We start from the raw sequence: 105,164 nt of genomic DNA, 5'->3' as shown, positions 1-105,164 counted from the left end.
GGGATGTGGCGGGACGAAACAGGCGGAACAAGCAAGACAGGCAAAGAAGGAGGAGAAGAAGGAGGGGACAGCAGGAATGACGGGGACGGCAGAGACGGCAGGAACAGCGGGAATGGCGGGGATGGCGGAGATGGCGGAGATGGCGGGGAATCGACCCACGGAATCAGCAGTTTTGAACAACAGGGGCGATTCCGGCCGGCCGAATGCCCCCCAATCGGAGGATGTTTCCGACAGGCCGACGTTAAATTAACGTTAACAATCCCTTTCAATTCCGTTTCATCGGGAAAAATCCAGTAAATTTGTTCTTAAATTGCACTAAAACCAAACATGAGCGAAATCTACACCTTCATCGTCGGTATTCTGGGAATTCTCGCTGTTTCTGGTCTTTTCGTCGGCGTGACGAACGACGCCGTCAACTTCCTCAACTCTGCCATCGGCTCCAAAGCCGCACCCATGCGGATCATCCTGGCCGTCGCCTCGATCGGCATCATCGTCGGCGTGGTCACCTCCAGCGGCATGATGGAGGTCGCACGAAGCGGCATGTTCAACCCCGGACTCTTTACCTTCCACGAGGTGATGATGCTCTATCTGGGCGTCATGTTCGCAAACGTCATCCTGCTCGACCTCTACAACTCCTGGGGACTCCCGACCTCGACCACCGTCTCGCTGATCTTCTGTCTGCTGGGCTCGGCCATCGCCGTCTCGATCTACAAGATCTCGAACGACCCCGCGCAGGGAATCACCTCCCTCGGACAGTACATCAATACCTCCCGGGCCATGGGTATCGTCTCGGCCATCCTCCTCTCGGTGGTCATCGCCTTTACCTGCGGAACGATCATCATGTATGTCTCCCGACTCATCTTCTCGTTCCGATACACGGCCCTCTTCCACCGATACGGCTCGCTCTGGTGCGGCGCCTCGCTCACGGCCATCATCTACTTCGCCGTCTTCAAGGGGCTGGAGTCGATCCTCGACGGGCACGCCTTCATCGAGTGGATCGACGCCCACCTGCTGCTGGCCATCTTCATCTGCTGGATCGTCTGCTCGCTCGTGCTCTTCTTCATCCAGCAGCTCAAGATCAACATTCTGCGCATCACGATCCTCTCGGGAACATTCGCCCTGGCACTGGCATTCGCCGGAAACGACCTGGTGAACTTCATCGGCGTCCCCGTCGCCGGATTCGACGCCTACTCCATCGCCCACCATACGGGTGACGCCGGCATGCTCATGGAGCCCCTCAACGAAAACGTCCCGACCAACTTCCTGATCCTGCTCGCCGCCGGGGCCATGATGATCCTCACGCTCTGGACCTCGAAAAAGGCCATGCACGTCACCGAAACCGAACTCTCGCTCTCGGCCCAGGGCGACGAAGGGCAGGAGCGATACGGCTCGTCGCTCTTCTCGCGCACGATCGTCCGCGCCGCCCTCAACATCAATGCCGGCGTCGAACGCGTCATCCCCCCCAGAGTCCGCAAGGCCATCTCGCGGCGATTCGAATACGAGGATATCGAGCACAGTGGAGCCCCCTATGACATGATCCGCGCCACGGTCAACCTCACCACCTCGGCCCTGCTCATCGCCATGGCCACGTCGCTCAAACTCCCCCTGTCGACCACTTACGTCTGCTTTATGGTGGCCATGGGCTCGTCGCTCGCCGACCGCGCCTGGGGCCGCGAAAGCGCCGTATACCGCATCTCGGGCGTCATGACCGTCATCGCCGGGTGGTTCATCACCGCCCTGGGCGGATTCTTCATCGCGCTGGTGGTCGGGTTCGCCCTGATTTACGGCGGAACCCCGGCCTTCATCATCATCACCATCCTCTGCGGATGGATGCTCATCCACAGCAACTTCCTCAAGAAGGACAAGACCAATGCCGCGGAGCGCCAGCAGATCAAGACCAACGAGGATATCATCGCCGATCTGCGCGACGAGGTCTGCTCGACGATGGAGTCCGCCACGAAGATCTACGACCGCACGCTGATCGCCGTCTTCAAGGAGAACCGAAAGGTCCTGCGCGACATGGTCAAGGAGTCGAACGACCTCTTCTACCGCTCGCGCGAGCGGAAATACTCGCTGCTCCCCACGCTGAAAAAACTCCAGGGTGAGGATGTCAACACGGCCCACTACTACGTGCAGGTCGTCGACTACCTCAACGAGATGACCAAGGCCCTGATGCACATCACGCGCCCGGCCTTCGAACACATCGACAACAACCACGAAGGCATGTCGATGGACCAGACCCGCGATCTGATGTCGATCAACGACGACGTGGAGTCGATTTACCGCCGCATCAACCAGATGCTGCGCGAGGGCGACTTCTCCGAAATCGAGACCGTACTGACGATGCGCGACCAGCTCTTCGAGTCGATCGCCGACGCCATCAAGTCCGAGCTGACGCGTATCAACGAGGCCAAGTCCAACACCAAGGCCTCGATGCTCTATCTGACGATCCTGACCGAAACCAAGAACATGGTGCTCCAGTCGCGCAACCTGCTCAAATCGCAGCAGTACTTCCTGAAGCACCTTTCCGGTCCCGCCGCCAAAACCTGGATCAAATAACCGGGCAAAGCATCCAAAGGCCGAGTCGTAAGAGGGGGGGGGCTGGAGGAGAAGGACGAAAGAGCTGTGCAGAAGGAGCGATAAAGAAGGGGCAGAGCCGGAGAGCGGTAAAAAAGCCGCAGCAAGAGAAGGGGCAGCAAGGAGAAACGGTGAAAGGGATGCTGTAAAGATGGAGCGGTAAGAAGGAACGGTAAAGAAAAGAAGAGGCTGCAAGAGAAGCCGCAGCAAGGAGGAACGGTGAAAGGGATGCGGTAAAGATGGAGCGGCAAGAAGGGACGGTAAAGGCAAGCCCTCAACAAAAGGGAAGCCTCAAAAACGGAAAAACATGGATATTGCAAAAGCCAAACGACGCGAAAATATCGCCGAATACATTCTCTACCTCTGGCAGCTGGAGGATCTGATGCGGGCGCTGCAGTTCAGCCCCGAGGCTATCTACTCGACACTGATCGCCCCGCGCAAAGACATCGCCGAAGAGCAGAAACACATCTTCCTGATGTGGTACCTCGACCTGGCAACGCTGCTCCAACAGGAGGGCAAGGAGGAGAAGGGACATCTCGAACACACGCTCCATCTGATTCAGGATCTCCACGACCTGCATCTGCAACTGTTGAAACTCCCCGTCGGCGAACACTACCGGCAAACCTATGCCCGGCTCGAACCCGAACTGCCGCGGCTGAGAGCCGTGATCGGCAACCCCGGCATGAGTGATACCGAACTCTGCTTCCGGGCCCTCTACGCCTCCATGCTCTACCGAATCAAGGGCGAGGGCAACAAATCGGCCGTAACCGATACGCTGGAGTTCATCTCGCCGGTGATTGCCGAACTGGCCGACCTGTACGGCAAGGTCGAGCGCGGCGAAATCGACCTCTTCAAGAACGATCCCGAGGTGCCCAAGGGCGAATAGGGCGGGGTCTCCGGGGCCAAAAACGGAAGAGAACCGCGTAAAAAGAAAGGAGACAGTGGTGAGGGAGAGAGGAGAGGAGTGGAGAGGAGTGGAGAGGAGTGGAGAAGAGGGAGAAAAAAAGAGGGGAAGAGCAAGGAGAAGGAGTGGAAGAGAGAGCAAGAAGAGCAAGAAGAGCAAGGAGGAGCGGCCGAAGTGAGGCCGGAGAATGGATACAAAAAAACGGATCGACCGTCGGGTCGATCCGTTTTTGTCTGAAGAGGAGCCGGGGCTATGCAATATCCAGCCCCATGATGTAGTCGTTCATGTAGAATCCCCCGCCGATCGGGAAATCCCCCTCGCGCAGACGCCGCATGCCCATGTGTTCATAGAAGTGCAGGGCCCGGTTATGACGGTTGACATTCAGTTCCAGACGACACGGCGTCGGTGAGAGGCGCCGCACATGCGCAACGGCCTGCCGGAAAAGACGGCCTCCGATACCGTGACCCTGGGCCTGCGGCAGCACATAGATCTTCTGCAGGTGAAAAAGAGCCTCACCCTCTCGTTCGACGGAGACATAGCCGCACGGCACACCGTCGAGAAAGGCCAGATAGAAGCAATGTCCTTCGCGGAACTGTGTGCGGAGACTCTCCTCCGAATACATCCAGTCCATCATGTAGTCGAGCTGCGACGGGGTGAGAATCTCACGGTAGGTGGCCGGAAAGGCAACCTCGGCAACCTGCCGGATCAGCGGAATATCGGACTCCGAGGCCCGGCGCAGATAGACGTGCTGCAAGGCCTGCCATTCGTCACGACTCAGGCACAGGATCTCACCCATCTGCGGCAAACCGCCGGCGAGATTCTGCAACCCGGATTCGGTCCGAAGATAACGAAAGCCGCACTTCTCCATCACGCGTCGCGAAGCTTCGTTTCCGACAAAACAACTGCCCCAGAGCGCCGTCAACTCCAGCTCCTCGAACGCACGGCGAACCAACTCGCCCAAGGCCTCCGGCATCAGTCCACGGCCTCGCCACGACGTACCGATCCAATAACCGACCTCGGCTTCGGTTGTTCCGAGCCGGAAATGACTCGACGACGGAAAGAGCAATCCGACGCATCCGACGGGCCGCCCGCTCTCCCGCAACACCACGGCATAGGTTTCAGGAGAGGCAAAAACCGTACGGATCACCCCGGCACTCTCTTCGACACTGCGGTGAGGCGGCCAACCCGCAGCAGGACCCACCTGCGGATCCCGCGCTACGGCGTACAGATCGGAGGCATCCTCCAACCGCCACGGACGAAGCTCCAGCCGTCGTGTTGTCAAGGTTTCAACCATGGTTGTCCGGATTTCTACAGGCCCCAACGAAAGAAGGCCGACTCGATAAAAGTCGGCCTTAAACCTTTCTGCCGGAAACTTATGCGTACTTGAACGTCGACTCGTCCGATACGGTCAGTTTCTTGCGCCCTTTCGCGCGACGCGCTGCCAGCACCTTGCGACCGTTGGCCGTAGCCATGCGAGCACGGAATCCGTGCTTGTTGATACGCTTGCGACGCGAAGGCTGGAAAGTTCTCTTCATTGCCATAGCTATCTGTTTTTTGTTGTTTCAGACATTTTTACGGATTGCAAAAGTACAACAAAAAAACGATCCGCAAAAATTTTTCACGAAAATATTTCATTTCTACGGGTAAAACCCCCTTTTTCAATTATCTTTGTAGAAGAACAGTTCGCTCCGGAGCCCTCGACATAAACCGTCGCCGCATCCGGAGCCCCTGTTTTACGAATCCGTTAACAAACATCCGAAATGGCTATCTTCAAGGTCGAAGGAGGGCACCGCCTCCACGGTTCGATAACCCCTCAGGGCGCCAAAAACGAAGCCCTCGAAATCCTCTGCGCAACGCTCCTTACCCCCGAACGCGTCGTCGTGAGAAACATCCCACGAATCCTCGACGTCATGCAGCTCATCGAGCTGCTGCGACGCATGGGCGTCATCGTCGAACAGCTGGCCGATGACACCTACGCCTTCCAGGCCCGCGATATTGACTTCGAATACCTCCGCTCGGACGACTACCGACAGCGGTGCACCCGTCTGCGCGGTTCGGTCATGCTGATCGGACCGATGCTGGCCCGTTTCGGAGTCGGATACATCCCCAAACCCGGCGGTGACAAGATCGGCCGCCGCAGGCTCGATACCCACTTCATCGGATTCCAGAAGCTCGGCGCCAAGTTCAACTTCGACATCGCCGATGACTTCTTCATGGTCGAGGGCCGCGACCTCCGGGGTAACTACATGCTCCTCGACGAGGCCTCGGTCACCGGTACGGCCAACATCATCATGGCCGCCGTCATGGCCCGCGGCATCACGACCATCTACAACGCCGCCTGCGAACCCTACGTACAGCAGCTCTGCCGCATGCTTAACCGCATGGGCGCCCGCATCTCCGGAATCGCCTCGAATCTGCTCACCATCGAGGGCGTCGACTCGCTCGGCGGCACCGAACACATGCTGCTGCCCGACATGATCGAGGTCGGCAGCTTCATCGGCATGGCCGCCATGAACCGTTCGGAGCTGACCATCCGAAACGTCTCCTACGAAAACCTCGGCATCATCCCGGCACAGTTCGCCCGCATGGGCATCCGCTTCGAACAGCGCGGCGACGACATCTACATCCCCCAACAGGACCACTACAGCATCGAAACCTTCCTCGATGGTTCGATCATGACCATTGCCGATGCCCCGTGGCCCGGGCTGACCCCCGACCTGCTGTCGATCTTCCTCGTCGTCGCCACCCAGGCCAAAGGCGCCGTACTGATCCACCAGAAGATGTTCGAAAGCCGGCTCTTCTTCGTCGACAAGCTGATCGACATGGGTGCCCAGATCATCCTCTGCGACCCCCACCGCGCCACGGTCATCGGCCACGACCACCGCATCTGTCTGCGCGCCACGCGCATGACATCGCCCGACATCCGCGCCGGCGTCGCCCTGCTCATCGCCGCCATGTCGGCCGACGGAGTCTCCACGATCCAGAACATCGAACAGATCGACCGCGGATACAAGGACATCGACGTGCGGTTGAATGCCCTCGGCGCTCGGATCACCCGGCTGGACGAATGTGAGATGCGCAAATAACCGGCCGGAAGACCCGATCGCCCGGACGTCGGTGGCGGCACGAAAAGCCCCGGCGGCCGATGATACCTCGTGTTGTATTCAAAACTTTTCCGATAGTTATGTTTCTTGAAAATGCCAGCCGAAAGGGCTGGATCGAAGTTGTCTGCGGTTCGATGTTCTCCGGAAAGACCGAAGAGCTGATCCGCCGGCTCAAACGGGCCCAGTTCGCCCACCAGCGCGTCGAGATCTTCAAACCCCGCATCGACGTCCGCTACTCCGAGGAAGAGGTCGTCTCGCACGACGCCAACGCCATTCGGTCGACCCCCGTCGAGTCACCGCAGAATATCCTGCTGATGACCTCCGACGTCGATGTGGTCGGCATCGACGAGGCGCAGTTCTTCGACGAGAGCATCGTCGACGTCTGCCGGCAGCTGGCCGACAGCGGGGTGCGTGTCATCGTCGCCGGGCTCGACATGGACTACACCGGCAAACCCTTCGGGCCGATGCCCGCCCTGATGGCCACGGCCGAATACGTCACGAAGGTCCACGCCATCTGCGTCCGCTGCGGCAATCTGGCCCATCACTCCCACCGCCTCACCAGCGACGACAAGCAGGTGATGCTCGGGGCACAGGACAGTTACGAGCCCATCTGCCGCCACTGCTTCCGCGAGTTGCGCCAGGCCGAGTTGGCCAAGGAGCAGGAAAAGGAGTAAAAACAGACGCTCGCCGACACGGACGCTCGAAAAGCAGCGTCACACGCCCGCTGTATCGGAAGGGATGGGGCTGCCGGAGCGACCGGGAAAAGCGGCGAAGTTCTCCGGGAAAGCCGTTTCAAAGAAAACCCGGCCGTCGTATGGACGGCCGGGTTTTCTTTCTGCCCAATCCGAAGAGGGACCCGTCTGAGCGAAGACGTGTCCGGATCCGGTTACCGGACCGTCGGCTTCACCGCCTCGCGCACCTCCGCAAGGCGTGCCAACAGACCGGCCACCACCTCCGGATGTTCGGCCGCCACGTTGTGCTGCTCGCGCGGGTCCTCGCGCAGATCATAGAGCTGCGGCTCGGGCGAGTTGCCCAGTTCGGTCCGGGTCCAGAACTCCAGCGCCGGACCGTCGCTCGGCTCAAGGTATTTCCACGGTCCCGAAATAAGAGCCAGCGTATTGTTCAGATTCTGCTCGACGATGAACTCCCGGTCGGTCTGCGTCTCGCCGAGAAGCACCGGCAGGCAATCGCGGCTGTCGGGGGCGGCCGCGGCGGGAAGTTCGGCACCGGTCAGGGCCGCCAGCGAGCGGTAGACGTCGATCTGCGAAAAAAGCGCAGGCTGTTCGCCCGGCTGCACGCGGGAGGGCCACCGCACGATGAACGGCACACGCGTCCCGGCCTCGTAGAGGCTGTACTTCCCGCCCCGGTAGATGCCCATCGGAGTGTGGCCGTTCAACAGCTCGCGGGCCTGGTCCTGGTAGCCGTCGTCGATCACCGCGCCGTTGTCCGAGGTGAAGATGAAGAGCGTATGGTCGGCCAGCCCCAGGCTGTCGAGCGTGCGCATCACCTCACCGATCGTCCAGTCGAGCTGCAGGATCACGTCACCCCGAGTGCCGAGACCGCTCTTGCCCGCAAAACGCGGATGAGGAACCCGCGGCACGTGGACATCCTGCGTCCCCATATAAAGGAAGAAGGGTTCGTCGCGGTGGCGGGCGATGAAGCGCGTGGCCTTCGCGGTGATCGTGTCGGCGATATTCTCGTCGACCCACAGCGCCGACCGGCCGCCCGTCATCCAGCCGATACGCGGAATACCGTTGATGATCGTATTGTTATGTCCCTGGCTCGGCCGCAGTTTTACCAGTTCGGGATTCTCCGCGCCCGTGGGCCAGTCGCCCACCTTGTGGTCGTAGCTCACCGTGATGGGGTCCTGCGGGTCGAGTCCCACGACGTGGCCGTTCTCGACAAAGACACACGGCACGCGGTCGACCGTCGCCGGAATCAGGAACTCGTAGTCGAAACCGATGTCGCGGGCCCCCGGACGGATCTCCGTATTGAAGTCCGTTCCGCCGGCCGGGCCCAGTCCCAGATGCCACTTCCCGACGGCTGCCGTCGCGTAACCCGCATCGTGCAGGGCATCGGCCAGCGTATAGCACGCCGTGTCGATGATCAGTTCGGAGTTGCCCGGAGCGATACCCGTATTCTGCTGCCGCCACGGGTACATGCCCGTCAGCAGTCCGAAGCGCGACGGCGTACTCGTCGCCGAAGTGGCGTAGGCATTCGTAAAGCGCTGGCCCTGGGCCGCCAGGCGGTCGATGTTCGGCGTCGAGATCTTCGTGGCGCCGTAGCAGCTCAGATCACCGATGCCCAGGTCGTCGGCATAGATGAAGATCACGTTCGGAAGGCGCGGCGAAGAGGTCGTCGTCTCTCCGCAGCCCGAAAGAAGGGCAGCTGCCGGCACGGCAGCCAACAGGCAGCAGGGGTTGGTTTTCATAGTCATCAATATCGAGTTTTTCATGCGATTCTCATACGGCCGGCAAGCTAACGGACAACCCGGCAAACGGACCGCTGCGCCGGACAAGCGGGGAAACGCCGGCAAACAGCCGCGGCAACCACTTCACGTCCCCGCAGGAGTCTCCTCCGGCTCCTTCACCGGGCCGCCCGAAGCGCGTCGATGAAGACCGGCCACAGCGACCACAGATTCTCGGTCTGCAGCCACAGCTCCCGGGCCTGGGCCGCTGCCGTGGGGTGTTCGCTCTCGATGTCGCGCAGGTAGGCCTCGTCGGCCGGGTGCTCCGCAGCCGTAAACTCCTCGAACCACGGTGCAAAGTGGCTCCGGAACCGCTTCAGCTCCCCTTCGGGCAACTTCCCGTCGCGGCGGTAGCCCGACCACAGCAACAGCAGCTCCCGCGCCGGAGATTTGTCCGAAAGGTCGTTGATCACCTCGTCGAAAAGCTCGTCTTCGCCCATGGCCAGGTAGTCGAAGGCCAGCAGCTGGCTCCCCTCGAGGTGATCCTCCGGATCGAGATCGAGCAGCATCTCCAGCAGCGCCGCCGACATCTCGAAATCGTTGATCAGAAAATGGTCGATGGCCGAAGCATGGATCAACTCCAGCGCCGCACGTGAATTGCGATGGTTCCACTCGAGATTCACCTCCTCATCCTCGGGAATGAGCCCTGCCAGGCGCTGAAAAGCCCGGAACCGGGCATTGCAGGCCTCCTCGACATTCCCTTCACGCTGCATCCGCCGCGTGTGGGCCAACACCTTCTCAAAATCATAGGGGCCCTCGCCGATCACTTCGAAGGTCTGATCCGGCGTAGGCTCAAGCATCGCCTTTTGCATAATCGCGTCGCAATTTGAAAATCATCAACAAAAGAACTCCCAACGTCACCACGCCTCCCAGCACATAGGCCCAAAGCCGGTTCTCCAGTCCGAAGAACTGCTCCGAAACAAACAGGAACGATGCGCAGACATAGGTCATGAAGAGCGCCGGAAGCAGCGCTACCCACACATTCCAGCGATGCCGCATCAGGTAGACGGCAATCGACCACAACACCAGCGTCGCCAGCGTCTGGTTCGTCCACGCGAAATAGCGCCAGACAGATCAGAAAGGTTATCATAACACGACGGGGCGTCAGTTTTTCTGCGAAGATAACAAGAAATGAGAATTTTTTTGCAAAATTGTTGCAGAAAAAAAATTTTTTGCAGATATTTGCAGTCCCAAAGCGAACCGAACGGCTGCAGACCGGCGCTGCGAAGTGAGTCAAGGGGGGGGGTAGGGAAAGGAAATTTACCCCAAAGGCCGAATTAGCTCAGCGGTAGAGCACTTCACTCGTAATGAAGGGGTCCCGAGTTCAAATCTCGGATTCGGCTCGAAAGAGGAGGCAAGGAAAGGTGCCTCCTCTTTTCGTATACAGGCCTCAACAGGGCTGGCGTAAACGGGCGGCTACAAAACCCAGAGCAACGCCGACCGCCGCCTCCATAAAGCCGGCAGTCTCCTATCTCTATGGTACGGTCGCTATTGGCCTGCCCGGTGCGGTTCTCTTCAACCTGTCGGCACGCCATTCGGGGCCGGTCGGGGCGGTTTGGCCCCTCGTAACGGCCATCGCCATGACGGCCGGCGCCATGGTCTATCTCGCCGCCCACAAACGCTGGAACAAACTCTCGATCAAAACCATCAAAGGCACCATCCGCTCAAACGGCCTCAAAGTCGTCGACGAGAAGTGGCTGCGCAAAAATCTCCAGCAGATCTGCGGCGGTGCCTTCTCCCGCGAATGGGGTATCTTCCGCATCAAACCCATCAACACCTACGGCTGTTACAAACTCTTCGTCTACGAATTCCCCGAACCCCGCGAAATCCCCGAAGCCCGTTACGGCGCCGTGTGGATCGATACCTCGACCAGGCAGGCCGAATACTACACGCTCGAATACTCGTTAGACAACCGGCGGGTACTGGGCAGCATGACCGAAGAGCAGCACGCCAATGACGGCAGCATCGATTCGCCCGATCTGAAACGCTTCATCCTCTGGATCCTCGAATCCAACAAGGAGCCCGAATGCACCCTCAAACACCGCGACGAAGACTCCGAACCGGTCAACTGACCCCCCTCCGCCCCCGAAACCCAAACCCGATATACCCATTTTTGGCGATTGACCGCTTCGGCGGACGGCCCTACCTTTGCCGGCGAGAAAAAACCCAAGCCATGCCCCAGCATCCATCCGCCAAAAACGACGCCGCACCCATGCGGCAAATCCGTCCATACGACATTCCGCCAGCCAATTACCACAAACGGTCCATGCAGGTCCTCGTCTCAATCAGTCATAAACGGGGGAATCTCCAAACAAAGATTAATTAAAAAACTTTCAAACTCCGATATATTTCCTGAATTTATCATTATATTTGCACCGTAACGATTGTTTCTTGCCAATCAATGCAAGCCATAATAAAATATTGAAATGATGCGATTTCGCTTACAGAAAAATCTAAATTAAGCCAATCGACGTCATAAAATATATTTATTTAATACAATTGATTGCAAATCGTAACTTTCCCCGCCGGTTGGAACGAGGAATTAGAAGAGAAACCGATTAGATGACCCGATGATGAGACGATTTTTGCGACTTCTGACCCTGACCCTGCTCTTTTTGCCGACCGCATACACCTCCCGAGCCCAAAAGAATACCACCCCCCTCTACTCGATCTCGGGACAGGTTGTCAATGCCGAAACCGGTGCCCCCGTGCCCCTGGCTTCGTTCGTGGTCAACAACACCCTCGGCGTGGTCACCGATGAGGCCGGAAAATTCAAACTCGACCGGCTGAAGGGCGGCCAAATCACCTACCACGTCTCCTTCCTCGGATTCAGCCCCGTAGAGCGAAAGATCATCCTCTCGGCCGACATCAAGGATCTCAAGATCGCCCTTGAACCCCTCACGCTCGGTCTCGAGGAGGTCGTCGTCACGGCTCAGCCCACCGACGCCGGTTCGACCTCCAAGATCGGCGAAGAGGCCATCCGCCACATTCAGCCCATGAGCATCAGCGACATGTTCCAGCTCCTGCCCGGAAACCTCTCGACGAACCCCGGACTGAACGTCGCCAGCCAGGCCTCGATCCGCGAAATCGGATCCAATGCGAACAACGCAATGGGTGCCGCCGTGGTCGTCGACGGCGCCCCGCTCTCGAACGACAGCAACCTCCAGGCCCTCTCGCCCTCGCTGGCCGGCAGCGCCTCCAACCAGTCGATGAACGGTATGAACGATCAGACCACCGCCGGAAAGGGCGTCGATCTGCGTTCGGTATCGCCCGACAACGTCGAATCGATGGAGGTCATCCGCGGAATCCCCTCCGTCGAGTACGGAAACCTCACCTCCGGCGTGGTCATCGTCAAGACCAAGACCGGAGCAACCCCCTGGGAGGCCAAATTCAAGGCCGATCCCTATTCGAAGATGATCTACGCCGGAAAGGGCTTCGCCCTCGACAACGGAGGCGCCATCAACGCCGGCGTCGACTGGACCCAGTCGTTCGGCGATACCCGCAAACGCTATCTGGGATACGACCGCATCACCGCCACGATCGGCTACTCGAACAACATCGATGTCGCCGGACGGCCCATGCTCCTGCGCATCAACGGCACCTTCTACTCGAACGTCAACAACAGCAAGACCGACCCGCAGATGCAGATCACCAGCAGCACCTATGAAAACCAGAACATCGGCGCCCGCCTCAACCTCGAGGGCAGCTGGAAACTCAACGGCACCGTGCTCTCGGCCCTGGACTGCAACCTGATGGTCTCACAGTCCTATCAGAGCGACCGTCTGCACGAGTATGTATCGTCCCCGAGCGGCGTGATCACCAACACCACCACTCCCGGCATGAACGAGGGTATCTTCCTCCCGTCGACCTACTACTCGGACTACGAAATCGAAGGCAAACCCCTGAATATCTATCTGCAGGTCAAGGCTAACAAGATTATCCAGTTCGGGGGGGGGAATTTTACGAACCTGCGCATCGGCGCCGACTGGCGGTATGACGCCAACTACGGCCGCGGTCTGATCTTCGACGTGCTGCTGCCGCCGCAGAGCACTTCGAGCCAGACGCTGCGTCCGCGTTCGTTCCGCGACATCCCGGCGCTGAACAACCTCGCCCTCTTCGCCGAAGACCGTCTCAACCTCAAGCTCGGCTCCACGTCGCTGGCCCTGCAGGCCGGTGTGCGTCTGACGAACATGTTCCTCGATCCGCAGGCCCGTCAGGACGACATCTTCACCGTCGAGCCTCGCTTCAACCTCACCTACACGCTCTTCGACGGACCGAAAAGCATGCTCGCCCTCACCGGCGGCTGGGGCCTCTCCTACAAGGCGCCAACGCTGCTCTACCTCTATCCCGACAACGTCTACTTCGACCGCGTCAGCCTGGCCAAGGTCTCGAATTCGGACCCCAACGGCTCGCTGGCCGTCCTGTCGACCGACATCCTCACCAATCTGGCCAACCCGGATCTCAAACCCGCCCGCAGCCGCAAGTTCGAGGCCGGTCTGACCTTCCGTCTCGGAACCGTGCGCGGCGCCGTGACCTACTTCCACGAAAAACACACCAACGAGTTCGGTTTCGCTTCGCGCCCCCACTACATGCACTACGTGACCTTCGATGTCCCGACCTCGGCCACCGATCTGCGGTTCGAAGAGGGACAGGTCACCTACACCGACCAGGCAGGCCAGAAAACAACCGCCGCAACCCGTCAGGATGACTACATCGGGACCTATTACTCCCCGACCAACAACTCGCGCAGCGAAAAACAGGGCGTCGAATACAGCCTCGATCTGGGAACGTGGCGCGCCCTGCGCACCTCGCTCATCATCGACGGAGCCTGGTTCCACATCCGACGCACCGACGAACAGGACTATTACTCGAAAGTCACCGAAAACGACGACTACATCCGTCTGATGCCCGCCGGAAGCGGCACGATTCAGGATCGCGTGAACACCAACTTCCGATTCATTACCCACATCCCGCAGCTGAAGCTCGTCTTCTCGACCACGATGCAGGTCGTCTGGTACGAAAGTGAACAGAACATCTGGCAGGACGAGGCCGGAAACAACCGCTTCCAACCAACCGCCGACGGACAATTCCTGCAGATCTGCCCCCTGGGATTCTACGACAAACAGGGCAACTACACCCCCTGGCAGACGGAATTCGCCTCCGACTCGCGGTACTCGCAGATGGTCTCCCGATCCCTGCTGACGGCCTACGACCGCGAAACGTTCCGCCCGTGGGTGATGTTCAACTTCCGCCTCACGAAAGAGATCGGCCGGATCGTCGAACTCTCCTTCACGGCCAACAACTTCACCCGAACCTCCCGCTGGCACTACTACGACACCCGCACCGGATACAAGCAGATCTACCCCGACATGTACTTCGGCGCCGAACTCAAACTCCATATCGGCAGCAAACGCTGATCCTTCCGATATTTCTTCGAAAACAACCCAGAGTAATTTAAAATAGAAAGACGATGAAAACGATGAATCTGAGGGCTAAGGCCCTCCTGCTCCTGGCCTCGGGAGCCCTCTTTGCGACCGGCTGCAGCAGCAGCGACAACGATGATAACGGAACCGGCGGTGGCAGCGGTTCGAACAAGTTCAACCTTACGGTCACGCTGACCGCTCCGTCGGGATACGAAACCTCCGACCTGCCCGCCATGTCCGTGACGGCCGTCAACGCCGACAAGGAACTCACCTATACCGAAGAGCTCGCCGCCGGCGAAAACTCCGTCACCTTCGAAGTCTCCTCGGGCCAGTACCGCATCACCGCTACCGGCCAGTATTCGAATACAATCTCCTTCACGGGTGCCGCCCAGGCCGATGTATTCGCCGATCAGAGCGCTACGATCGAACTGGCCGAAGTCAACGAATCGCCCCTGTTGTTCAAGGCTATCTACTCGACGTCGAGCCCCGCATACTCGATTACGGACACCTATTTCGAGATTGTCAACAACTCGGACAAGGTGCAGTATCTCGACGGTCTGATCGTCGCCTCGGTCACCCCGTCGACCACCGCCACCAACCCCTGGGAGACCGTCTTCCCGCTCTATCCCGTCTATGGCGTGGCTGCGGCATTCCCCGGCTCGGGCACCGAATATCCGCTGCAGCCCGGTGAGAGCATCGTCGTGGCCAATGACGCCACCGACTGGACTGCCAAACAGGGCGCCGATCTCTCGGGCGCCGACTGGGAAGTCTATATTCCGAACGTCTCCATCCCCAGCGCCGACGTCGACTACGATGCGGCCAACCTGATCATCATCTTCAACGAAAACACCCAGCGTCAGCTCAATCCCGGATTCATGAAGGGCGCCTTCCTGCTGGCCAAACTGCCCGACGGCATCACCCCCGAAGCCTATGCCAGCGACAGCGAAAACTACATGGTCGAACCCAATACGACCAAAAGCCAGCGCAACCTGATGATTCCGAGCAGCTATCTGCTCGACGCCGTCGAGATCTGGGACGCCACCGAACCCGAACAGGCTCAGCTGCTCATGGCGCAGGATGATGCGGGCAAGGCCTATGTCACCGGATTCTCCGGCAAGTGCATCCGCCGCAAGGTCACCAAGATCGAAAACGGCCGGGCCTACTATCAGGATACCAACAACTCGTCGAACGACTTCCTGACGGATCAGCCCCTGACCCCCGGTCAGGAGCCCACGCAGGCCGACTGACGGCCCTCATCTGCCGTCGTCCGCGGACGACCCTTCCTCAACCGAAACGGCTCCCTCGTCAAGGGCAGAGCCGTTTCGGTTCAAAACAAACCTTATCTAACGGATCTACTGTCATGAAAAAATTCCCGACCAGCGTTCTGTGTCTGATGTGTGTGCTTGCGGGCGGGGCCTCGCTCCGGGCTCAGGAGAAGGTGCAACTCCCCGTCTACAAGGAGTTGGAACGCTCCGGAAACCTCTTCTCCGAAAGCCACAACCCTACGTCGCTGTGGTTCTCGCCCCTGAGCAATATGATCGACTTCCAGGCCGATTACAAGCTCGAACGCGGCGACTTCCACGACCTGGACGAATCGTCCAAAACCGGACACTTCGGCGTCGGAATGGCCGGCCGGCAGCGCTTCAACAAGGTCGTCTGCGCCGGAAGCATCCGATACGACGACGGAAAGGAGTTCGCCCGGCGTTGGAACTCAACCCTGCAGATTGCCGACGACAATCCGTTCATCCTCGGCGATTCGATCCCTTCGGACTTCAACACCCAGCGCTTTGTGCTCTCGGGAAACGTGGCCTACCATCCGTTTGACAGGCTGACTCTCGCCCTCAAACTCGACTACGATACCGGAAGTTCGGCCAATCAGACCGACCCTCGTCCCAAAACCGACGGCATGCATTTCGTCATCACACCCGGTATCCAATACGGACTGGGCGCCGGATTCTCGCTGGGCCTCTCCGGATCGTTCAACCTCATGAGCGAATCGATCACCCACACGGTGCTCGATCCCCGCGAATCGTACGTCTACTTCCGGTTCAACGGTCTGGGCGACTACAGCACCATCTCGACCGGTACGTCCCAAAGCTACCCGCGCGACTACAACGGCACGGAGTATACCGGGGCCCTGCAGCTGGCCTGGGATTCGGGACGCGGCATCGCCAACCTGCTCGAGGTGCGCTACGCCTCGAACAGCGAAGAGGCCCGCGACGGCGGAGCCACGTTCACCTTCCTCGGCGGAGACTACTCGCGGACGGGATTCTCGGTCAGCGACCGCATCCGCTTCGGAAACGAACGCCGCGTCCACAACCTCATCATCGGCTGGCAGCACAAGACCGTCGAGGGCATCTGGTACGAACAGACGGCCTACTACGATCCCGAAAAGAACAACCAGCTCGCATTCAAGATCCAGACTTCGGGCCTCAAAAACCGGGAAACCGCCTCCACCCTGCAGGGTGAATACCGTTTCGACCTGCTGCGCGAAGGGACTCCCAGTTTCTCGCTCGATGCCGGCGCACGGCTCGAACAGTCGGAAACCATCCACTACGAAGGCGACGGAAACAGCCGCAAATATACCCGCATAACGGGCGGCGTCACCGCCTCGAAGTTCTTCTTCTTCGGTCGCAACCAGCTGACGGCGACACTCGGCGTAGCCGGCGGCAGCGCCCTCAACGCCTCGCAAACCGTACAGGAGCGTCTGCGCGAGGTATACACCGACCCGCAGTTCGAATACATGACCGGAACCTGGATGGGCGGCAACGTCGAAATCCGCTACCGGAGGCTCTTCGGCAACCTCTGGGGTGGTCTGTTTGCCCGCGCAGCCCTCAAATACTACCTGGGCGCCAACACCTTTACCGACCGGTACGACGCCACCGACCGCCGTTGCTTCACCTTCGGCGCCGAAATCCTCTTCTGAAACACAACACCTCAAACACGACTAACAACATGCATTTTCTGAAAAAAGTGCTCCTCGCAGCGCTTCTTCTGTGCCAGGCCCCGCTCCTTGCCGCCTCGCACAGTGGTTTCGCCGTCGTCATCGACGAAAAAAGCTACGCCGAAGCGCGTCCCCAGGTCGACGCCTACATCGCCCAGATCGAAACAAGCGGTCTGAAGGTCCATCTGGTCATCGACCGAACCTCGCAACCCGATTCGCTGCGGAATCTGCTCCGAGACCTCCACGCCCAGAAAGAGGCCCCGATCGAAGGAGCCGTGCTGATCGGCGATATCCCGGTCGTCATGGTCCGCGACGCCCAGCATCTGACCAGCGCCTTCAAGATGGATCAGGAGGCCTTCGACCGCTGGGAATCCTCCGTGCCGTCGGACCGCTTCTACGATGACTTCAGCCTCCGGTTCGAACCCATCGGCCCCGACTCGATCCACCCCGGCTGCTGCTACTATTCGCTGACGGCCGAATCCGCCCAGCAGACCCGTCCCGACATCTACTCGGGTCGCATCCGCCCCACGGACTGCAACGGCACGAGCCGTTATGAAAAGCTGCGCCATTATCTGGAAAAGGTCGTGCAGGCCAAGCTGCATCCCGAACCCGTCGACCAGATCCTCTTCTTCAGCGGCAACGGGTTCATCTCCGAATCGATGGTGGCCCGCATCGACGAAAAGGCAACCCTGCTCGAACACTTCCCCTGGCTCGAGCGTCAGCGCAACGGTATCAGCTACATCGACCACAAACGCGACGTCCACATCAAGTCGCGTCTGAAAAACGAAATGCGCCGCCGCGACCTCGACTACGCCGTCCTCCACCATCACGGAGACTGGAATACGGAGTACCTGAACGACCTGCCCAAAACCAACAACACCCGCGAGCAGATCGAACAGATCAAACTCTATCTGCGCGAATCGATGCGCCACGCCGCCGCACACGACATCCCGGCCGACAGCGCCCGCGCCCGCATCGCACGCCGCTACGGCGAGTTCCCCGACGCGTGGTTCGACGGAGCGGACGATGCCTCGCTGCGCGCCCGGGACTCGATCTATCTGAGCGATCTGGACCTCTATCTCGAGGATTTCGACAACTATGACCCCGGCTGCCGCGTCGTGTCGCTCGACGCCTGCTTCAACGGATCGTTCCACCGCGACAACAGCATCGCCAACGCCTATATCTTCGGCCCGGGTCAAACCGTCGCCGTCCTGGCCAATTCGGTCAACGTTCTGCAGGACAAGTGGATCGACCGCTATGTCGGACTGCTCGGTCTGGGCATGAACGTCGGCAATCTGGTCAAGTACGCCCCCTATCTCGAACAGCACATCATAGGCGACCCGACCTTCACATTCGCATCGGCCGACCCGAAGATCGATGTCAACCGTCTGCTGCGCGACGACAAGACCTCCACGTGGCGCCGCATGCTCCGCGAGGAACGTTACCCCGCCCTGCAGGCCCTGGCCGTCGAAAAACTCTTCCGCCGCGGTGAACTCTCCTCGCAGGAATTGCTGCGCATCTTCCGCGAAAGCCCCAGCCATCAGCTGCGCATGCAGAGCTTCATCAACCTCTCGGAGTGCCGCGACGACGCCTTCATCGAGGCCGTCTCGCTCGGTATGACCGACAGCTACGAAATGGTCGAGCGTTTCGCCGCCAACGTCCTCGCCCGCAGCGGCGACGAGCGGCTTATCCCCGCCATGATCGCCGCCTCGATCCGCAACAACACCTCCGAACGCGTCGAATTCGCCCTCAAACAGGCCATGCCCATGTTCGAAGAGAAGAAACTCCTCAATGAGTTCGAACGCCAGTTCCCGCAGACAAACTACCTCGATGCCCGGAACGTCCACGACCAGATCCGCCACGCCATCGAGGTCAACGCCAACCGCTGGATCGCCCCCATGCAGAAGATCATGAGCCCCGACTGCTCGAAAAAGAGCCGTCTGCAGGAGATCCGTTCGATGCGGAACTACCACATCCACTTCCTCGTGCCGCAGCTGCTCGAGTACATGCGCTCGTGTGACGACCCCGACGTGCAACAGGCCATGCTCGAAGCCTTCGGATGGTTCACCCTCTCGGTCAACCGGCAGATGATCGCCGACACGGCCCTCGAAATGAGCCGCGACGAGAAGCTCGCTCCCGAAGTCCGCAACGAGGCTCTGAAAACCTTTAACCGGCTGAAATGATGAAACGTCTGCTGCTCGCAGGGCTGCTCGCCGCCGTCATCCTGCCCGTCGCGGCCCAGCCCTATCGCAAAAGCTATGCGGTGCCGACACCCACCGAAGAGGTGCTGAGGATCCGTCGCTCCAGCGCCTGGACCCCCTCGACGCCCGACCCGGTGCAACTCCCCGCAAGCGTCGACAACTCGACGCTCAAGTTCTTCCCCAAAGTGTTCAACCAGCAGGGAGGTTCGTGCGCCCAGTCGTCGGGCATCCGCTACCTGTTCACCTACGAGATGAACCGGGTGCGCGATCTCGACGCCCGGGCCTCCGACGAGAACACATACAGCTACTTCTTCACCTGGAACTTCCTCAACGAAGGCATCGACCAGGGCGGATTCGCCGAACAGGGCCTCAACATCGCCAAACAACAGGGTGCCATGTCCCTGGCCGACTTCCCCGATCCGACGTTCATCTCCGGCTACATCTGGGCCTCGGGATATGACAAGTACATCCGCGCCATGCACAACCGCGTGAAGGAGATCTTCACTATCGACGCCACCACCCAGGAGGGCATCGATCTGGCCCGCCGTTACCTCTACGACGCCGGAAACGGAAGCCCCCACGGCGGTATCCTCACCTATTCGGCCCTGGCCAACGGCTGGACCTTCGACACCGACTACTCCGGCCCCTCGCAGACCGGGTACAACTACCTGCTCACCAAGCTGGCCACGGACGGAGCCCACGCCATGACCATCGTCGGATATGACGACACGGTCGAATTCAATGACGGGCAGCAGACCCATCGCGGCGCCTTCATCGTCGTGAACTCCTACGGCGAATGGTGGGGCGACCGCGGACGGTACTATCTGCCCTACTGCTTCTTCCTCACCGATCGGAGCCCCTCGGTGCTGAGCCACGAATTCACCGGCTGCTCCTGCACGGAGTATACCCCGAAGGTCATCTTCCGCGTCAAGGTCTCCTACACGTCGCGCAACGACCTCGCCTTCACGATGGGCGTCGCCGACAAACCCTACGCCGTCACCCCGACCATAACCGTGCAGCCCCCCATCGCCATCAACCAGGGCGGTGACCACCCCATGCAGGGCGAATATGTCGACAACGGTAATACGATCGAACTGGCCTTCGACTTCTCGGAGGTCGCCGACCGATACGCCGGCTATGCCGAACCGAAATACTTCCTGTCGGTCACCCGCTCGGAGATCGGCAAACTCGGAAGCGGTACGCTCGACGCCTTCTCGGTTGTCGATGCCCGCGATGCCGACCGTCCGCAGACCTACACGTGCGAACTGGAGAACCCCGTTCCGCTCGAAATGGGCGCCAACCTCTTCTCGATCGCCACCACCGCCCTGCAGACCACCTCGGCATCCGCCGTATCGTGGATTGACAACTTCGGCGTGCCGTTCACCTCGCCCTACGTGCTGCGGACGGCCAGCGGCAAGTATGCCAAGTTCTCCGTCACGGACTACGATGCGGGCAGCGGCCGCCTGACGATCCGTTACCTCTATCAGCACGACGGATCCCGAAACCTGAACAGCTTATCGGATTAAATCGCATGCGTATGAATACACGACACAGGATCATCGCGCAAATGGCTCTGGCCGGCTGTCTGTGGCTGGGAGCCTGCTCGCAGGACAACAGCAATACGCCGGGTACACCCGCCGAACCCGCCCGCGTCGAAAGCCTCACCATCGAAGGACTCAACGACCAGACGTGGGTCTACGTCTCGCTCGAACAGGGCAAGGTCGTGGGCTCAAGCCCGCTGGGCGACGAGGAGCAGGATGCCGCCTGGAAGGCCCGCACCGATTGGGATTTCGCCCTCTGCGGCGAGCTGATCCGCACCAACAGCGGAACCTCCGGTACGGGCAACGGCGGTATTCAGCCGGTGACCAACAAGAGCTTCAACGCCCTGGACGAGGCCCCGACCGACGGATATACGGTCGACACGGACGACCGCATCATACGGCACTGACCTCCCCGCACCGAACTCACCCGAAAAAGGGACGTTTGCCCGTCGGCAGACGTCCCTTTTCACAGGCTGTCCCGCCGGCCGGAAAAGGCCGGTCCGACACCGGTCGCCGACTGCCCCCGCAAACAACCGACCGTCCCGCATCCCGGCGCCCTCGGTCCACTCGGCTCCCGCACGGCCAAATCACGAAAATATTTTGAAATATGACGGCATTTGACTACTTTTGCGCCATAAAACCACCCCCTGATGTTGCGCAGATTTGCAGCGGTAATCTATTCGGCCATCTTCCTCGCTCCGGGATGGCTCGGCGCCACGGGCTTCACGCTCTTCGCCGGACTCGTACCCCTGCTCTGGATCAGCGATTCGCTGAGCGCATCCCGCCGCGACTGGTGGCGGATGTTGGGGTGGGCCACGCTGGCATTCGTGCTGTGGAACGCACTGACCATCTGGTGGATCTGGTATGCAACGCCCGTCGGACCCGTGGCCGCTACCGTCGCCTCGACGTTCCTCAATCTGATCGCTTTCATGCTCTTCCACACCGTCTCGAAGCGTGCCCACAAGGCCCTGGCCTACGTCACGCTCGTCACGGCCTGGATCACGACCGAATACTGGTACACCGTCGGCGACTTCTCATGGCCCTGGCTCATCCTCGGAAACGGCTTTTCGCACGCGGTCTGGATGGTGCAATGGTACGAATACACCGGTGTCTTCGGCGGTTCGCTCTGGGTGCTGGTGGTCAACATCCTCCTCTTCGAGGCCTGGAAGGAGCGCCGCAACCCGCGCAAATGGAGCGCCGCGGCTGCAGCCCTGATCCTGCCGATGGGAGTGTCGCTGGCGGTCAGCGCCGGATGGAAGCAACCCGACGAGGGAACGGTCCGCGTCAGCATCATCCAGCCCAATGTCGACTGTTACGACAAGTTCCACGGCGACGCCGAACGGCAGGAGCAGAATATTCTCGATCTGCTCGGACAGGTGCCCGACGACGCTCAGTTCATCCTGCTGCCCGAAACCGCCGTCCCGGGATATTACGTCGAACCCGCACTGAGCGACTTCCCCTGGAGCAGCGACGAGGCCGGGGCCTTCTGGCTGCAACTCACCGATTCGCTGCGCCGCAACCATCCCGACGCCCTGCTCGTCACCGGCGCCAACACCATCCGCCGCTACGCCCCCGGCGCACAGACCGAAACCGCCCGCCGCGACCGCTTCTCGAACGGGTACTACGATGTCTTCAACACGGCCGTGGGACTCGACTCCGCTGGCCGCATGCAACTGCACCACAAAGGCCGGCTGGTCATCGGCGTCGAAAACACCCCGACGTGGGTCTTCGACGTCTTGCGTTTCCTGGTCATCGACCTGGGCGGTGTCGTCGGGCAGATCGGAAAAGGAACCCACGGATCGGCCTTCGAGCATGACGGCGTCCGGGTCGGCCCGGCCATCTGTTACGAGGGTCTCTACGGCGACTTCTACGGCGATTTCGTCCGCCGCGGCGCCCAATTCATGGCCATCGTCTCCAACGACGGCTGGTGGGGCGATACCCCCGGCTACAGGCAGCTCTTCTCGATCTCGAGGCTGAGAGCCATCGAGCACCGCAGGGCCATCGCACGCTCGGCAAACACCGGAGAGTCGGGTTTCATCTCTCCCACGGGAAAGGTCGGACAGACGCTCGGGTGGGAGGAACGAGGCACTCTCTCGGCGGAGGTGACCCTCAACTCACAGATGACCTTCTACACCCGCTACGGAGACTTTGTGGCCCGCATCTCGGAGTATGTGCTGCTGCTCTGCCTCCTCTATTTCGCAGCCTACCGCGTCAAGCGACGAAACCATCTTGTGAAATAATTCATTTTGCTGTCATGAACTATAACCAGACTCTCGAATTCCTCTTTCAGTCGTTGCCCGCCTTCGAAACCCAGGGCGCAACGGGGTACAAGCCGGGATTGGAGCGGATCTCCGCATTCTGCCGACACATCGGAAACCCCCAGCGGAACTTCTTCACCATCCATGTGGCCGGTACGAACGGCAAGGGCTCCGTGGCACACATCATCGCCTCGGTGCTCCAACAGGCCGGATACCGGACCGGACTCTTCACCTCGCCCCATCTGGTCGACTTCCGCGAGCGCATCCGCGTCGACGGCGAGATGATCCCCAAACAGAAGGTCGTCAACTTCGTCGACAAGCATCATGACAAGATGGTTGAACTCGAACTCTCGTTCTTCGAAATGACCGCGGCCATGGCTTTCGACTACTTCGCACAGAGCGACGTCGAGGTCGCCATCATCGAAACCGGCCTCGGCGGCCGGCTCGATGCCACGAACATCATCGTCCCCATTCTGAGCGTCATCACCAACATCGGCCTCGAACACACCGCCCTGTTGGGCGACACTCTCCCGAAGATCGCCCGCGAAAAGGCCGGAATCATCAAGAAGAGCATTCCGGTGATCATCGGCGAAGCCGATCCCCGCTACAACGAGGTCTTCGAACAGATCGCAGCAGCCAACAAGTCGCGCGTGATCTATGCCGAAAAGGAGTTCCGCTGCGAGGAGCACCACACAGAGGGTGATTACCAGCACTTCCGGCTCCGCCGCACACGCGACAACCGGGAGTTCGATGCCGAACTCGATCTGAAGGGCGAATACCAGGTCCGCAACATCGTGACGGCTTCGGCCGCCGTCGACTTCCTCCACGAGGAGACCCCGCTGACGATCTCCCGCCGCGCCTATCTCGAGGGTCTGCGCAATGCGGCTGCCAACACCTCGCTCATGGGCCGCTGGCAGAAGCTGGGCGACGCCCCGCTGACGATCTGCGACACGGGGCACAACGCCCACGGAATCGCCTGGGTGGCCGAGCAGCTCCGCTCGACGCCCCACAGAGAGCTCTACTGCGTCATCGGATTTGTCCGCGACAAGGATCTGGCCCACATTCTGCCCCTGCTGCCGCGCGAAGCCCATTATCTCTTCACACAGGCCCGCTCCGAAAGGGCGCTTCCCGCCGCCGAACTGGCTGCCAAGGCTGCCATCTACGGGTTACAGGGTGAAGCCTTCGGGGAGGTGGGCGAGGCCCTGAAGCGGGCTCGCGAACAGGCTTCGGCCGAAGACATGATCTTCATCGGCGGAAGCACCTACGTCGTGGCCGAGGTGCTCTGATCCCGGCGGGCGAAGGGGCGAGCGGAAAGGCCGGCAGACAGAGAAACCGGCGGGCGGACGAAGGGGCGAGCGGAAAGGCCGGCGAGCGGAAAGGCCGGCGGGCGGACGAAACCGACGGGCGAAGAAGTCGGCCGAACAGGTGCGACCGTCGCAGATCTCCAACGAAAAACCGGCCCGGCAACCGACACGCAGCATCCGGCCCCCGCAATTGACTCGCTGAACCCGTTCCCGCAATTGACTCGCAGAATCCAACAGACTCGTAGAATCCCGCCCCCGCAAACCGACAAAAAAGAGCGAAACCCCGCAAGGTTCCGCTCTTTTGCATCAGGCCTGGCCCATTTTGGGACCCGTATCCGGAATCGGCGTCGGGGTCGGAATCTCAATCTTGCCCACGTTGCTCTCGTAACGGATGATGTTGTCCTGCAGCGAGCGAAGCAGCCGCTTGGCATGCTCCGGCGTGAGGATAATGCGACTCTTGACCCGCGCCTTCGCTACCCCCGGAAGCACCGTCGCAAAGTCGATGATGAACTCCGAGGTGGAGTGCGATATGATGGCCAGATTCGAATAGTGTCCCTGGGCCACCGAATCGTCCAACTCAAGGTCGATACCAAACTGTTTCATCTCTGCCATTCCCTTCGAAAGATTTGGTTTATGCAAATTTAACCGCTTTCGGCCCTCGATGGACAACCCCCGGACCAAAAGTTTTCGATATTTTATCAACAGTCCCGACCTCCGGAACATACTCCCGGACCCTTTTTTCCCGTTTGTTGCCGCGGATACGATCCTTTTTCGTATCTTTGTCATCCAAACCTGCACACTCCGGGCATTATGGCATTCGAGATCGTTGAAACCCTCTTCCGCGGAATCTGCGTGGGCGTCGCGGCTTCCATCACCGTCGGCCCCGTAGCCGTGCTGTGCATCCAGCGAACCCTCTCCAAAAGCCGACGGTCGGGAATCGTCTCCGGAATCGGAGTCGCCTGCGCCGACACCTTCATGGCCATGGCTGCCCTCTTCTTCTACTCGATGCTCCAAACCCAGATCGAGCAGTACAACACCCTGCTCAGGGTCATCGGCGGCATCTTCGTCGTCATCGTCGGCGTCTTCATCTTCGCCCAGAACCCCGTCCCCCAGATCCGCCGAAACAGAGCCGGGAAAAGCTCCCTCTGGCAGGACTTCGCATCGATATTCGGCCTGACGATCGCCAACTTCATCATGGTCGTCCCCTATATCCTCGCCTTCTTCGCCGTCTTCAAAATCTCGAGCGGCGAAATGACCGACCACACCGTCGGCGAATTCTTCCGCGCCCTGTTCGTCATCGCCGGATTCTTCTGCGGCGCCGCCACCTGGTGGACCTTCCTGGCCTGCGTGATCAACCTCTTCCGGAGAAGATTCCGCCCCCGCCACATGCTCACGATCAACCATGTTGCCGGTATCATCATCGGCATCCTCGGCATTTACACCATATTATCCACCTTTTTTGATATCTTCCCAAATGTCGGACACTAAAAAGACAAATCCCAAAATCATAATCGCCGTCGACGGATACTCCTCCTGCGGCAAAAGCACCTTCGCAAAGGCCATTGCCGCACGGCTGGGCTACATCTTCATCGACACCGGCGCCATGTACCGCGCCGTGACGCTCTACGCGCTGGAACACGGCGCCATCCGCTCGGGAATGGTCGACGAAGAGGCCGTCGTCAAACTCCTCGGCGAAATCTCGATCACATTCCGCTTCAACCCCCAGCGCGGAGCCAGCGACATCTACGTCAACGGCGATCTGGTCGAGGGAAAGATCCGAACGATCGAGGTCTCGAACTGCGTCAGCCAGGTCAGCGCCATTCCCGAAGTGCGCCACAAGCTGGTGGCCATGCAGCAGGAGATGGGGCGCCGGCGCGGAGTGGTGATGGACGGACGCGATATCGGAACGGTCGTCTTCCCCGACGCCGAACTGAAACTCTTCATGACGGCCGACCCCAAGGTGCGGGCCGAACGCCGTTACAAGGAGTTGCGCGAAAAGGGAATGGAGGTTTCGCTCGAGGAGATCGAGCGTAACGTCCGCGAACGCGACAAGGCCGACATGAGCCGCGCCGTCTCGCCCCTGCGTCAAGCCGAGGATGCCATCGTACTGGACAACAGCCACATGACCGTCGACGAACAGATGACATGGTTCCTCGACCGTTTTGCCCGGGTGACCGGACAGCACCCGGATCGGTAGAATCGGCTCCGAAGCCCCGAAACGGGTGAAGCAAGGACCTGCGGATGGAGAAAACCGAGCAGGGGGGGGGCAGAGAAGAGAGAAGAGAGGAAGAGAAGGGCTCGAGCGTAAGGAGAGGGGCGCACTGGAGAGGGGCGCACTGGAGAGGCCGGACGGAAAGAAGCCGGACGGAAAGAGAGAACCAAACGCAAGGCGAGATCCGAACGGGCAGGTGCCTCAGGACAACGCGAAGAGTCGAAATAACTAAAATTGGACTTATGCATATCGAGATAGACGACAAATCGGGATTCTGCTTCGGCGTGGTCCGGGCCATCTCGCAGGCCGAGGAGGCCCTGGCGGAAGGCGGGACGGTCTACTCGCTCGGAGATATCGTCCACAACCGCATCGAGGTCCAGCGCCTCGAGGAGCTGGGGCTTCACACCGTGACCCACGACCGGATGGAGGGGATTGCCGGCGGCCGGCTGCTGATCCGAGCCCACGGCGAGCCCCCCACAACCTATGAACGGGCACGAAAGTTGGGGATTCACGTCATCGATGCCACGTGTCCCGTCGTGGCACGGCTCCAGCGGAGAGTCAAGCAGGCCTACGAGGCGATGCTGCCCGTCGGCGGACAGGTCGTCATCCTCGGAAAGCGTGGACACGCCGAAGTCGTCGGTCTCACGGGGCAGGTCGACGGACCGATCCTCGTCATCGAACGAGCCGAAGATCTGCGGCAGATCGACTTCGCGCGCCCGATCCACTTCCTCTCGCAGACCACCCAGAGCATCGCCCTCTTCGAGGAGCTCGGCGCCGAGATGAAACGTCGCGCCAAAGTCCCCGAAGACGTCCGCATCGACGACACGATCTGCCGACAGGTCGCCAACCGCGAGCAGTATCTCACGCAGTTCGCCGCACGCTTCGATGTGGTGATCTTCGTCTGCGGCCGCAAGTCCTCGAACGGAAAGGTTCTCTCCGAGGTCTGCCGCCGCGCAAACCCGAAGACCCATGTGGTCGAAGAGCCCGCCGAGATCGACAACGGTTGGTTCGCGGGGGCCCGAAGTGTCGGAATCTGCGGCGCCACCTCCACCCCCAAGTGGCTGATGCAGCAGGTGGCCGATGCAATCGATAAAAGAACAGTTCAGTGAATCATAAATAGTTTTTCCATGAAATACTTCATCCGTTCGCTAAAATATTTCTGCGCCCTGTGCGTTCTCTGCCTGGCGATCATGTATCTGAACCGTCTGGCCGGCACGGCCCGGCTCTCGGTGAGCGACACCTTCTACGTGATGTTCCACACCCCGCGAGGCATGATGCTCCCCGTGGTAATCGTCATCCTGGCCGCCTTCTACCCCAAATTCGGATTCGTCTCGCGCCAGGTCGAGGGCGACATCGACGAAAACCGGCAGCAAATCCTCAACGCTTTTGGTTCCGAAGGATTCTCGCTCCGCAGCGAAGAGGAGGGCACATTGACCTTCCGCGCCGACAACTGGGGCAAAAAACTCCTCATGCTCGGCGAGGACGAACTGAAAGTATCACAATATGGACAATGGATCCGCATCGAGGGTAACCGCCGCGGCGTGGCCCGCGTCCAGTACCGCCTCGACTCCTACATGCAGATGATTCGTCACGATGAAAAGAATGAATAGAAAATACCGCCGTTGGACCGTCGCAGCCGCCGTCGTGGCTGCGGCTGCCGTCACCGTCTTCGCCGCCCGAAACGACTTCGGGCTCGGCCGCAACATGGAGATCACCGTCAACATGATGCGTGAACTCTCGCTCAACTACGTCGATCCGATCGACCCCGACCGTCTGATGGAGGGGGCCGCCGCCGGCATGGTCAGCGATCTGGACCCCTACACGGAGTACATCCCCGAAAAGAACATGCAGGACTTCGAACTGCTCACGACCGGCAAGTACGGCGGCATCGGCGCCCTGATCCGCCAGAAGGAGGATTACGTCCGCATCGCACAACCCTACGAGGGTTCGCCCGCCGATCTGGCCGGTCTGCGCATCGGTGACAAGATCCTCGCCATCGACGGAAAGGATGCCCGAGGCTTGACCACGCAACAGGTCTCCGACCGGCTGAAGGGACAGCCCGGCAGCAAGGTCCGCGTGACGGTCGAACACCTCGACGGCACGCAGGAGACCCAGAGCATCCGCCGCCAGCGCATCGCCATCCCCGGAGTCCCCTATGCCGGGTGGATCGCCGACGGCATCGCCTACATCCGCCACAGCGACTTCACCGAAGGATGTTACGAGGAGATGCGCGCCGCCCTGGAGCGTCTGCGCCGGGAGGGCGAGCTGAAGGGGCTCGTGCTGGACTACCGCTCGAACGGCGGAGGTATCATGCAGGAGGCCGTCAAGATCCTCGGCATGTTCGTCCCCAAGGGAACGGAGGTCGTCAGCACGAAGGGCCGCTCGGAGAATTCAAAGCAGGCCTTCCGCACCGAGACGGAACCCATTCTGCCCGATCTGCCCCTCGTCGTACTGATCAACGGCAACACGGCCTCAGCTGCCGAGATCGTATCAGGGGCCCTGCAGGATCTCGACCGAGCCGTCCTGATCGGCCAGCGCAGCTTCGGAAAGGGGCTCGTCCAGACAACCCGCCCCCTGGGTTACAACACCATGCTCAAGCTCACCACCGCCAAGTACTACATCCCCTCGGGGCGCTGCATCCAGGCCATCGACTACTCCCACTCGCAGGAGGGGAGCGTGCGCACGGTGCCCGACTCGCTGATCTCCGAATTCTCGACCCGCGCCGGCCGGAAGGTCTATGACGGCGGCGGAATCATGCCCGACATCCGCACCGAACCCGAATACATCTCCCGCTTCGCCGTAACGCTCTATGCCCTGGGATTCATCGAGGACTTCGGGGACGAATACACCCGCCGGAACCCCGGCAAGCAGATCGACATCCGCTCGTTCTCGATCACCGATGCCGACTATGCCGATTTCGAGGCCTTCATGAAGGACAAGAAGGTCCCCTATGAATCGGATACCCGCCGGGCAATCAAAGCCCTGAAGAAGGCGGCCGAGGAGGACCGGTTCACCGATCTCGAAGAGCGCTTCGAAAAACTCGAGGCCGAACTCAAGGACGACACCCAGACCAATCTCGAAACCTATCGCGAACAGATCGTCGATGCCATCAACAACGACATCGTCCTGCGCCACGGCTATCAGGCCGGCGTGATCGAACACTCGCTCGGAGACGATCCCGAAGTCAAACGCGCCCTCGAGGTGCTCGGCGCCCCCGAAGAGTATGCCCGGATCACGACCAGTCAGGATACCGCCCGCAAATAGTCCGCAGTTCCGATAAATGCCGCCGGCCATGAAAATCCATGCGCACAAATTCTCGTTCCGAAACCGCGTCGTCGTCATCATCGTCGGCGTGGCGCTCGGCGCCGTGTCGCTGCTCTACACCAACGAAATGGCCCGCAAACTCAAGGGTAAGGAGCAGCACGACGTGGCCCTCTGGGCCCACGCCATGGAGCGCGTCAGCCGCGATATGATGGGAACCATTCAGGACCCCCTGGTCGCCGATATCATGTCCACCGGAAACAACATTCCGTTCATCATCACCGACGAAAACCTCGAGGTCATCAACTCCCACCTGATCCCCGACAAGATCATCGACCACCCCGATCGGCTCCGCAGGCAGATCGACAAGTTCATGTCCGAAAACCAGCCCATTCCCGTGCGGTTCCGATTCTCGTCGGAACACTACCACCTGATCTTCTACGGAAAATCGGCCCTGCTCAAGTCGCTCTACTACTTTCCCTATATTCAGATCATCGTCATCGCGGCGTTCATCACCCTGGGATTCATTGCCTTCCGCTCGTCGAAGCACGACGAGCAGAACCGCGTCTGGATCGGTCTGGCCAAGGAGACCGCCCACCAGCTGGGCACTCCGACCTCCTCGCTGCTCGGATGGATCGAGTATCTCCGCTCGCAGAATATCGACCAGGCGGCCGTCGAAGAGATGAACAAGGACCTCACCCATCTGATGAAGATCACCGACCGCTTCTCGAAGATCGGCTCCGAAACCCCGCTCACCCCGGCGAACATCAACGAGGTGGTCGGAGAATCGGTCATGTACTTCCGCAAGCGGATCCCCCGCAATGTCACCCTCGACTACAACGGGCTGGCCATCGCCCCCGTACAGGCCAACATCAATGCCGCCCTGTTCGAGTGGGTGGTCGAGAACCTCATGAAAAACTCGCTCGACGCCCTGCAGGGACACGGCACCATCGACGTCAGGATCTCTTCGGACGACAAACACGTCATGATCGATGTGAAGGATACCGGAAAGGGAATCCCCAAAAGCAACTGGAAACGCATCTTCGAGCCCGGATTCACCACCAAAACCCGCGGCTGGGGACTCGGACTGTCGCTCTCGAGACGTATCGTCGAGGAGTATCACCAGGGTAAGATCGCCGTGATCGACTCCGAAATCGGCAAGGGAACCACCATCCGCATCACCCTTAAACGCACCTTTGCCGCATGAGCCGGGATTGGGCACATAGCATCGTGGTGACCGGGGTCCCGAATACGACGGCGGAGCCCGTCAAGGAGACCTTCCGGGAGGCCGGGGATGAGGAGCAGGACCTCGCGAGCGAAAAAACCTCGACGGCGGGACAACATGCCGTAAAGAGCAAGCCGGCGACCACGGGACAGCACGCCGCGAGCGAAAAAACCTCGACAGCGGGACAACATGCCGTAAAGAGTAAGCCGGCAACCACGGGACAGCACGCCGCGGGCGAAAAACCGGCGGCCACGGGTCAGCACGCCGCAAGCGGAAAACCAGCATCGACGGAACGGAATGCCGCAAGCGGAAAACCGGCGACCACGGGACAGCACGCCGCGGGCGAAAAACCGGCGACCGTGCGGCCAAGAGCCGAAAACGGGGCCGGAAAGGCTCAAGCAGCATCCGGAGCCGCGGTTCAAACCGCCGACGAAGAGTCGGTGCGGAGCGTGGCCGATTCGCTGGCGGCAAAGTCCGACTCGCTGAGCCTTGCGGCCGATCCCGCCTACTCGTACGAAGCCGAGGCCTTTCACTATTCGGAGCTCGATTCGGTCCGTTTCGGATGGAGCTCCAGCGGAACTCCACGCCCGAATTCCGCGCAACTCCCCGGACGTGACACCACCATGGAGGCCCTGTTCGGCGCACAATCCTACATCGTACAGACAGAACGCATCGAACGACCCGTCAGCGATTCATTCACCGACAATGCCGTTTTCCAGAGTTTCGTGCTGCTGCTCGCCGCAACCTATGCCACGCTTCTCTATCGCAATCTGGGAGACGTGAGAACCCTGCTGAAACGCATCTCCCGAGACTCGGCTGCCGGCGAACGCCTCTCCGAAGAGCCCGGCGCAAACGGCTTCTCCCGCTTCCTGAACGTGACGGCCGCAATCGGCATGCTCTTCATGGGTGTCATCGTCGTCAAGTACGGCGACACGCTCATGCCCCCCGAATTCGGACGCGCGCTGTCCCATGCCGCCGTCCTCGCGCTGAGTCTGACGGCCTCGCTGCTCTGGGCCGTCATCATCCTCTTTCAATCCTCGATCATCCGTATCACCGGAGCCATCACCCTCACCCAGCCCTTCACAGCACAGCTCTCCCTGCTGCGCCGAACCTATTTCGCGCTGGCCGTCATCGTCACCTCCCCCACGCTCCTCCTCTTCGCACTCTGCCCCCGCGGCACCGGCGGTGCCTGGTTCATCCTCGGAGCCGTCGAGTTGATCATTACGGCCGTTTTATACCTCAGGGAATCCCTGAACCTCTTTATTTCTAAAAAAATTTCGATTTTGCATTGGTTTTTGTACCTTTGCACCGTGGAAGTCTTCCCAATCAGCCTCTTATGGCTCCTGGCGGCAAGATGATACACGACGAAGGTAAAACTAAACATCCGTAACGTTGAAAGTAAAGAGCGTACTGGTTTCGCAGCCCAAACCTGCTGTCATCGAAAAGTCCCCGTTCTACGATCTGGCCCAGAAATACCAGGTCGAAGTGGCCTACAAACCCTTCATCCGGGTCGAAGGTGTCTCGCTGAAGGAGTTCCGTGCCCAGCGTGTCGAGATCCTCGATCACACCGCCGTCATCTTCACCTCCCGCACCACGGTCGACAGCTTCTTCCACATCTGCGAAGAGGCCCGGATCACCGTCCCCGAAACCATGAAGTACATCTGCCAGACCGAGGCCGTCGCCCTCTATCTCCAGAAGTACATCGTTTACCGAAAACGAAAGATCTCGTTCGCCGACGGGTCGTTCACCTCGCTCGTCGAACTGATCATCAAACACAAGGAGGAGAAGTTCCTCCTCGCCCTGAGCGAACCCCACAAACCCGAACTCCCCGAAACGCTCGCCAAACTCAAGCTGGCCGTCGATCCCGTTATCCTGGCCCGTACGGTCGCCAGCGATCTCGAGGCCGTCAAGATGGAGGAGTATGACCTGCTGGCACTCTACTCCCCCTCGGATGTCAAGGCCCTGGTCGAAAAGTTCGGAAACGAGGGGCTGCCCGCCGTCGCCGTATTCGGCGAAGGTACGCTCAAAGCCGCCCTGGAGGCCGGACTCACCGTGCTGGCAAACGCCCCCACGCCCGTAGCACCCTCGATGGTCAAGGCGATCGATCTGCTCATCCAGAAGATCCAGAAGGGCGAAGAGATCTCGCCCGTCGAACTCGTCACCGACGCACGCAAGGAGGAGTTCATCCGTACGCAGCAGCACAAGCTCGCCAAGAAGAGCCGCGTGCGCCGTACCACGACCGAAACCCGAAAATAACAGCTCCGAAGGGTCAGCCCCCTCGGACGACCGGCTGACTCCCGAGAAGGCCCAAACTTCGAAAAACATGTCTACGCACTCGCTTCCCCGCAACGAAAGACTTCGCTCGCTGGGAGCGGTGCGCCGACTCTTCGACGACGGCGAGAGCGGCTTCATCTTCCCGTTCCGCTACGTCTGGTTCGCCGAGCCCGACACCGAACGCAGCGTCGAAATCCTCTTCTCGGTCCCCAAGAAGTTCCATAAACGCGCCAACAGGCGAAATCTCCTCCGCCGCCGGACCAAAGAGGCCTACCGCCTTCAGAAACAGATCATCACGGAAGGTGGGGAGCTGAACCTCGACATCGCCCTGATCTACTCCTCGAAAGAGGTCCTCTCGGCCAAATCCATCAGCCATGCAGTCCGCCGGATTCTGGAAACGGTTGCTGCACGTCTGTAAGCGGATCGGCGTCCTGCCGCTGATCGTGCTCGTGCGCTTCTACCAGCTCTGCATTTCGCCCTTCACCCCTCCGTCGTGCCGCTTCACGCCCACCTGCTCGCAATATGCCCTCGAAGCGCTGCGCAAGTACGGTCCGCTGAAGGGGCTCTGGCTTACCATCCGCCGTCTGGCTCGCTGTCATCCCTGGGGCGGCAGCGGCTATGACCCCGTGCCGTAGCGGCCGGCCGGACAATCGGAAAGGGACCGTTACTCCCTCTGCAAGAGACGTCACCCGTCACGGCACAAAACCGGGTAAAAAAAGACCGACTCGTCGCCGAGCCGGTCCCAAGGGAAGTTGCGTCACCCTTACAGAATTCCTGTTGCATCACTTTCAAACACAAAGATCGTGCCCCTGCCCCAAACAAACAATTCCGACCCCAACTATTCGGATCGGAATTGCCAAAAAATCCGCTTTTTAAAGGATCGGAGCGTAATTCGCGGCGTCACGGCGGCCCGAGTCCGTCTCTTCGACAGTCTCAACCGGCAGAAGCCCCATTGAATGCGGTCGGCCCTCCGGACGGATTGACCGGAGCGGCGGGCGGCGGGCAGACGGGCGGGAATCAGTCCGAAAAATCGGAACAACACTCCTCCGGGGTCTCAAACTCCAGCGTCGCGTGCGAGATACCCAATTCGCAAAGCAGGTGCTTCAAATCATGCTTGATCCGCTCCTGGGCCGCAAGGTCCGTCACAACGACGTGGGCCGTCAGGGCATTCTCGGTCGTACTGATGGCCCAGACATGGATGTGATGGACCGTCCGGACCCCCTCGACCGTCGACATGCGCTGTCCGATCTGTTCGACGTCGATCCCCTCGGGCACACCGTCGAGCGACAGACGCAGGCTGTCGCGCGTCAGCGACCACACCGAAGCGACAATCACACACGCCACGGCCAGTCCGACAATCGGGTCGATCAGCGTCCATCCCGTCCACGAGATCACCACGCCCGAGAGAAGCACCCCGATCGAAACCAGCGCATCGGCCGCCATATGCAGGTAGGCCCCCTTGACATTCAGGTCACGGTCCTTGTCCTTCATGAAGAGCCAGGCCGTGAAGCCGTTGACCACGACACCGATACCCGCCGTCCAGGCGATCGCTCCGCCCTCGACCGGTGCGGGATGGAACATCCGGCCGATACTCTCGGCAATGATCATCCCGACGGCAATGAGCAAGATCACGGAGTTGAGCAGCGAAATCAGCACCGTACTCTTCTTGTAGCCGTAGGTATAGTGCGGCGTGGCGTGGACCTGCGCCAGACGGAAGGCCAGCATCGCCAGCAGCAGACTCGCCACATCCGAAAGGTTGTGACCGGCGTCCGATAACAGCCCCATCGACCCGTAGAAGAGGCCGACGGCAAATTCGATGATCACAAAGCCCGCATTGAGCGAGATGCCCCACAGAAAGGCCCGGTTCAGCGAGGTCAGCGTGTGGGTGTGATGGTGATGATGAGTTTTCTGAGTGGGTGTCATGGTTGTCCGTACGTTTAAAGGTTATGTTTCCGGGATGGTATCCTTGATCTCCGAGAGTTCGACCAGCTTGTTGACGATGGCGTAGATCGTCAGACCGGCCGCCGAGTGGATCTGCAGCTTCGAGGCGATATTCCGCCGGTGGGTGATCACCGTATGGGCCGAAATGCAGAGCGCATCGGCGATCTGCTTGTTCGTCAACCCCTTCACCACGCAGACGACAATCTCCCGCTCACGGGCACTCAGCGCCTCCGATTTCGGAGGCTCCACCCCCTCGGCCGCCAGCCGCTCGACGGCCGGAACGAGGATCTCGTCCTCGACGGCGTTGTGCGACGCCAGCTCCTGTTCGCAAGTGAAGATGTCGAACAGCACACCGTTCAGTTCGTTTGTGCTCCCCGAGGGGTAGTACTTGATGATGATGTTCTTCAGTTCGCCCAGTTTGGCGTCGACCTGGTCGTGGTGGCGCCGGAAGATCTCCATCGAGTAGTCCGCGCTCCGCTCCCCGGCCAGCAGCTTCTCCACGTAGGGAAAGACCCGCTGCTCCTCGTAGGACATGTGCCGCTGGACCTCGGCCACGTACTCGTCGAAAAAGCGCAGAATGGCAAACGAAACGTCGTTCTGCGCGCAGTCGACCGCCTCGATCAGCTTGCGGCGGATGGCCGGCAGGCGGAAATTCAGAAAATATCCGTGCGAATTGTGCAGGTAGTCGGTCAGCGCCCGCACCGAGATTCCGTCAGCAAGCTTCTCCCCGAGGCCGTGGTTCATCAGCAGGTTGACAACGGCCAGGAAGGTCGCCGTATCGACCTGGTTGTCGGCACACACCTCCGCAATGCTCTTGTCCCCGAAGCCCAGCGCAATGCCGAAACGGCTCATCACCTGAAGCACCGCATAACGGTCGCAAACCAGGTCACACATGCGGTCATCACCGCCATATCCTCCGGATTTATACATAAAATCAGGTATTTTTTCATTCTGCCGCAAAATTAATCCGGCAATCCAGATGCCGCAATACCCACCATGCGGTATTTTTCAACGCCGCCCGATATCCGTATAGGTCATCTGAAGCATCGTGCGGCCGACATCCAGCAGCTCGGGATTCGTCTCCGTCACCACACGGTCGCCCGTGGCATCCCACACCGCGGCACCCAGCGAATCCACCACCCCGAAGCCGTCGTTGAACGTATAGTAGGCAAACTTGCGCGGCGGCGCCGGCGCGAAAATATCCTTGCTGTAGTCGAAATCCGTGTGGGCAAGGCCCAGCTGTCCGAGCAGCGTCGCCGCCAGGTCGATCTGCGAGGCGTAGGTCTCGATCCGCTGCGGACCGGCCACCGCTCCGCCCGTCCAGATCATCGGGATCCGATGGCGCAGCGGTTCGTTGTAGGAGAGTGTCGCCGGGTAGGGGTAACCGTGGTCGGCAACCAGCACCACCAGCAGGTTCCGCCAGGCGGGCGAGGCCTTCAGGCGGTCGAGCATCCGCCCCACGCAGGCGTCCGAGAAGGCCATCGCATTGAGCACCGGATCGGCGAACTTCGAGTAGGGGACATCGAACGGCGTATGGCTGCTCAGCGTCAGAAGCGCCGCCAGGAAGGGTCGTCCGCCCTCGTCGAGCGAGATCACCCGCTCGGCAAACCAGTCGCACATCACCTCGTCGTCGTAACCCCAGTCGGCCGCCTCGCGGTCGAAGTGCAGATCCTTCTGCCAGACCAGCTCCTGCCACCCCGTGGCATAGAGGTACGACGCCTGGTTCGTGAAGTTCAGGTCGCCGCCGTAGGAGAAGCTCGTCGCATACCCCTCCCCGGACATCGTCCGGGCAATCGAAGGCAGGTTGTGGCTCTTGGCCGGGAGTTTCATGATCGACATGCGCGTCTGCGCCGGGAAGCCGCTCAGAAGGGCCACCTCGCCGCGGTCCGTGCGGTAGGAGTTGGCAAAGAAGTTCTCGAACCAGAGCCCCTCCTCCTTGAGCCGCTGCATGTTCGGCATCACCGGCTCGCCGTCGACCCGCTCGTCCATCACCGTGCGGGCGAAACTCTCCAGGATCACCAGCACCACGTTCGGCCGTGAGGTCGTAAGCACCCGTCGGGCCGGCGCCTCGGCCCCGGGGGCATTTCCGCGCAGCGCCGCAAAGCGCTTCGTGAGCTGCGGCTCGTCGTAGAAGGGGTACTCCGCGGCGTAGTCCGTATTCCGGTCGCCGAGGCTCGAAAGAAACGAAAAGACGGGATTCGTCGCCGCATGATTCAGAAACATATCCGAGCTGAAGTAGACCTTAGAGACGTTGGCCGTCGAGGCCCCCATGCCGCCGCGGATCGCCAGAAAGTCGAAGCCCGCCAACAGCAGTATCACCAGACTCCCGACCGAAGCCGTGCGCCAGCCGACCCGCTGGCCGTCGAAAAACCGCAGCGTGCGGCGGTAGAGCCAGATCATCAGCGCGGCATAAAGGGCCGCCAGCAGCGTCTGACGCACCCCGAGCCAGAAATCCACACTCGCCATCGCCTCCTTCGGATCGGAGAGGTAGATCAGGATCGTCGCATCGAGGCGGAAGCCCCAATGTTCGTAAAGGGCCACGTCCACGGCAAAGATCACCGCCGTCAGGACCGACACCAGCACAAAATACCCGGTAAGGATTCCCCGCCACAGCCGCTCCGGAAGACGCACCCACAGCGACGCGAGCATCACCAGCAGCGGCACGGCCGTCACGTAGCCCGCCACCGTCAGATCAAGCGAAAGACCGTGCCAAAGCACCGCCATCCAACCCCCGAAACCGGCTCCGGCCGCCTCCGCGGCGTACCACGCCATGAAAACCGGCTTCTGGAGCACCATCAGCACCACCGTGGCCGCAAAAACCGCCAGAACAAATCCGATCTTCCGCCTCATCACCGTCAGATCTTTTCGCCGTAGGCCAGGTCTCCGGCATCGCCGATGCCCGGAACGATGTACGAACGCGAGGTCAGCTCCTCGTCGACCACCGCCGTCCAGATCGTCGTATTCTGGTGAGGCATGTGCTTCATTGCGTAGTCAACACCCTGCTCGCTGGCAATCACCGACGCCACGTGTGTGCAGGCCGGTACGCCGCCCTTCTCGCACAGCGCATTGTAGGTCAGAACCAGCGACGAGCCCGTCGCCAGCATCGGATCAACCAGCAGCAGCGTCTTCCCCTCGAGGCTTCCGCACGAGATATACTCGACCTTTACCGTGAATTTCCCGTCCTTCGTGCTCTTGCGGTAGGCCGATACAAAGGCATTCTGCGCATCGTCGAAATAGTTCAGAAAGCCCTGGTGGTAGGGGAGTCCCGCACGCAGGATCGTCGCAATGACCAGTTGGTCGTCGATCACCTGTACCGTGGCCTCGCCCAGCGGCGTCTCAACCACCTGCGGACGGTAATTCAGCGTCTTCGAAATCTCATAGGCCGTGATCTCGCCGATCCGTTCCATGTTCCGTCGGAATCGCATCGAGTCCTTCTGGATCTCGCGGTCGCGGATCTGCGAAAGAAACTTGTTCAGAACCGTGTTCTGTTGGGAAAGTACGTGAAGTGTCATAGGGATTTGGGATGTTTGTCAATAGAGAAAATTGTTGAACGGATAACGCCCGGCATGAATCTCTCGCACCATCCCGTACAGATCCGAGCGGAATTTTTCCAGGTTGATCTTCTGCAGCGCCGAGAGGAAGATGCACGGCGTATTGGCCCGCGCAATCCAACTCTTCTTCAGATCCTCGAGCGAAAGGTTCTCGCGCGTGGCGGGCGTCAGGTCGTCCTCGGCCTTCTCCACCCACCGGTAGGCATCCACCTTGTTGAAGACCAGATAAACCGGCTTGTCTCCGGCACCGATCTCCTGCAGCGTCTGCTTCACCACGGCGATCTGATCCTCGAACTGCGGATGCGAAATGTCCACCACGTGGACCAGCAGATCCGCCTCGCGAACCTCGTCCAACGTCGACTTGAACGATTCGATCAGTTCGGTAGGCAGCTTGCGGATGAAGCCCACCGTGTCCGAAAGCAGGAACGGCAGGTTGTCGAAGACCACCTTGCGGACCGTCGTGTCGAGGGTCGCAAAGAGCTTGTTCTCGGCAAAGACGTCGCTCTTCGAAATCAGATTCATCAGCGTCGACTTCCCGACGTTCGTATAGCCCACCAGCGCCACCCGGACCAGCGATCCGCGGTTCGAACGCTGGACGGCCATCTGGCGGTCGATCTTCTTCAGATCCTCCTTCAGCTTGGCGATGCGGTTGCGGATGATTCGGCGGTCGGTCTCGATCTCTCGCTCACCGGCACCGCCGCGCGTGCCCGTACCGCCCCGCTGCCGCTCGAGGTGGGTCCACAGTCCCGACAACCGCGGCAGCATGTATTCGTTGTGGGCCAGCTGGACCTGCGTCTTGGCATAGGCCGTCTGAGCCCGCGACAGAAAGATGTCCAGAATCAGACGCGTGCGGTCCAGCAGCCGGCACGGAAGCTCCTTTTCGATATTGCGCGTCTGCGACGGGCTCAGTTCGTCGTCGAAAATCACCACGTCGATCTCCTCCTCCTTGCAGTACTCGACGATCTCGGCCAGTTTGCCCGGCCCCACGTAGATGCGGGCCGAAGGCTGCGGCAGACGCTGCGTAAAGCGTTTCACGGCCCGAATATCGGCCGTCTCGGCCAGAAACTCCAGCTCGTCGAGGTATTCGTCGGTCTGGCGCGCATCCTGATTGTCACGTACCACGGCAACCAGTACCGCCCGTTCACGAAGGTCCTCCGTTTCTGTTTCGTTTGCCCCCTTCTGTTTCGACTGGGGCATTTGTCTCTTCTCTTCCAAAATTTTCCTGATCAACTATGTTTCCCGCGACCGAAGCCGGCAAAAACCGCTCCCGCGGATTGACTCCATGCGACAAAAAGGGTATCCTCCACGAAGCAGGATACCCTATATTCGAATGATCCGAAGATCCGCATCAGTTCTGTACGCGGAAATCCACCGGCAACGTATACTTCACACGTACAACCTGGTTACGCTGTTTGCCCGGCGTCCACTTCGGCGACTTGCTCAGCACGCGGACGGCCTCCTCCGACAGCGAACGGTCCGGAGTCTGCAGCACCTGGATGTTGGTCAGACGGCCGTCCTTCTCAATCACGAACGACAGAACCACTCGTCCCTGAATACCGTTCTCCAGGGCAATCTGCGGGAACTTCACATTCTGCTGAACCCACGCACGGAACGTATTGAGGTCACCGCCCTGGAACGAGGGCATCGTCTCGGCAATCAGGAACGGCTGGTCTTCCTCGACAACCTCCTCCTCGACGACACCGACCGTCTGCACGACATCCACATCCTCGTCAAACTCCGTAAAGTCGACCTCCGTGGTAATCTTCGTGTCATTGGTCACGACCTGAAGCAGGTCGGCAATAACCTTTACCTCCACCTTTCTGGGGGCCTCGGGCGGTTTCTGATCCTGACGCGTGATCTCTACGATCTGCTCTTCAACGATAGGTGCCTGCAGGTCCACTTTCTCGATACGCTTCTCTTCGGGGGTGTACGAGAAGGCCCCGATCACGAGCAAGAGTGATACGACGAGACCGATCTCAAGCAAAAGGCCCCGTTTGTTGTTCAGGTCCGCTTTGGGTGATTTTTTGATTTCCATATTTCAAGTTTTAATTGTTCCGACGTGTTCGGGTTGTGGTCCGGTCTCAAGGGCTTACGACAGAGGGCACTCCCCCCCGCTTCGTCATCAGCCACTCGGCCCGGCCGACGCATAATCTCCCAACCCCGATACGGGACAGGCGCGCTATGCACCACAAATATAGAGATAAAAATTCAAAATTGAGCGCCTCGGAATAAAAATCTTCATTTTTTACCTACTTTTGTCCTCGAAAACCAAACCTCAGGATGCAAAAATGACTGATCGTGAGCCGTTATACGGGAAAAATCCACAGGAGCTTGCCGCCCTCTGCAACGAACTGGGTCTGCCGCGGTTTGCGGCCCGGCAAATCGCCCGCTGGCTCTATGTCCGCCACACGGAGGATCCGCTGCGGATGACCGACCTCTCGGCTGCCAACCGCCAGCGGCTGGCCGAACGCTTCACCCCGGTGCTCTCCGCGCCAGAACGCGAAACCCGTTCGGCGGACGGCACCAAGAAGTATCTCTTCCGTACGCTCGAGGGGCATTTCATCGAATCGGCATATATCCCCGACGGCGACCGTGCGACCCTCTGCGTCTCGTCGCAGGCCGGATGCCGCATGGGCTGCCGCTTCTGTGCCACGGGACGACAGGGACTGCAGCAGTCACTCTCGGCGGCCGAGATCCTCAACCAGGTGGTTTCGCTCCCCGAACGCGACCGACTCTCGAATCTCGTCTTCATGGGTATGGGCGAACCGCTCGACAATGCCGACAACGTGCTGCGGGCCCTCGAGATCCTCACCGCAGAGTGGGGGTTTGCCTGGTCGCCGACCCGCATTACCCTCTCCACGGCCGGCGTCGTCCCCCAGCTCGAGCGGTTCCTCAACGAGTCGAAGGTCCATCTGGCCGTCAGCCTGCACAACCCCTTTCACGACGAAAGAGCCGAGATCATGCCCGTCGAAAAGGTTTGGCCCATCACCCGGGTGGTCGAAATCCTGCGTCGGTACGACTTCACCCACCAGCGGCGCGTCTCGTTCGAATACATCGTCATGAGCGGCATGAACGACTCGCCGCGTCATATCCGCGAACTCTCGCGGCTGCTCAACGGCATCAAGTGCCGGATCAATCTGATCCGTTTCCACCGCATTCCCGATTCGCCCTACTTCTCGCCCGACGCCGAAGCGATGATCCGCTTCCGCGACGCCCTGACCGCCCGCGGCATTCAGACCACCATCCGCGCCTCACGCGGGGAGGATATTCAGGCCGCCTGCGGACTGCTGAGCACCCGAATGAAAAACGAACCCGCTTAAAACGCAATCAGCTTACCCGATCTTTTCATCGCTTGCCTTCTTTATGCCAAAGGCATATGAACAGGAATATCGTCAAGGCAAAGTTCAGCCACATCCCAAAGGATAATGAGCCAATACGCATATACATACGCTCCGCCAAAAAGTTATTTCCATTGGACGCTACTATGTATTTCATATCTACATAGGCATTTACCCATATCAATAACTCATATATGGCAATCAGAGCAAAGGCGATAATACCTCCTTTTCGTGATTCAGCAAGATAAAAAGCGGGGCTCAGAGCGCGAAAGGAGACTTGTTCGGATTCGGTCCCCGTTCTGCGGGGAGAGGCAGAGAAGAGACAGAGTGGGGGAGGGTGAGACAGGGAGAGGTTGAAAAAAGCAGAGAAAAGGCGGGGAGGGGACAGTTCCGCGGACGGCGGCGGAGCGTTGCGGCCAAAGCGTGCATGGTCAACAGATTGACCCCGGCGATCAGGCAGCCCGCCACGGTGCAAAGCACGAACACCGCAGGGAACAACCTCAGCAGCGTTTCGGAGAGCTAAACCGACGCTATTTTTTCGGGGTGTAGACCACCTTTTTCGTCTCGAAGAACTCCTCGTCGAAGAACGTATGGATATCGTAGAGATCCCAGTGTTTACCCGTACGGGCCAGTTCCTCGGCCAGATCGCCCCCCTTGAGGCAGAGGATGCCGTTGGGCAGCGTGCCATGCCGGCCCCGTTCGAGCTTCGGCCACACCCACTTCACGAACTCCGGCATCGCCGTCACGGCCCGCGACACCACGTAATCGAAGCGCTCGGTCAGCGTCTCGACCCGCACGCAGCGCGGCGTCAGGTTCTCAAGCCCCAGACTCCGCGAGACCCCCTCGACCACCGTGATCTTCTTGCGGATCGAATCCGCCGCCATGAAGTGCGCCCCCGGGAAGAGGATCGCCAGCGGAATGGAGGGGAATCCCCCGCCGCATCCCACGTCGAGAATCCGCGCCCCGTCGTCGAAGCGGCACACCTTCGCGATGGCCAGCGAGTGAAGCACGTGCCGCACGTAAAGCTGGTCGAAATCCTTGCGCGAAACGACGTTGATCTTCGCGTTCCAGTCGGCGTAGAGATCATACAGGGCCGCCAGCCGCTCACGCTGCACGGCATCCAGTTCGGGGAAGTATCCGTAGATTTTTTCCAGGTCGTTCATCGTCTTTCGGTTTTTCGGTTTCTCCGGCCGCAGCCGGCATGTCCGGGGTTTGATTTATCAGGGGGGGGGCATTCCGGCATCGGTCCGGCATCCCGGGCGGGTTCAACGGCCTCACCGATTCTCGCCTTCGGCGATCAGCCGGCACATCTGCTCCCGGGCCCGGTGGATCTGCGTCTTCACCGTCCCGAGCGGCAGCGAGAGCTTGGCCGCGATCTCCTCGTAGGAGTACTCGTCGAAGAAGCGCATGACAATCAACTGCCGGTAGCGCGGAGCCAGCCGTTCGAGATAGTGCTCGATCTGCGTCCGCTGCTGCAGGTTGATGACACTCTCCTCGGGGGTCGGGGCACTCGAGGCCGGAGCGGCAAAACGTTCGTCGATCGGAAGATCATCCTGACGCCGCCGCACAAAATCAATGAAGGTGTTCCGCGCAATGGTATAGACCCACTGTCCGAAGGTGAATTCACCGCTGTAACGGTGCAGGTTGATATAGACCTTGATGAAGGTCTCCTGCAGCAGGTCGTCGGCATCGTTCGTCCCCCCGAGCCGCTGCACGAAGAGGCGGTGGATCGCATCCCGATAGCGGTTGAACAGGTACTCGAAGGCCGTGTCGTCCCCCTTGAGCGCCTGCGTAACCAGCTCCCGGTCGTCGGCTACGATATAGTCGGCTATCTCCATACGCGTTCGTCTCGACGCACCAGCGTCAGGGCCAGCGCCGCCCCCCACAGCGGGCTCAGCAGATCATACAGAAAGTAACGCCCCAGGATCCCCTCTTCACCCAGACGACGTGCCACCCGCCGGACCTCCCACACCACAATGCCGTAGCGCAGCAGCAGAAAGAGCAGTGCTCCGAGCTTATACTCCAGCGGCATGACCGCCAGCGCGCAGATCACCGTCACGAAGAAGAGACTTCGCGACACCGGCTCCCAACGGACATAACTCTTCACGTCGCGCGGATAGAACCGGAAGGCCGAACCGTAGTAGCGCAGCTGGCTCATCCACCAGCCCAGTCCGCCCCACGTCCTCTCGCGAAGCGTCGCCCGCGGCGAAAGAATCACACTCACGTTGTCGCGCGTCATGATCCGCTGCATGAAGAGATCATCCTCACCGATGTTCATGTTCAGGTGGTCGAAGCCGTTGACCCCGAAGTAGAGGCTCTTGGTGAAACCCAGGTTGTGAAGCGTCCCCCGGTAGGCCCGGTTGCGCACCGCGCGCGCGATCCAGTCGGCCGCGTGCATCATCCGCCACGTCCGCATCAGGTAGTTGGCAAAACCCTTCCGACGCTCGACACCGCAATAGCCCACCACGATGTCGCCCCGCATGAAGCCCTTGGCCATCAGCGACAGCCAGCGGTCGGTCTGCGGGCAGGCATCCGTCGAAGTGAAGAGCAGATGCTCACAGTGCGCCGACTTGATGCCCACGTTGAGCGCCATCTTCCGCGAAATCGGAAAACGAGGATCCAGATGAATCTTCGTCGTCGTGATCTGCGGGAAGGACTGCTTCAGCCGCATGAGATCCTCATAGAAATCCGTATCGTGACCCACGTAGACGATCACTACCTCGAAATCGGGATAGGCCTGCGCCAGTATCAGCGGAAGACGCTCCTCCACAAACGTGTAGTCCTCCGAAAACATCGGAATGATCACCGAAACCGGAGGCTCCCGGTCAAGAATCGCCGCCCGACGGTTGTTCTTGTAGCCCGGAATGCGACCGTAGACAAAGATATAGTAGTAGAGCTGTACGCCGAACATCAGAAGGATCGATCCCGCAAGCGCAAGGCCCTCCCAGCCATAGCTGACCAGAATTTGTTCGAAGAATCGCATATTGACAAAATATGCGCAAAGATACGAATATTTTATGTATTTTTGCCGAATAGATGCGTATGAAATTTACCCTCCAACACAAAGACCCCGCCTCGGCCGCCCGCGCCGGCGAGATCGTCACCGACCACGGAAAGATCCTTACGCCGATCTTCATGCCCGTCGGTACGGCCGCCACCGTCAAGGGAATCTTCCACCGCGACGTGAAGAACGAGGCCCGTGCCCAGATCATTCTGGCCAATACATACCACCTCTATCTCCGACCCGGAATGGAGATCATCGAACGCGCCGGTGGCGTCCACCGCTTCTCGACCTGGGACGGCCCGATGCTCACCGACAGCGGCGGTTTCCAGGTCTTCTCGCTGGCCGACTGCCGCAAGCTGCGCGAGGAGGGGTGTCATTTCCGCTCGCACATCGACGGCTCGAAGCACCTCTTCACGCCGGAGAGCGTCATCGACACCGAACGCACGATCGGCGCCGACATCATGATGGCCTTCGACGAATGCCCCCCCGGCGACGCCCCGCGCGACTACGCCGCCCGTTCGCTCGCCCTGACCGAACGCTGGCTCGACCGATGCTTCAACCGATACCACCAGACCGCGCCCAAATACGGCCACTATCAGGCGTTGTTCCCCATCGTACAGGGCTGCTCGTACCCCGATCTGCGGGCCCATGCCGCCGAGAACGTCAAGCAATACGATGCCGACGGTTATGCCATCGGCGGTCTGGCCGTCGGCGAACCCACCGAAGTGATGTACGAGATGATCGAGGTGGTCAACGCCATCCTCCCCCAGGACCGGCCCCGCTATCTGATGGGCGTCGGCACGCCCGTCAACATCCTCGAGGCCATCGAACGCGGCGTCGACATGTTCGACTGCGTAATGCCCACCCGAAACGGCCGGAACGGACAGCTGTTCACCGCCCAGGGCGTCATCAACATCCGAAACAAGAAGTGGGAGGACGACTTCTCGCCGATTGACCCCGAAGGCTTTGCCTTCGTCGACACGCTCTACTCGAAGGCCTATCTGCACCATCTGGCCGTCTGCGGCGAGATGCTCGCCGCACAGATCGCCTCGCTGCACAACATCGCCTTCTACCTGCGGCTCGTAGGCGAGGCCCGCAGCCATATCCTGGCCGGCGACTTCGTCCCGTGGAAACAGGCAATGGTCGAAAAACTCACAAGAAGACTCTGACCGATGAAAATCCGCTTCCCCGGCTTCAAGATCCTGGACCGGTACATACTCGGCAAGTTCCTGTCGACCTACTTCTTCGCCATCGCGATGATCATCGTCATCGTCGTCATCTTCGACTACGCCGAGAAGATCGACGACTTCACGGCCACACATGCCCCGATGAAGGCCATCCTGCTGGAGAACTACCTGAACTTCGTCCCCTTCTTCATCAACCAGTTCAGCGGCCTGTTCACCTTCATCGCCTGCATCTTCTTCACCTCGAAGATGGCCTATCAGACCGAAATCGTCGCCATGCTCTCGGGCGGAATGTCCTTCCGACGGCTCATGTGGCCCTACTTCCTCGGCGCGCTGATCATCGCCTCGCTCTCGCTGACGCTCAACCTCTGGGTCATCCCCCGGGCACAGAGCCGCGTGATCGCCTTCCAGCAGAAGTACATCCCCAAAAAACAGAACACACGCTACGACCGACACATCTACCGGCAGATCGAACCCGGAACGTTCGCCTACATCCGCGGCTACAACGGAAACGCCAACCAGGCCTCGTTCTTCGTCCTCGAGCGCTATGAGGACGGCGAGATGGTCCGCTCGCTCGAGGCCGCCGACGCGCGGTTCGACCCCGAAACCAAGCGCTGGACAGCCTCCCGCTACACCAAACGTGAATTTACGGCCGACGGCGGCGAAACCTTCGAACAGTTCCGAAACCTCGACACGCTCATCAACCTCGAAGTGGCCGAACTGGGCGCCATCAACGACCTGATTCAGACCATGAACATCTCCGAGCTGAACCGCTTCCTCGAACAGCAGCGTGCCAAGGGTTCCGACTCGATCAACATCATCGAGGTCGAAAAGCACGCCCGATACGCCTATCCGCTCTCGACATTCATCCTCACACTGATCGGTGTCTCGCTCTCCTCGCGCAAGGTCCGCGGTGGAACGGGCCTGCACATCGGCATCGGCACGGGACTCTGCTTCTCGTACATCCTCTTCAACCGATTCTTCGAGGAGTTTGCCAAGAGCGGAACGCTCCCCACGGGTCTGGCCGTCTGGCTGCCCAACATCATCTACCTGTTCATCGCCGTCTACCTCTACCGGAAAGCACCGAAATAGACTCCTCAACACCATGCAGAAACCATCCACCAGCCTCATCGATCGTCTCCGGGAGCACAAACTCCTCTGGAACCTCCTGCTCATCGTCGTGATCATCCTGGCGATGGCCATCGCCGCACATCTGCTCATGCAGATCGGAACCCGCCACGGAGCCCGGCGCACGGTCCCCGACTTCTCCGGCATACCGCTCGACGAGGCCCGCCATCTGGCCCGCAAGCACGACCTCAAACTCCAGATCAACGACTCGCTCTTCGTCCCGGCATACGAGGGCGGAATCATCCTCGACCAACTCCCCGAGGGCGGCGTCGAGGTAAAACCCGGACGGACGGTCTACATCACGATCAACTCCTTCCGCCAGAAGATGGTCCCCGTACCCTATGTCGCCGGGCGTTCGCTCCGGCAGGCCAAGAACATGCTCGAAATCGCCGGTCTGGAGATCGCCGAAATCGTATACCGCCCGGACATCGCCACGAACTATGTCCTCGAGGAGGTGTGTGACGGCAAGCCCGTCCAGCAGAACTCCCGCATCGAGGCCGAAATGGGCTCCGGCGTGACGCTCTACGTCGGTCTCGAGGAGGACGCCTCCTCGACGATCGTCCCGCAGGTCGTGGGGCAGCCCCTCGCCCAGGCCAAGGGGCGCCTCTGGGAATCGGGCCTCAACGTCGGTCGCATCGACTTCGACGAAGGGATCAATCTGCTCAATCAGAAGGAGGCCCGCGTCTACATCCAGATCCCCGGGGCGGAGCACAGCGCCTCGCTGGGTTCGCGCATCGATCTGCGGCTCACGCTCGACATGGAGAAACTCGGGAAGTACCGCTCCGAGGCCGAAAAACTGGCCGCTCAGGCGGCCGAAGCCCGCAAGGCCGAGGAACAGCTGGAGGCCGATTCGCTGGCCCGGATCTCGCTGGATGAGACGCTGGAAGGCCCCCGGGAGGCGGACCGCACCCGGGAAAACGACGATAACGAAGGCTTTTTCGACTGATGAAGCGCGATTTGCTGAATAACACTTCGCCGTCGAAGCCGACGGGGGCAGAGACGGGGGCAGAGACGGGGACAAAGACGAGGACAGAGACGAGAGCAGAAATGGGGGCAGAGACGAGGGCGGAGACGAGGGCGGAAATGGGGACGGAGACGTCCGCGGAGATGTCCGCAGAGATGTCCGCGGGCGGGACAACGGAAACGTCGGCGGAGGCCCGTTCTGCGGAGCGGACGGTCAAAGAGAGGCTCGAGTCGGAGGGTGAAGAGGGTGCAAAGGCCCGGACCTCGAACGGAAAAGAGGCCGCAGCCGACGACGAACTGTCCGATATCGACGAATCCGGCGATGAGGGCGAAGAGGAGGCCGGGCTCTATGAGCACTTCGCCGTGACGGCCGACAAGGGGCAGACCCCGATGCGGCTGGACAAGTTCCTCACCGTGAGGATGGAGCACTGCTCGCGCAACCGTATTCAGGCCGCGGCCGACAGCGGAAACATCCTCGTGAACGGCAAGCCGGCCAAGTCGAGCTACAAGGTCAAGCCGCTCGACCGCATTCAGATCGTGCTGCCCTATCCGCGGCGCGAAACGGAGCTCGTGGCCGAGAACATCCCGTTGGACATCCCCTACGAGGACGAGCATCTGCTTATCGTCAACAAACCCGCCGGAATGGTCGTCCATCCCGGTGTGGGGAACTACACCGGAACGCTGGTCAACGCCCTGATGTACCACCTCAACGCCCAGGGGATCCCGGCCGAGGAGCAGAACCGCGCCGGACTGGTCCACCGCATCGACAAGAACACCTCGGGGCTGCTCGTCATCGCCAAGGACGAACAGACCCATGCCCGGCTGGCCAAGCAGTTCTTCGACCATACGATCCAGCGCCGCTACGTCGCACTCGTCTGGGGCAACCTCGAAGAGGATGAGGGAACCATCACCGGAAACATCGGCCGAAGCCCCAAGGACCGGCAGAAGATGTATGTCTTCGCCGACGGGTCGCAGGGCAAGCACGCCGTGACGCACTGGAAGGTGCTGCGCCGATACGGATACGTCACCCTCGTGGAGTGCCGGCTCGAGACGGGACGCACCCATCAGATCCGCGTCCACATGGCCTGGATCGGACATCCGCTCTTCAACGACGAGCGTTACGGCGGCGACCGCATCCTCAAGGGCACGACCTTTGCCAAATACAGGCAGTTCATCGAAAACTGCTTCGCCGTGATGCCACGCCATGCGCTCCACGCCCGGCTGTTGGGTTTCGAGCACCCGGCCACCCATCAGCAGGTCCTCTTCGACAGCGAACTCCCCGACGACTTCAAGGCCCTGCTGGCCCGGTGGGACACCTACGTCGCCGGCGCCCGCGGTCAGGAGGAGCAATAGACCCACAAAACCAGACACATGACCGATCCGGAAGACCTGCGTCTCCGGAACAACCCTATTCGCAAGAAGATGTTTCTGCCCACAACCATCAAGGAGGTCCGCGATCGCGGATGGGATCAGCTCGATGTGATCCTCTTCTCGGGCGATGCCTACATCGACCACCCGGCTTTCGGAGCGGCGGTCGTCGGACGGCTGCTCGAGGCCGAAGGCTATCGCGTGGCAATCGTCCCCCAGCCCAACTGGAGGGACGACCTGCGCGACTTCACCAAACTGGGCGCGCCGAGGTTGTTCTTCGGCGTGACGGCCGGAGCCATGGACTCGATGGTCAACCACTACACGGCCAACATCCGGCTGCGCCATGACGATGCCTACACCCCGGGCGGAAAGGCCGGTTTCCGGCCCGATTACGCCGTGACGGTCTACTCGCAGATCCTCAAGCGCCTCTATCCGCACGTCCCGGTCGTTGTCGGCGGCATCGAGGCTTCGCTCAGGCGGCTGACCCACTACGACTACTGGAGCAACCGGCTCAAGCCTTCGGTGCTGGTCGAGAGCGGCGCCGATCTGCTGATCTACGGCATGGGCGAACGCGTCATCCAGCAGGTCGCACGCGTCATGCGCAACGGATACAACGCCAAACTGCTGCGCAAGATCCGACAGGTGGCCTTCCTCTCCGACGAAAGCTACGTCGCGCGGCTCGATCCCGAGCGGACGATCCGTCTCCACTCCTTCGAGGAGTGTGCCGCCGACAAGCGCGCCTTCGGCGAAAACTTCACCGTCATCGAGACCCAGAGCAACCTGATGGAGCCCGAAGCAACGCTCGTCGAACAGGTCGGTGACCGCTATGTCGTCGTGACGCCGCCGAACGCCGCCCTCTCGACCGAGGAGCTCGACCATTCGTTCGACCTCCCCTACGAGCGAGCCCCCCATCCGCGCTACAACGGCCGCGGAGAGATCCCCGCCTGGGAGATGATCAAGTTCTCGGTCAATATCCACCGCGGATGTTTCGGCGGATGCTCCTTCTGCACCATCTCGGCCCATCAGGGCAAGTTCGTCCACTCGCGCAGCGAGCGCTCGATCCTCGCCGAGGTCGAACGCGTCGTGAAAATGCCCGGATTCAAGGGCTATCTCTCCGACGTCGGGGCCCCCTCGGCCAACATGTACCGCATGGGCGGCCGCGACCGGACACTCTGCGCCCGCTGCCGGAGGGCCTCGTGTCTCCATCCGGCGAAGTGTCCCAACCTCGACAACAACCACCGGCCGCTGCTCGATCTCTACGCCAAAATCCGCGCCGTGAAGGGGATCAAGAAGGCCTTCATCGGAAGCGGCATACGCTACGACCTCTTCGACGACTCGCCCTATCTGCGCACGGTGCTCGTCCACCACACCTCCGGCCGGCTGAAGGTCGCCCCGGAACACACCGAAGAACGCGTGCTGCGGCTGATGCGAAAACCGCCGTTCACCCTCTTCGAAAAGCTCAATACGGATTTCCACCGCATCTGCCGCGAGGAGAAACTGCCCTACCAGTTGATTCCCTACTTCATCTCCTCGCACCCGGGGTGTACGGAGCAGGACATGAAGGCGCTGGCCGAAAAGGTGCTGGGGCGCCTGCACTTCAATCTGGAGCAGGTGCAGGACCTCACACCCACGCCGATGACCCTCTCGTCGGTGATGTCCTACACCGGAGAGAACCCCTATACGCACGAGGCGGTCTACGTGGCCCGCTCGCAGGAGGAGAAGCGCCGGCAGAAGAGTTACTTTTTCAGCCGCACGGCCGAGGCGTCCGGCAGCGTCCGGCAAGGAGGATTCGGAAAGAGGGTAGAGGAAGGAGCCCGTTCAAAGGGGCTGCCGCTTCATCCCGGGTCGGGGAAGCGTCTCACGGAACCGGAAGAGGCCCGGAACCGGCCGGAAAAGCATGACACAAGCCCGGCAGGGGCCCGGGCAGGAAAGCGTCTCACGGAACCGGAAGAGGCCCGGAACCGGTCGGAAAAGCATGACACAAGCCCGGCAGGGGCCCGGGCAGGAAAGCGTCTCACGGAACCGGAAGAGGCCCGGAACCGGTCGGGGAAAGGGGCGGCGCGCGGAAAAGGGGCAGCGCAGGAAAAAGGCTCCGCGTTAAAGAGACCCGCGCTGAAGAGACCCGCGCTGAAGAGACCCGCGCTGAAGAGACCCGCGCTGAAGAAAAGATGAAAAAAGCCGGTCCTTTCGGGATCGGCCTTTTTTGTTCCGGGAGGATTCATCCATATCCGGAGATCAACGCATCGGGAACGAGAGCGTCCGGGCATCGAGGTAGGCATCCGGAAAGGGGCTCCAGTTCCACGCCTGACCGTTCGAAACCGTAAAGTGCGGACCCAGACGCAGCGTGTTGTTGTCAATCACCGTCACCCGCGACGGCAGATTCTCCCGCTGGATCTCCACGATCGACGACATCGAAATCTTCGGCTTCGTACGCATCGGTCCCATTGTCTCGTAGTCCGGCCGCCACGGTGACAGGTGGGCCAGCGAATCCGGAAGCGTAAAGCCCGGATTCGTATGGCGAAGCAACGTATCCGGTTTGAACACCACTTTCGACTCCGGTTCCAGCAGCAGCGGCTCCGGCTGCTGGGCCTCAACGCTCCCCCCACATGCCGCAATCGCGGCCAACATTACGATGATACGCTTTTTCATACGATCTGCTATTATTTTACTGTTATCCCTTCTGTCAATCAAACGTCAAAACACCTCCCGCAGTATGTGCACCGAACGAACCGAACTGATCGCATCGAGATGGTAACCGAAATAGGTCAGCATCGCATTCAGAAACTCCGAACGCTGCGCACGGTTCAGTCCGAGCGACCCCAGTTCGCGCACGTCGAGGCCCAGCAGCCGGTCCAGCAACGCCGCACGGGCCGGATCCATCGATCCGGGGTGGAGCGGCGGCGTCGGGGTATAAAGCCCCTCCCGGATGTCGAACCACCACCCCGGCCGATAGTCGTTGCCCGGCCGGAAACCCAACAGCCGGCTCAGATTGGCCAGAAACCACAGGTGAAAGTTCGAAACCCCGCTCTCCAGGGCATCCAGCGCCAGCGCCGAGTTCCACACGAAATCGAACAGCGGCTCGTTGGGCTCACTCTCGCGGACCAGCCGGTAGAGCGTCTCGGCCATGAAGAGCGCCATGGTCGACTTGCGTACGTCGAACGGCAGGCTCTGCAACGCAAATCCCGCCCGAACCTCCTTGAAGCGGTCCATCTGCTGGCGCGATGACTCCAGCCCCTCGAACTCCACCGGAAACATCGGCTGGAAAAGAGCCAGTTTCGAACCGTGGCCCCGGCGGCTGCGGACCCCCTGGACCATATAGCTGCGGCGTCCCCCAACGTCGGTCAGCAGGTAGGCCACCAGCGACGAATCGCCGTATTTGAGCGTATGCAGCACGATGCCGCGCCCCTTGTAGCTTCTCACCGCAGCGTCTGCGTCACTTCGTCCGCCGTACGTGGACCATCATCCAACCGTCGCGCATGGCCGTCGAAACGGGCTCCATGTCCAGTTCGGAGGCCGCCGCCACGATCGAGGGAACATCCGCCTCGAGGAAGCCGCTCATCAACAGATCGCCTCCTTCGTTGAGCGTCGCCGCATAGGAGGGCATGTCCGAAAGCAGGATGTTGCGGTTGATGTTGGCCAAAATGAAATCGTAGCGGCGGCCGGCGATCCGCCGCACGTCGCCCAGCATCGGCGTGATACGATCTTCGACGTCGTTCGCGACGATATTCTCCCGGCAGTTGGCGTCGGCCCAGTCGTCGATGTCCACGGCGTCCATGTGCGTGGCGCCGCACTTCACCGCAACGATCGACAGCACCCCCGTGCCGCTGCCCATGTCCAGCCCGCTGCGCCCAGCTACCCCCAGGTCGAGAATCGCCCGCGACATGAGCCATGTCGTGGCATGGTGACCCGTGCCGAACGACATCTTCGGCATCACAACCACCTCCAGCTCCCCGGCCGGGGCCGCCTCGTGGAACGGTGCCCGGATCCGCAGCCGACCCTCGACATCCGTGGCCGGAAAGTTCCGCTCCCAGAGGGCGTTCCAGTTCTGGGGCTCGATGGCGATGTAACGCCCATGCACCCCGTAACGCTCCAGCAGGGAATCAACCTCCGACTTGCAGTCGGCAAGCCGCTCCTGAGGAATATAGGCCTTCAGCAGACCACCCTCGGTCTCGAAACTCTCGAACGGATAGTCGGCCAGCTCCGCCGTCAGGATCTCCCCCTGTTCGGCCTCCGTCACCGGAATCTGCAACGATACGTACTCCATATTATGTAAAATTTTCCTATCTTCGTACGGACAAAGTTACGATTATTTCCCCGGATAGCTCCACCATCATGGCAGAAAATACAAAAAAATGGGCCGATGCCGGCCGGCGGTACGCCACCTACATCAAGCTCGAAAAACGACTCTCGGCAAACTCCGTCGAGGCCTACATGCGTGACCTGAGACAGTTCGCGCACTTCATCCTCCGGATGTGGGACGTCCCGCCCCGAAAGGTCGAGGCCGCGATGGTCGAGCGTTACATGGCCTGGCTCTACGACCGGGGCCGCGAAAAAAGCTCCCAGGCCCGCGCGCTGAGCAGCGTCAGGAGCTTCTTCAACTTCCTGATGATCAACGATCAGATCGATGCTTCGCCCGCCGAATTCGTACAAAGCCCCAAGTTCGGACGACAGCTCCCCGACGTCCTCTCCACCGACGAAATCGACCGCATCATCGCCACGGTCGACACCTCGACGGTCAAGGGGCTGCGCGACCAAGCCATGCTCGAAGTGCTCTACTCGTGCGGACTGCGTGTCTCGGAGCTCACCTCGCTCCGGATTCAGGACCTCTTCTTCGGCGAAGGGTACATCCGCGTCATCGGAAAGGGCGACAAACAACGGATCGTTCCCATCAGCGCCGTGGCACGCGAACGCATTCACCGCTACCTCGACAAGCGTCCCGGAGCCCGTTCGAACGAAGACATCCTCTTCCTGAACAACCGCGGCGGTAAACTTACCCGCGTGATGGTCTTCACCATCCTCAAGGAGGCCGCCCAAAGAGCCGGCATTCACAAGCACATCAGCCCCCACACCTTCCGCCACTCCTTTGCCACCCATCTGCTCGAGGGAGGAGCCTCGATCCGCCAGGTGCAGGAGATGCTCGGTCACGAAAGCATCCTCACCACCGAAATCTACACCCACCTCGACAACAGCCATCTGCGACGTACCGTCGAGGAGCATCTGCCCGTCTGAATGGAAGAAAACAAGAGACGACGGAAAAAACAGGCGGAAAGGAGGGGGGGGGCGAAAGGTAGGGCCGAAAGAGCCGGGGAAATCGGAGGGGAAAGGAGGGACGGCCCGGAACAAACCGGAACAGACAATGGACAGGGCCGGATAAGGAACGTTCGGACAGATAGGCCATAGCGGGATGAACGCAGGAGGGCAGGATAGAACGGGACGAGAGGGCGAAACCGGATCGGAGCCGGGGCGAAGCCGGCGATCCGCAGTTACAACGGCCGGATCCGCGACTGGGGCGTAAGGCGCAGAGCCGCGTAGTCCAGCCCCGAGATCACCACCCAGACACCCCCTTCGACCACCATTCGCGGAAGCAGTACGGCAAGATCTCCCCCCTCCGCCCGCATCCGTTCGAAGGCCGGTCGGCAATCCGCCGGGAAGTCCGCCACCAGCAGCCCCGCATAAAACTCCGTCGCCGCCAGCCGATCGGGCATCGGACACTGTTCCACCAGAAAACTCCCGTCGGCATAAAAGGTGACCAACGGTTGGCGCAACACCCCCTGCGGCGTCCAGAGCAGATTAGAGGCTATCCTGCGGCGGAAGGGCTTTGCGGAAGAATTCATCGGCAAATATACGGATATTGAGCTGTTGCTCGTAGAGGCGCTCCACGGCCGGAGCCGCCGGAGGCGTGTGCGTCAGCTTCAGATCCCGAACCGTGACGGAGGGCCGCTGCGCCTTCTCGCCGAAGGTCAGAAAATGGACATGAAGCCGCCGATGCGTCGTGTCGGTCGTAAACTGCCGCGTAAAACGCTCCTCCCGGTTGCGGCGGAGCGTCGTCGTATAGGTCCCCGTCCGCGTGCTGTCCCGACGCTCCAGCCACATCAGGGCCTTCAGACCCCGCGGATTCCGGTCCAACGAATCAATCTCGTAGCGCAGCGACAGATCATACTCGCCAGGCTCGACATCCACCGTAAAACTCAACAGCGAGGTATCCCGAAGCGAGCGAACCCGAATCAGCGAATCCGAACGAAGCGTCTCCGTAAAGGTCCGCCGAGCCACGTTGTCGATCGTATCCAGAATGGCTACCTCCCGGTTGTAGATCTTCCCCTCGGCCTCCAGCAGGTCGATCGCACGCTCCACCACATCGCCCAGACGCGCACTCTTGCGTTTCGAAAAGTTGCCGATCGTATAGTGGACATCGTCGGTCGTATAGCCGTAGCGCGCAAAAATCGGTTCGTACAGACGCAGCGAATCCGTCGGAACCTTCTCCACATTGAGGTAGGCATTCGTCAGGAACGCATCGTGGAAGATCAACGCCAGTTCGTCGTCCGGAATGATCGTATGCCGGTTGCAGCCCGCCAGAAGCAGGCCCGTCAACGCATACAGCAGATATCGTTTCATCTTCATCATCGGGTTGTTTTCCTTATCATGCTGCGGACCGTCACGTTCGCAAGCAGCGCCGCTACCACCGCAAAGGCCGCCGCAACGACCACCAGATCCGTCAGGCGGAACTCCACCGGATAGCTCTTCGTGAGGAAACTCTCCGCCGGAATCTCGATCAGACCCAGATGCTGCTGCAGAAGGCTCAACGTCACCCCTACGACCAGTCCGATCACACCCCCCAGGCCGCAGATCAGCAGCCCCTCGGTGCGGAAGATCGACCGGATCAGGTCCGTATCGGCTCCCAGCGCCCGCAGCGTCTCCACGTCACCGCGCTTCTCGACGATGAGCATCGACAGCGCCCCCACCACCGAAAACGAGGCCACAACCAGAACCAGCAGCGCAATGAAGAAGATGCCCCACTTCTCATAGGTCATGATCCGGTAGAACGATGCCCGCAGTTCGTCGCGTGTCCGGACCTGGAAGCCGTCGCCAGCCGATGCCGCGACCGCTTCGCGCGTCCGCTCGGGGCTGGCCCCCGGGATCAGCCGGATCTGGACGGCCGAAACCCGGTCCGGCGTCTCGAAGAGCGACTGCGCCAGCCGCAGCGAGGTCAGCACGTAGGTCCGTTCCGTATCGAGGTCCAGCACGTAGACACCCCCCACGGGCTCCGTGCGGCGCGTATAGTTGTCCATCGGCAGCAGCGTCGAGAAACTCCCCCGGCGCACGGCGTACATCGTCACGTCGGCATCCGCCAGCGAGCGAATCCCCAGCATCCACGCCATCGACTGTCCGATGACCAGCCGCTCGAGATCGCCCAGGCGCACGCGCCACTGGCCCGTCACCACGGCATCCGACAGGTCGAAGACCTCGCCGTAGGAGTCATCCACACCCCGCAGCGTCGCCGTGGCCTGGCGCCCCCCGTGTTCGAGCAGCACGCTCTGTTCCAGCGTGAGCGACAGGGCTCCGACCCCCGGAATCCGCCGCAGCGCCGCCGTGTCGAGATCCGTCACCGAAAAGGTCTGACCCCGCCGCGGCGTTAACGTCAACTCCGCGTCAAAGGCCGAATACATCGACTTGACCAGCGTCTCGAATCCGTTGAAGACCGACAGCAGGATCACCATCGCCGCCACGGGAATCGCCACGGCAGCCACGCTCAACCCCGAAATCAGATTCACGACCGAACGTGAACGGGGTGAGAAGAAATATCGCCGGGCTATGTAGCGGGAAAGCATGGCAGACCGTGTCTCAGTCCTCCTTCAACGCCTTCTCGATGTGCTCGATATACTCGAGCGAGTCGTCCAGGAAGAACTGGATCTCCGGGATGTTCTTCAGCTGGTTGCGGATCCGCTGCCCCAGGGCCCGACGGATGAACCAGCTCTGGTGCTCGAAGCGCTCCATGAGCGCCTGGCTCTGCTCGAAGGGGAAGATGCTCACGTAGATCTTCGCATAGCTGAAATCCGGAGATACCCGGACGCCCGTCACCGTGACCAAGGCCCCGCGGACCAGCGAGGCCCCCTCCTTCTGGAAGATATCCGCCACATCCTTCTGGATCTGTTTGGCGATTTTCTGTTGTCGCGTTGTTTCCATAATTTCCTCGTTTTACAGTCCGAACTTGAATACCTCCTTGTTCTTCTCGCGTTTCGGCCGCGGCTTCCACGTCTCGAATCCCTCCTTGTTGAAGCGGTAGCTCAATCCGACGGAGATCGTCAGGTTGTCCAGCGGCGATCGCATCGGCGTCGTATAGAAGGGGTTCTCCGGCCCGTCGTCGGCATTGTCGTAGTAACGGTTGCGGTTGCGCACGATATCCGAATAGCCGAAGTAGTAGCGAACCCGGAAGTTCAGCTCGAAGCGCCGGATCAGAAACGCGATGCCCCCGCCACCCGCCAGACCGTAGCCCCAGCGGTTGTCGCGCGGCACCTTGAACGTATAGGTGCCCCCTTCGGTCCCCTTCTCACGCGTCTGCGTGTCGATGAAATACTCCTGCTCCCACGTCGACGAGAAGTTGTAGAAGAAGGTCGCCGCGGCCTCCAGATAGACCCGGACATGGTTCCGAAGCAGATAGGCGTGCGGCTGCCACACCACCGGTAGAACCACCGAATTGATCCGTCGCGTATAGTAGAGATAGTTGGCCGTCTCCTTCTCGTCGACCTGCGAGGCGTTCGTCGCAAACGAATAGGCCTGCTGCTGGAACTCCAGATCGACGCCGAAGCCCCCCACGAAACGCTGATGACCGTAGTAACGCCACGTCAGACCCCCGCTGTAGAGACCCCAGAGCGCCCGCGTCTCCTGCTTCGGGTCAAATCGTCCGCTGCCCATGCCGTAGCCCCCGATGACGCCCAGCGTATGCTGCGAACTGGCCGCTTCGACAGCTAACAGTCCCGCCGCCGACAGCAGCCATATCCGCATATGTCGTCTTCCTGTCATGTTATCTGAAATTGCTGAACATGCTTCCGGCCGAACCGAAGCTGCTGTTGTTCATATTCTGCGGCTGCTCCTTCTTCTTCGGACCCTCCTTGGCCCGCTTCTCCGCCTCACGGCGCAGGCGCTGGAGCTCCCGCTCGTCGAGCATCCGCGACAGCGACTGCATCGTCACCGGAGCAAAGATCCGGTCCATATCCATCGTGAACTCGATCTCCCAGTTGGTCTTCGTCGCAAAGGTATCCTCACCCTCCGCGTTGACATACATCTCGGCTCGCTCCGGCTGGCGACGCTCGACCAGATTGCCCGTATCCCACTTGCCGTTGCCGTTGCGGTCCTCGATGATGCGGAACTTGATCTCCCCGGCCGGCACGTAGTTGAACTGGATGTCGCCCGCAACAACGTCGCGCCGCTCCTGTTTCAGCGTCCCGCTCCCGTCGAGCAGCTGCACGATGTAGCGCATCTGCGGATCCCGGGCCGCAACGCGGACCTTCACCGTGGCGAACTTCTCCGGATCGCAGACCGTATATTTCCCCACGATCGAGTCGTTGGCGTAGCCCGCCACGTCGCGGAAAACACTGTCCGGGATCGTCAGCGTATACTGCCCCCCCGGAACCCAATCCGCACGCAGGTACCACCGCCTCAGCATCGCCGTGTCGTGGACCATGTGGATCGGGACATCCTCGATCGTATTGTCCTCCAGCTGCCGCGTCAGCAGCATCCGCGACGTGTCGGCCTCGACCAGCGGGTAGTCGAAGTCGATCGTCAGGTGGTTCTCCGGATTCAGATCCCCGGACGTCGGCATGTTGAAGACGAAGGGATTCTCCTGCTTCGGCTCCACGAACTCCTCGCCCGCCGCCTCGGCCTTCTTCCGGGCTCGCTCGATCTTCTCCCGCGCACGCTCCTGCTCCTTGGTCTCGATCAGCCGCCACGAAAGCTTCAGTTGCGTCGTGTCGGGCTGCAGGCGGTTCAGCGTATCGTGTTTCAGATAGACGAGCTGACCCTTGATCGTATCCGGAAGCTCGGCCGACGGGACGTTGAACCACAGCGCGATGGTATCCCTGCCGACGGTCTGCGGATCGACGATCACCCGATCCTCCGGAATGCTGTCGAATCGCAGCGACCGGATCACCGGATGCGCCGCCGAAAAGTAGAGCATCGCCTGGTGCTGCTTCGGACGCTGGCTCTCCGACAGCACCTGACGCTTGAAGGCCTGGTCGGTGAACATCCGGAAGTAAAGCTGCGGCTCGGCCGAGACGTACTGCCGGATCGAGTCGTACCACATCGCAAAGTCGGGCATCTCGGCCGGATTCCACACCCCGTCGATGAAGCCCACCTGGTCGGTTCCCGGATCGTACATCTGATTGTCGTTCTTGTCCTCCACGGCGTAGATCCGGTAGGGGATCGGCTTGAGGTTCTGCGCAATGAAGATGCCGTTGTTCTCCGCCCGACCGATCACCGCCGGCTGGTAGTTGAAGAGCGTCGAGTCGTACTCCGCCACATCCTTCACCGAATCGGCCGGGTAGAACCAGATGAACGACTTCGAAACCGAATCGGCCCGGTAACCGTCGGCCGTATAGCCCGACATGACCATCGAATCGATCTCCGGGCCCGTCGAAAAGACGTAACGCATCGAATAGAGCGGATTGCCCTCGTTATTGTCGCGGATCGCACTGCCGAAATTCAGCGCATAGGTCGTGTTCGGACGAAGCGTGTCCCGCATCTGGATCACGATGCCGCGGCCACGCATCGTGATCGTCGGCTTCTTCTTCATCTGCGGCGAGGTGAAGAACTCCTTCTGCTGGTCCTTGATCTGCACGAACTCGTCGAACTCGATGTAGATCTTCCCGTAGTTCACCGTCGGGACGTTCGTCGTGAAGTTGTCCGGAAGCATCGTCACGATCACCGGCGGCAGCGAGTCCCGGGGACCTCCCGTCGGCGTCATCATGCTCGCACAGCGGCTCAGAAAGGCCGTGGCAAAGAGCAAAAATACGACCGCTCGCAGAAAATTCATCTTCCCGGCGCTATGGGGTGTCTCCCGTCTCATCATGGTTGTTGGTTTTGCTTTTCGGCCTCTGGTTCATAGGTCGGATTGACCACCAGCCAGCCGTTCGTATCCGTCGCATCGTGCCACAGCCCCCGCCACGGCCGGAATACCAGCGCCGGGAAGGTCAGCGCATCCGTCTGCGTGAGATCCACCGTCTGCTGCGTATAGGCGTACATCCGGTCGCTGCGGTCCGCTACCACCACCATCAGACTCCCGGCACTGACCGACATCTTGTAAAGGCCCGTGCCGCTGTCGGCGTAGCCCCGGAAACTCGGGATCGTCCGCGTGTCGGTCGTGTCGGCCTTCGAGGTGATCCGGCCGCTCACCGCATCGTCGTACGAGGCGATATACCATGCCGTCGTATCGGCCGCATAGGCGTAGACCTCCATCTTCGAGATGGCCGTCTCGGCGGCCCCCTCGCTCAGCTGCGCCTTCGCGTCCACGTAGCAGTCGCGGTAGACCGGCGGCGCATAGAATTCGTTGTAATAGCTCCAGTTGCCGTCCTTGTAGGAGTTGCCCTCCTTCCACGTCCGGAAGGTCAGAGCCACGTAGAGGTTCGGCAGATTCACCTCCACCTCCTGCTGCGTATAGGCGTAGAGCCGGTGGACCGGATCCACCGCCACGACCATCTGCGTCGGAGACCGCAGCTCGAGGCTCACCCACCCTGTCGTCCCCTCCCGCTCGTAGGGCGCCGACGTCGACACGGGCGTCGTGATCCGCTCCGAGGGCCGCCCCTTCAGGCTGATGACGCCGTTGAGCGCATCCTCGTAGCTCGACACCGTATAGAGCGCCGTATCGGCGTCGAAGGAGTAGGCTTTCAGCCCCTCGAACGGCGTGTAGGGATCCGTCGAAAGGGCCTGGGACAGCGGCTTGAGGATATAGTTCGTCCGGATCGAGGTGTCCTTGAAACACCCCGACGCCAGCAGCCCAAGTCCCGTCAGCAGTATGTACCCGATGCGTTTCATCCGGCGTGTTATCGTTTCTCTTCGTTGCGAAGCCGTTCCAACATCTCTCCCACGGTCAGCCCCGTCACCGGATGCCGCCGCTGGCGCATGATCTCGTTCAGCGGAACCAGCGCAAACTCCCGTTCGGCAAGCCGCGGGTGGGGCAGTGTCAACCGTTCGTCCGACAGCACCACGTCGTCGTAGAAGATCACGTCGATGTCGATCGGCCGCGAACAGTAGGCTGCACCCGACGTCGCCTTCTCGATGGCCTCCGCAGCCCGGTTGCGCCCCAGGTCCCGTTCGATCGCCTGGCAGGCGTCCAGCACCTCGTGCGGCGTGAGGTCGGTCGAGACCTCCAGCGCCTGGTTCGAGAAGCGCGTCGAGCTCCGGAAGCCCCACGCCTCGCTCTCGTAACGGTGCGAACAGCGCAGAACCGCGCCTACCCGCGAATTGATCAACTGTTGTGCCGTTTGGAGGGTCCGCTTCACGTCCCCCAGGTTGCCGCCCATTAACAATGCCACTCGTGCCATACCGTTACAAAGCTACAAATGTTTTATCATCTTGCTCACCGTGAGTGCAAAATGTGTGAATACGATCGTCGGATTCCCGTTCTGCGCGATCTGCACCCCCGCCCGCTCGATCTCCGCAATCAGCGGCTCGATGTTCTGCGTCCCGACGAACGGCGCAAATTTCGAGCAGAAGGCCAGCTCCTCGCCCCACAGGTAGCCGATCTGAGGAATCCCCGCATGGAGCATGAAACTCTCCCGCAGCAGCCGCGCCGCATTGCGCAGAAAGCCCTGCTGCTGCTCGCGCGAGAGCTGCGCCACCTCCTCGGCCCAGCCGATCAGTTCGAGGTGTTTGTCGTTATAGCTCAGACGCATCAGACTGCAGAAGAGATCGAAATACTCCTTGCGCAGCGCGTCGTTCTCGCCCGCCACCAGGTGCCCCAGTTCGAGCACGTCGCCCCCCGCCAGCCGCGCCATATTGTGCGCCTGCTGCGGATCGCTCACCCCCCGCCGCCGAGCCTCGGCCTCGAGCACCTCCGGCGTGATGCGCGGCACGGACACCTCCTGCGTCCGCGAGAGAATCGTCGGAAGCAGCCGGTCGGGACGTTCGCTCACCAGAATGAAGAGCGTCCGCTCCCAAGGCTCCTCCAGAATCTTCAGAATCTTGTTCGCCGCCTCCTCGTTCATCGTCTCCGGCAGCCAGACCAGCATCGTCTTGTAGTCCGACTCGAAGCTCTTGAACGACAGCTTGCGGATGATTTCGTCCGCCTCACGCGCCGAGATCATCCCCTTGAGCGTCTTGCCCAGATCCAGCCGGTCGTACCACTCCTGCGGTGAAAAGTAACCCCGTCGTTCGGCGAACAGTTCGCGGAACTGCGGCAGAAACTCGTCGCTCAGCATCGCCTCGCCCGACTTCTTGCCCTGCCGGTTGACCGGAAAGACCAGGTGCAGATCCGGATGGGCCAGCGCCTCGATCTGCCGGCAGTCCGGGCATTCGCCGCACGAGTCCCCGTCGTGGCGGTGGCGGCAGCAGAGGTACTGCACGTAGGCCACCGCCAAAGCCAGCGTCCCGTAGCCCGAGGCCCCGGTGAAGAGCTGCGCATGGCTCACCCGTCCGGCATCAACCGAGCGGGTCAGATGCCGTTTCAGATCCTCCTGTCCGATGATATCCGCAAAGCGCATCCCTTAACCCCGTTTCAGTACCGCGCGGAGCATGGCCCCCACGTCGATCCGCTCGCGACGGATCAGATAGAGCCCGTACACCACAAAGATCACTATATTAAACGCATAGCCCGCAAACATATTGTCCACAAGGCGCGACATCGTCTCGCACAGCGCAAAGGCCGCCAGGGCCACGACGACATACTCCCAGATCCGTCCCCACGGATAGGGCGTCGGGAAGTAGCGGCGGTTGAGCCACCAGCTCACGGCAACCATCACCGATTCACTGGCCAGACGCGCCCAGGCCGCACCGTAGTAACCCCATCGCGGGATCAGGCCGAAGCCGAAGAGCGTCATGGCAACCAGTCCCGAACCCGTCACCACAATGGCCAGCGACGTCCGCTCCTCGCGTTTGTACCAGAACGAGAGGTTCAGCCACACGCCCGTCAGCACATTGGCCCCCAGCACCACCGGCAGGATGAAGATCCCTTCGCGGAAATCCCGCCCCACGATCAGCGCAAAGAGGTCGCGGAAGAGCGCGATGCCCAGAAAGATCACCATCGAGGCCATGACGTAGTATTTCAGCGCCGCGGCGTTCATCGCCACGAAGTCCGATTTCTTGAAATTCGACAGGAAGAAGGGCTCCGCCGCCAGCCGGTACATCTGGTAGAAGAGCATCATCACCACGGCGATCTTCGTGATGGCGCCGTAGACCCCCAGCTGGGCCATTGAGCCCTCCGGAACGAGGTATTTGATCAGCTGGCGGTCGATGAACTCGTTGGCCGTGCCGGCCAGTCCCCCGACCAGCAGCGGCAGCGAATAGGCGAAAACCGCCGCCAGAAGCGTCCAGTTGATCCGCGGAACGGTGCGGTTCGTGGTCGTCAGGATTGCCAGCCACGTCACTACGCTCGCCGCCAGATTGGCCACGAAAACCCATCCCACGCCGAAATCCGTCCGGAAAAGCCCCGCCGCTCCGAATCCGAAGGCCAGCACCACGTTCAGCACCACGTTCAGCGCCTTCAGCCCCACGAAGGTCATCGCCCGCCCCTGCTCGCGCAGCCGCGAGAAGGGAATGCAGCCCCACACGTCGAAGAGGATGATCAGCGCCACCCAGACGACATACTCCGGATGGGCCACGTAGGCCTCGCCCATGAGCGAGGCAACCCCTCCGCGAAAAAGCGTCATCAGAAGGAAGAAGACCGCCGCGGCCAGCGACGTGATGCCCCATGTCGTGGCGAAAAGACGCCGTTTGGCCCCCGCCACGTCACCCCCCGCCTCCTCGGCCTTGGCCGAAAAGCGGAAGTAGCTCGACTCCATGCCCATCGTCAGCAGCGTCAGCGCCAGCGGAATCAGCGCGTAGACGTCGGTGACGATTCCGTAGGTCTCCTGTCCGAACACCCGCGTATAGTAGGGCGTGAGCAGGTAGCTCAGGAAGCGCACCACGATGGTGCTGATGCCGTAGACGGCAGTCTGTTTGGCCAGTTTTTCGAGCATACTGAGGCTATATAGGCAGCAAAGATACAAATTTTAACCGGATTGCCCGCATCATTTCACCCTCTTTCATGGAAAGAGGGGCACAATCGGGCCACCACCGTCCGGAACAGCACCGGAAGCACACCGCACAGCGCCGCACAACGGCCGGCAGACGAAAGAGATGAGTCAGAGAGGAGCGAGCCGGAACCGGACTGCATGAAGACCGGACGTATGGCAACAGGACGGACTGAATGCGGGCCGAGGGGAAGGAGGGTAAAAAGACCGGGTACAGAAGACGGCGAGGGCCCAAGGAGAAACCGGAGAGAAAACCGGGGCAGGGGTCAGCGCCGCCGGCAAAGGCATGCGACGTCGCCCGATCCGGCAACGTCGCCCGTAAGGAAACGCCTTACACGCACCTCCTCAGAGCCACTTCTTGTAGCGGAAGAACCAGATCGTCAGGATCGACGCGATGATCATCAGCGCGATGGCAAAAAGGTAACCCAGCGGAATGACCCAGCCGTTCGAAAGCGTCCACGTCCACTCCAGCTCGGGCATCGTCTTGAAGTTCATGCCGTAGATCGACGCGATGAGCGTCGCCGGCATGAAGATCACCGCAGCCACCGAGAAGATCTTCACAATGCCGTTCTGCTCGATGTTGATCAGACCCAGCGCCGCATCCTGGATGTAGTCCAAACGCTGGAAACTGAAGTCCGCATGGTTGATCAGCGAATTCACGTCCTTGATCATCAGCTGCAGACGCGGGTAGATATCGTTCGGAAAACGCTCCGAACGCAGAATGCCCGACAGCACCCGCTGCCGGTCGAAGATGTTCTCGCGCAACGACATCGTACTCTCCTGAAGGGCGCTGATGCGGTGCAGTACCTCCTTGTCGATCGAATCCTCCGAGTTGATGTCCTTCGAAAGCGCCGCAACCTGTTTGGCAATCAGCTCCACCAGGTCGGCATCAAAGTCGATGCGCACCTCCAGCAGCGAGATGAACAAATGATAGCCCGTCGAGTAGCTCCGGTAGTTCATCTGAAGCCGCTTCTCCGTCTCGCGGAAGGTCCGGAACTCCGCATTGCGCACCGAAACCAGCACACCCTCGTTCGAGATGATGAACGAAACCGGTTCGACGATAAACGAATCACCCGTCGGGATGAAGAAGTTCGCATTCGAGACGATCGAATTCTCGTTCTCCGAGTATTTCGACGTCGACTCGATCTCCTCGACCTGCTGCTTGGTCTGAAGGCTGATCTCCATGAAATTCTCGACCGCCTTCTGCTCCTTGATCGTGGGAGACAACATGTCGATCCACAGAATGTCGTCGTAACCCAACTCGTCGAAGAGCTTCGTATCCGCATTCCGGATGATCTTGTTGTATTGTTTGAGGTAGATGGTTATCATGTAAGGCTCTCTAATCGTTGACAGTTCGTGAATCCCTGGACAGAGAGGCGGACCCCGTGGCCCGCGCTAACCTCTTCAGCCCGGATTGGTCCTCGGGGCCACCTTCAGGCCCGAGTCCCAGAACTTCTTGAGCGCCTTGTCTTTCTGATTGTCAAAAATGTAGTCGAAACGGGCCAGCCCTGCATAGGCACCCCCCGCATCATCGGCATAGGGCGATTCGAGAATGGCCTCATAACCCCGCTCCAGACCGTAGGTCAGCGCATACTGCAGCGCCTCGACCGTCTCGGGCTCCACCTCCGGATGGGCCACCCACAGTGCAAAGGCCATCGGAAGCTGCGCGTAGGGTTTCCACGCCTCGACGAGCGGATCGTCGCTTCCGAGCAGGGCATCGAGCGACGCCGGAACTCCGCCGACACAATACTCCGTAACCAGACGCGCGCTTTTCAGCGTCGGGTAGGCCGCAGCGGGGATCAGGGCGATGTCGGCCTGGCGGTCGACGAAACGTTGGAGGGATTCGGAAGGGGTAGACAGCAACAATTCCGCACGAAGGTTACCCTCGTGTCGGATACCATAAATGAATGGCGTCGTGCTCAGGCACGACACAACGGCTATACGCGGAACTGTGACCATCATCCATAAGGTATATAATGTTGGTTCGTGAAACAAAGGTACGATAAAATTCCGGAAATTTTTCCATATTTTTTGGAAAAAGTGCGTTCTCCTCTTGACAAGGGGGTGGCCGGTGTCGTATATTTGTCCTGCAATTCACAGGCTGAGGCCTTCAGTCGGCAAGTTATAAACATGTGTCAATCCGCAATCCGCGAGATACTTGCCGCAAGTTATTCCAAATCATAAACAAATTGTAGACAACTTATCGACAAGTTGTCAACACAAAGGCCGTCGTTCGCTCCGGTGCCCCCGGACATACTGTCCGCTGTCCTCCGCCAAGCCGAATTTCCAACCCGCCGAGACTCCATCCGGACATCGTGCCGCCCGGACTTCCAGCCACTCCCGATCCGTATCCGGAAGCCCCTCAGAGCCCTCAACCGTCCCAGACAATTCCGAACCACTCCTCTAAAACCTTCATCCATGCAATTCTACAAGTATCCAGACGCGTACGCGCCCGTTGGAGCCGGGATACCGGCCATTTTCGGGCTTCAACTCGATGCGCCGGACAACATCGACCTCCGCATCCGCAAAACGGAGTCCAACCGACTCCTGGGCGGAAAACGCTTCGTCAATGTCTCCCGGGCCGACATCGACGTCGCCGCACGGATCCGGTCCGTCATGGCATTCACCCCCTCAACCGGCAAAACCGGCTTCAAATCAACGGACGGCCGCCTCATCCGGGCCTGTGTCGAGGCCCTGCACCCCGGCAGCGAGACCATCGAACTCACCTCCGAGACCCGGACCTTCATCCCCGGCGATCAAAGCGCCCAATCCTCCGGACTGCGAACCGCAATGCCCCTCAACCGGCTCATCCCGGCCGGCGAAGCCGACGAAATCTCCCTCTTCAACAACAACGGCTGCACCCTCCTCGTCTCGGGATCCGGACGCGACTCGACCGTCGCCGAACAGTTCGAATCTTCGCAATACGGATGGCAGGTCTTCCGACTCAACACGGCCGATTTCCCCGACTGCGATACCATCACGGTCGACACGGGCATCGGTGAGAGCATCGTCTACACGGTGATCCCCGCCTCACAGAACGCCGTCAGACTCGCCTGGGAATCCCACACCGGAGCAATCGAACACTACTCCTTTCCCACGGTCCGCCAGACCTCGCTGCTCGTCGAAAAACTCCGCACCGAATCCCCCGAAGGGTATCTGGTCACCGCCGCCGAAACCCTCCGCAAGACAACCATCGTCTCGGCCTTCGAACGCCCCGAAGTGCTGGAACCCCTTGCCGAACTCACCTCGGCCCGCAATGTCTGGGCCCTGAAGAAGGACATCTACACCCCGATCGACATCCTGACCGATGAGGTCGTCATCCAACAGCACGGTACACTCTGCGCTCTGGAGTTGGCCTTTCGTCCCAAAACCACCTCGTCATGGAGCTGAAAATCGACGGACAGATCTGTGATCCGGGAACCGACCCGATCGCCGTCCCCGGATATGCGGCCACGGAGGCCGAATCCATCGAGGCCGCCCGCGAAGGGCGCTCTCTGACGCTCAAAATACCCTTCTCTCCCCGCAACAACGCCCTGCTCGGTTGGGCCGACGATGCGCAGACCGCCTTCCGGTTCAACGACACGACCCACTCCGCCGAACTCTCCTACGAGGGGGCCCGGCTGATCGAAGGGTCGGTCCGGCTCCTCTCCGTCGGAGACGACAGCTACGAAATCGAAATCCGCAGCGGAGGCGCCGACTGGGCCTCACAGGCCTCCTGGCGCCAGCTGGACGACCTGCCAATCGACTGGAAAGCCCGACTGACCCCCACGATGATCTGCCAGAGCTGGACGAACGACTCGCCCGTCAAGTTCTTCCCCGTCCACCACGACCAGTACGAGCAGCAGAACAGCTCCACCGACCTGCTCCCCGCCGAACGCTTCCTTGCCGTGGAGGATTACCACCCCTTCCTCCACGTCGCATCGCTCGTCGACGAGATCTTCGCCCAGTCCGGCTATCAGGTCAAAAGCCGGTTCCTGGAGTCCGACCTCTTCCGCTCGCTCTACATGAGCGGCGCCTACGCCACCCGGGACACCACCGCCGCCGTCAACCGCATGGGGTTCGCCGCCCGAAGACTCGGTCCCGTCACCGCCGAGGCCAACGAGGTAGGACGCGTCGTGGCAAACCCCGACGCCATCGCCAACACCCTCGGCAATATCGTCGATACGGCCACCCCGCAGAGCATCGACGACGACGGCCAAGCCATCAGCGGCCTCTACAACAACGGAAACTGCTTCTCGACGGTCGACGGCAAGATCTGCTTCACGCCCCCTTCCGAAATCACCGTCGGATTCGAGTACTACCTCAAATATACCACCTATCACCGAATCCTCTCCCGGGATCGCCTCATCGGTTTCGACACCATCTACCTCGGATCCGGATCCGAATTCCAGTTCACGCTAGCAAACCGATACCAAGACCAACGCGACAATATCGCCAGGAACATCACCTACCGGGTAATCGTCTTTGACCACAAGGATGGTGCCCAATACCGGTTGACCCTGAATCGGGGCGTCGCTCAGGATACCCTCTGGACCACCTTCTCCGCACGAACGGTCGTAATCAACAGCCCCGCGACGGGACAGCTATCCAACCTCAAACTGTCCGTCTACGAAAATGGACAGTGGGTCCCCTACACCGGAAACTGGGCTCTCCACAACGGATACATCGGCGAATACGGCACAACAACCGTCGAAGTCCGGCTCCGAAGCTCTCCGGAACAGGTATCGCCGACTTCTCCCAAGTATTTCAACCTCATCTACTTCGGCGGAGCCGAAGAGGAGATGAAGCTGACCCTGCACAAGGAGTGTTCGCTGCGGCCCGTCTTTCAACCCGGACCGGCGTTCGGCTCCTCGATCGACTTCACGGATGTCGCCCGCCACAACATCCGCCAGTCCGAACTGCTCGAGAGCCTCTTCCACCTCTTCAACCTGCGCTGTTACACCGAAGAGGAGACCCGCACCGTATGGATCGAACCCGAGGTCGACTTCTACGGCGCCGCGCCGGAGATCGACTGGAGCCGCCGCACCGACTTCTCACGCCCCGTCGTCTGCGAGCAGATCGCCCCCTCGGTCCACGAAAAACGAACCTGGAAATTCCTCGAAGGCGACGGCGCCGTCTCCCGGTTCAACTCCGAAGAGCAGACCACACTCGGCGCCTGGAGCTACGCATCCCCCTCGTGCGCCACGATGATGGGCGAGAAGACTCTCCGCAACCCGCTCTTCGCCCCGACACTCAGCTCGACGGGATACTACCTGAACGCCCCCTCGGCCCGGCTGCTGCAGGTCGGGGACCGCGACGATGCCGAAGACGACGGCACGAACTTCACCCCGCGTATCGTCCGCTACGCCGGCGTCATCCCCCTGCCCGAGGATGAACGATGGGGATACCCCTCCGGACGCAACGAATATCCGCTGGCGGCATTCCTCTACCCCGGCGACGAATCGACCGAACCCTTCACCCTCGGATTCGAAGACCGCGACGGAGCCGAAGGTCTCCACCGGTACTACGACCGGCAGCTCCGGAGAGAGGCCATCGGCGAACGCGTCTCGCTCTGGATTCACATCGAACCCCATGAATTCGAGGAGCTGTTCTCGCCCGGAGTCGGCGGACCCGACATCCGATCCATCTTCCGCATCGACACCGGCAAGGGCATCGTCCGCGCCATTCTCCGACAAATCGACGAGTACGACCCCCGAAAAGCCTCGACCCGCTGCACCTTCGAACGCATCGACCAGCTATGACACGTCTCGACGAACAACTCTGCGAGGACCTCCTGCGCCAGGTGCGCGGCCTGACTCCCCGCCAGGCCGTCCTCGCGCTCTTCGAAAGCGGAATGATCGACCGCCGCGCCTGCGAACGCCGCGCCATCCGCGACGAAATCGAACGGCTCGAACGGCAGGGCATGCCCCGCTGCGAAGCCTTCGAGGTGGCAGCCGACCGCTTCTGCTGCTCCTACGAAAAAGCTCGAAACGCCTTTTACCTCCTTTCCAAACACTGAAAATCATGAAATCGGAAATCCAAATCAACAACGCCGACGACGTGTGCCAGATCGACATCGAGGGCACGATCGGCATCCCCGAAGAGTGGCAGTTCGAAGATCCCGATGCACGGGTCGCCACCTATGAACGATTCCGCGACGCCCTGCGGCGCATCACCGAAATCGACGCCCCGCAGGTCATCGTCAACATCCGCTCGACGGGCGGCGACGTCAACGATGCCCTACTGATCCTCGACGCCCTGCGCCAGCTCTCCGCACGCATCGTCACCCGCTGCTACGGATACACCGCCTCGGCCGCCACGATCATCGCCCAGGCCGCCTCGGAGGGGTGCCGCGAAATCTCGGAGAATGCCCTCTACCTGATCCACAACGCAATCTGCTCGACCGAGGGCAACGCCGCCGAAATCGCCTCCGAGGTCGAGCTGCTCCAGCAGACCGACGCCCGCATCGCCGCCGTCTACGCCTCGCGATCAGAACGCCCGGCCGAGGAGTTCCTCGCGCTGATGGGCGAAAACAACGGAAACGGACGCTGGCTCTCGCCCGAGGAGGCGATCGCCGCAGGGCTGGCCGACCGGGTGATCGAACCCGCCCGGACGGGCTCCTCCCTGGCGCAGAACCTCTCGCGGGGCTGGCAGCGGCTGCTCTCCGAACTGGGCGTCCGATCCGCACCGAAACGCGTCGCCGACCGAAACATCCTCCACTCGCAGGCCGAACTCCAGGAGCTGCACCGCCGTTCGTCGATCGCCGCCGAGGAGACCCGCCGCCGGATCGGTCCGACCCGCGTACTGCCGGTCGAAGACCCCTCGTTCGGCGACACAATCCGCTCGGCCAACGAACGCGCCTATGCCGAGGATGCCCGATGTTTCCGGAACTGACCCCGGCACCGCCCCGCGAAATTGCAAAAAACGGGCCCTGCGCCCGCAACCGAATCATAAACCCTCAAAAACAAACACCATGACCTATCTTGAAAATTCGAAGCAGTACACCGGTACCGATCTCGAGAACATCTTCTTCCGCCCGATTCTGACCGGGCAGTCGGCCAAGGAGTTGGGCGTACGCGTCCTCTACAACATGCCGCACAACGCCCACGTCCAGCTCTGGAACGGCCAGCGGAACATCCTCCAGAAGTTCACCTCGGCCGGCTGGAGCGGCAGCACCGCACCGACCCGAACCGAAAAGGCCATCGACATGAAGCGCGTGAAGGCCGAACTCGGATTCTCGGCCGCCGACTACTTCTCGATGGTCTACGAGAAGATCTCGTCGATCGTCGACGTCAACATGGAGGACCTCTCCGGAACGATCCTCGAGCAGGCCGAAACCGAACTCTTCCGCCAGGCCCTGGCCGAAAACATCCGCGCCACGATGTGGGCCGGGGACTCCTCGGCCGACGATGGCTACAACACCTTCGACGGATTCCTCAAACTCGTCCAGGACGGCGCCACCTCCGGATCGATCGAGGACTTCACCTACTCGGAGGAGAATCTCGCCCAGAACAGCTACGTCACCGAAATCTTCGACCGGCTCTGGAACAGCGCCGACCCCCGCATCCGCGACCTCAAGGCCGACGGTCAGCTGGCCTACTTCGTCTCCTCGGACCTCTGCTACCTCTACGAGAAGTATCTCGACGAGAAGGGCGTCGATGCCGCCTACATCGACTCCGTGAACGGCCGTCCGCAACTGGCCTACCACGGCATCCCGGTCATCGACGTGAGAATGGACAGCTATCTGGCCGAAACGTCGCTCCACCAGTCGTTCGCCCTGCTCACCGACCGCCGCAACCTGGTCATGGCCGTCAATACGGCCGACATGCCCGGAAACGAGGTGCGCATGTGGTACAACCCCGACGAGATGGAGAACCGTCAGCGCGCGGTCTTCATGGCCGGCTGTCTGCTCCTCGACGAGAAGCTGATCGGCTACGCCTACAAACAGTAACAACCCACACGGAGCCTCCCCGCCGCCGGACCCGCCGGGACGGGGAGCCCCTCCGAAATCCGCAAATACGTCATGAGCAAACCGAAACACTTCAAAACCGCCGTGGGCGTCGCCAACCGGACGGATCCCTACGCCGTGCTGGGGTCGACACGCGTCGAAAACGACCACTTCTGGCGTTGGGGCGACGACAACCTCTTCCCACAGGCCCGGGCCCTGATGGCCCGCCGATCGACCACCCACCGCCGAATCATCAACGACAAGGCCGACTACATCTCCGGCAAGGGCGTCATCTGCGACGAAGCCCGCCAGCCCGCCCTGGCGGAGTTCATCGGCCGCGTCAACGGCTCGGGCGAAACCCTGCGGCAGATCCTCAACAAACAGGCCTTCGACAAGGCGTTGTTCGGAAACGCCTTCCTCGAGGTGGTCACCGATGCCGACCACTCGTTCCTCTCGCTCTACCACCAGGACGCCTCGCGCTGCCGCGTCGCCCGCGACTCGCAGCACATCCTCCTCCACCACAACTGGGCCGCCTTCAAACCCGCCGAGGCACGTTCCCTGCCCCTCTACCCGACGTTCGAACCCCAGCAGGACGGAACCCTGCGCGCCATGATCCACTACAAGGACTACGAACCCACGTTCGAACACTACGGCGTGCCGCCCTACATCGCCGGATTCGGCGTCTCGGCCATCGCCTACAAGACCGACCGATGGAACATCTCGCGGCTCGACAACTCGTTCCAGTTGTCGGGCGTCATGATGCTCGACTCGACGGTCGACAACGAGGCCGAGGCCGAACGCATCGTCCGCATGGCCGAGCGCAAGTTCGCCGGGAATCCCGGACAGGTGATGTTTGTCATCCGCGACGGAGGCGACGACGACAACTCGCGATTCATCCCCATCACCTCACAGAACGAGGGCGACTGGCAGGCACTGCACGAACAGGCCGTCGGCGACATCGTCGTGGCCCACTCCTGGTTCCGCACCCTGAGCGGACTGGACTACGCCTCAGGATTCAACGCCGAACGCATCCTCCACGAGTACGAAGTGGCCCTCAACACGGTGATTCTGGCCGAGCAGGCCGAACTCACCGAGCCGATCCGCAGCGTCATCGGCACGATTCTGGGGGCAGACACCTCGTCGCTGCAGATCGTCAACCGCCCGCCGACCCGCTCGAAGCCCATCTACATGAAGGTCTGGGAGGCCCGCAAGGCCGACGGTCTGGACTACGACCCGGAGGATCCCCGACAGCAGTACTACCTCTCCGAAATCACCAAATACAACGTCACCAGCATCGGCTGACGGATTGCCGGGCGGTGGCTGCCGGTTTCAACCGGCGGCCGTCACCCGCTCCCCCGCACCGCAAACACCCCTTCACGCCATGAATACCCTCATCACCACCACCCAACTCCTGCAACAGGCCTTCGGAAGCGGCGAATACCTGCCGCCCGACACCTTCTCCGAGGCCGACATCGCCGCCGCCGAAGAGCGGTATCTTCTCCCCGTAATCGGCCCGGCACTCCACGAGCGGCTCCTCGCCGGCGACTATGCCGACCTGCGCGACAGCTACCTCGCACGGCCGCTGGCCCTCTTCACGCGGCTGATGCTCCAACCGCGGCTCGACATCCGCACCGGGCAGTGCGGCACCTCGGCCCCGAAAAGCTCCTGGGGCCAGCCCGCCGACGAAGAGGCCCGGCGCCGCCAGTGCCGGGCGCTGCGTGCCGAAGCCCGTTCGCTGCTGCACCGGGCCGTCAGGTACCTCGACCGCCACCGCGAAGAGTTCCCCGAATACCGCCCCGAGCGGAACATCCTGAAACGCTGCACGACCGATGGAGGCTTTGTACAGATTCGTTAGCGGCATCGCGGCGGGAATTGCCGCGCTGTTCGCCCCGATCCAGCCGCTGGTCATCACGACGATGCTCTTCATCGGCGTGGACTTCCTCTCGGGGGTCTTCGCCGACCGGGCCGTCGCCCGGCGCGAAGGTCGGAAATGGTATTTTGAAAGCTGCAAGGCCTGGCGCACGGTCCTCAAGACGGCTCTCGTCCTGACGGCCATCGTCATGGCCTGGCTGATAGATCGCTGCGTGCTGGACTCCATGCAGCTCAATCTGGCCAAGCTCTTCACGGGATTCACCTGCGGCGTAGAGTTGTGGTCGTTCCTCGAGAATGCCGCCCAGCTCTCCGAAGCACCGCTCTTCCGCCGGCTGCGCCGCTATGCCAGACGCCGGATGGAGAAAGACTGCAAATCGACGAAAAAGAGGATGGCACGAGGACTCGATAACCGCAATCCCGGCAATATCCGCCGTTCGAAGATCCGCTACCGGGGCGAGGTGCGCCCCTCGTGCGACCCCGACTTCAAGCAGTTCGAAACGCTGGCCTGGGGCTATCGGGCCATCTTCGTCCTGCTGGACACCTACCGCATCCGCTACGGGCTCGACACCATCCGGGGGATGATCTCCCGCTGGGCCCCGCCCTCGGAGAACCATACCGAGGTCTACATCCGCGCCGTGGCCGCCGATACGGGCATCGACCCCGATGAGCCGCTCGACACGCGCGACGCCGGAACGATGATCCCGCTGGCGGCGGCCATCTCGCGCGTGGAGAACGGGGCTCCGGCCGATATACGGCAGGTGGCCGACGGATGGGAGCTTTTTCTGTCACCCGAATGACTTTTTTTCGTCTGTTTTGATTATCTTGCAGGTATGAAAGTCGCCTGCCTGCTGGATCGGCTCAATCGGATGCCTATGGTCAAGCTCCTCGCACCCTTCGCCGCGGGGATTGCCTTGGCCGGAGTGTACGAACTGCCCCTGTGGTTTCTCGCAGGGGCTTTCGTCTGTACGGGCATCGTGGCGCTCCTCTTCCGTTCGGGAGCGGCCGCCGTGGCGATGCTCCTCACGTCGGGATTCGCCGCGGCACAACTCCGGACTCCCGAAATTTCGGTCCCCCGGGAGGTATACACCCTCTACGAAGTCGTCGTGGAGGGATTTCCCGTCGAACGGGAGCGCTATTCGGTCGCCGATGCCGCAGTCACGGCCTGGCGCGACCCGGCGAATGGCCATTGGCACGCTTCGGAGACCCGGATCCGGCTCTATGCCGATTCGTTGATCCGGCTTCGGGACGGAGAGCGGATCCGCTGCCGGGGTCGTGTGAGGCCGTTCCAGGGCGGAGCCGAGAGCTACCGGCAGCTGATGGAACGGAGGGGCTATGCCGGAACGCTGTGGATCGGAGAACGGGCGATCCTCGACCGGGAGGAGCCCCGGGGTGCCTCCCTGCACCGCCGGGCTGTCGAACGTCTCGACCGTCTGCCGATGGCTCCCGAAGCCCGGGCCGTCGTCGAGGCGATGTCTGCGGGCGAACGGCGCGGAATCCCCGCCGAACTCCGCACTGTCTACTCCCGAAGCGGTTTTTCGCACCTGCTGGCCGTATCGGGGCTCCATACGGGGATTGTCTTCGTCGTGGTGAACGCCCTGCTCTGGTGGCTGCCCCTGCTGCGGCGCGGGCACCTCTGGAAGAACCTTCTCGCAGCGGCGGCCATCTGGCTCTTTGTCGCCGCGGCCGGATTCCCGCCCAGCGCCATACGGGCCGCCGTGATGTGCACCTTCCTCCAGGCCGCACTCGCCTCCGCGTCGGAGTATGTCGGAATGAATGCCCTGGCCCTGGCGGCCTTCGGGATGCTGCTCTGGAATCCCAACTGGATCGGCGACCTGAGTTTCCTGCTCTCGTTCCTCGCCGTCGCAGGGATTCTCCTCTGGGGTGTGCCCCTCTGCCGCAGGTGCCGGACCCGCCACCGATGGCTGAATGCCGTGAGCGACGCCTACGTGATCGGGTTGACGGCCACACTGGCTACGGCTCCGCTCGTCTCGCACACCTTCGGCATAGTTCCCCTGGCCGGGCTGGTCGTCAATCCGGTGGCCATCCTGCTGGCCGGGGTCGTGGTATTCGGCGGTGCGCTCTGGATGCTCCTGCCCGTCGGATGGCTTGCGCCGCTCTTCGGGCTGGTGACGGGCAAGGCCGCCGAAGCGGTCAACTTCCTGGCCCGGGCGACCGCCGCACTGCCCGGAGGCACAACCGACTATACGCTCGAAAAGGCTCCCACCATACTCCTCTATGCGGTTTTCCTCCTTGCAACGCTCGCCGCAGGGTGCCGGGAACCGAAAAAAAGCCTACCTTTGCGTCCGTAAAACAAACGCTTTCGACCCATGATCACCGCCGAGGAATACGACCTGCTCCGTAGCGACGAGCTCCGGCAAGCGATTGCCGCCGCCCGGGGCCGCGACCCGCTGGAGGTGGCGCTCGACCGGACGGTTCCCCATGCCCGGCTTGTCGCCACGCAGGTCAAGTACCTCGCACGCGCCGAACGCAAACTCCCGACGTATGCCGCCGCGCAGTGCATCCTGCCTCCGCGGGCCTTCGAACAGGCATCGAGCGAAGCCGCGGCCGCCCACAAACGCATCGCGGGCGACACGGTGCTGGACCTCACCTGCGGGCTGGGGGTCGATGCGCTCTATCTCGCCCGGCATTTCCGCCGCGTCGTGGCCCTCGAACGCGACCCGCTGCTGGCCCGCATCACCGCCGACAACCTTTCGAGAATGGGAGTTGCGAATATCGAGGTCGTAAACAGTTCGGCCGAAGAGTTTCTCGGCCGCGAAGGGTTGCATTTCGACTGGGTTTATGCCGATCCCGACCGCCGTTCGGCCGAAGGACGCAAGCAGGTGCGGCTCGAAGCCTGCTCGCCCGACATCGTGGCCCTGAAACCGGCGATCGACCGGATCGCGCCGCGGCTCTGCCTGAAAAACTCCCCGCTGTTCGATGTGGACGAGGCCCTGCGGCTCTTTCTCGGAAGCCGCGTGGAGGTCGTCTCGTCGGGCGACGAGTGCAAGGAGGTCGTGGTCTATGCCGACGGCTCGGGACCGCTCGTTACGGCCACGGCGCTCGGTACAGGGAGCTTCTCGGCCCGGCCCGGAGCCGCCGCGCCCGAAGCTCCGGCATTCGATCCGACGCGTTACCACTGGTTGGTGGTCCCGGACGTCGCCCTCCAGAAAGCCCGCCTCACGCGCCTCCATCTGGCCGGGAAGGCCGACTGCTGGAGCGACCTCGGATTCGGATTCGCCGAAGAGGAGCCGCACGGCATCATCGGGCGCATACTGCCCGTCGAGCGGATCGAGCCCTACGACCCGAAGCGGCTGAAGCGAGAACTGAAAGGCCGCGGCCTCGAACTCCTCAAACGCGACTTCCCGCTCCCGGCTGAGGAGCTCATGCGGCGCCTCGGCACCCGTCCCGGCGCCGACCTGCGGATGGCCTTCACGAAAATCGGGAACGATTTTTGGGCGATCCGCCTAAAATAGCTATCTTTGTCGAATAGCACCGCGATGGCGGACCGAGCCCATGATACTCCGAAAACTCTTCACCTACTTTACCGATACGATCTTCCGGGAGGACATCAACGAATGGCGCAATCCCGTCGTGCGGTGGCTCGTACAGCAATACCGGCTACTCTTCTACACGGCCCGCGGGCTGGTCGAGCACGGAACGCTGGTCCGCTCCGCAGCGCTCACCTTCTACACGCTCATGTCGCTCGTGCCGCTCCTGGCCCTGGTCTTCGCCGTGGTCAAGGGTTTCGGCCTCGCCGACGGACTCGTCGAAAACCTCTACGAGCTCTTTCCTCAACACCCCGAAACCGTCGACTACATCGTCGGATTCGCCGAAAACGCCCTGGCCCGAACCCAGGGCGGCGTCGTGGCCGCCGTGGGTCTGGTGATGCTCTTCTGGGCCGTGATCCGCGTCTTTGGGTCGATCGAAAACGCCTTTAACAACATCTGGGAGGTCAAGGTCGAACGAAGCATCGCCCGTCAGTGGACCGACTACATCGCCGTGGTGATGATCGTCCCCGTGCTCTGGATCCTCGCCAATGCTGTCGGCAACTACATCGAGCAAGTCCTGGGCCTCTACGACAAGTGGTACTTCACGACCCTCTCCCGCCTGGCCTCGATGGTCGTCATCTGGACGATGTTCACCCTGCTCTACCTGATCATCCCCAACGCCCGGGTGCGGTTCCAGAGCGCCCTGATGGCCGGAATCGTCGCCGGGACCATCTTCCTGCTCTTCCAGTGGGGCTACGTCTACGTCCAGCGCTGGATGACCTCCTACAACGCCGTCTACGGCAGTTTCGCCGCCCTGCCGCTCTTCCTCATCTGGATGCAGACCTCCTGGGAGATCCTTCTCTTCGGCGGCGAGCTTTCGTTCGCCTACCAGAACATCAGCCGCTTCGCCGAGGAGCGCGAATCGCTGCGCATCAGCTACGACCAGCGCCGCAAGGTGCTCCTCGCGGTGATGATTCTCGTAGCACGCAACTTCCGCGACCACGGCGGAACGCTCCCGACCGACGAGATCCGCAAACGCCTCGAGCTCCCGACCCGAATCGTCAACGACATTCTCTTCCAGCTCGTGCAGGCCGGACAACTGATCGCCGTGCGCAGCGGCGACGGCGAACGCGAAGTGGCCTTCGCCCCGGCCCACGACCTCTCGTCGATCACCGTCTACGGCATCCTCGAAGCCGTCGAACGCACCGGACAGACCACCCTCGACCTGGAACAAACCCCCGAACTGGCCCGCATGAACCGCGAAGTGGAGACACTCAAGGAGGAGGTCCTCCACTCGCCGAACAACGTGCGATTGACAGACCTGCTGTAAATCAGGAATAAAAGAGATGAAACGAGTCGTCATTATCGGAAGCGGAAACCTGGCAGAGGCCCTGGCCCTGGCCATCGCCGGAAGCGGTCTGGAACTCCTCCAGCTCTTCGCCCGCAATCCGGAACGGGGCCGTACCGTCGCCGCCCTGGCCGGATGCAGCTGGAGCTCCGACCCCGAAGCGCTCCGCCGCGACGCCGATATCTATCTGATCGCCGTGAGCGACCGCGCCGTGGGCGAGGTGGCCTCGCAGCTGCCCATCCCCGAGGGGGCGGTCGTGGCCCATACGGCCGGCAGCGTCCCGCTGGAGGCTCTTCCGGAGCGATTTGCGCGCCGTGCGGTCTTCTACCCGATGCAGACCTTCACCAAGGGCCGCCGGGTCGATTTTTCGGAAATCCCGGTCTTCCTCGAAACTTCGGACCCCGGATTCCGGGCCGAACTCGAAGCCTTTGCCCGCACGCTCTCCCGGACGGTGCTCTGGGCCGACTCCGCACAGCGGGGCAAGGTCCACCTTGCCGCGGTCTTCGCCTGCAACTTCGCCAACCACATGTACGCCCTGGGCGAGGCGGTGGTCCGCAGCGCCGGGCTCGACTTTGCGGTACTCAAGCCGCTGATCGCCGAAACCGCCGCCAAGGCCTGCGACGCCCGCTCGCCGCGCGACGTGCAGACCGGCCCCGCCGTGCGCAACGACACCGCCACGCAGGAGCGGCACCTCGCCCTGCTCGACGGCAACCCGACCCTTCAGGAGATCTATACCCAAATCAGCGAAAACATATGGAAAACTTCAAGGAATCAATAGCACGCTGCCGGACCTTCATCTTCGATGTCGACGGCGTGATGACCGACGGCGGGATCATCCCGACCGTCGACGGTGACTTCATCCGCCGCTACAACGCCAAGGACGGCTATGCGCTGGCCTACGCCATCAAACTGGGCTACCGTGTCTGCATCATCACCGGAGGACGCGGCAAGACGCTCGAGCACCGGCTCCGGATGCTCGGGATCCGCCACTACTACGTCGACTGCATGGACAAGATCGCGGCGCTGCACGAATACCTCCGGAACGAAGGAGTGGCGCCCTCCGACGTGATCTACATGGGCGACGACATCCCCGACCTGGAGTGTATGCGCGAAGTAGGGATTCCGGTCTGCCCGTCGGATGCCGCCGCCGAGGTGATCGAGGCTTCGCGCTATGTCTCGGAGTTCAAAGGGGGCGAAGGTGCCGTGCGCGACATCATCGAACAGGTGCTCCGGGCCCACGGCGACTGGGCGCGCGACTCGATGGGCGTCACACCGTCGTCGCTCGTCGCCTCGCGCTGACCCCGCGGCCTCCCCGCCAGGGAGGGGGGGGGGAGGCAACCGCCCGGCGGCAGCACGCAATACGAAAAAAGTCCCGAACAAGTTGGTCATGATGCCAGACAAAAAAGAGGCGGAACCTTTGCGGTTCCGCCTCTTGCCGTTCCGGCCGGGGAGCTACCACATCACCTTGATGGCATAGCTCTCGATGCCGTCGGCCAGGGTCTCCTTCTGGACATCGTTCAGCCCCCAGAAACGCTCCTCGGTCAGCAGGAAGATCGTATATTGCGTCCCCTTTGCCACCTCGAAGACATTGAAGCCGTAGCTTGTCCCCACGCTCTGGCCTATTCCCTGCAGCGACCCGAACAGGTCGTTCTTCACCGTTCCGATCATCAGGAAGGGCATGTTGTCGTTGTAGAACGAACGGAGCACCCCTTCGCTGCCGCCGAAGGCCGCAATCTGGTCCGCCGTGTCGAAACGGGCCGTCACGACGTTCACGTCGAACGAAACGGCCGTCGTACCGGTCACCTCACCCAGATCGTTCCTGTCGGTGCGCACACCGGTCATCCCGGTGGTCAGCCCCGTCACGTAGCACCCTGCGCCGCAGGGAACCCCCTTCGACTCGGTCAGGCACTGGTTCACATAGAGCATGCTGCCCTGATAGGAGGTCTTGTCGACGATCCGGTTGAAGGCGAAGGTCGTCCAGCGGTAGGAATCGAACGCCGTGCCGAGCATCTCCGACAGTTTGCCATTGTCGGCCCGGTCGAGGATCGTCAGCCAGGAGCCGTTCTTTCCGTTGAGCGTCGTGACGATGTAGTCGTGCACGGCCCGGCACTCCTCCTCGCTGGTGCAGAGCGCCGCGTCGCTCAGGCGCGATACGAACTGGATGTCGGTGGTGAACTTGTCCGACGGAGCCGGAATCTGCGCATCCGAGGGGTACTCGTCCAACCCGTTGTTGCAGCCCGTGAACATCGGCAGAGCCAAGGCCAGGGCCAACATGGTCGAGAGGTATTTCTTAACGTTTTTCATCGTTTCAGTCTGTTTCGGTTAGTTATTTCAATACGGCCGTACCGATAATGGGGAAGTGGTCCGAGAGGTTGGGATAATCGCCGGTTTTGAGCACCTTGAAATCCGTGCAGCTCCATTCGCCGGCCGGGAAGGAGAGGAAATAGTCGAGTTTGCTGCCCCCGCTGAAGGTGGTGTCGTTGTTGCAGAGCTTCGTACCGTATTTCTGATACTCCTTGATGGCTTCCGTCGACGGGCCGCAGTTCATGTCACCCATGAGCACCGACGGGATGCCGGCCTGCGTAGCGGGGACCACTGCATCGGCAATCACCTCCTTGGCCTGCTCGAAACAGGTTTCGTCGCCGCCGAAGGCGTCGAGGTGGGTACAGATGACCCGGACCTTCACCCCGTCGGGGTTGGCATCCGTCGGCACCAGGATGTCGGCCCAACCCACCGAACGCTGGTCTTCACCCGTGTACATGCCGAGCAGGACCGATTTCGAGTTGACGATCGGGTACTTCGACAGGATGCCGTTCCCGTAGTAGCCGTTGTCCTTGTCATAGGACCAGATGAAGAAGGGGAACATGCCGAGCTCCCGGGCAAATTCGGTCAGCTTCTCCTTCGAGCTCATCAGACCGCTGGCGGTCTCGAACTCGTTGAAACATACGATGTCGGGATTCTCCTGCCGGATGGCATCCACAAAGCGCGTGATCTCGCGCGTCACATTGGTATTGTCTTTCAGCTCCAGTGCCTTGACGTTCCACGACATACATTTCAGCCGCAAGGTCTGGGCCTGGGCCCCTGCCAGCGGGAGCATCGCCCCCAGGAGGAGCATCGCCCCCAATATCTTGTTGATTTTCATGACTGTCTCTATTTATCAATCGGTTAATAGCCCTTGTTCTGCTTGAGGTTCACCGTTCCGTTGAAAGCTGTTTCCGGAATGGGGAACACCTTGTTGTAGGTCGGATTGAAGGTACGGCCCGGATAGACCTCCACCTCTTCGGTCTTGATCTGGCCGTCGACCATCTTCGAAACCACGCTGTGCAGCGGTTTCGCATAGTACTCCTGGGCCAGGCCCCAGCGGATCACGTCGATATGGCGGCTGGGCTGGAACTCGAAGGCCAGCTCGCAACGGCGCTGGTTCTGCAGCTCGGCCTTCGTGGCCGCATTCTCACGGGGCAGTCCGGCACGCTCGCGGATGTCGCCAAGCAGTGCCTTGGCCTCACCGTTGCCCTCACCCTGGGTCCAGATCAGCGCCTCGGCCTTCATCAGCAGCACGTCGGCATAACGCATCAGGCAGACGTTGAGCGTATTCCAGAGTTTGTCGCGCTGGTTTGACACCTCCGTGTAGTTGCCCGTCTCCCAGGGCGAGATAAACTTCTGGTTGATGAGTCCGGCCGACACGTGGCTGGTGGTGTAGGAGGAGATCGAACCGTCCGTACAATAGCCGCCGAAGGTGATGTCGCGGCCCATGAACTTCACGTGGTTGCCCGGGTAGAGGATCGTGACCTCGCGACGCTGGTCACCCTCCTCGAAGGCATTCCAAAGCTCCAGGCTCGGTGTGTAGTATCCCCACGTGTTGTAGAGGCCCCAGCCGGTATTCACGAACGTCACACCGTGGTAGCGGGCGCCGTTGGTGGCATCGCCCTCCAGCGAGAAAATATACTCCGAACAGTGGTTCTGCTCCTTGCGCCAGAGGTTGGCGAAGGATTTCGATTTGTCTTCCGGGTCGATGTAGAGCGAGCGCTTGTCGGCACCGGTCATTCCCATGACCTGGTCGCACATCTCGATGACCGTGTTGTAGTACGAGGCGTCATACTGTGCGGCATAGAGGGCGGCACGGGCGGCAAAGGCCCAGGCGGCCGCCTTGTGCGGCAGGCCGTACTGCGAGGTCGAAAGCTCGGAGAAGTAAGGAAGTTCCTCGGCGGCACGGCGGAAGTCAGCGATGATCTGGTCATAGTTCTTCAGCACATGGTCCGGACGCGGGGAGTCCATCTCGTCCATCGGCGTCGTGTCGAGGATGATGGGGATACCGCCGTTCGTGTCGTCACCGTAGTAGGGGACCATCCACAGCATCGAGAAGCCGCGGAAGAAGTAGGCCGTACCGAGTGCCAGTTTCTTCACCGACTCGGTGATGTTCAAGTCGGGAACCAGCTTGATGATGTTGTTGGCCTTGGCGACGTTCTGGTACATGACACCCCAGACATTCTTGACATCCTGGTCATTGGAGGGCGACATGCGGAATTCGCGGATCTCGTCCACGGCCGGGCGGTCACGACCGATCAGCACGTTGTCGCTCGCACACTCGAACCACATGTGCCCGCGGCCGCAGATCTCCTCGCTCCAGTGCGGCGACACGAAATAGTAGAGCGCATAGACGGCCTTCATGACATCTTCGTCGGTTTTCCACGACGTGTCGCGGCCATAAGGCTCACGCTCGAGGAAGTCGGCGCAGCCCGAAAGAGCGAATGCGCTGACGGCCAGACAAATACTTAACAATATCTTTTTCATGGTCGATTTGTAGTTTAGAAGTTGACGTTTACACCAAAGTTAAAGAAACGCGATACGGGATAGACACCGGCGTCGACACCGTAGTTCCCGACTTCGGGGTCAATACCCGAATAACCGGTGATCGTAGCCACATTGTCGATGCTCATGTAGATACGTAGCGATCCCTTTTCGAGGCCGATGTGGCGGGAGATGTGTTTCGGGAGCGTATAACCCAGCGTAATGTTCTTCAGTCGCAGGTAGTCGCCCTTCTCAAGGAAGACGTCCGAGAACTTCACGTAGTTGCCGTTGTCATCCTCGACGATGCCCAGACGCGGGTACTTGCTGCCCGAGGGGTTGAAATCCCACGTGTTGAAGACATCGGAGATCAGGTTGCCCATGTCCTGACGGCCGTTCATGGCCATCTGCTTCGTACCGTTGTAGATGTAGTTGCCGGCCACGCCCTGGAACATGATGCTGAAGTCGAATCCCTTCCAGTCGAACGAACCGCCGAACGAATAGGTCTGTTTGGGGGTGTAGCAGCCCGTCAGCACCTTGTCGTCGTCCGTAATCACGCCGTCGCCGTTCGTATCGACGAACTTCAGGTCACCGACCTTGGCGTTGGGCTGCACCTGGGTCACCTCACCCGTCTCGGCGTTCTTGCTCACATAGCGGTCGATCTCCTCCTGCGAGCGGAAGATGCCGTCGGTGCGGTAGATGTAGTAGGAGTACCACGGGTAGCCGGCGGCCGAGTAGAGGATCGGCGTACTGTTGATGTTCGGGTTGTTGTGCTGCACGATCTTCTGGGCTCCGTAGTCATCGACCCAGCCCTTGTTGACCGAGAAGGTGCCCCAGACGTTGTAGTTGAACTTGCCGTCGGCAGCGCTGTTCCTGTACGAGGCCGAGAACTCCCAACCGCGGTTGATCACCTTGCCCATGTTGCCCAGGGGCGGGTTCTCCACACCGATCTGCGAAGGTGTCGGGATGTAGTCGATCAGGTCGCGCGTCTCCTTATAATAATAGTCGGCGCTGAACTCGAGTTTGTTCTGGAACATCGTCAGGTCGAGACCGGCGCTGGTCTGTACGGTGGTCTCCCACGTGGCGTTGGTGTTGGCGATCGTCTCCAGATAGGTACCGTAGACGGTATTTCCGCCGATGAGTGAGCCGTCCGTGTAGGTCAGCAGCGGGATCTGCGTGGGGTTGGGCAGCGAGTAGAGGGTCACGTTGCCGACCTTACCCCAACCGGCGCGCAGCTTGACCAGGTCGAAGACCTTCGTGAGCGAGGAGTTCCGGAAGAACTTCTCCGAGGAGATTTTCCACGAGCCCGACACCGAGGGGAACCAGTCGTAGTTCTTCGCGGAGGGGAGTTTCGACGAGGCGTCGCGGCGGATGCTGCCGACCAGGAAGTAGCGGTCGTCGAACGAATAGCCGATACGGCCCAGAACCGAAACCATCGCGTAGTCACGCAGCGTCTCCGAGGGGTTGCTGGCCCATTCGTCGGCCGAGTCCCAGACCATGTTGTTGTCCGTGGCGTCGATATACCCCTTGGTGCGGTATTCGCGGTAGTGGTTCTTCTGGTAGTCGGTCGTGAAGCCGGCCATGGCGCTGATGTGGTGGCGTCCGAAGACCTGGGCATAGGTGGCGGTGGTCTCCCACAGCGTGTGGAAGTTGTTGAAGTAGTACTGGTCGCGCGTACCGGTGGTCGAGCCGCCCGGCACGTCGATGGCGGGCGAGAATTCGTCCTCCTCGCGCGTATCGAGGTCGGCCGTGAACTCCGACTTGATGGTCAGCTCGGTGATGGGCTTGATCTCCAGCGAGGTGGTCGAGAAGACCTTCGTGCGGGGATAGCGGCGGCGCATGGTCTCAAGCTGGGCTACCGGGTTGACGATGTTCGGGCCGGTGACGCCGGCGGCCATGTCGGCCGACGAGGCGATGCCGCCGTACTTGGGTTTGCCGTAGCTGTCGTAGATGATGTTGCCGTCAGCATCGCGGTCATAGACCGAGGCCGAGGCAGGGAACCACATGGCACCGAGGATCGGGCCGGTGTGCGACGTATTGACGTTGCCCTGGCCGTTGGAGTACTCGAACGAGACGCGCTCGGAGAGCTTCAGCCACTTGACGGGCTTGAACGTCGTATGGAGTTTGGCGCCGAGGGTCTGGCTCCAGGTATTGAGCAGCGTACCCTCCTTGTCGTCGTAGGTGACTGAGAGGATCGACTGCAGTTTCTCGGTGCCGCCGCTGATCGAGACCCCGTAGTGCTGGGTGAGGCCGGTCCGGAAGATCTCGTCGAGCCAGTCGGTGCGCGTCACGTTGGCACCGGCATAGACTTCGGGGTTGGCCAGGTTCGGCAGCGAGCCGTTGGCCGAATTCGACACGGCCTTGGCCCATACGTCGCAGAACTGCTGGGCATTGAGCATCGTGGGAAGGTTCATCGAGCGTTCGAAACCGAGCGAGACGTTGACATTGACGCGCGTCTTGCCGGCCTCGGCCTGGCGGGTCGTAATGAGCACGACGCCGCTCGATCCGACCGATGCACCGTAGATGGCGGCCGAGGCGGCATCCTTCAGGACGGTGATGGTCTCGATGTCCTCAACCATGTAGGGGGCGTTGGGCACGCCGTCGACAACCACCAGCACGCCGTCACCCGAGGTGGGACCGTCGTTACCGCGATCGGTGCCCTGGTCGTTGCCCTTCGAGCCGCGGCCGCGGATGGAGAACGAAGCCTTCTGCATCGGGTCGCCGGACTGCATGATCGTGACACCCGGCATGCGGCCCTGGAGGAGGGTACCGAGGTCGGAGGCGCGGCTGCGGGCGGCATCGTCGACCTTGACGGTGGTCACGGCCATCGAGAGGTCCTCCTTGCGCTGCGAGCCGTAGCCGATGGCCACGACCTCGCCGATCATCATGGCGTCATCCACCATGACCACATCAATCTGCGTGCGGTTCATCACCTGGATGGCCTGCGTCTTATAGCCGATGAACGAGAATTCCAGCACGGCGTCGGCCTTCACCGAAATCGTATAACGGCCGTCGGCATCGGTCGTGACGCCGTTGGTCGTCCCCTGTTCGATGATCGAGGCGCCAATCAACGGGTTCTGGCCCGTATCGGTCAAGCGTCCCGAAACCGTCACCTGGTTCTGGGCCTCAACAGGAAGCATGAGCATGCCCAACAGCAGGCTCATCAGAAGAACGCGGAGGAATCTCCACTTCTTCTCCGAAAGTGTCGAATTCATTTCCATAGTGTTAAGGTTAATAGTTAATTAGAGAAGTCTTGGGAAGAGATCGTTTTTCAAAAAAAATTTTTAATGTTTTTAATTATTTTTTTAATAATATCCCAAACAAAAGCGCATAATATACCCTGTCGGGATCAGTTTACACTTTCCGATATTCAAATTTATAAACTCTTACAAAGGAAATGGACGCATTTCGCGTAATATAGTCCTCACATTACGCAGATCTGCACACCGGCCGGATCGGAACGGCGGGAATCACTCCCCGAAACCGTGCCGTGCATAGTGGAAACCGGCGGCATCGTAGCAGCGGGCCAGCCGGGCGAGACGCCTCCGGTAATCGGCCGGATCCTTGCGGTCGAGGCTCCACCCGACCTCGGCCAGGGCGCTCAACCGCGGCAGCAGCATGTACTGTGCCTGCCCGAAATCAGGGATGTATTCGGTCCAGAGATTGGCCTGAACCCCCAGGACGCAGGCCCGCTCCCGTTCGTCGAGCCCTTCATACGGATCGAACGCATAGACCTTTTCGAGCGGGAGGCAGCCGCCCCAGGCCAAGGGTTCGGAGGCGGTATCCTCCGTCTGGTAATAGTCGAAGTAACAATAGGTCGAGGGCGACATGACCACCCGGTTACCCTGCCGGGCGGCACGGACACCCCCTTCGGTACCACGCCAGGACATCACGACGGCGGTCGGGGTCACCCCACTTTCGAGAATCTCGTCCCAGCCGATCAGTTGCCGGCCGTGCGCCTGCAGGAAGCGTTCGACCCGGGCCGTGGCATAGCCCTGGAGCCCCCGCAGGTCGTCAATACCCTCCGTCCGCATCCGGGCCTGACAGTGTCCACAGCGGGCCCACATCTTCGTCGGGCACTCGTCCCCGCCGATGTGGATATATTCCGACGGGAAGAGTTCCAGCACCTCGGAGAGGACCCCCTCGATGAATTCGAAGGTCGACTCGCGCCCCGGGCAGAAGACCCGGTCGTCGATGTCCCACGTCTGGCGCACCTCGTAACGCTCGCCCGTACAGCTCAGCCAGGGATACGAGGCCAGGGCCGCCACGGCATGCCCCGGGAATTCGATCTCGGGGATCACCGTAATGAAGCGCCGGGCGGCATAGTCCACCACCTCGCGGATCTGCTCCTGTGTATAATAGCCGCCATAGGGGGTCTCGTCGTAGCGGCACGACTCGTCGTATTCGCCGCCGGGATCCTTGCCGATCAGCGTCCGGCGTCGCACCGACCCGACCCGTGTCAGTTCGGGATAGCGGCGGATCTCGATACGCCAGCCCTGGTCGTCGGTCAGATGCCAGTGGAAGACGTTCATCTTGTGGAGGGCCATCAGGTCGATCGTGCGCTTCACCTCGTCGACCGTGAAGAAGTGGCGGGCCACATCGAGCATAAGCCCCCGATAGGCCATGCAGGGTCGGTCGACAATACGCACCTCGGGGATCTCGACGGCCCGTACCGGCCCGCCGGGGCTGAACGCCCCGGGCGGCAGCAGCTGACGCAGCGTCTGCACGGCATAGAACGCCCCGGCGGCATCACCCGAGCGGATTCCGATCCCCTCGCGCGTCACCTCAAGGCAATAGGCCCCGGCGTCCAGCGTATCGCAGATCTCGAACCGGATACCGCCCCGTTCCGGGAGGCGTTCGGCCCGGACCGGCGGCTGCCCGAAGCAAGGCGTCAGGAGTTCGACGAACGCCTCGCCTACGGCTTTCATCCCCGCAACCGTCCCTTCACCGGTCTCTTCACCGGTCTCCTCCCCGGGCATCCAGTAGGGCACCCGGGCCGTAAGCCGGAAAACACCCTCGCCTTCGACCACCTCCACGGGGCGCGGCGTCACCTGCACGGGGCGTTCCGCGCGGATCACGCGGCCGCAGCCCGAAGCCAGGAAGGCCGCAGCCATAAGGAGCACTCCGCCCAGCAGAGTACCCCGCGCACTGAAATCCCGCCCGCCGGCACTCCGTCCCCACGCCATTCCCGGCGATCTGAACACCTCGCTATTCATGACAGGCCGAAGCTCCCAGAAGCCCGATGTTTTCGATTTTCGAACAGCGGATCCGCACCCGTTCGACGGTCCTGGCATAGGGAAATTTCGCCAGCTCGGCGTGCATCGCTTCGCTGAAGAAGTCGAAGGCGTGCGAAATGCTCCCGCCGAAGACGATCGCCTCGGGGTCGTAGGCGTAGAGGATCAGCATGACCAGACGCCCGACGTGCCGGCCGAATTCCTCCCAGAGTTTCAGCGCATCCGGATCGCCCGCCACGGCCCGTTCGAAAGCCTCCTTGCCGGTCGTACCGCGCCCCACGAAGAAACGGCTGCTGCAGTAGTATTCGTAGTCGCGGTCCAGATAGGGGATGCTGCCGATCTCACCCGCCCCCGTGTTGCAGCCGCAGTAGAGTTTGCCGCCGATCACCACTCCGGCCCCGACTCCCGTACCGAGGGCCACGCACACCACGTCGCGGAACCCCTGGGCCTCGCCGTAGCGGCAAACCCCCATGGCAAAGCAGTTGCAGTCGTTGTTCACGTGTACCGGAATCCCGAAATGCGCTTCGAGCATCTCCTTGAGGTGCACCTCCTGCCACGAGGGAATTCCCGTGACGTTGTAGACGATCCCCCGGGCCGCATCCACGACCGAGGGGACCCCGATGCCGATGTGCGTCACACGGGGGACGATCACTTGTTCGATGAGCGAAACGATATGTGCCACGACCTCCCCCTCCGGGCGGTCCGACTTGCAGGGCTCCGAGATCAGCCGCACGATGCGGCCTTCGTCGACCAATCCGACACGAACGTTCGTACCGCCCAAATCAACTCCTATTCTCATTTTCGAACAATTGTTTTTATCTGGTTTTCACGATTTTGCCTTCCACCACCCGAACGCGGTCGACCACCCGGCCGTCATCCTCGCGGATCCAGCTCACGAATCCATGGTCTCCCTCGTGCAGCTCGATCATGCGGACTCCGGGCCGCAGGTTGTTGTAGGTGGTGTTGTCGCCCGAATAACGGCCGTAACCGAGACAGATTCCCTTTTCGACCACCAGATAGTCGATGTCGTGGTCGTGACCCACGAAGGTACCCATGACACTCCGGCTCTCGACCAGGGCGGCAAACATGCCGGAATTCAATGCGCCGGGACACTCCTCCTCGGCAGCCCGTCCGATGCGGGGATTGTCGGGATTGCGCCACGCCGCAACATATTCGGGCAGCGCAATGTGGAAGAAGGCCAGCGCCGGAAGCGGCTCGCCGCCGTTCTCCCGCGTGCGGCGGTCACAGCAGCCCCGCAGCCAGTCGATCTGCCCGCGGTCGAACCAGCCGTAACCCTCTACCCCCTCGACGGTCGAATAGTCGTGCGAATCGAGGCAGTAGAGCGCCGCCGCCACCCGTTCCGAGGCCGAACCGCCGACCGTCAGCTCGACATCGGCCAACTCGCCCGCCGTGTCGAGCGTATTGAGACTCCCCGGGGCGGAGGTCACCAGCCGTGCAATCTCCCGGCGCGACAGATCCTGCTCGGCATCGTGGTTGCCCAGCACCACGCAGTAGGGGACGCCCCGCCGTTCGAGCGTATCGAGCAGCCGCTGCCACATCCCCGCAGCCGGGCTGCCCGTTACCACGTCGCCCGTGAAGACCAGCAGGTCGGGATGCTCCGTGCGGATGATCCGGTCGATGCGCGCGAAGGTCTTCTCCGCTTCGGCCTGCCGTTCCGGAGTCTGCGGGTCGAGATGCGTGTCGGTGAACTGTACGATGCGGAACGTGCCGTCGGCCGCGAAACGAAGCCCTTGCGGCCGCGCCGCCGACGTATTCAGACTCAGGAGCAGCAGAAAGCTCCATGCGATCACTCTCTTCATGATTGGTCCTGTTTTTTCAATTCAGTTTGACTTCTCCGCTTTGGGCCACGTGGACCGTGCGGCACTCGCTCCCGCCCCAGCGGACCGTCAGGTCGAAGGGCTCCTCGCACTCGACCCGGATCACGGGGCGCTCCGTGACGCTCTTCCGGCGCCCAACGCGCAGGCTGACAACCCCCTCGGGCCCAAAGGGATAGCGCGAGATACCGTGCGCCTCGGTCTTCGTGAGGTCCCATTCGATGGAACGTTCCGAATAGTCCGAGCGGATGCCCAGGATGTATTCGATGAAGACCGCGATGGGCGGAAGCCCCGTCCATCCGACGAAATCCTTGCGTGCCATGAAGCCCGGTTCGATCCGCTCCGGGGCATAGTACTCCCAGAAGGTCCCGGTCTTCTTCCACACCTCGAAGACCGCCCGGTAGTGGTTTTCGGCAATCTCGTGCGCCAGCTCTCCATAGCCCTGCTGCCGGAGCCCGTCAATAAGCATGTAGTTCGTCCCGGGCCACACGCCGCCCTGCCAGTAGCGCCCGTTGGGGTTGTATTTCGGATGGTCGGCAGCCAGCGACGGAACCCGGTGCGGGCGGTTGAACTCCGCCGTATCGCGCAGGTGCGAAACCAGGCGCGCGAGGCGCACGCTGTCGAGCACGTCGGTCTGCAGCGCCCAGTAGGCTCCGATCCCGAGCGTCGAGCACAGAGTCCCGTCGGCATATCGGTCGCAGAGGAAGCCCCGCCTGTCATCCCACATCCGTTCGTTGAGGTAGCCCTTCAGGAACTTCATCTCGTCCTCCAGTTCCTCGATCTCCTGCCACCGCTCGATGTAGAAACCGATCTGCAGCAGCGAGGCGTTGACCAGGTATTGCTGCAGGTTCGTGTCGAGCCACGACATGTGGCCGTGCGAGTAGATCGGGTTGTACTCCTCCTTCACGCGCGGCATGTTGTCCATACCCGTGCCCCAGCCGCTCGACCAGTAGGAGCCGTCGGGCCACGTGCGGTTCAGCCGCCACCACTTCGCATAGGCGCACAGCACCGGAAAGACCCGGTGCAGGCGGTCGAGGTCCCCGAACTGCCGGTAGTAGACCAGTTCGACCCAGGGCAGCAGGTTGGGGCCCGTCGACGTGGGGTCGTAACGCTCGAAGCAGTCCGACCCGTCAGCCCGGATCTCGCGGCAGATGAAGCCGTCGGGGTGCTGTTTGGCGTAGAAGTTGTCGAGCGACGACTGGAACGGGAAGAACCGGTAGCCGTAGCGCGCGAACATCATCATGAACGACATGTCCCACATGAAGATGTTGCCGTTGTAGGCGATGTCAAGGTACGGGGCCACGAACCCCGAGCCCTCCTGCGGCTGGCGGATGTTCCCCACGGCGATGCGCCAGGCGTGCCAGTACATCTCGATCTCCGCATCGTGCCCCTCCCAGTAGGGTTCGGGGAGTACCTGCCGGGCCTCGTCGAATGATCCCGGCATACGCGTCACGGGCTCGGCCGTGCGGAACTCGTTCTCGGCGACGAAGACCTCCTTGACATAGGTATTCTTGTAGGGAAGCTCGTAGGGGCCCGATTTCAGCCCCTGGGCTGCGGCCGGCAGGGCCAGACAGGCCAGCGCCGCCGCAATTGTCCTTCGTTTCATCTCGGTTCTTTTCATGGTTCAGCGGGTCAGTTCACGGATCCGGCGGGCGATCTCCGTATTGAGATAGGTGCCGCAAAAGCGGTCGGCACCGGGCCCGTAGGCGAAGACGGGGAGCATGGCGGGCGTATGGTCGTCGCTCGTGTAGATGCCCAGGATGCGGCCCGACTGCTCGTCGCCGTCGAGCAGCACGAGTCCACCGGTTTCGTGGTCGGCCGTCACGACGACCAGCGTCTCGCCGTTCGCATCGGCGAACTTCAGCGCCTCGGCCACGGCCAGATCGAAGCTCAGCATCTCGATCACCGAACCGGGCAGGCAGCACGAATGGCCGGCATAGTCGATCTTGGCCCCCTCGACCATCAGGAAGAAGCCCTTCCGGCTGCGCTGCTGCAGCTTCTCAATCGAGGCACGCGTAGCGTCGGCCAGCAGCGAGAGGTTGGCCTCCTCGGCAGCCTCGTCCATGCGCTCGTCGATGCAGATGACCGGGCGGCCGTCACCGCCGATCGCGTCGACCGAACGGACGAAGGCGTAGTGCTTCGACAACTCGCCCACCAGGTCGATCCCGTCCTGGCGCTCCTCGAACTGGCGGATCCCGCTGCCGCACAGCAGGTCGATCCGGCCGTCGAGCAGAGCCCGGGTCAGCTCATCGGAGTTGTCCCGCTCGACCGAATGGCCGTAAAAGGCCGCCGGGGTGGCATCTGCCACGTTGCCGAGGGTGAGCACCCCTACCGCACGCCCCTGCTCGTGGAAATAGTCGCTCAACGAGGGACAGGGGATCCCGTCGACGCTCATCGCAATGTGGCGGTTGGCGTGGCGTTCGCCCGTGGCCAGGGCGCTGCCGCCGGCCGCCGAATCGGTCGTGAAGGCATCCAGCGCATTGTTGAACTGCAGCCCGATGTGCTTCATCTGCAGGGTCGTCAGCCCCCGGTTGGCATAGGCCGCGGCGAGGATCTGCGAGAGGCCCATGCCGTCACCGATCAGGAAGATCACGTTGCGGACCCGCCCGCGACCGCCGTCGTTGCGGTAGGTCGGCACGTAGATATCGATTCCCTCCGACAACTGGAGCTTGTCATTCTGGAAACCGCCGAAGTCGCGCGTAGTCTTGTCGAGCCGCTTCGTCCCGGTGACACCTCCCTCGGCGGCGCGACGGTCGCCGATGCGGAAGTTCTTGTTGCTGAAATCGGAAAAGAAGGCTGCGCAACTCTCCGGACGGTCGGTATTGATGTAGTCGATCCCCAGATTGTAGAACGTATAGTAGGTTGTCGTCCCCTCGGGGGCGTTCCAGAAGCGGACGGGTTTTCCCCAGGCGTGGGCCCGGTCGATCACCTTGCAGAGGCGGGCCAGCTCCGACGGGATGATCGAGCCCTTGCCGTTCCACTGCGAGAAGTCCCGGAAGTTGGCGCTCACCAGTGCCACGCGCTCCAGTTGGTCGGGCGTATAGTCGGCATCCCAGGCGCCGTCGAAACGCACGTAGGGGGCGTAGTCGCAGAAATGCTCCGGGGCCGGGACACGCCCCGTCACGGCGATGCGCACGGCCTGCGGGTTGCGGGCCACATCGAAGACCTCGGGCCAGCGGTCGAGCAGCGCCGTCACAGCCCGCAGCGTCGGGTCGGTCTCCGACTTGAGTTCGATCATCAGCTGCAGCGTCTCGTCGCTGTCACGCCAGGCGCGGCCGCCGTTGCGGGCGAAGAGCCCGACCAGCGGCTCGACATAGAGCTTCTCGAACGACAGGCCGGCCGAGAGCTCCTCCTCGTCGTGGCCGACGAGCAGCTGCCCGTCGTGGAGGAAGAGGTCGACCTCGATCGAGGCCGCGTGCTGGGCATAAGCCTGATAGAAGGGGACACAGCGCGCATAGTCGTTGTGCGAATGGATCAGGATCGGCCGTTCGGCCCGGGCAGTTGCCGCGCCCGCCGCCAGCAGGAGCAGCAGGACGCATTTCCACATTCGGAGTTTCATCGTTTCGTATCGTTATATTGCAGTTTGACAAGGACGGGGGCGTGGTCCGAAAGGAACCCGCCGTCGAGCATATCGGGCAGCACCCGGTACGAACGGACGTCGAACCCGCCGTCCACGAAAACATAGTCGATCAGTTGCCGTTCTCCCTCGGGGATCTGCCCGAAGTCGGAGAAGCTCCACGCCGTCCCGGAGCGCTCGGCAGCCGCCTCGCGGGTGTGGCGCAGACGGCCGCTCCCGACGACATGGGTGATGACCTCCGACTCGGGCTCGGCGTTGAAATCACCGGTCAGCACCACGGGACGCCCCCCGCAGAGCGAGTCGATGCGCCGGAGCAGCAGCGTAACCCCTTCGCGGCGGGCCACCTCGCCCACATGGTCGAGGTGCGTGTTGATGAAGAAGATCTCGCGCCCGGCGCGGTCACGCAGCACGGTCCAGGTGGCCAGCCGCTCGCAGGCGCCGTCCCACCCCTTCGAACCGGCCTTCTCGGGGGTCTCGCTCAGCCAGAAGGTCCCCCAGTCGAGCAGTTCGAAACGGTCCGTGCGGTAGAAGACCGGGTTGAATTCGCCCGCTCCGGCGCCGTCCTCGCGGCCAACCCCCACCTCGGCATAGCCGGGCAGGAGCTCCTTCAGGTCGTTGAGCTGGTTGAGGAGCAGTTCCTGGGCGCCGAACACATCGGCGCGGTTCATCTCGATGGCCCGGGCCACCCGTTCGCGGCGGAAACGCCAGTTGTTCTCCCCGTCTTCGGGATTGTCATAACGCATGTTGAACGTCATCACGTTCAACTCGGGGGCCGGTTCGGGGGCGCACGCCGACAGGAAGAGCAGCGCGGCCGAGACGGCACACCGGATCCGATTCATTCTCATGGTCATCCGTGTTTTCGGTTCATGATTCGTATTCAGTCGGGATCAGCCACAAGGAGGTTCCCGCCCGGGACGGGCACGAACTCCGCCTCTGCGGAGGGGCGCCAACTCCACGAGAGCTCCTCCCCCTCGTAATCCTCGAAATAAAGCAGCCGGAAGGGGTGCAGGCCGGCATCCAGCGCCACCCGCCCGGTGGCCGCCACGGCCGCATGCGAACCGTCGTTGTCGACAACCCGCTCGCCGCCGATCTCCAGCACGCTGCCGTCGTCGCTCTGCAGGCGGAACTCCCAGACGCCCCGTTCCGGGACGCGGATCAACCCCTCGAAGCAGTATCCGAAGTGGTCGCGCTGCCGGGCCCCGCCGATCGTCACCTCCGGGAGGATTCCCCGTTCGACCACCGGCTGCCCCTCAAGGTCGGCTACCCGCGAGAAGGTCCCCTCGTAGTAGCGGTATGCGACGCCGGGGCGGGTCCCGGCCACCTGCAGCCCCGGCCGGAAGGCAGCCTTCACGGCACGGAGCATTAGTTCGCGGCTCGGCTCGGTGCCGTCACGGAACCCCCGGGCGCGCAGCGTCAGCGAACGGTCCACCCGCACCGGCTCCGTATAGAGCGGCGAGGATTCGGTCGGTTCCGAACCGTCGAGCGTATAGTGGATCCGGGCCCCGGGGGTCGTCGTGGCCAAGTCCACATCGACCGTCCCGGGGAAGAGATGGACATCGCTCGTCGTATAGGGGATCGAGACCCGTTCTCCGCGGGTGAGCGAGTAGGGTTCCGTGCCGGGTTCCGCACCCCGTACCGGATCGGGCCTTCGCGTCAATTCGAACGAGAGCTCCCCGCCCTCCATCAGGCGGTCGTAGGGGATGAAGTTCTCCGCAACGGGCTCGCCGTTGAGCGTCACCGAGCGGATGTAGCGGTTGTGCGCGGGGTCGTTGGCCGTCACGGTCAACACACGACCGTTGGCCAGCCGGACCTCGGCCCGCTCGAAGAGCGGCGTGGTCAGCACGAACTCGTTCGAGCCCGGGCAGACGGCATAGAGGCCCAGCGACGAGAGCAGGTACCAGGCCGACATCTGCCCGCAGTCCTCGTTGCCGATGATGCCGCCGGGCGTCGGGGCATACATCTCGTCAAGCAGGCGGCGGGTCAGCTCCTGGGTCTTCCACGGCTGGCCGGCATAGCTGTAGAGATAGGCCATATGGTGGCTCGGCTCGTTGCCGTGGGCATACTGCCCCATGAGCCCCGTCACGTCGGAGACATCGAGGCGCATCTCCTCCGATTCGAGCGTGAAGAGTCGGTCGAGCTGCCGGAGGAACTCCTCGCGACCGCCCAGCAGCTGGATAAGCCCGTTCACATCATGCGGCACGAAAAAGCGGTAGTGCCACGGCGTCGCCTCGGTATAGTCGCGCCCCGTGGCGAAGGGCTCGAACGGCACGGTCCAGCCGCCGTCGCTGCGACGCCCGCGGAAGAAGCCCGTCGAGCCGTCGAAGAGGTTCACGTAGTTCATGGCCCGTTCCCGGTAGGTGCGGGCCACGTCGTCGTTGCCCAGCGCCTCGGCCATGCGGGCGATGGTCCAATCATCGTAGGCGTACTCCAGCGTGCAGGAGACCGATTCGTTGCGCAGCTCCGAGGGGATATAGCCCCGCGCCGCATAGAGGTCCGCCCCCTTGGCGTTGACCTCCGACGAGCGGACCATCGCCTCAAGCGCCTTCCCGCCGTCGTAACCGCGGATCCCCTTCAGCCAGGCATCGGCAATGACCGAAACGGCATGGTAGCCGATCATCGTCCGCGTTTCGCCCGAAGCCAGGGGCCAGATCGGCAGCTCGCCCGTGCAGTCGTACATGTCGAGCATGCTGCGCACCAGGTCGTTGACCAAACAGGTGTCGACGAGCGTCTGCAGCGGATGCCAGGCCCGGAAGGTGTCCCACAGCGAAAGGGTCGAATAGTAGCGCCGGCCGGCCGGGAGGCGTCCGATCGTCTGGTCCTGACGCCGATACTCCCCGTTGACGTCGCTCATCAGGTTGGGGGTCAGTTTCGTATGGTAGAGTGCCGTATAGAAGTTCGTGCGTTCGTCGCGGCTGCCGCCCGTGACCGTCACCCCGCCCAGCGCCTCGCGCCACAGCGCTTCGGCCCGGGCCCGAACGGCATCGAAATCGAGTTCCGGCACCTCCGCGAGGCGATTCTCGCGGGCATTCTCACAACTCACCGACGAAAGCCCCACGGCCACGGTCAGCGTATCGACCTCCGGCGAGAAGGTCAGCACGGCCACCCGGCCGTCGAGCACCTCGGCGTCGGCATACGGGGCGGAGAACTCCGCCGAGAAGAAGACATGATGATCCGGCGTCCAGCCCTGCGTCAGACGCATGCCGCAGAGCTCCGTCGGGCCGCAGGGAGTCAGTTCGCTGCGGTCGATCCGCTCCTCGCCCACCGTATGGGTCAGGTCGATCTCCACGCGGCGCTCCCCCTCGCCGTAGAAGCGGTAGCGGTGGACTCCCGTGCGGGGTGCAGCCGTCAATTCGACGTCGATCCCCTCGTCGGGCAGCGTCACCGCATAGTAGCCACACGACGCACGCTCCCGGTCGTGGGAAAAACGATACGGTTCGGGAGCATACACCCCCTCGCCGGTCACCGCCCGGCGCATCGTCGGGCGGAAAAGCACATCAGCCAGGTCGGCGCACCCCGTCCCGCTGAGGTGGGTATGCGAAAAGCCGTCGAGGGTCGTATCCTCGTAGTAATAGCCGGCGCAGGCATCCCAGTCGCCTGACCGTGTGTCGGGGCTGAGCTGCACCATGCCGTAGGGGGTTGTAGCCCCGGGATAGGTGTGCCCGTGGAATCCCGTTCCGACAAAAGGATCGACATACGCAAGCGGATCGGAACTCTCCGCACAGGCTACGCCGGCAGCGGCCAGCAGGACAAAAGCCAAGGTTCGCTTCATTATGGACAAGATCGGTTGGTTTCAGATTTTACAAAAATAATAAAGATGCTCCGGAGAGCCGTGGCGATTTGCGTCTTTAGCTCCTCAAATCACGCAGATCACACCCCTGCATCGCAGCCCGGGACCGGACCATGCGACAAAAAGAGCGGGGAAAATTGTCCGAAACGAGCCGTTTTTACCGAAAAAAAGTTACCTTTATCTCGACAAAGCCCCCCGAAATGGCACGCATCCTCTTTCTGACCGACTTTTCGGAAGCCTATGCCCGCAACCTGCTGCTCGGCATCGCCCGCTACGCACACACCGTCGGGCAGGCCTGGAGCCTTTGCCGGCTGCCGCTGTCGATCCGCGACAAGTTCGGCATCGAGGCCGTCCTCGACCTCGCCCGGAAGACGCGCGCCGATGCCGTCATCGGCCAGTTTTACAACACGGACAACGTCGAGCTCTTCGCCCGCGAGGGCATCATCACCATCGCCCAGGACTTCAAGACCCGCTTCACGACCATCCCCAACATCACCGGCCCGCACACCCTGGCCGGGAAGATGGGCGCGGAGTACTTCATCAAGAAGGGATTCCGCCACTTCGCCTTCTACGGCACGCGCGATGTCGTCTGGTCCGACGAACGCCTGCAGGGTTTCCGCGACACCATCCGCCAGGCCGACGCGGACTACACCTTCTCGGCACTCTGCAAGGCCGCCGAGAACGCCCTCTGGGACTACGACTCGCACCAGCTGGTGACGTGGCTCCAGTCGCTTCCGAAACCCGTCGCCATCATGGCCTGCGACGACAACCACGCCTACCACATCACCGAAGCCTGCCAGCAGAGCGAGGGGGGGGGTGGCGGCAGCGGCGACCTCCGCATCCCGGACCGCATCGCGGTCCTCGGCGTGGACAACGACGAGACCATCTGCCGGCTCTCGACCCCCAACCTCTCGTCGCTCAACCAGAACATCGAACAGGGCGGCTACGACGTCGCCCAGCTCATCGACCGCATCCTCCACGATCCGGCCACCCCCCGCGAGGATGTTGAGGTGCTGCCGACGCACATCATCACCCGCCAGTCAACGGACATCTACGCCAACAACGACCAGCATATCGCCAAGGTCCTGAAATACATCCACGAGCATATCAGCCGGAAGCTCTCCGTCGACGAACTGGTCCGGCTGGTGCCCCTCTCGCGGCGGCTGCTTGAGACCCGGTTCAAAAAGAGCATGGGGACGTCGATCTACGACTACATTCTCCAGATCCGCATCGAGAAGGTCGCGCAGTTGCTGTGCGACGGCAAGAGCGTCTCCGAAGCGGCCATCGAACTGGGCTTCTCCGACATCAAGAACCTCTCGCGGACCTTCAAGCAGTTGCGCGGCATCACCCCCTCGGAGTATCGCCGCGAGATCTTCAGCCCGAAACACTGACCGCCACCCCTGCCGCCGCACCCGCCGCACCCGCCGCGTTCCCGAAAGACGCCAACAAACGCGTCCCCGAAAGACGCCAACAAACGCCCCCCCGAAAGGCACCCACAAAAAAAGGAGCGGTGGAAAACCACCGCTCCGATCCGTTCGGGAATCCCGCCGTGCGAGGCGGCTACTCCTCGATGAAATCGATGTTGACCTCGCGCTGGAAAACCTCCTGCAGCGAGATATTGGTCTCGGTGGTAGCGATGCCCTGGATGCGCAGGATCCCGTCGAAGATCGTATGCATGAGGTGCTCGTTGTCCACACAGTAGAGCTTCACGAGGATGTTGCCCTTGCCGGTGATGTAGTGACACTCGACGATCTCGTCGACCTTCTTCAGTTCCTCGACCGTATGGGCCTGCAGCTGCGGATCCTTGAGCAGGATGCTGATATAGGCGCAGACGTCGAATCCCATCACCTTGGGGTCGACGATCAGCCGGCTGCCGCGGATTACACCCGCTTCGTCGAGCTTGCGGATCCGCTGGTGAATGGCCGCACCCGAGATACCGCACTCACGGGCGATCTCCAGGAACGGCATGCGCGCATTCTTGATGAGGTACTTCAGAATCTTGCGGTCAATCGCGTCCAACGCGGTTTTAGCCATGGCTTGAACAGATTTAACGGTTTACAAATCGGTTTTATTTGAGGACATTGAGTTCCTTGCCGATCTTCGTAAAGGCGGCGATGCAACGATCCAGCTGTTCGAAGGTGTGGCCGGCCGACACCTGTACGCGGATGCGGGCCTGCCCCTTCGGGACGACCGGATAGTAGAATCCCGTGACGAAGATCCCCTCATCCTGCAGCCGGGCGGCGAAGTCCTGCGAGAGCTTGGCGTCGTAGAGCATCACGGCGCAGATGGCCGACTGCGTGGGTTTGATGTCGAAACCGGCGGCCATCATCCCCTTGCGGAAGTGCTCGACGTTGGCCACCAGCCGGTCGTGGAGTTCGTTGCTCTCGGCGAGCATGCGGAACATCTCGATTCCGGCGCCGACGACGGCAGGGGGCAGCGAGTTGGAGAAGAGGTAGGGACGCGAACGCTGGCGCAGCATGTCGATGATCTCCTTGCGGCCGGTCGTGAAACCGCCCACGGCGCCGCCGAAGGCCTTGCCCAGTGTACCGGTGAGGATATCGACCTGTCCGCGCAGGTTGAAGAGTTCGGTGATGCCGCGGCCGGTCTTGCCCAGGACGCCGGCCGAGTGGCACTCGTCGACCATCACCAGGGCGTCGTACTTCTCGGCCAGGGCGCAGATCTTGTCGAGCGGAGCGGCGTTGCCGTCCATCGAGAAGACGCCGTCGGTGCAGATGATACGGAAGCGCTGGGCCTGAGCCTTCTTGAGGCACTCTTCGAGTTCGGCCATGTCGGCGTTGGCGTAACGGTAGCGCACGGCCTTGCAGAGGCGTACGCCGTCGATGATCGAGGCGTGGTTCAGGGCATCGGAGATGATGGCGTCCTCCTGCGTGAAGAGGGGCTCGAAGACACCGCCGTTGGCGTCGAAGCAGGCGGCATAGAGGATCGTATCCTCGGTGCCGAAGTAGTCCGAAATGGCCTTCTCGAGCTCCTTGTGAATGTCCTGGCAGCCGCAGATGAAGCGGACCGAGGACATGCCGTAGCCGCGGGCATCCATGGCGCGCTTGGCGGCCTCGATCAGACGGGGGTTGTCCGAAAGTCCGAGGTAGTTGTTGGCGCAGAAGTTCAGGACCTTCCGACCTGCAACTTCGATCTCGGCGCGTTGGGGCGAGCAGATGACTCGTTCGTGCTTGTAGAGCCCTGCGGCCTCGATTTCGGCGAGTTCATGCTGCAGGTACTCCTTCATTTTTCCGTACATATGGCGTTAATGTTTTGATGAAAATCCGCGAATATGGTATCAAACTGTTACAAATATAGGAAACTTTTTCGGAAACAGACACGTTCGCACCCATTTTTTCGCACCTCCGATTACGAATTGTCAGCCCGAAGCCGCAAACCGGCCCGGAGAGCCTCCGCACGGCCTCCGAAACGGGGTTCCCGGCACAGCCCAGGAGCCCTGCTCCGACAGCCCGGCACGACGTCGGACCAAAATTTCTTGCCCGCGGCTCGCCGGGTTCCGAAAAAATACGTATCTTTGTTACTAAAATCAACCATTCGACTTATGAAAAAATCGTGTGTCTTGGTGAGCGGCGGAGCCGGTTACATCGGTTCGCACACCACCGTGGAACTTATCAACGCCGGATACGACGTGGTGATCGTCGACAACCTCTCGAACAGCGACATGAAGGCCGTCGAGGGCGTACGGCAGATCACGGGTGTCGATATTCCCTTCGTGAAGGTCGACTGCTGCGATCTGGAGGGTTTCCGCAAGGTCTTCGAGCAGTACGAGTTCGACTCGGTGATCCACTTCGCGGCCTCGAAAGCCGTCGGCGAATCGGTCCAGAAACCGCTGGAGTACTACCGCAACAACCTCACGTCGTTCATGAACGTCATCACACTGATGCGTGAGTTCGGGCGGCAGAACATCGTCTTCTCGTCGTCGTGCACCGTCTACGGCGAGCCCGAGAAGCAGCCCGTCACGGAGCAGACGCCCCGCAAGCCGGCCACCTCGCCCTACGGCAATACGAAGCAGATGTGCGAGGACATCCTGCGCGATTCGGTGACGGCCTACGCCGGACTGAAGGGCATCGCGCTGCGCTACTTCAACCCGATCGGCGCCCATCCGTCGGCCCTGATCGGCGAGCTGCCGCGCGGCGTGCCGCAGAACCTCGTGCCCTACATCACGCAGACGGCCGCCGGCATCCGCGAATGCCTCTCGGTCTTCGGCGACGACTATCCGACGCCCGACGGTTCGTGCATCCGCGACTACATCGACGTCGTTGACCTGGCCAAGGCTCACGTGGCCGCCATCCGCCGCATGATCGAGGACAAGAACAAGGAGACCTACGAGATCTTCAACATCGGCACGGGACGCGGCGTCTCGGTGCTGGAGCTGGTTCACAAGTTCGAGGAGGTCAACCACCTGAAGCTCAACTACAAGATTGCGCCGCGGCGTGAGGGCGACATCATCGCCATCTGGGCCGACCCGACGCTGGCCAACACCGAACTGGGTTGGAAGGCCGAACGTACGCTCGACCAGACGCTCGCCTCGGCCTGGGCCTGGGAGAAGCACCTGCGCGGCATGAAATAGCGCCGGGTGGAGCATAGGGGCCGGGAGCCGGAGCCGGCGGCACTCCGGACGGAAAAGCTGGAGCCGGCGGCGCCGCAAACGGAGAAGACGGAGCCGACGTCGCCCACTCCGCAAACAGGGAGACTGCCGGTGCGCCCATGCAAGGATTCCGCAACGAGAGGGACGGAGATCGACCGGATCACCGCCCCTTTTTTTATCCGGAAACTCGCCGTCCAACATCCTCCGCAGCAGGTTTTTGCCACAAAATTTTCTTTTTTGAAAGGATTTGCCTAAATTTGCACCCCCAAAACAGGCGGAACTGGGATGCGGCCCGCAGAGACCGTGTTGAGAACCGCCGCAGGTAACACTTAAAAACACAAACAAAATGAAAACCATTTCGGTAAAGGCCGTAAAACGTGCCGACTTCGGCAAGAAGGCCGCCAAGAGCGTACGCCGCGAGGGTCTGGTACCCTGCGTATTGTGCGGCAACGGTGAGACGGAGATGTTCTCCGTGGATCCCCGCGAGATCAAGCCCCTGATCTACACCCCGAACTCCTACATCGTCGAGTTCGATTTCGAGGGCAAGAAGGAGCTCGCCGTACTGCGTGAGGCCCAGTTCCACCCCGTCCGCGAGGAGATCCTCCACATGGATTTCTACCGCATCGCCGAGGGCAAACCCGTATCGATCGCCATTCCGGTGCGCCTGACCGGCAACGCCGAAGGTGTGAAGATCGGCGGTAAGCTCGTCCTGTCGGCCCGCAAGCTGACCGTAAGCGCCCTGGTTGAGAATCTGCCCGACGAGATCGTCGTAGACGTGACGAACCTCGGTGTAGGCAAGACGATCTTCGTCGGCGACCTGAAGTTCGAGAACCTGAAGTTCGTGACGCCCGCTACGACGGCCGTCTGCGCAGTCCGCGTAACGCGTGCTTCGCGTGGCGCCGATGCAGCCGCAGCCAAATAGTCGCTGACCCGTCATGAAATACCTCATTGTTGGGCTCGGGAATATCGGCGCCGAGTACGCCAATACCCGTCACAACATCGGTTTCAAAGTGTTGGACGCCCTTGCAGAGGCGTCCAACGCTGTTTTTACCACAGCCCGCTACGGCGATGTGGCCGAGGTCCGCTACAAGGGGCGCACGCTGCTGTTGCTGAAGCCCTCGACCTACATGAATCTCTCGGGAAAGGCCGTGCGCTACTGGCTGGATGCCGAGAAGATCGACCGTGAAAATCTGCTGGTCATCTCGGACGATATTGCCCTGCCGTTCGGCACGCTACGGCTCCGTCCGAAAGGGAGTGCCGGCGGCCACAACGGGCTGAAAAACATTGCCGAACTGCTCGGCACCGAGGAGTATGC

The 105,164-nt window shown here is 61.3% G+C and carries 91 protein-coding genes, 1 tRNA gene and 3 pseudogenes (1 of these 95 only partly in view); 51 read left to right on the top strand and 44 right to left on the bottom strand.

What is annotated here, in order from left to right; genetic code table 11:
• The 4 genes from B5G09_RS14200 to B5G09_RS14080 all read left to right on the top strand — a co-directional run.
• Nucleotides 1-250, top strand: a 250-nt coding sequence (locus tag B5G09_RS14200) for a hypothetical protein (RefSeq protein WP_206384422.1), incomplete at its 5' end; no start/stop codon positions are given.
• A 77-nt stretch (nt 251-327) separates the two neighbouring features.
• Nucleotides 328-2,559 (top strand): inorganic phosphate transporter, encoded by a 2,232-nt coding sequence (locus B5G09_RS06930; protein WP_087404593.1) that lies wholly within the window; start codon nt 328-330, stop codon nt 2,557-2,559.
• Between the two features lie 325 nt (nt 2,560-2,884).
• Nucleotides 2,885-3,463 carry a DUF4924 family protein gene (locus tag B5G09_RS06925; RefSeq protein WP_087404592.1) on the top strand — a complete coding sequence of 193 codons (579 nt, stop codon included), beginning with the start codon at nt 2,885-2,887 and terminating at the stop codon, nt 3,461-3,463.
• Nucleotides 3,464-3,518: 55 nt separating this feature from the next.
• Nucleotides 3,519-3,659, top strand: coding sequence for a hypothetical protein (locus B5G09_RS14080; protein ID WP_162608249.1), 141 nt, complete (start codon nt 3,519-3,521; stop codon nt 3,657-3,659).
• A 72-nt stretch (nt 3,660-3,731) separates the two neighbouring features.
• Here the strand turns inward: B5G09_RS14080 and B5G09_RS14195 are convergent, their stop codons facing one another.
• The 3 genes and pseudogenes from B5G09_RS14195 to rpmH all read right to left on the bottom strand — a co-directional run bounded on the left by B5G09_RS14195 (nt 3,732) and on the right by rpmH (nt 5,016).
• The gene (locus tag B5G09_RS14195; RefSeq protein WP_206384423.1) at nt 3,732-4,277 is read right to left on the bottom strand and encodes a GNAT family N-acetyltransferase; all 546 of its coding nucleotides are present in this window, start codon (nt 4,275-4,277) and stop codon (nt 3,732-3,734) included.
• Nucleotides 4,278-4,340: 63 nt separating this feature from the next.
• Nucleotides 4,341-4,775, bottom strand: a pseudogene (locus B5G09_RS14330) (GNAT family N-acetyltransferase); the annotation flags it as partial.
• Nucleotides 4,776-4,854: 79 nt separating this feature from the next.
• Nucleotides 4,855-5,016, bottom strand: coding sequence for a 50S ribosomal protein L34 (rpmH, locus tag B5G09_RS06915; RefSeq protein WP_087311176.1), 162 nt, complete (start codon nt 5,014-5,016; stop codon nt 4,855-4,857).
• A gap of 225 nt (nt 5,017-5,241) precedes the next feature.
• On the opposite strand from rpmH, the gene murA reads away from it, so the two are divergent.
• Both murA and B5G09_RS06905 read left to right on the top strand, forming a co-directional pair.
• Nucleotides 5,242-6,567 carry a UDP-N-acetylglucosamine 1-carboxyvinyltransferase gene (gene murA, locus B5G09_RS06910; protein WP_087311138.1) on the top strand — a complete coding sequence of 442 codons (1,326 nt, stop codon included), beginning with the start codon at nt 5,242-5,244 and terminating at the stop codon, nt 6,565-6,567.
• A 98-nt stretch (nt 6,568-6,665) separates the two neighbouring features.
• Nucleotides 6,666-7,259: a thymidine kinase gene (locus tag B5G09_RS06905; protein WP_087311137.1), complete on the top strand. Its 594-nt coding sequence runs from the start codon at nt 6,666-6,668 to the stop codon at nt 7,257-7,259.
• Between the two features lie 212 nt (nt 7,260-7,471).
• Here the strand turns inward: B5G09_RS06905 and B5G09_RS06900 are convergent, their stop codons facing one another.
• From B5G09_RS06900 to B5G09_RS06890, 3 genes and pseudogenes are all read right to left on the bottom strand, one after another.
• A complete protein-coding gene (locus tag B5G09_RS06900; protein WP_087404590.1) occupies nt 7,472-9,016 on the bottom strand; it encodes a sulfatase-like hydrolase/transferase in 1,545 nt (514 codons plus the stop codon).
• A gap of 155 nt (nt 9,017-9,171) precedes the next feature.
• The gene (locus B5G09_RS06895) at nt 9,172-9,864 is read right to left on the bottom strand and encodes a hypothetical protein (RefSeq protein ID WP_087404589.1); all 693 of its coding nucleotides are present in this window, start codon (nt 9,862-9,864) and stop codon (nt 9,172-9,174) included.
• Nucleotides 9,845-10,111 (bottom strand): annotated as a pseudogene (locus B5G09_RS06890) (carbon starvation CstA 5TM domain-containing protein); the annotation flags it as partial. The pseudogene B5G09_RS06890 and the gene B5G09_RS06895, both read right to left, overlap by 20 nt.
• 212 nt (nt 10,112-10,323) lie before the next feature.
• Between B5G09_RS06890 and B5G09_RS06885 the strand changes: the two are divergent.
• The 10 genes from B5G09_RS06885 to B5G09_RS06840 all read left to right on the top strand — a co-directional run bounded on the left by B5G09_RS06885 (nt 10,324) and on the right by B5G09_RS06840 (nt 24,705).
• Nucleotides 10,324-10,395: transfer RNA gene (locus tag B5G09_RS06885), tRNA-Thr, on the top strand.
• 237 nt (nt 10,396-10,632) lie between these two features.
• Nucleotides 10,633-11,124 carry a hypothetical protein gene (locus B5G09_RS06880; protein ID WP_087404587.1) on the top strand — a complete coding sequence of 164 codons (492 nt, stop codon included), beginning with the start codon at nt 10,633-10,635 and terminating at the stop codon, nt 11,122-11,124.
• Between the two features lie 498 nt (nt 11,125-11,622).
• A complete protein-coding gene (locus B5G09_RS06875; RefSeq protein ID WP_241147600.1) occupies nt 11,623-14,469 on the top strand; it encodes a TonB-dependent receptor in 2,847 nt (948 codons plus the stop codon).
• Between the two features lie 53 nt (nt 14,470-14,522).
• Complete coding sequence (locus B5G09_RS06870) at nt 14,523-15,722, top strand: DUF4876 domain-containing protein (protein ID WP_241147599.1); 1,200 nt, start codon at nt 14,523-14,525, stop codon at nt 15,720-15,722.
• 113 nt (nt 15,723-15,835) lie between these two features.
• Entirely contained in the window at nt 15,836-17,401 is a 1,566-nt protein-coding gene (locus B5G09_RS06865; RefSeq protein WP_241147598.1) for a DUF6850 family outer membrane beta-barrel protein, read from the top strand.
• 29 nt (nt 17,402-17,430) lie between these two features.
• The gene (locus B5G09_RS06860) at nt 17,431-19,602 is read left to right on the top strand and encodes a hypothetical protein (protein ID WP_087404585.1); all 2,172 of its coding nucleotides are present in this window, start codon (nt 17,431-17,433) and stop codon (nt 19,600-19,602) included.
• On the top strand, nt 19,599-21,146 hold the full coding sequence (locus B5G09_RS06855; protein WP_241147597.1) for a thiol protease: 1,548 nt from the start codon (nt 19,599-19,601) through the stop codon (nt 21,144-21,146). Before B5G09_RS06860 ends, B5G09_RS06855 begins: the two co-directional genes overlap by 4 nt.
• Before the next feature lie 11 nt (nt 21,147-21,157).
• Complete coding sequence (locus B5G09_RS06850) at nt 21,158-21,568, top strand: HmuY family protein (protein ID WP_241147596.1); 411 nt, start codon at nt 21,158-21,160, stop codon at nt 21,566-21,568.
• A 243-nt stretch (nt 21,569-21,811) separates the two neighbouring features.
• Entirely contained in the window at nt 21,812-23,401 is a 1,590-nt protein-coding gene (gene lnt / locus B5G09_RS06845) for an apolipoprotein N-acyltransferase (RefSeq protein ID WP_087404583.1), read from the top strand.
• A gap of 14 nt (nt 23,402-23,415) precedes the next feature.
• On the top strand, nt 23,416-24,705 hold the full coding sequence (locus B5G09_RS06840; RefSeq protein WP_087404582.1) for a folylpolyglutamate synthase/dihydrofolate synthase family protein: 1,290 nt from the start codon (nt 23,416-23,418) through the stop codon (nt 24,703-24,705).
• Nucleotides 24,706-25,029: 324 nt separating this feature from the next.
• Here B5G09_RS06840 and B5G09_RS06835 read toward each other — a convergent pair whose 3' ends face one another.
• Entirely contained in the window at nt 25,030-25,335 is a 306-nt protein-coding gene (locus tag B5G09_RS06835) for a DUF3467 domain-containing protein (protein ID WP_087404581.1), read from the bottom strand.
• A gap of 198 nt (nt 25,336-25,533) precedes the next feature.
• Here B5G09_RS06835 and B5G09_RS06830 point away from each other — a divergent pair, with 198 nt between their 5' ends.
• The 10 genes from B5G09_RS06830 to yidD all read left to right on the top strand — a co-directional run bounded on the left by B5G09_RS06830 (nt 25,534) and on the right by yidD (nt 34,330).
• Nucleotides 25,534-26,211 (top strand): LysE family transporter, encoded by a 678-nt coding sequence (locus tag B5G09_RS06830; protein WP_087404580.1) that lies wholly within the window; start codon nt 25,534-25,536, stop codon nt 26,209-26,211.
• Complete coding sequence (gene cmk, locus B5G09_RS06825) at nt 26,198-26,920, top strand: (d)CMP kinase (RefSeq protein WP_087404579.1); 723 nt, start codon at nt 26,198-26,200, stop codon at nt 26,918-26,920. Before B5G09_RS06830 ends, cmk begins: the two co-directional genes overlap by 14 nt.
• 257 nt (nt 26,921-27,177) lie before the next feature.
• Nucleotides 27,178-28,044, top strand: a complete 867-nt coding sequence (locus B5G09_RS06820) for a 4-hydroxy-3-methylbut-2-enyl diphosphate reductase (RefSeq protein WP_204246463.1) — start codon at nt 27,178-27,180, stop codon at nt 28,042-28,044.
• An 18-nt stretch (nt 28,045-28,062) separates the two neighbouring features.
• Nucleotides 28,063-28,545: a hypothetical protein gene (locus tag B5G09_RS06815; RefSeq protein WP_087311117.1), complete on the top strand. Its 483-nt coding sequence runs from the start codon at nt 28,063-28,065 to the stop codon at nt 28,543-28,545.
• A complete protein-coding gene (locus tag B5G09_RS06810) occupies nt 28,538-30,199 on the top strand; it encodes a S41 family peptidase (RefSeq protein ID WP_087311116.1) in 1,662 nt (553 codons plus the stop codon). Before B5G09_RS06815 ends, B5G09_RS06810 begins: the two co-directional genes overlap by 8 nt.
• Nucleotides 30,200-30,227: 28 nt before the next feature.
• Nucleotides 30,228-31,403, top strand: a complete 1,176-nt coding sequence (locus tag B5G09_RS06805; RefSeq protein WP_087404606.1) for a HAMP domain-containing sensor histidine kinase — start codon at nt 30,228-30,230, stop codon at nt 31,401-31,403.
• The gene (locus tag B5G09_RS06800; RefSeq protein WP_087404578.1) at nt 31,400-32,779 is read left to right on the top strand and encodes a DUF4271 domain-containing protein; all 1,380 of its coding nucleotides are present in this window, start codon (nt 31,400-31,402) and stop codon (nt 32,777-32,779) included. The genes B5G09_RS06805 and B5G09_RS06800 overlap by 4 nt, the downstream gene beginning before the upstream one ends.
• A gap of 52 nt (nt 32,780-32,831) precedes the next feature.
• Nucleotides 32,832-33,677 (top strand): uroporphyrinogen-III synthase, encoded by an 846-nt coding sequence (locus tag B5G09_RS06795; RefSeq protein WP_317125097.1) that lies wholly within the window; start codon nt 32,832-32,834, stop codon nt 33,675-33,677.
• A gap of 67 nt (nt 33,678-33,744) precedes the next feature.
• Nucleotides 33,745-34,113 carry a ribonuclease P protein component gene (locus B5G09_RS06790; protein ID WP_087311114.1) on the top strand — a complete coding sequence of 123 codons (369 nt, stop codon included), beginning with the start codon at nt 33,745-33,747 and terminating at the stop codon, nt 34,111-34,113.
• Nucleotides 34,070-34,330 carry a membrane protein insertion efficiency factor YidD gene (gene yidD / locus B5G09_RS06785; protein WP_087311113.1) on the top strand — a complete coding sequence of 87 codons (261 nt, stop codon included), beginning with the start codon at nt 34,070-34,072 and terminating at the stop codon, nt 34,328-34,330. The genes B5G09_RS06790 and yidD overlap by 44 nt, the downstream gene beginning before the upstream one ends.
• 382 nt (nt 34,331-34,712) lie before the next feature.
• Here the strand turns inward: yidD and B5G09_RS06780 are convergent, their stop codons facing one another.
• The 6 genes from B5G09_RS06780 to B5G09_RS06755 form a co-directional block, all read right to left on the bottom strand.
• The gene (locus B5G09_RS06780) at nt 34,713-35,618 is read right to left on the bottom strand and encodes a cation diffusion facilitator family transporter (protein ID WP_087404577.1); all 906 of its coding nucleotides are present in this window, start codon (nt 35,616-35,618) and stop codon (nt 34,713-34,715) included.
• Between the two features lie 21 nt (nt 35,619-35,639).
• Nucleotides 35,640-36,566 carry a helix-turn-helix transcriptional regulator gene (locus B5G09_RS06775; protein WP_087404576.1) on the bottom strand — a complete coding sequence of 309 codons (927 nt, stop codon included), beginning with the start codon at nt 36,564-36,566 and terminating at the stop codon, nt 35,640-35,642.
• 78 nt (nt 36,567-36,644) lie between these two features.
• Complete coding sequence (locus tag B5G09_RS06770) at nt 36,645-38,486, bottom strand: LTA synthase family protein (RefSeq protein WP_087404575.1); 1,842 nt, start codon at nt 38,484-38,486, stop codon at nt 36,645-36,647.
• Nucleotides 38,487-38,491: 5 nt separating this feature from the next.
• Complete coding sequence (gene upp, locus B5G09_RS06765) at nt 38,492-39,148, bottom strand: uracil phosphoribosyltransferase (RefSeq protein ID WP_087311109.1); 657 nt, start codon at nt 39,146-39,148, stop codon at nt 38,492-38,494.
• Nucleotides 39,149-39,166: 18 nt separating this feature from the next.
• Nucleotides 39,167-40,384 (bottom strand): GTPase HflX, encoded by a 1,218-nt coding sequence (gene hflX, locus B5G09_RS06760; protein ID WP_087404574.1) that lies wholly within the window; start codon nt 40,382-40,384, stop codon nt 39,167-39,169.
• A gap of 151 nt (nt 40,385-40,535) precedes the next feature.
• Nucleotides 40,536-41,222 carry an energy transducer TonB gene (locus B5G09_RS06755; RefSeq protein ID WP_087404573.1) on the bottom strand — a complete coding sequence of 229 codons (687 nt, stop codon included), beginning with the start codon at nt 41,220-41,222 and terminating at the stop codon, nt 40,536-40,538.
• Between the two features lie 253 nt (nt 41,223-41,475).
• Here B5G09_RS06755 and rlmN point away from each other — a divergent pair, with 253 nt between their 5' ends.
• Nucleotides 41,476-42,507, top strand: a complete 1,032-nt coding sequence (gene rlmN, locus B5G09_RS06750; protein WP_087404572.1) for a 23S rRNA (adenine(2503)-C(2))-methyltransferase RlmN — start codon at nt 41,476-41,478, stop codon at nt 42,505-42,507.
• 548 nt (nt 42,508-43,055) lie between these two features.
• On the opposite strand, the gene rsmG is transcribed toward rlmN, so the two are convergent.
• The 3 genes from rsmG to B5G09_RS06730 form a co-directional block, all read right to left on the bottom strand.
• Nucleotides 43,056-43,679 carry a 16S rRNA (guanine(527)-N(7))-methyltransferase RsmG gene (gene rsmG, locus B5G09_RS06740; RefSeq protein ID WP_241147602.1) on the bottom strand — a complete coding sequence of 208 codons (624 nt, stop codon included), beginning with the start codon at nt 43,677-43,679 and terminating at the stop codon, nt 43,056-43,058.
• Between the two features lie 120 nt (nt 43,680-43,799).
• Nucleotides 43,800-44,363, bottom strand: a complete 564-nt coding sequence (locus B5G09_RS06735) for an RNA polymerase sigma factor (protein ID WP_087311103.1) — start codon at nt 44,361-44,363, stop codon at nt 43,800-43,802.
• A complete protein-coding gene (locus B5G09_RS06730; RefSeq protein WP_087404569.1) occupies nt 44,354-45,508 on the bottom strand; it encodes a glycosyltransferase in 1,155 nt (384 codons plus the stop codon). Before B5G09_RS06730 ends, B5G09_RS06735 begins: the two co-directional genes overlap by 10 nt.
• A gap of 59 nt (nt 45,509-45,567) precedes the next feature.
• Between B5G09_RS06730 and tgt the strand changes: the two genes are divergently transcribed.
• From tgt to B5G09_RS06705, 5 genes are all read left to right on the top strand, one after another.
• Nucleotides 45,568-46,698 (top strand): tRNA guanosine(34) transglycosylase Tgt, encoded by a 1,131-nt coding sequence (gene tgt / locus B5G09_RS06725; protein ID WP_087311101.1) that lies wholly within the window; start codon nt 45,568-45,570, stop codon nt 46,696-46,698.
• Between the two features lie 3 nt (nt 46,699-46,701).
• Entirely contained in the window at nt 46,702-47,805 is a 1,104-nt protein-coding gene (locus B5G09_RS06720) for an LptF/LptG family permease (RefSeq protein ID WP_087404568.1), read from the top strand.
• 13 nt (nt 47,806-47,818) lie between these two features.
• The gene (locus B5G09_RS06715) at nt 47,819-48,787 is read left to right on the top strand and encodes a PASTA domain-containing protein (RefSeq protein ID WP_087404567.1); all 969 of its coding nucleotides are present in this window, start codon (nt 47,819-47,821) and stop codon (nt 48,785-48,787) included.
• Between the two features lie 161 nt (nt 48,788-48,948).
• A complete protein-coding gene (locus tag B5G09_RS06710) occupies nt 48,949-50,157 on the top strand; it encodes an RluA family pseudouridine synthase (protein ID WP_241147595.1) in 1,209 nt (402 codons plus the stop codon).
• A 69-nt stretch (nt 50,158-50,226) separates the two neighbouring features.
• The gene (locus tag B5G09_RS06705; RefSeq protein ID WP_343285478.1) at nt 50,227-52,344 is read left to right on the top strand and encodes a YgiQ family radical SAM protein; all 2,118 of its coding nucleotides are present in this window, start codon (nt 50,227-50,229) and stop codon (nt 52,342-52,344) included.
• Nucleotides 52,345-52,407: 63 nt separating this feature from the next.
• Here B5G09_RS06705 and B5G09_RS06700 read toward each other — a convergent pair whose 3' ends face one another.
• The 3 genes from B5G09_RS06700 to prmA are packed head-to-tail and all read right to left on the bottom strand — an operon-like array spanning nt 52,408 to nt 54,436.
• Nucleotides 52,408-52,821, bottom strand: a complete 414-nt coding sequence (locus tag B5G09_RS06700; protein ID WP_241147594.1) for a hypothetical protein — start codon at nt 52,819-52,821, stop codon at nt 52,408-52,410.
• Between the two features lie 45 nt (nt 52,822-52,866).
• Nucleotides 52,867-53,592 carry a DNA repair protein RecO C-terminal domain-containing protein gene (locus tag B5G09_RS06695; protein WP_087404566.1) on the bottom strand — a complete coding sequence of 242 codons (726 nt, stop codon included), beginning with the start codon at nt 53,590-53,592 and terminating at the stop codon, nt 52,867-52,869.
• A 13-nt stretch (nt 53,593-53,605) separates the two neighbouring features.
• A complete protein-coding gene (gene prmA / locus B5G09_RS06690) occupies nt 53,606-54,436 on the bottom strand; it encodes a 50S ribosomal protein L11 methyltransferase (RefSeq protein ID WP_087404565.1) in 831 nt (276 codons plus the stop codon).
• Nucleotides 54,437-54,504: 68 nt separating this feature from the next.
• On the opposite strand from prmA, the gene xerD reads away from it, so the two are divergent.
• The gene (xerD, locus tag B5G09_RS06685) at nt 54,505-55,401 is read left to right on the top strand and encodes a site-specific tyrosine recombinase XerD (protein WP_087404564.1); all 897 of its coding nucleotides are present in this window, start codon (nt 54,505-54,507) and stop codon (nt 55,399-55,401) included.
• Nucleotides 55,402-55,655: 254 nt separating this feature from the next.
• Here xerD and B5G09_RS06680 read toward each other — a convergent pair whose 3' ends face one another.
• The 12 genes from B5G09_RS06680 to B5G09_RS06625 form a co-directional block, all read right to left on the bottom strand.
• Nucleotides 55,656-56,006 (bottom strand): hypothetical protein, encoded by a 351-nt coding sequence (locus B5G09_RS06680; protein ID WP_087404563.1) that lies wholly within the window; start codon nt 56,004-56,006, stop codon nt 55,656-55,658.
• Entirely contained in the window at nt 55,963-56,790 is an 828-nt protein-coding gene (locus B5G09_RS06675; protein ID WP_241147593.1) for a DUF4296 domain-containing protein, read from the bottom strand. Before B5G09_RS06675 ends, B5G09_RS06680 begins: the two co-directional genes overlap by 44 nt.
• Nucleotides 56,790-57,998, bottom strand: a complete 1,209-nt coding sequence (locus tag B5G09_RS06670; protein WP_087404562.1) for an FtsX-like permease family protein — start codon at nt 57,996-57,998, stop codon at nt 56,790-56,792. Before B5G09_RS06670 ends, B5G09_RS06675 begins: the two co-directional genes overlap by 1 nt.
• A gap of 13 nt (nt 57,999-58,011) precedes the next feature.
• Nucleotides 58,012-58,353 (bottom strand): 30S ribosome-binding factor RbfA, encoded by a 342-nt coding sequence (gene rbfA / locus B5G09_RS06665; RefSeq protein WP_087311563.1) that lies wholly within the window; start codon nt 58,351-58,353, stop codon nt 58,012-58,014.
• A gap of 12 nt (nt 58,354-58,365) precedes the next feature.
• Nucleotides 58,366-59,190 (bottom strand): outer membrane beta-barrel protein, encoded by an 825-nt coding sequence (locus B5G09_RS06660; protein WP_087404561.1) that lies wholly within the window; start codon nt 59,188-59,190, stop codon nt 58,366-58,368.
• A 1-nt stretch (nt 59,191) separates the two neighbouring features.
• Nucleotides 59,192-61,198, bottom strand: a complete 2,007-nt coding sequence (locus B5G09_RS06655; protein ID WP_241147592.1) for an Ig-like domain-containing protein — start codon at nt 61,196-61,198, stop codon at nt 59,192-59,194.
• A 32-nt stretch (nt 61,199-61,230) separates the two neighbouring features.
• Nucleotides 61,231-62,196 carry a hypothetical protein gene (locus tag B5G09_RS06650; protein ID WP_087404560.1) on the bottom strand — a complete coding sequence of 322 codons (966 nt, stop codon included), beginning with the start codon at nt 62,194-62,196 and terminating at the stop codon, nt 61,231-61,233.
• Nucleotides 62,197-62,204: 8 nt separating this feature from the next.
• On the bottom strand, nt 62,205-62,705 hold the full coding sequence (gene folK, locus B5G09_RS06645) for a 2-amino-4-hydroxy-6-hydroxymethyldihydropteridine diphosphokinase (protein ID WP_087404559.1): 501 nt from the start codon (nt 62,703-62,705) through the stop codon (nt 62,205-62,207).
• A 12-nt stretch (nt 62,706-62,717) separates the two neighbouring features.
• The gene (locus B5G09_RS06640; RefSeq protein ID WP_087311555.1) at nt 62,718-63,863 is read right to left on the bottom strand and encodes a DNA polymerase III subunit delta; all 1,146 of its coding nucleotides are present in this window, start codon (nt 63,861-63,863) and stop codon (nt 62,718-62,720) included.
• A gap of 3 nt (nt 63,864-63,866) precedes the next feature.
• The gene (locus tag B5G09_RS06635) at nt 63,867-65,336 is read right to left on the bottom strand and encodes an oligosaccharide flippase family protein (protein WP_087404558.1); all 1,470 of its coding nucleotides are present in this window, start codon (nt 65,334-65,336) and stop codon (nt 63,867-63,869) included.
• A 399-nt stretch (nt 65,337-65,735) separates the two neighbouring features.
• On the bottom strand, nt 65,736-66,719 hold the full coding sequence (locus B5G09_RS06630; RefSeq protein ID WP_087311551.1) for a CorA family divalent cation transporter: 984 nt from the start codon (nt 66,717-66,719) through the stop codon (nt 65,736-65,738).
• Between the two features lie 75 nt (nt 66,720-66,794).
• Nucleotides 66,795-67,256, bottom strand: coding sequence for an MqnA/MqnD/SBP family protein (locus tag B5G09_RS06625; RefSeq protein ID WP_087404557.1), 462 nt, complete (start codon nt 67,254-67,256; stop codon nt 66,795-66,797).
• 552 nt (nt 67,257-67,808) lie between these two features.
• Here B5G09_RS06625 and B5G09_RS06620 point away from each other — a divergent pair.
• The 14 genes and pseudogenes from B5G09_RS06620 (at nt 67,809) to B5G09_RS06555 (ending at nt 81,324) form a co-directional block, all read left to right on the top strand.
• Entirely contained in the window at nt 67,809-68,780 is a 972-nt protein-coding gene (locus tag B5G09_RS06620; protein ID WP_087404556.1) for a hypothetical protein, read from the top strand.
• The gene (locus B5G09_RS06615; RefSeq protein ID WP_087404555.1) at nt 68,771-71,131 is read left to right on the top strand and encodes a hypothetical protein; all 2,361 of its coding nucleotides are present in this window, start codon (nt 68,771-68,773) and stop codon (nt 71,129-71,131) included. The genes B5G09_RS06620 and B5G09_RS06615 overlap by 10 nt, the downstream gene beginning before the upstream one ends.
• The gene (locus tag B5G09_RS06610) at nt 71,128-71,388 is read left to right on the top strand and encodes a hypothetical protein (RefSeq protein WP_087311543.1); all 261 of its coding nucleotides are present in this window, start codon (nt 71,128-71,130) and stop codon (nt 71,386-71,388) included. Before B5G09_RS06615 ends, B5G09_RS06610 begins: the two co-directional genes overlap by 4 nt.
• A gap of 5 nt (nt 71,389-71,393) precedes the next feature.
• Nucleotides 71,394-72,263 carry a Clp protease ClpP gene (locus B5G09_RS06605; protein WP_087404554.1) on the top strand — a complete coding sequence of 290 codons (870 nt, stop codon included), beginning with the start codon at nt 71,394-71,396 and terminating at the stop codon, nt 72,261-72,263.
• A gap of 79 nt (nt 72,264-72,342) precedes the next feature.
• Nucleotides 72,343-73,320, top strand: a complete 978-nt coding sequence (locus tag B5G09_RS06600; protein ID WP_087404553.1) for a hypothetical protein — start codon at nt 72,343-72,345, stop codon at nt 73,318-73,320.
• Nucleotides 73,321-73,392: 72 nt separating this feature from the next.
• On the top strand, nt 73,393-74,619 hold the full coding sequence (locus B5G09_RS06595) for a phage portal protein (protein WP_087404552.1): 1,227 nt from the start codon (nt 73,393-73,395) through the stop codon (nt 74,617-74,619).
• 79 nt (nt 74,620-74,698) lie between these two features.
• On the top strand, nt 74,699-75,172 hold the full coding sequence (locus tag B5G09_RS06590; protein WP_087311535.1) for a hypothetical protein: 474 nt from the start codon (nt 74,699-74,701) through the stop codon (nt 75,170-75,172).
• Nucleotides 75,147-75,485: pseudogene (locus tag B5G09_RS14480) on the top strand (phage holin family protein); the annotation flags it as partial. The gene B5G09_RS06590 and the pseudogene B5G09_RS14480, both read left to right, overlap by 26 nt.
• 93 nt (nt 75,486-75,578) lie before the next feature.
• Complete coding sequence (locus B5G09_RS06580) at nt 75,579-75,986, top strand: structural protein P5 (protein ID WP_087404602.1); 408 nt, start codon at nt 75,579-75,581, stop codon at nt 75,984-75,986.
• 33 nt (nt 75,987-76,019) lie between these two features.
• On the top strand, nt 76,020-77,498 hold the full coding sequence (locus tag B5G09_RS06575) for a ComEC/Rec2 family competence protein (RefSeq protein ID WP_087404551.1): 1,479 nt from the start codon (nt 76,020-76,022) through the stop codon (nt 77,496-77,498).
• An 18-nt stretch (nt 77,499-77,516) separates the two neighbouring features.
• Nucleotides 77,517-78,662 carry a methyltransferase domain-containing protein gene (locus B5G09_RS06570; protein ID WP_087404550.1) on the top strand — a complete coding sequence of 382 codons (1,146 nt, stop codon included), beginning with the start codon at nt 77,517-77,519 and terminating at the stop codon, nt 78,660-78,662.
• 40 nt (nt 78,663-78,702) lie between these two features.
• A complete protein-coding gene (locus B5G09_RS06565; RefSeq protein WP_087404549.1) occupies nt 78,703-80,007 on the top strand; it encodes a YhjD/YihY/BrkB family envelope integrity protein in 1,305 nt (434 codons plus the stop codon).
• 16 nt (nt 80,008-80,023) lie between these two features.
• Nucleotides 80,024-80,803: a Rossmann-like and DUF2520 domain-containing protein gene (locus B5G09_RS06560; protein WP_087404548.1), complete on the top strand. Its 780-nt coding sequence runs from the start codon at nt 80,024-80,026 to the stop codon at nt 80,801-80,803.
• Entirely contained in the window at nt 80,779-81,324 is a 546-nt protein-coding gene (locus tag B5G09_RS06555; protein ID WP_087404547.1) for an HAD hydrolase family protein, read from the top strand. The genes B5G09_RS06560 and B5G09_RS06555 overlap by 25 nt, the downstream gene beginning before the upstream one ends.
• A 153-nt stretch (nt 81,325-81,477) precedes the next feature.
• On the opposite strand, the gene B5G09_RS06550 is transcribed toward B5G09_RS06555, so the two are convergent.
• From B5G09_RS06550 to B5G09_RS06500, 11 genes are all read right to left on the bottom strand, one after another.
• Nucleotides 81,478-82,329, bottom strand: coding sequence for a hypothetical protein (locus B5G09_RS06550; RefSeq protein WP_087404546.1), 852 nt, complete (start codon nt 82,327-82,329; stop codon nt 81,478-81,480).
• 22 nt (nt 82,330-82,351) lie between these two features.
• On the bottom strand, nt 82,352-83,167 hold the full coding sequence (locus tag B5G09_RS06545; protein WP_087404545.1) for an endonuclease/exonuclease/phosphatase family protein: 816 nt from the start codon (nt 83,165-83,167) through the stop codon (nt 82,352-82,354).
• Between the two features lie 23 nt (nt 83,168-83,190).
• Nucleotides 83,191-84,816, bottom strand: coding sequence for a RagB/SusD family nutrient uptake outer membrane protein (locus B5G09_RS06540; protein ID WP_087404544.1), 1,626 nt, complete (start codon nt 84,814-84,816; stop codon nt 83,191-83,193).
• A 14-nt stretch (nt 84,817-84,830) separates the two neighbouring features.
• The gene (locus B5G09_RS06535; RefSeq protein ID WP_087404543.1) at nt 84,831-88,031 is read right to left on the bottom strand and encodes a TonB-dependent receptor; all 3,201 of its coding nucleotides are present in this window, start codon (nt 88,029-88,031) and stop codon (nt 84,831-84,833) included.
• 249 nt (nt 88,032-88,280) lie between these two features.
• A complete protein-coding gene (locus B5G09_RS06530; protein ID WP_241147591.1) occupies nt 88,281-90,026 on the bottom strand; it encodes a beta-N-acetylhexosaminidase in 1,746 nt (581 codons plus the stop codon).
• Entirely contained in the window at nt 90,019-90,843 is an 825-nt protein-coding gene (locus B5G09_RS06525; RefSeq protein ID WP_087404542.1) for an ROK family protein, read from the bottom strand. Before B5G09_RS06525 ends, B5G09_RS06530 begins: the two co-directional genes overlap by 8 nt.
• A gap of 16 nt (nt 90,844-90,859) precedes the next feature.
• A complete protein-coding gene (locus tag B5G09_RS06520; protein ID WP_087404541.1) occupies nt 90,860-91,864 on the bottom strand; it encodes a metallophosphoesterase family protein in 1,005 nt (334 codons plus the stop codon).
• 16 nt (nt 91,865-91,880) lie between these two features.
• Nucleotides 91,881-93,485: a trehalase family glycosidase gene (locus B5G09_RS06515; protein WP_087404540.1), complete on the bottom strand. Its 1,605-nt coding sequence runs from the start codon at nt 93,483-93,485 to the stop codon at nt 91,881-91,883.
• 18 nt (nt 93,486-93,503) lie between these two features.
• Nucleotides 93,504-95,438: an alkaline phosphatase gene (locus B5G09_RS06510; protein WP_087404539.1), complete on the bottom strand. Its 1,935-nt coding sequence runs from the start codon at nt 95,436-95,438 to the stop codon at nt 93,504-93,506.
• On the bottom strand, nt 95,435-96,295 hold the full coding sequence (locus tag B5G09_RS06505; RefSeq protein WP_087404538.1) for an endonuclease/exonuclease/phosphatase family protein: 861 nt from the start codon (nt 96,293-96,295) through the stop codon (nt 95,435-95,437). The genes B5G09_RS06510 and B5G09_RS06505 overlap by 4 nt, the downstream gene beginning before the upstream one ends.
• 38 nt (nt 96,296-96,333) lie before the next feature.
• Nucleotides 96,334-99,225, bottom strand: coding sequence for a GH92 family glycosyl hydrolase (locus B5G09_RS06500; protein ID WP_087404537.1), 2,892 nt, complete (start codon nt 99,223-99,225; stop codon nt 96,334-96,336).
• 218 nt (nt 99,226-99,443) lie between these two features.
• Here B5G09_RS06500 and B5G09_RS06495 point away from each other — a divergent pair, with 218 nt between their 5' ends.
• A complete protein-coding gene (locus tag B5G09_RS06495) occupies nt 99,444-100,634 on the top strand; it encodes a DNA-binding transcriptional regulator (RefSeq protein ID WP_087311515.1) in 1,191 nt (396 codons plus the stop codon).
• A gap of 169 nt (nt 100,635-100,803) precedes the next feature.
• Here the strand turns inward: B5G09_RS06495 and B5G09_RS06490 are convergent, their stop codons facing one another.
• Together B5G09_RS06490 and kbl are read right to left on the bottom strand one after the other, a co-directional pair.
• Nucleotides 100,804-101,277, bottom strand: a complete 474-nt coding sequence (locus B5G09_RS06490; RefSeq protein WP_087311514.1) for a winged helix-turn-helix transcriptional regulator — start codon at nt 101,275-101,277, stop codon at nt 100,804-100,806.
• A gap of 34 nt (nt 101,278-101,311) precedes the next feature.
• A complete protein-coding gene (gene kbl, locus B5G09_RS06485) occupies nt 101,312-102,499 on the bottom strand; it encodes a glycine C-acetyltransferase (protein WP_087311513.1) in 1,188 nt (395 codons plus the stop codon).
• Between the two features lie 303 nt (nt 102,500-102,802).
• Here kbl and galE point away from each other — a divergent pair, with 303 nt between their 5' ends.
• From galE to pth, 3 genes are all read left to right on the top strand, one after another.
• On the top strand, nt 102,803-103,831 hold the full coding sequence (gene galE / locus B5G09_RS06480) for a UDP-glucose 4-epimerase GalE (protein WP_087311512.1): 1,029 nt from the start codon (nt 102,803-102,805) through the stop codon (nt 103,829-103,831).
• 364 nt (nt 103,832-104,195) lie between these two features.
• Nucleotides 104,196-104,771 carry a 50S ribosomal protein L25/general stress protein Ctc gene (locus B5G09_RS06470; protein WP_087404535.1) on the top strand — a complete coding sequence of 192 codons (576 nt, stop codon included), beginning with the start codon at nt 104,196-104,198 and terminating at the stop codon, nt 104,769-104,771.
• A gap of 13 nt (nt 104,772-104,784) precedes the next feature.
• Nucleotides 104,785-105,164: the 5' portion of an aminoacyl-tRNA hydrolase gene (pth, locus tag B5G09_RS06465; RefSeq protein ID WP_087404534.1), read on the top strand. The gene runs 184 nt beyond the window's last position; the window shows 380 of its 564 coding nt (coding positions 1-380); its start codon is at nt 104,785-104,787; its stop codon lies beyond the right edge, outside the window.

Source organism: Alistipes sp. An54 (assembly GCF_002159375.1).
In the GTDB taxonomy this organism is placed as follows: Bacteria; Bacteroidota; Bacteroidia; order Bacteroidales; family Rikenellaceae; genus Alistipes; species Alistipes megaguti.
Note: the sequence above shows the minus strand (reverse complement) of the source record. Positions and strands in the feature narration are given on the sequence as shown.

What these genes read in the sequence shown, in the direction of transcription:
- B5G09_RS06540 (WP_087404544.1), bottom strand. Translation starts at nt 84,816, where the DNA reads ATGAAAAAGATATTGTTAAGTATTTGTCTGGCCGTCAGCGCATTCGCT.
- B5G09_RS06895 (WP_087404589.1), bottom strand. Translation starts at nt 9,864, where the DNA reads ATGCAAAAGGCGATGCTTGAGCCTACGCCGGATCAGACCTTCGAAGTG.
- B5G09_RS06510 (WP_087404539.1), bottom strand. Translation starts at nt 95,438, where the DNA reads ATGAAACTCCGAATGTGGAAATGCGTCCTGCTGCTCCTGCTGGCGGCG.
- B5G09_RS06655 (WP_241147592.1), bottom strand. Translation starts at nt 61,198, where the DNA reads ATGAATTTTCTGCGAGCGGTCGTATTTTTGCTCTTTGCCACGGCCTTT.
- B5G09_RS06880 (WP_087404587.1), top strand. Translation starts at nt 10,633, where the DNA reads ATGACGGCCGGCGCCATGGTCTATCTCGCCGCCCACAAACGCTGGAAC.
- B5G09_RS06720 (WP_087404568.1), top strand. Translation starts at nt 46,702, where the DNA reads ATGAAAATCCGCTTCCCCGGCTTCAAGATCCTGGACCGGTACATACTC.
- B5G09_RS06925 (WP_087404592.1), top strand. Translation starts at nt 2,885, where the DNA reads ATGGATATTGCAAAAGCCAAACGACGCGAAAATATCGCCGAATACATT.
- B5G09_RS06815 (WP_087311117.1), top strand. Translation starts at nt 28,063, where the DNA reads ATGAAATACTTCATCCGTTCGCTAAAATATTTCTGCGCCCTGTGCGTT.
- B5G09_RS06905 (WP_087311137.1), top strand. Translation starts at nt 6,666, where the DNA reads ATGTTTCTTGAAAATGCCAGCCGAAAGGGCTGGATCGAAGTTGTCTGC.
- B5G09_RS06555 (WP_087404547.1), top strand. Translation starts at nt 80,779, where the DNA reads ATGGAAAACTTCAAGGAATCAATAGCACGCTGCCGGACCTTCATCTTC.
- B5G09_RS06810 (WP_087311116.1), top strand. Translation starts at nt 28,538, where the DNA reads ATGAATAGAAAATACCGCCGTTGGACCGTCGCAGCCGCCGTCGTGGCT.
- B5G09_RS06790 (WP_087311114.1), top strand. Translation starts at nt 33,745, where the DNA reads ATGTCTACGCACTCGCTTCCCCGCAACGAAAGACTTCGCTCGCTGGGA.
- B5G09_RS06505 (WP_087404538.1), bottom strand. Translation starts at nt 96,295, where the DNA reads ATGAATCGGATCCGGTGTGCCGTCTCGGCCGCGCTGCTCTTCCTGTCG.
- B5G09_RS14195 (WP_206384423.1), bottom strand. Translation starts at nt 4,277, where the DNA reads ATGGGTGAGATCCTGTGCCTGAGTCGTGACGAATGGCAGGCCTTGCAG.
- B5G09_RS06805 (WP_087404606.1), top strand. Translation starts at nt 30,228, where the DNA reads ATGAAAATCCATGCGCACAAATTCTCGTTCCGAAACCGCGTCGTCGTC.
- B5G09_RS06615 (WP_087404555.1), top strand. Translation starts at nt 68,771, where the DNA reads ATGGAGCTGAAAATCGACGGACAGATCTGTGATCCGGGAACCGACCCG.
- B5G09_RS06930 (WP_087404593.1), top strand. Translation starts at nt 328, where the DNA reads ATGAGCGAAATCTACACCTTCATCGTCGGTATTCTGGGAATTCTCGCT.
- B5G09_RS06660 (WP_087404561.1), bottom strand. Translation starts at nt 59,190, where the DNA reads ATGACAGGAAGACGACATATGCGGATATGGCTGCTGTCGGCGGCGGGA.
- B5G09_RS06605 (WP_087404554.1), top strand. Translation starts at nt 71,394, where the DNA reads ATGAAATCGGAAATCCAAATCAACAACGCCGACGACGTGTGCCAGATC.
- B5G09_RS06855 (WP_241147597.1), top strand. Translation starts at nt 19,599, where the DNA reads ATGATGAAACGTCTGCTGCTCGCAGGGCTGCTCGCCGCCGTCATCCTG.
- B5G09_RS06860 (WP_087404585.1), top strand. Translation starts at nt 17,431, where the DNA reads ATGCATTTTCTGAAAAAAGTGCTCCTCGCAGCGCTTCTTCTGTGCCAG.
- B5G09_RS06565 (WP_087404549.1), top strand. Translation starts at nt 78,703, where the DNA reads ATGATACTCCGAAAACTCTTCACCTACTTTACCGATACGATCTTCCGG.
- cmk (WP_087404579.1), top strand. Translation starts at nt 26,198, where the DNA reads ATGTCGGACACTAAAAAGACAAATCCCAAAATCATAATCGCCGTCGAC.
- B5G09_RS06840 (WP_087404582.1), top strand. Translation starts at nt 23,416, where the DNA reads ATGAACTATAACCAGACTCTCGAATTCCTCTTTCAGTCGTTGCCCGCC.
- B5G09_RS06900 (WP_087404590.1), bottom strand. Translation starts at nt 9,016, where the DNA reads ATGAAAACCAACCCCTGCTGCCTGTTGGCTGCCGTGCCGGCAGCTGCC.
- tgt (WP_087311101.1), top strand. Translation starts at nt 45,568, where the DNA reads ATGAAATTTACCCTCCAACACAAAGACCCCGCCTCGGCCGCCCGCGCC.
- galE (WP_087311512.1), top strand. Translation starts at nt 102,803, where the DNA reads ATGAAAAAATCGTGTGTCTTGGTGAGCGGCGGAGCCGGTTACATCGGT.
- B5G09_RS06680 (WP_087404563.1), bottom strand. Translation starts at nt 56,006, where the DNA reads ATGAATTCTTCCGCAAAGCCCTTCCGCCGCAGGATAGCCTCTAATCTG.
- B5G09_RS06800 (WP_087404578.1), top strand. Translation starts at nt 31,400, where the DNA reads ATGAGCCGGGATTGGGCACATAGCATCGTGGTGACCGGGGTCCCGAAT.
- B5G09_RS06570 (WP_087404550.1), top strand. Translation starts at nt 77,517, where the DNA reads ATGATCACCGCCGAGGAATACGACCTGCTCCGTAGCGACGAGCTCCGG.
- B5G09_RS06500 (WP_087404537.1), bottom strand. Translation starts at nt 99,225, where the DNA reads ATGAAGCGAACCTTGGCTTTTGTCCTGCTGGCCGCTGCCGGCGTAGCC.
- B5G09_RS06675 (WP_241147593.1), bottom strand. Translation starts at nt 56,790, where the DNA reads ATGAAGATGAAACGATATCTGCTGTATGCGTTGACGGGCCTGCTTCTG.
- xerD (WP_087404564.1), top strand. Translation starts at nt 54,505, where the DNA reads ATGGCAGAAAATACAAAAAAATGGGCCGATGCCGGCCGGCGGTACGCC.
- B5G09_RS06875 (WP_241147600.1), top strand. Translation starts at nt 11,623, where the DNA reads ATGATGAGACGATTTTTGCGACTTCTGACCCTGACCCTGCTCTTTTTG.
- murA (WP_087311138.1), top strand. Translation starts at nt 5,242, where the DNA reads ATGGCTATCTTCAAGGTCGAAGGAGGGCACCGCCTCCACGGTTCGATA.
- B5G09_RS06560 (WP_087404548.1), top strand. Translation starts at nt 80,024, where the DNA reads ATGAAACGAGTCGTCATTATCGGAAGCGGAAACCTGGCAGAGGCCCTG.
- B5G09_RS06715 (WP_087404567.1), top strand. Translation starts at nt 47,819, where the DNA reads ATGCAGAAACCATCCACCAGCCTCATCGATCGTCTCCGGGAGCACAAA.
- B5G09_RS06700 (WP_241147594.1), bottom strand. Translation starts at nt 52,821, where the DNA reads ATGAAAAAGCGTATCATCGTAATGTTGGCCGCGATTGCGGCATGTGGG.
- B5G09_RS06630 (WP_087311551.1), bottom strand. Translation starts at nt 66,719, where the DNA reads ATGATAACCATCTACCTCAAACAATACAACAAGATCATCCGGAATGCG.
- B5G09_RS06515 (WP_087404540.1), bottom strand. Translation starts at nt 93,485, where the DNA reads ATGAAACGAAGGACAATTGCGGCGGCGCTGGCCTGTCTGGCCCTGCCG.
- B5G09_RS06545 (WP_087404545.1), bottom strand. Translation starts at nt 83,167, where the DNA reads ATGAAAATCAACAAGATATTGGGGGCGATGCTCCTCCTGGGGGCGATG.
- B5G09_RS06525 (WP_087404542.1), bottom strand. Translation starts at nt 90,843, where the DNA reads ATGAGAATAGGAGTTGATTTGGGCGGTACGAACGTTCGTGTCGGATTG.
- B5G09_RS06520 (WP_087404541.1), bottom strand. Translation starts at nt 91,864, where the DNA reads ATGAAGAGAGTGATCGCATGGAGCTTTCTGCTGCTCCTGAGTCTGAAT.
- B5G09_RS06820 (WP_204246463.1), top strand. Translation starts at nt 27,178, where the DNA reads ATGCATATCGAGATAGACGACAAATCGGGATTCTGCTTCGGCGTGGTC.
- B5G09_RS06770 (WP_087404575.1), bottom strand. Translation starts at nt 38,486, where the DNA reads ATGAGGCGGAAGATCGGATTTGTTCTGGCGGTTTTTGCGGCCACGGTG.
- upp (WP_087311109.1), bottom strand. Translation starts at nt 39,148, where the DNA reads ATGACACTTCACGTACTTTCCCAACAGAACACGGTTCTGAACAAGTTT.
- B5G09_RS06640 (WP_087311555.1), bottom strand. Translation starts at nt 63,863, where the DNA reads ATGCGCTTTGCGGATATCATCGGACAGGAGGATCTGAAACGGCATCTG.
- B5G09_RS06830 (WP_087404580.1), top strand. Translation starts at nt 25,534, where the DNA reads ATGGCATTCGAGATCGTTGAAACCCTCTTCCGCGGAATCTGCGTGGGC.
- B5G09_RS06470 (WP_087404535.1), top strand. Translation starts at nt 104,196, where the DNA reads ATGAAAACCATTTCGGTAAAGGCCGTAAAACGTGCCGACTTCGGCAAG.
- B5G09_RS06635 (WP_087404558.1), bottom strand. Translation starts at nt 65,336, where the DNA reads ATGCTCGAAAAACTGGCCAAACAGACTGCCGTCTACGGCATCAGCACC.
- B5G09_RS06620 (WP_087404556.1), top strand. Translation starts at nt 67,809, where the DNA reads ATGCAATTCTACAAGTATCCAGACGCGTACGCGCCCGTTGGAGCCGGG.
- B5G09_RS06600 (WP_087404553.1), top strand. Translation starts at nt 72,343, where the DNA reads ATGACCTATCTTGAAAATTCGAAGCAGTACACCGGTACCGATCTCGAG.
- B5G09_RS06730 (WP_087404569.1), bottom strand. Translation starts at nt 45,508, where the DNA reads ATGCGATTCTTCGAACAAATTCTGGTCAGCTATGGCTGGGAGGGCCTT.
- B5G09_RS06780 (WP_087404577.1), bottom strand. Translation starts at nt 35,618, where the DNA reads ATGACACCCACTCAGAAAACTCATCATCACCATCACACCCACACGCTG.
- B5G09_RS06495 (WP_087311515.1), top strand. Translation starts at nt 99,444, where the DNA reads ATGGCACGCATCCTCTTTCTGACCGACTTTTCGGAAGCCTATGCCCGC.
- B5G09_RS06610 (WP_087311543.1), top strand. Translation starts at nt 71,128, where the DNA reads ATGACACGTCTCGACGAACAACTCTGCGAGGACCTCCTGCGCCAGGTG.
- yidD (WP_087311113.1), top strand. Translation starts at nt 34,070, where the DNA reads ATGCAGTCCGCCGGATTCTGGAAACGGTTGCTGCACGTCTGTAAGCGG.
- B5G09_RS06670 (WP_087404562.1), bottom strand. Translation starts at nt 57,998, where the DNA reads ATGCTTTCCCGCTACATAGCCCGGCGATATTTCTTCTCACCCCGTTCA.
- B5G09_RS06870 (WP_241147599.1), top strand. Translation starts at nt 14,523, where the DNA reads ATGAAAACGATGAATCTGAGGGCTAAGGCCCTCCTGCTCCTGGCCTCG.
- B5G09_RS06755 (WP_087404573.1), bottom strand. Translation starts at nt 41,222, where the DNA reads ATGGAAATCAAAAAATCACCCAAAGCGGACCTGAACAACAAACGGGGC.
- B5G09_RS06535 (WP_087404543.1), bottom strand. Translation starts at nt 88,031, where the DNA reads ATGGAAATGAATTCGACACTTTCGGAGAAGAAGTGGAGATTCCTCCGC.
- B5G09_RS06595 (WP_087404552.1), top strand. Translation starts at nt 73,393, where the DNA reads ATGAGCAAACCGAAACACTTCAAAACCGCCGTGGGCGTCGCCAACCGG.
- folK (WP_087404559.1), bottom strand. Translation starts at nt 62,705, where the DNA reads ATGGCACGAGTGGCATTGTTAATGGGCGGCAACCTGGGGGACGTGAAG.
- B5G09_RS06705 (WP_343285478.1), top strand. Translation starts at nt 50,227, where the DNA reads ATGTTTCTGCCCACAACCATCAAGGAGGTCCGCGATCGCGGATGGGAT.
- B5G09_RS06710 (WP_241147595.1), top strand. Translation starts at nt 48,949, where the DNA reads ATGTCCGCAGAGATGTCCGCGGGCGGGACAACGGAAACGTCGGCGGAG.
- rpmH (WP_087311176.1), bottom strand. Translation starts at nt 5,016, where the DNA reads ATGAAGAGAACTTTCCAGCCTTCGCGTCGCAAGCGTATCAACAAGCAC.
- B5G09_RS06650 (WP_087404560.1), bottom strand. Translation starts at nt 62,196, where the DNA reads ATGAAACGCATCGGGTACATACTGCTGACGGGACTTGGGCTGCTGGCG.
- rlmN (WP_087404572.1), top strand. Translation starts at nt 41,476, where the DNA reads ATGACTGATCGTGAGCCGTTATACGGGAAAAATCCACAGGAGCTTGCC.
- B5G09_RS06580 (WP_087404602.1), top strand. Translation starts at nt 75,579, where the DNA reads ATGGCACGAGGACTCGATAACCGCAATCCCGGCAATATCCGCCGTTCG.
- lnt (WP_087404583.1), top strand. Translation starts at nt 21,812, where the DNA reads ATGTTGCGCAGATTTGCAGCGGTAATCTATTCGGCCATCTTCCTCGCT.
- B5G09_RS06865 (WP_241147598.1), top strand. Translation starts at nt 15,836, where the DNA reads ATGAAAAAATTCCCGACCAGCGTTCTGTGTCTGATGTGTGTGCTTGCG.
- prmA (WP_087404565.1), bottom strand. Translation starts at nt 54,436, where the DNA reads ATGGAGTACGTATCGTTGCAGATTCCGGTGACGGAGGCCGAACAGGGG.
- B5G09_RS06575 (WP_087404551.1), top strand. Translation starts at nt 76,020, where the DNA reads ATGAAAGTCGCCTGCCTGCTGGATCGGCTCAATCGGATGCCTATGGTC.
- B5G09_RS06490 (WP_087311514.1), bottom strand. Translation starts at nt 101,277, where the DNA reads ATGGCTAAAACCGCGTTGGACGCGATTGACCGCAAGATTCTGAAGTAC.
- hflX (WP_087404574.1), bottom strand. Translation starts at nt 40,384, where the DNA reads ATGCCCCAGTCGAAACAGAAGGGGGCAAACGAAACAGAAACGGAGGAC.
- rbfA (WP_087311563.1), bottom strand. Translation starts at nt 58,353, where the DNA reads ATGGAAACAACGCGACAACAGAAAATCGCCAAACAGATCCAGAAGGAT.
- kbl (WP_087311513.1), bottom strand. Translation starts at nt 102,499, where the DNA reads ATGTACGGAAAAATGAAGGAGTACCTGCAGCATGAACTCGCCGAAATC.
- B5G09_RS06550 (WP_087404546.1), bottom strand. Translation starts at nt 82,329, where the DNA reads ATGAAAAACGTTAAGAAATACCTCTCGACCATGTTGGCCCTGGCCTTG.
- B5G09_RS06530 (WP_241147591.1), bottom strand. Translation starts at nt 90,026, where the DNA reads ATGAATAGCGAGGTGTTCAGATCGCCGGGAATGGCGTGGGGACGGAGT.
- B5G09_RS06850 (WP_241147596.1), top strand. Translation starts at nt 21,158, where the DNA reads ATGAATACACGACACAGGATCATCGCGCAAATGGCTCTGGCCGGCTGT.
- B5G09_RS06735 (WP_087311103.1), bottom strand. Translation starts at nt 44,363, where the DNA reads ATGGAGATAGCCGACTATATCGTAGCCGACGACCGGGAGCTGGTTACG.
- B5G09_RS06590 (WP_087311535.1), top strand. Translation starts at nt 74,699, where the DNA reads ATGAATACCCTCATCACCACCACCCAACTCCTGCAACAGGCCTTCGGA.
- B5G09_RS06775 (WP_087404576.1), bottom strand. Translation starts at nt 36,566, where the DNA reads ATGTATAAATCCGGAGGATATGGCGGTGATGACCGCATGTGTGACCTG.
- B5G09_RS06835 (WP_087404581.1), bottom strand. Translation starts at nt 25,335, where the DNA reads ATGGCAGAGATGAAACAGTTTGGTATCGACCTTGAGTTGGACGATTCG.